This window comes from Arhodomonas aquaeolei DSM 8974 (assembly GCF_000374645.1).
Lineage (GTDB): Bacteria > Pseudomonadota > Gammaproteobacteria > Nitrococcales > Nitrococcaceae > Arhodomonas > Arhodomonas aquaeolei.
In genome coordinates, this window is record NZ_KB894801.1 from 337903 (window position 1) to 453245 (window position 115343).

The following is a 115343-nucleotide window of genomic DNA, read 5'->3' on the forward strand; positions in this document are numbered from 1 at the left end:
CCACCGCGACCGCCAGCAGCAGCACGCCGAGCACGCCGGTGGCGGCCACCAGGAGGACGTTCAGCCAGGTGGCGTCGATGATGAGCATGCTGTGGGCGAACACGAACATGTAGGGCACCACGAAGCCGGCGATGGCCAGCTTCATCGCCTGCACGCCGGTGGCGTTCGGCGAGCCGCCGGAGATCCCGGCGCCGGCGTAGGCGGCCAGCGCCACCGGCGGCGTGAGGTTGGCGAAGATGCCGAAGTAGAACACGAACATGTGCGCCACGAAGATGGCGGTATCGCTGGAACCGGCCAGCTCGCGGAACAGCGGCAGGTTGAGCAGGATCGGCGCCGCCATGGTCGAGGTGATGATGTAACAGGGAATGCTGGGCAGGCCCATGCCGAGCACGATGGACGCGGCCATGGTCAGCGCCAGCGTGATCAGCAGTCGCAGCATGTCGTAGGGAATCGACTGGCCCATGGTCACGACCGCGTCGGCGGCGTCCAGGGCGATTCCGGTGAGCGTGGCCACGCCGACGATGATGCCCACCGCACCGCAGGCAATGGCCACCGGGATCGAGTTGCGCACGCCGTCGGTCATGGCGTCGCGGCAATCGCCGATGTCCATGACCTCGGACTCCAGCGAAAGCGACCGGCGCGCGAAGTTCACCGCCATCGGCACGGCGATGATGGCAAACAGCCACCAGCGCGCGAGCGTCATCTGTGGCAGGGTCCGAGCGTCGATCCAGGCCATGATCTGCGGCTCGAAGATCAGCGCCGCGAGCACCACCGACAGGCCGGCGACCAGCCGCGGCGTACCGCAGATGAGCACGGTGGAGGCGATCGACCAGAACGCGGCGAAGAACGGCGCGCGCCCATCGAAGATCAGCCACAGCAGCACGACCATGGGAATGAGCAGATGCCCGCGCTTGAGCATCACTTCCCGCACCGGCGTCAGCTCGGCGCGGTCGATGCCGGACAGGCCGTTGCGCAGCGCGCGCAGATGCACCTGGAACAGGATGCCCAGATAGAACAGCAGCGCCGGGATGATGCCGGCCAGCATGATCCGGGTGTAGGGCACGCCGAGCACCTCGGCCATGATGAAGGCCGCCGCGCCCATGATCGGCGGCAGGATCTGGCCGCCCACGCTCGCCGCGGCCTCGACCGCGCCGGCGAACTCGGAGCGATAGCCGGTGCGCTTCATCAGCGGAATGGTGAACGCGCCGGTGGTCACCACGTTGGCGATCGCCGAGCCGTTGATCGAGCCGAGAAAGCCGCTGGCGATGACCGCAACCTTGGCCGGGCCGCCCTTCGACGGGCCGGCGATCGCGAGCGCCAGGTCGTTGAACAGCTGCCCCAGGCCGGATTTGATCAGGAAGGCGCCGAACAGGATGAACAGGATGATATAGCTCGCCGACACCGCCACCGCCGTGCCCAGCAGTCCCTCGGTGATATAGACCAGGTGCGACACGATCTGGCGTGTGGTCGCCAGCACGATGGAGTCGTTGAGGGCCGGATACAGCGACAGCTTGGAGTAGAAGGCATAGGCCAGGAATACCGTCGCCAGCGCGGGCAGGCCCCAGCCGGTAACGCGCCGCGCGGCATCGATGACCAGTCCCAGCGCGGCCAGGCCCACGACCATGTCGACATTGTTGATGCGCCCGGCCGCGGCGATCACGCGGTCGGCGGAGAACAGCATGTAGCAGCCGATGGCCACCGCCAGCAGCGCGAGGACCGCCTCGATCAGCGGCAGCCGGTCGCGCGCGCCCTTCCTGGCGAAGGGATAGAGCACGAAGGTCAGCCCGAGCAGCACGTACAGGTGGATGCTGCGCTGCTTGATGTCGACCAGCGGCCCGGCGAACGAGGTGTACAGGTGAAACAGCGCGAGCAGCACACTCACGACGATCACGACCTGCATGATCGCCCGCGGCAGACGGTCGCGCAGCACGCTCTCGCGGTCGTATTTTTCCAGCGTCTCGCGCGACGCGATCTCCGGTTGCGGACTCTCGCCGCTCGGCTGGGAAGCGCTCATAGGATCAGCCCGTGCCTCGTGAATCCCTGCGGTTTGCAATCAGCGTCGGCAGCACGCGATACAGCGGCGCGCGCGCATAGGCGAACGTGAGAATGGGCGCCTCGGCCGGCCGGCCGAGCGTATGCCAGACGCCATCGTAGCGCAGACTGTAGTTCTCCGCCGCCGCGGCCTGCACGGCGAGCGGGTCGACGACGCGATCGATATCGCTCATCACCACCCAGCCATTCTCCAGCGTGGTGCGCTTGCCGGCGTGGGCCGGCACGCCCGCGCCGAAGGTCTTGAAACGGGTGCTGACCAGGACGATGTGGCCGTTGTCCAGACGAAAGCGTTCGATCCAGTTCTCCCGCTCCACCGAATGGGTCCAGCGCAACGCGAAGCTCGTCCCGTCATGCGCGGGGTAGACGTAACGCAGCTCGCCGTCTTCGCGGATCAGCAGCCAGGATTGCGGCCAAACGAAGACGGCGGCGATCACCCCGATCGCCGCCGTCACCAGGATCAGGCCCCTGCGCTTGCGGGCCGTCACCGCAGTGCGAAGCGGAACGCGTCAGTCCGCGTCATCGCTCGACCCGGAACCGCCGTCGGTGTGCTCGTCGTAGAACGACTGCGCGCCGTCGGCCACCGGGACCACCAGGTTCTCGTCCATGCTGTCACGGTCGAACTGCTTGAGCGCGCTGATCGAGACCCTGTCGGTGCCGAGATAGTCGTAGAAACGACTGGCCAGCTCGTGGGCGACGTCGTCGTCCATGGCGCCGGAGACGATCAGCAGGTTGCGGATCGACACGGTGTTCACGGCCTGATCGAGGTCGTAGCGCTCCGGCGCGTTCGCCGGGATCTCGTAGGTCTCGTAGTAGGGATACTTCTCGAGTAGCCTGTCGGCGGTGTCGCCGTCGACGTTGACGAAGTTGACGTCGGTGTTCTGCATCAGCCCGGTGATGCTCGAATTGGGCACACCCGAGGTGAAGAAGGCGGCATCCAGGTTGCCGTTGCTCATTTCGGTGACGCTGTCGGCGTAGCCGGTATGGCTGACGCGGCCGAGATCGTCATAGCTCAGACCCGCGGATTCCAGCACCTTCTGGGCGCTCTGCTCGACGCCGGAGCCGACCTTGCCCACGCCGATGCGCTTGCCCTTCATGTCGGCGATGGAGTGGATGTCGCTGCTCGCGGTCGCGACCACCTGGACAACATTGGGATAGAGCCCGGCGATGGAGCGGATGTCGGCCTTGCGCCCGTCGAACTGGTTCTGGCCGTTGATCGCGTCGTAGGCCACATCGCTCATGACGATGGCGATCTGGTTGGTGCCGTCCTCGATGTTGTTGATGTTCTGCACCGAGGCACCGGTGGAGACGACCTGCACGTCGCCGATCCGGTCGCTGGCCTCGAACACGCCCTTGAGCGCGCCACCGATCGGATAGTAGGTACCCGAGGTACCGCCGGTGCCGAAGATCAGGTTGACCGGCTCGCTACTGGCCGAGGCCTCCGTCTGATCGGCGCCGGCGCCGCTTTCCTCATCGCCGTTGCCGCACCCCACAAGCAGCGCAGACAGCGCAAAGGCGGCACCGAATGCAAAAAACCGACTCCTCATGATGGACCCCTTCGTTGGATATGTACGTGCCCGACCACGGCCGAGTGCGGCGCCCATGAATAGCAAACCAGGCCGCCACGGGCAATGCGGCGATGCCGGGACGCCGTCTGTGCCAGGGCGTCCATCCCGCCGGTCGGGACTGACCTGGCCGTGTACCCCCCTAGCCATACAGGATCGGCTGCGCCCGACAGCCGACATCGTCACGCACGGGATCCCGGGCGGGTAGGCTGTGCTCGGCCGCAGACCGTGTGCGACGCCCCCGGGACCGGCCCGGAATGTCGCACGCCTGTGGCGCACGAGCCACTCGACATTCCGTTCCCTACCCCGGAACAGGATCAACACACGTGGTTGTTCACCCGGGCCTCCTGGCGGAGTGGCCGGACTCGCACCGCCAATCCTCCGGGTAGATCCCGAGTGAACAACCAACTGGAAGGTCACGCTAGCGCCCCGGCCCCGGCGGGGTCAGCTCGATGGCGTCGCTCGCCGGGAAGGTCTCCTCCAGCGCCTCCTCCAGCAGGTCGTTGAGATGCGTCTGGCGGGAGCTCGCGATCTCGCCGACCCACTCGATCATGGTCGCGTTCGCCCGGGGGATGGGCGCCTCGAGGAAGTTGATCACGTACCGGTCGGCGAGCTCCGTTACCGCAATGGCACGGGGGCGCACCGCCATCACCTCCGGGGTCGTGAGCGTGAACCCGAAGCAGAAGATCAGGTGGGACGCCGCCAGCACCTCGCCGCGGTCCGCCTCCGGCGCCAGCGCGGCCGTGTGGGCGGCGTGATCGAAGGTCGCGATGAACGTCGCCTCCGGGCACGCATCGACCCGCTGCTTCAGGTGGGCAACGATCTCGTGGACGCTGTCGAAGCGCGACTCGCTCTTCGCCAGCTCGAACTCGTAGATCGGGTACTTGCCCTGAAAGACACGTTTTCTCATCCGGTTCACTCCTATGTCATTCCGGATCCGCCGGCGCGGACGCCCCGTCCGCGCGTTCCCCGTCCTCGTAGCCGGTGATCATGGGCCTGAGCAGGCTGAACATCGTCCGGCCCATGGTGGCCATGTAGACGTGGGCGATCACGAAGGCGAGCATCAGGAACGCCGCCGCCGTGTGAACGAGTGCGACCGTACCGAGCTCCAGGCCCGCGAAGCCGGTATGGGCCCATCGGTTGTAGAAGAGATAGAGCAGGCCGCTGGCCCATACCAGCGGTGTGATCGCGAGCTTGAGCACGAGGTAGGTCAGGCGTTGCAGCGGGTTGTGTTTCGCCCGGGTGGTGCGCCGGAACGGGTGCGGCTCACCGGTGAACGTCCCCACCAGGTAATAGCGGATGACGGCACCGAGCCGGTCCGTCGTCGGCAGGAACTGACGCCATTCCCCGGTAACCGCGAACCAGAAGATCACGAACACCCAGAGCGCCACCAGGAGCCAGGCCGCAAGCGTGTGCAGCCGCGCCGCCGTACCGAAGCCCAGGGCGCCGTAGCTGCCGTGGACCTCGAAACCGGTGAACAGCAGCCCCAGGATCAGCACGGCCTGGCTCCAGTGCCAGAACCGCTCGAACCGCGTGTAGATCATCGCCCGTGTCATGCCTGCCTCCCGCGCCGGCCCCGGGTCCATACCCGCACGCCCGCGTGGGCCCCGCTGGCGGCGAGCACCAGGAGCACCAGCCCCCAGCCGAGACGCTCCACCCATGCACCGCGGTCGCGCCCCGGCAGGTAGAAACCGCCGAGGGCGGCGAGGCGGCCGTCCCGGGCGTGGCAGGCACCGCAGTCCAGGGCCGCGGAGGCCGGCGCGACCATGTGCGTGATGGGCCAGTACATGACCGTCTCGACGAAACCGTACTCGCCGCTGTAGGGCTGATCCGCGAACGCCGTGCCCGCGGCCAGGGCCCGGGCCCAGTCGAAGTTCGTCCACAGCGCGGTGTCGTCGTCGCCGTAGACGTGGTTGACGAGCAGGGTCCGGTTGACGGTGTCGTAGGGCTGGCGGCCGCGCATGACCTTGAACGGCCAGATCCGTGCGTCCGCGTCGTCCGGCCCGCCGCTGAAGCGGTTGATCGCCACCGGCGGGTGGTCCGCGTCGATGGGCTCGTCACGCAGGGTGTAACGCATGGTGCCGTCGAACCAGAAGTACGCGGGGACCACGTCCTCGGCGTAGCGGAAGCTGCCCTTGGTCGAGAGGTAGCTCAGATGCCCGGCCGCGTCCCGGATCGTGAGCGGCTGGTCGTCGTCCCCGAGGCGGCCGGCGGTGGACCAGTCCCACCACATCTTGGTCGCCACCCCGCCGCGGGCGAACTCGGGGATATGGCAGCTCTGGCAGGCGACGCGGTCGACGTGATCATTCAGCTTGGCCGTGCCGTGGGGCTGCAGGCCGTGGCAGGATTCGCAGGACGCGCGGCTGTCATCGGTCCGCCCGGGGATGTCTATCCCCCGGGTATCGCGGGCGTTGGTGGCGTAACGGCTGCCCGCCACCCGGTGGCCCCAGCTCGTGTGACACTCGGCGCAGCGGAAATCCGCACCCTGCGCCGACATGTGCACGTCCAGCGACCGCGGCGGCTCGACCAGCGACGAGTCGAGGTCGCCGTGCTTCACGCCGTCGCCACCGCCGCCGTAGAAGTGGCAGCTCCCGCAGTTGGCGCGGCCGCTCAGGCCAACGTTGCGGGCGACATGGGCGAGGTCCACCGGCGCGCCGGGGGCGCCGCTGCTCTTCGACGAGCGGGTCTCGGCGTATGGGGGATGACCGGCGCCGGCGGGCAGCTTCCAGTACGTGCCGGTGGTGTCGTGGCAGACGAGGCAGTCCACCTGATCGTCGGCCTGCGGCGGCGGCTCGTGCATGTCCGTCCAGCCGTAGCCGACATGGCAGCTCGTGCAGCGCGGCTCGTTGGACCACACCGACCCGCAGAAGCTGTTGATGACGTGACGCTTGCCGAGGCGCTGGCCCGTTTCCGGGTGCCGGAACTCCCAGCGCCAGTGGATGGTGCGCTGGACCTGATCGGCGGCCTTCGAGTGACAGCCCAGGCACGCCCGCGTGACATCGATCGCGGAATCGAAGGGACCGTCGAGCACCTCGAATTCACCGTGATCCGCCGTCGAGGGGGATTCGCCTTCGACCACCGCCGCGGACACGGAAACGGCCCGGGCCACCAGCCCCAGCAGGAGCAGGCCCAGCACGATCCCCAAATGCCGTTCCGTAGGCACCCTCACGGCTTCGCATCCCTGACCGATTCCGACCGACCGCCCACGGCGGCTTCCGGTTATAAATATAGCGCATAAGGTTATTTATACGGAAGGTGCCGGACCGGGGATGCAACGCCGGGACGGCATGCACCACCGCGCGGGCGCATCACCCGCGCGGCGCAACCGCGGCCCGGGGGCGGACCGCGGCGCTGGGGCTTCACTCACGCCATGGTGCCGATGGCCGCCCGGAAACGGGACAGCGAGTAGACGAACACGATGGTGCCGATCACGACGAGGGCGAGGAACTCCGGCCAGACCGAGGCCAGGCCTGCCCCGCGGTAGAGGATGGCCTGGGCCAGACTCACGAAGTGGGTCGTGGGCGCGGCCAGCATGAGCGTCTGCACCGCCTCCGGCATGCTTTCGCGGGGCGTGCTCCCGCCGGAGAGCATCTGCATCGGCATCATCACCAGCATCAGCAACAACCCGAACTGGGGCATGGACCGGGCGACCGTGGCCAGGAATATCCCGATGGAGGTCGTCGCGAACAGGTGCAGCGTCGCCCCCACCAGGAACAGGAGTATGGAGCCCTGTATCGGCACGGCCAGGAGTCCCTGGACCACGGTCACGAGCGCGAAGCCGCAGGCGAGGAGGACCACCAGCGCCATCGCCCAGACCTTGCTCGTCATGATCTCCAGCGGCGTGACCGGCATCACCAGCAGGTGCTCGATGGTCCCGTGCTCGCGCTCGCGGATCAGCGCCGCCCCGGTGAGCACGATGGAGAGCATCGTGACATTGTTGATCACCTCCATGACCGCGCCGAACCACGACTCGTTGAGCTCCGGGTTGAACCGGGCACGCAGTGCCAGCTCGACCTGACCGGGCGTATCCGAGCGGCGCCGCTGCATGAAGGCGTCGACCTCGTCGGTCAGGATCTCCTGGACATAGCCGGTACCCGTCAACGCCTGGCTGACCCGTGTGGCGTCGACGTTGAGCTGAACCGAGGGCGAGCGCCCGGCGAGGACGTCGCGCTGGAAGTCCGGGGGGATGTCCAGCGCGAAGGTGTCGAGCCCTGCGTCCATCCGCTCGTCCATCTCAGCCTGGGTGATGAGTTCCGGCGGCATGAAGTACGGTGGATAGAGGGCATCCACGAGCCGGGCGGACAGCGGCGATCGGTCCTCGTCCACCACGGAGATGGTCGCCTTGTTGAGCGTCTCCGGCATGGCCGTCGCCGCCGTGTAGATCGCCAGCGTGAACGCGTAAGCGATCAGTGCCAGCATGATCGGATCGCGCACCAGGCTGCGCAGTTCCTTGACCCCCAGACGGAAGACGTTCTCGGCACGCATGATCAGCGCTCCTGCTTGCGCAGCAGTACCGTCGCCAGCCCGATGAGCACCGGTACCACGACGAGCAGGGGAACGAACGATCCCCCCAGATTCTCAAACCCCAGCGCCTTCGAGAACGTCCCGCGGGCGATGGTGAGGTAGTGCGTCATCGGATAGACCTGCCCGATCACCGCGCCCATCCCCTGAAGCGAGGACACCGGATCCGTCAGTCCGGAGAACTGGACGGCGGGGAGCATCGTCAGAATCGCGGTACCGAACAGCGCCGCGATCTGGCTGCGCATGAACGTCGAGATCAGCAGCCCCATCGCCGTGGTGGCGCTCACGTAGATGAGCGTCGCCACGGCCAGGGTGACGAAGCTGCCCGTCATCTCCACACCGAAGACGGTCTGTGCCAGCAGCGTCAGCAACAGGAAGTTGAGCATCGCCAGGACGATGTAGGGAAACTGCTTGCCGAGCAGGAACTCCAGCCGGGTCACCGGCGTCACGTACAGGTTGACGATCGAGCCGAGCTCCTTCTCCCGGACCACGCTCAGCGCGGTGAGCATCGCCGGGATCAGGATCAGCAGCATCGGGATCACCGCCGGTACCATCGCCACCAGGCTCTTCACACCGGGGTTGTATCGGTACCGTGTCTCGATGTCGAACGCCCCGGCCGCCGCCGTAGGACTGCTGGACTGTCTGGCGTGCCGGGCGAGCCAGTCCGCATGCATGCCCTGCACGTAGCCGCGCACCGTCTCCGCCCGGGACGGCATGGCACCGTCGATCCAGGCACCGATCTGCACGTCCCTGCCCCGGGCGATATCCCGCGCGAATCCCGGGGGTATCTCGATCGCGAGGCTCAGGTCGCCGTTACGCATGCGCCGGTCCATCTCGTCGTAGTTGGCGATCGGCGCCTTCTCGACGAAATAGCGCGACCCCGCGATGTTCAGGGTGTAGTCGCGGCTCATCGTGGTCTGGTCGCGATCGAGCACGGCGAAACTGAGGTCCTCGACATCCATGGTGATGCCATAGCCCATCACGAACAGCAGGATCACACTGCCGAGCCCGGCGAGCATCAGCCGTATGGGGTCGCGCAGCAGCTCCAGGGCCTCCCGGCGCGCGTAGCTGAACAGGCGCCGCAGATCGAACACCCGCTGCCCGGACGCCGTCGTGGTAGCGACCGGCGGTGGCGATTCCGCCGGCGCGGTGTCCTCCCCCGCCTCCGCGTCGCTCGCCTCCTCCAGGTACTCGATGAACGCCTGCTCGAGCGAGTCCGTGCCCCGTTCGCGAAGCAGGTTCTCCGGCGCATCGCTGACCAGGACACGGCCGGCGCGCATCAACGAGATACGGTCGCAGCGCGCCGCCTCGTTCATGAAGTGGGTGGAGATGAAGATCGTCACCCCGTCCCGGCGGGAGAGCTCGATGAGGGCCTGCCAGAACTCGTCCCGGGCCACCGGGTCCACGCCGGACGTGGGCTCGTCGAGGATCAGCATCTCCGGGTGATGGATCATCGCGACCGCGAGCGAGAGGCGCTGGCGCTGACCGAGCGGCAGCTGGTCCGGGAGGGTGTCGGCAACGGTCTCCAGCCCGAAGCGTTCGCGCATCTCCGCGACCCGTTCGGGTATCGCCTCCGGCGGGAGCCGGAACAGCCGGGCGTGCAGCTCCAGGTTCTGCTGGACCGTGAGCTCCGTGTACAGCGAAAAGCTCTGGGACATGTAGCCCACGCGGCGCCGGGTCTCCATGTCGTTCGGGTCCACCTCGCGGCCGAACAGCCATGCCTGCCCCTCGCTGACCGGCAGCAGCCCGGTGAGCATCTTCATGGTCGTGCTCTTGCCGCAGCCGTTGGAGCCGAGGAAGCCGAAGATCTCGCCGCGGTGGATGCGGAAGTCCACGTGATCCACGGCCACGAAATCGCCGAAGCGCCGGGTCAGTCCCTGGGCCTCAATGGCCACGGCACCGTCGTCCGACGTCCGCGGCGGGATCTCCACCGCCTTGTGGCCGCGCCGGCGCTCCTCGGGGAGCAGGGCGATGAAGGCCTCTTCCAGGGTGTCCGCCCGGGTGCGCTCGAGCATCGCCCGGGGCGTCCCGGTGGCCAGAACGCGGCCGGCATCCATGGCGGCGAGCCAGTCGAAGCGTGCCGCCTCCTCCATGTACGCCGTGGCGACGATCACGCTCATACCGGGACGCTCGTCGCGAATACCGTCGATCAGCTCCCAGAACTGGCGGCGCGACAGCGGATCGACACCGGTGGTGGGCTCGTCGAGCACGAGCAGGTCCGGGTCGTGTATCAGCGCGCAGCACAGGCTCAGCTTCTGCTTCATGCCGCCGGAGAGCTTCCCCGCCGGGCGGTCCACGAAGGGAGCCAGCCCCATGCCCGCCACCAGCTCGCCGATCCGCCGCTCCCGCTCCCGGCCCGTGTGCCCGAAGAGGCGGCCGAAGAAGTCGATGTTCTCGAACACCGACAGGGTGGAATACAGGTTCTTGCCCAGGCCCTGGGGCATATAGGCAATGCGCGGCCCCATGGAGCGGCGGTATCTGGCGCTCGCGATGTCCCCGCCCAGTACCTCGATCCGGCCCTCCTGGATCCGGCGGGCACCGGCCACGAGTGCCAGCAGGCTGGACTTGCCCACGCCGTCCGGGCCGATGACGCCGACCATGCCCCCGGCGGGCAGCGTGAGGTCGATACCGTCCAGCGCCGTTACGGTGCCATAGCGCAGGCTGACGCCGCTCAGGCGGGCCGCCGCAGCGGCCTCACCGTCCGGCGCCGTCACTCACGGCCCCCGGCCTGGAGCCCCTCGGGCCACTCCACCCCGGAGTCCAGGCGCACGTAGCCCATACCGGGCAGGCCGGTCTTGACCTGGGTGATGTGTTCACGCAGGAGCCCGGGGTCGATTCGGGCCTTGACCCGGAACATCAGCTTCTGACGCTCCTCCTCGGTCTCCACGGTCTTGGGCGTGAACTGCGCGACATCCGCCACGAACGTCACCGTGGCGGGGATCACGTACTGCGGTGCGGCGTCGAGCACCAGGCGCGCCTCGGTGCCCATCGCCACCCGGCCCGCCTGGGCGGTGGGCAGGAAGAAGGTCATGTAGACGTTGGTGAGGTCGACGAGATTGAGCACACGCCCGCCCGCCCCGAGGACCTCGCCCGGTTCGGCAACGCGGTACTGAATGCGGCCGTCGGTGGGGGACTTCAGCACGCTGTCGTCGATATCCGCCTGGATACGCTGGACCGTGGCCTGCGCCGCCGCGACTGCGGCCTCCGCGTCGATCACGCCGGACTCCGCGGCCCCGACATTCGCCTCGGCCGCGGCCACCTGCGCCTCGGCGGCGGCCACCGCCGCCCGTGACGCCTGGAACGAGGCCCGGTCGTCATCGAGGCGCTCCTGGGGCACGGCCCCCTTGGGGGCGAGGCTCTCGGAACGGTTGAGCCGCAGCCGCGCGGCGTCCAGTTCGGCGCGGCGCTGGGCGACCACCGCCTGGGCGGCGCTGCGCTCGGCACGCCGCTGTTTCACCACGTTGCCGGCGGTCTCCACACCCACGCGGGCCCGCCGCAGCTGTGCCTGCGCCTCGTCGAGCTGCGCCTCGAGGGTGGCCGTATCCATGCGCGCGAGCACCTGCCCCCGGGTCACGAAATCGCCCTCGTCGACCTCGATCTCCCGGATGCGCCCGGCGATCTTGGTGGCAACGTCGACCTCCACCGCCTCGATACGCCCGTTACCGCCCGCGAACCCCGCGGGCAAGGCATCGTGATTCGACTGCCACCACTGCCACCCGAGCATGCCCACGACGGCCACGGCCACCGCCGCCGTCACCGTCCACTTCCAGAACGCCTTCATACCCTGCACTGCCCTGTAATCGACTATCCATAAGCGTACCGCCCGCAACGCGCACGACGCGCGGGACGGCCAGAGGTGTGTAACGCCACACCGGGAACACGGAGAGGGGCGCGCCAAACGCAGAGGGATCTACGCGGCCCCGGGGACCGCCGAAGCGCCGATTCGGGTGACAGGGGAGCGTCACCGGTCGGTGATGGGGCTGCCGGCAGCCCCGGTCCCTGGCGCCGCACCGACGGGTGCATGGCATGCCGCCATGGTCAGGGCCCGCCGGCCACGCGGTCGTTGATGCACGGCCCGAAAGGATGCTTGGCAATTCCCTGACTACGCGGGCATGCTACCCGGCGTTGCGATCCGCGGTCCGATGCAACACCACTATCACCACGCCGGTCTTCCCTGATGCCACATTTGTTCACCAATCGGCCAAGAATCTCAGATTTGACCCGGGGGGGCAAACCGAACGTCCGCGCCGATTTCAGGTGGGAGACGGCAAACGCCGTGATCTACAAGGCCGGAGGGGCGCTATTCGTGGTCGGCAGCGTCCTGTTCTTCCCCTATTTCGAGGAATATCAGGATATTGGCTGCTGGCTGTTCTTCGTCGGCTCACTGCTGTATCTCATCGTAACCGGCCACGACATGGCCGAAGTACGCCTGTTCTGGGGGCGCAACCGGCTGCACTCGCCGCGGGAGCGGCTGGACTATCTGGCGGCGTGGTCGTATCTGACGGGGACGCTGCTGTTCACCTTCGGCAGCCTGTTCTTCCTGTCATGGTGGGGGTGGTTCACGATCGCCGCCTGGTGTTTCGTGATCGGCTCCGTGCTGTTCGTGCTCGGCGCGAGCCTCAACGTCCTGCAGATCGTGCACCAGTCGTCGCTGGTCTCCCTGCAGCTGACCAACCTCACCGCCATCACCTTCGTCGTGGGATCGATACTGTTCGTGGTGGCATCGATCCCCTATCTGTGGACGTTCCATTGCGCCACCGACCGCTACATCGTGTTCAACTTTCTCGCCTGGCAGTACCTCGCCGGCAGCCTGCTGTTCCTGCTCGGCGGCGTGTTCAACTACTACCGCGCGTACCTGCTCATGCGTAACCGCCTGGCGGGCATGGAGAGCGACCCCCGGGCCGATGCCCGGATGCTGGCGTTCATGCGTGGCGAGATCGACGCGGACGAGTATCGCGAGCTGGAACGCCAGGCGATGCCCGGACGCCAGCGCTGGCACCGGTAGACCGGGGCGGCGCCGCGGAACTGGGATCCGGCGGCGGCCATCTCCCCCGCCGCCGTTGACCACGGCACCGCGCCAGGCGGCGCCCCCGTGTCTGGCCCGGCGGCATCGCGCCACGCGCGCCCTGCCCTCTCACCCGCCGGCACGCACCTCGACAGAGGGGTCCAGCGAGACCTCGCAGTCGAGGGAATTGGTGATCAGGCACGCCCGCTCGGCCTTCTCCAGGCAACGCAGTGCGGCATCACGGGCACCCTCGTCGGCGATTTCGAGCCGGGGCCGGAGCGTCACCCGGGTGAAGCACAGGGCGCGGTCCGGGCGGTCGAGCTCGCCATCCACGTCACAGGCGAGATGCAGCCATTCCAGCCGCGACGCCCGGGCAACGGCACGGAAGGAGAGAACGAAGCAGTCCGCGATCGACGCCACGAACAGATGCTCCGGCGTCCAGTGCCCGCCGGGCCCGCCGAATTCCTCCGGCGGCGCCGTGCGAATGGTGTCCAGACCGTCCGAGGTGACGGCGATCGTACCCTCCGCCTCACCGGCGGAACGTACCCGGTAGTGATGTGGCAGTGACTGCATGCATGCCCCCTTGCGTGTGTTTTCCGACAGACTGTCCGGCCTCACCGCAGCGACACCAGGACGCCTGCGTCGCCACCGCGGTTCCGCCCCCGCGAGCCCCCGGCCGTGCTACGCCGAACTGCGGCCCGGCCGGTCAGCACCTCCACCGGTCCGATGGGACTCGACCTGCCCCGGGATATGCCACAACATCCATACGAGGTGACGGGTGCGGGGGCGGCACCATGCGGGAAACCATCCCCATAATGCCGTACAAGAATATGCTTACGCTCAACAATCATAAATGAAAACCAAGGGCGGGGGGTTGGGGGAGAAGCGATCCACAACGGGCGGGAGTCGCCTTCGCAGCGCGCGGGGATGGCGCTGGGACGGGCTCACTGCCCGGTCCCTCGTGCTGAGCGCCGTCATGGCGGTGGCGACCATCGGTGCAGTGGCCCTGGCACTGAACGCGTTCTCCGAATACCGAAACACCGTCTCGTCCCTCGCCCAGGAGAAGACCGAGGGGCTGATGGCGGCGAACCTCCTGCAGCAGCAGGCGGAGAGCCTGGTCGCGAGCGGCGCCATGCTGCTGCTCGCGAACAGCCAGCTCCAGCGCCGTGAGGCGATGTTTGAGATCCAGGACCGGGTCGAGTGGATCGGCCGTCTCACCACCGAGCTCTATGCGTTGCGTCCCTCCGCCCGGCAACTCGCCGATATCCGGCACAACCGCGGGCAGCTGCAGGAGAACCTGAGCACGCTGGACCGTCTCGTCGCCCAGCGTATCGAGCTCTGGAACCGCGTAAGGAATAGCGAAACCCCGTCCCCCGCGGTGCTTCGCCGGCTCGGCGAGGTGGAATCCAGACTCGCCGATGTGCTCCAGGAGAACCGGGCGCTCTCACGCCATCTCGAGGTCGCCGTGGCCTACCATGTCGCCGCCATCCGCGAAGAGATGCGCCAGACCGTCAAGGCACTGAATGCGGACGTCGTCCGCCACGAGCGCTGGCTGATGATCGCGGCGGCGGTGGTCATGGTTGTGCTCGTCCTGATCGTCACCTTCGTCCAGTATTCCGTCGTGGGACGGTTGACGCGAATGCAGCGGGTCATGCGTCTGCCAAGGCCGACCCCGCAGGACATCGTCATCCGCGGACACGACGAGATCGCCAGCATGGGGCTTGCCGTGCGGCGGTACGTCGAGCGCATCACCGCCAACGAGCGGCGCATCACGCAGATGAACGAGGAACTCCAGTTCCACGCGACACGGGACGCGCTCACCGGACTCCACAACCGCCGGCACTTCGAGCACGCGCTCTACGAGACCTTCGAGCGCGATCCCGCAGCACCGCTGTGTCTGGCGATGATCGATATCGATCACTTCAAGGAGGTGAACGACACCCACGGCCACGACACCGGCGACCGTGTCCTCATCCACGTCGCCGAGCAGATGCGGTACCTGCTCCCCGAGTCGATGTACCTCGCGCGTTATGGCGGCGAGGAGTTCGCCGTCCTCGCCTCAGGGCTGTCTCCGGAACACACCCGTTCCCTGCTCGAGCGTCTGCGCCGGCAGCTCGCCGCGCAACCCGTGCACGTCGGCGACGATACGGTCGAGCTCACTATCAGTGTCGGCATCGCCCCCCGGCTCCCCGGCGGAGACGCCGCCCGGACGCTCAAGGCGGCGGACGAATCCCTCTATGCCGCCAAGCGCGCCGGACGCAACCGGACCGTCATACGCCCGCTCCGTGCGGACGACCAGGAGACAACGCAATGAAATGGCCCCATTACGTGCTGTTCGCCGTGGTGCTGGCATTCGGCCACATCACTGCCGGCAGCGCGGGTCCGCCGGACAGTGTGACGATCGACCGCCAGCTCCGACCGCCACACCTCGATCCCACCCGAACCGCCTCGGCCAGTACCGCGGAGGTCACGCACCTCAACGTCTTCCAGGGGCTCACCCGGATCAACCGCCACGGCGAGGTGAAACCCTGCCTCGCGACCGCATGGCGCGTCAGCGACGACGGGCGGGAGCTGCTATTGCGTCTGCGCAAGGGCGTGCGCTTCCACGACGGAAGCCACTTCGACTCCGAGGTCGTACGCTACAGCCTGAACCGGCTGCTCGATCCCGAGGCCGGCAACCCGCAGCGCCAGCTCTACCAGGCCATCGAGCGTGTGGAGACCGCCGGGCCGTACCGCGTCCGCCTGCATCTGCGCTATCCGGACTCACTGCTGCCCTTCCGCCTGGGACTGGCCGCCGCGGTCATCGTCCATCCGGACAGCGTCCACTCCAACCTGACCGCACCCGTCGGTACCGGCCCCTACCGCGTCATGCCCTGGGACGGGGGTGCGGTGGAGCTACAGCGCTTCGACGGCTACTGGGGCGATCAGCCACCGATGAGGCGGGCGACCTTCACCTTCACCGCCAACCGTCTGGAGCTGGAGAACAGCCTCAGCGAGGGACGCGTCGACCTGCACTCCGACGTCAGCCCGCTGCCCATCCATGTGCAGCTCGCGCTAAGGGGCGACTACGAAGTCCTGAAGGGCGAGAGCGAGGGCGAGGTCATTCTCGCGATGAACCACGCCAACCCCGCACTGGCCGACCGGCGGGTGCGGCGGGCGATCTCCCACGCCATCGACAAGGACGAGCTCCTGTCCATCTACCGCGGGGTCTCGCCGACGCCCATCGGCAGCCACTTCTCGCCGCGCCACCCGGCATACATCGATCTGACCGGCCGCTACCCCTACGACCCGCAACGCGCCCGCGAACTGCTTGCCGATGCCGGCTACGCCGACGGCCTGTCACTCACGCTGCGGCTCCCCCCGCCGATCTATGCCGAACGCGGCGGGCTGCACATCGCGAGCAACCTGGAGGCCGTGGGAATCAACATCACCGTTGAGCGGCTGAGCTGGGGGGAGTGGCTGGAGCAGGTCTTCCAGGACGCCAACTACGACCTCACGCTGGTCTCCCACGTCGAGCCCATGGACATCGGCATCTACGCCCGCCGTGACTACTATTTCAATTATGACAACCCTGAATTCCGCGCCCTGTGGCGCCAGGTCCAGCGCACCCAGGAAACGGCCGCACGCGACGCATTACTCGCACGCGCCCAGCGAATGCTCGCCGACGACGCCGTGAACGTCTTCCTGTACATGAAGCCGCAGCACTCGATACACCGGCGCGGCCTCAGGGGGGTATGGCGGGACGCTCCGATCCCGGCAATAGTCGTCGAGGATCTGTACTGGGAATGAGGAAACGGACCTACCCACGCTTGGTTGGAGGTATAATCCCGCAACTTATGTGACATCAGTCACGTGTTGTATAAAATACGTCCAATGTCGACATTGATGGATCATCACCGTGCCCCGAGTGTCCTCGACGCTTGACCTCCGACAGGCCGTGCATGACCGCATCGCGGAGCAGGCCCCGCTTGAACAGATCTTTACCGCCATCGTGGTCATGGCCGAGGAGGCGTTGCCCGGGGCCCGGGTGTCCATCATGCGTTACGACCCGGACTCGAACACGCTCAGCCTGACCGGGCAGTCGCCGTTTCCGCAGTGGTGCGAGGCCGCCCTGAACCATCTCCCGGTTGCCCCGGATACCGGAACCTGCGGCCGTGCCGCCTACCTGCGTGAAACCGTCATCACCCGGGACATCGACACGGACCCCGCCTGGACTGGCTACCGCCACGTCGCCCGCCAGGCCGGCCTGCAGGCCTGCTGGTCGGTGCCGATTCTGGGCGACGACGGCACACTGATCGGCACCTTCGCCGTCTACTACGACCGTCCCCGATCCCCCTCCCGGACCGCGCGCCGGGAGATCGAGCGCGCGGCGAGGCTGGTGGCACTGGCAATGGCGCGCCACGACGACCGGCGGCGACACCAGGCCACGGAGCAGCGTCACCAGTCGCTGTTCTTCCACCATCCCGACGGCGTATGCGAATTCGACCTCGACGGTAATTTCCTCCACTGCAACGCCGCCATGGAGCACATCACCGGCTTTCGCCGGGCGGGTCTGGTCGGCCGTCATTTCAACGAATTCGTGACCCCGGAATACCGTGCGCTCACCGAACGGCACTTCGACCTGGCCGCCCGTGGCGTCAGCCAGCACTACGAAACCAGCGGCATGCACCCCGACGGCCGCCAGTACCCGGTCGAAATGACCAACCTGCCCATCGTCGTCGACGGCAATGTGGTTGGGGTCTACGGAATCTGCCGCGACATTGCCGAACGCCGGGCCCGGGACGAGGAGCTCCGACTGCTTCAGCGCGGCATCGAGGCCAGCTCGAACGGTGTCGTCATGGTCGACGCGCAAAGCCCCGGGCTGCCGATGGTCTACGTAAACCCGGCCTTCACCCACATCACCGGGTACACCCGCGACGAGGCCATCGGCCACAACTGCCGGTTTCTGCAGGGTGCGGACACCGACCCGGCGGACATCGAACGGATACGCGACGCCCTGTCCACGCACCGGGACGTCCAGATCACCTTGCGCAACTACCGCAAGGGGGGACAGGCCTTCTGGAACCGCCTGTCGCTGACGGCCGTCTTCGATGAACAGCAGCGCTGCACCCATTTCATCGGCATCCAGCAGGACGTCACACGAGAGCGGGAAAGCCGGGCTCAGCTCGCCTACCAGGCCACGCACGACCGCCTGACCGGACTACTCACCCGTGAGGCCCTGATCCAGGAGCTGTCCCGTCTGGACCATGCCCTGCTGCTGCACATCGACCTGGACGGGTTCAGCCAGGTAAACGCCGGCGCCGGCTACGAGGCCGGCAACCGGCTGCTCCTCTCCGTCTCGCAGCGGTTGGGTGAAATAGCGGACGTGAACGCCATGATCGCCCGCCTGTCCGGCGACGGCTTCGCGATCGCGGTCCCGGGCAGGAACAGCACCCGTGTGGGCATACGCCTGATCGAAAGGCTGCTCGACGCACTCGCCACCCCCTTCGAGAACATCACCGGCCATCCGCTGCAGATCAGCGCGAGCATCGGCGCCGCATCCACGGACTACAGCGGCGAGGACAAGGAAGCGCTGCTCGGCAACGCCGAAGCCGCGATGCGCGAGGCCAAACAGATCGGCCGCAATACATGGCAATGGTACTCGGCGGAAGTGGCCTCGCCGGTTCGCGACTATGTCGTTCTCCGCCGCGAGCTCCAGCAGGCCATCGCGGAGGACCAGCTGGAACTCCACTACCAGCCCATCGTCGCCGCGGATACCGGCGAAGTCCGCAGTCTCGAAGCACTGGTGCGCTGGCGTCATCCCGAACGGGGCCTGCTCGGTCCCGGCGAGTTCATTCCGCTGGCAGAGACCACCGGCCAGATCGTGGACATCGGCACCTGGGTGCTGCGCCAGGCATGCCGCGACCTGGCCGGGCAGCGGCGGAACGGCGGGCTCGACGTCCCGGTCGCGGTGAACCTCTCACCGATCCAGTTCCGGCGCACGGGATTCCTGGACATGGTGCGCACGGCGCTGGCCGATAACGGCATCGAGGGCGAAGCACTGGAGGTCGAGGTCACCGAGAGCGTGCTGCTCTCCGGTGCCGATCAGGCCATAGCGCTGCTGGACGAGCTGCGCGCGATGGGCGTGCGCGTGGCCATAGACGACTTCGGCACCGGCTACTCCAGCCTGAGCTACCTGCGTGACCTGCCCATCACCAAGGTCAAGCTCGACCGCGGCTTCATCCGTGACATCAACGAAAGCCGGGGCAATGCCGCCATCGTCGAGGCCGTCGCCCACATGGCCCGGCACCTCGGCATAGAGGTGGTCGCTGAAGGCGTCGAAACCACGGCCCAGCATGAAGCACTGCAACGCTTCGGCTGCGGTCTGCTGCAGGGTTTTCTGTTCTCGCCACCCCGGCCGCTGGAGGCGATCGCGCGCGGCCCGCGCGTGCTGCTCCCCGTCGCCCCCTCCTGACGTGACGTTACCGTCCGGGCAACGCCCTCCGATCAGGCCGGACGCCTCCCTGTCTGGTCACGTGGCGTAGGGCACGTTCACGCGACATACCGCCAACGCCACGATACGTAGAGCAGTTCGTGTATATTCGGCTACCGGGGGCGGGATGAATACACCACGACAGGGGACGTACGGGTGGGAGAGGCAGATCGCACGCGACCCGGGTGGCGGCTCCGGCGGGTCCCCCGGGTAAAGGCACCGGCGCGGCGGCGCGCCGCCCCCGGCATGGCGGCGGTCATGCTGGCGACAGTGCTGCCAGTGCTGCCAGTGCTGTCTGCGGCACCCGCTGACGGACAGCGGAACCTGTCCATGGGCGACCAGCCGGTCAGCCGGACATATCCGCATTCGCCCCGGATCGAGCAGGTCATCGACCTCGACCACTTCGGCCGGTACGCCTTCGAGGCCACCGGTGAACAGCCCGTCGGGATACGCCTGGTCGACCGAATGGCCGGCCCCGGTCCCGCCCGGACCGGACGGGCCGACCGCTTCCTCGACCGTGGCACCGTCAAGGCCGTCCTGAACGGGGCGGAAAACGGCACCGGCGAGATCGGGCTCACGGTCCACCCCTTCCACGAGCAGAACGGCGCGGACCTCCCGCGGCTGCCGGAACGCCGCCTGGTGGAGACGCGGCTGCGGGACTATCAGCGCCGCTCCTACTGGATCGAGGTGTCGGAGCCGCGCACCATCGACGTCGAGGCGGGCGGCCGCTATCTGGCGGACCTCCGGCTGTGGCGCGAAGGCCGCTGGCTGATGGCGGCCGAACCGACGGCGGCGGTGCGCGAGCCCGTTACCGGGCAGCCGCTGGAGGTGCGCCGCCTCCATACCCGCCTGAGCCCGGGGCTCTACCGGCTCACGGCATACGGCGGGCCCGGCAAGCCGTGGTCCACGAATGCCGACGCCGACCCGCTCTACCTGCGCATGGGCATCCCCGAGCTGCCCGCCGGCGCCTGGTCGACACGGCAAGCCAGCCCCTTCGGCATCGATCGCTACCGCCTGCACACCGACGCCAACGTCTTCCAGCTCGAGCTCCCGGAGGCCCGGCCCGCCAGCCTGCGGGTTGCGGCCTACGACGACGCCCGCTCACCCTATGAGCCGGGAGGCGGCGCCGGCGGACGCATCGACAGGGACAGCCGGAACCCCGAGACCACGGTGCGCACCGGCGATGCTGGCCCGGGCCGTTCACGGGATGTGCTGGTGATGGTGGAGCGCGCCCCCGGCACCGAGTACCACCTCGCCTACCTGCGCAACGCGCCGCGCTATGCCATCCCCCGGGACACCGACAGCGCCTGGGTAGGCACGCTGGCGCTCGGCGACCCGCGGGACGCCGTAGACGCCACCGCGGTCATCGTCCACGACCCGCCGGGCGGCCGGCCGGAGGTCAAGGCGGCACGGGCGGTCGAGCTGTCCTCCAGGAAGGCGTGGCGCCGCCGGTTCAACCTGCTGGACACCGTAGACCTCCTCGTGGAGATCGAGGAGGACGGCACCTACGTCGCGACGATCGACGAGGATTCCAAGGCCAGCGTGGAGCTGCGGGTCGAGCCCCTCGACCGCACCGCCGCCCGCAACTTCCGCAGCCGCTGGGACGTCGCCTCCGAGGCGCGCTGGGACCTGGTCAAGGGCTTCTACCGCATCTCCATGCGCCCGCGCCACGGCGACGCCGGCATCGCCGAGGTCTCGCTCCACCACGCCGCCGCTCCGCCGGACAGCCTCGGCGCCCCCGAGCTGGTGCCGCGACAGGCGAGCGCCGTGTTCGAGGGCATCGCCCTGAGCCGCCACGACCACGTCCTGGCCAACCGCTACAATTACGGCCGCTCCGGCCTCACGGTGCGGCCCTGGCCGCTCACGCTGGAGAGTCCCCTGCCGGTGACCCAGTCCGCCGGCCGCACGCGGCGCTTCCGGGTGGCCGACGGCCGCGGCCGGACGCTCATCGCCGAGACACCCGCCGGCGAGCGCCTGCCCCTGTCCACCACGGAGAACGGCCCCGGGAAGCCGTCCCTGACGGTGAACGGCCGGACAACGGCCTACATCACCAACGATGGCGCGGAGCCGGTGCGTTACCTACTGCGCTGGGCCCCGGGACCCGAGCTCCCACCGCCGCCGCTGGAACCGGTCAGCGGCGCCGCGGTGGCGCGCCAGTTGCCGGACTTCCCGGCCCTGGCACCCGGCCGGCCGGCACGGCTCACGCTCGAACGCCAACAGAAGGCCACCTACCGGCTGGCCGTGGATACCCCGGCCCTGTACCGGCTGGAGACCACCGGACTCCTCGCCACCGCCGGCGAGCTCCGGACCCGCACCGTCACGCGGCTCGCCGCCGGCCGTGAGAACGGCATCGGCCGCAACTTCCTCATCCAGCGCTATCTCGGCAGCGGCGACTATCAGCTCACCGTGAACGCCACCGGCCGCAGCGCCGGGGCCCTGGGCGTGTCCCTGGAACGCGCCCCGCTGCGCGACGCCGGCGCGATCCCGCTGACCGGGGCCGTGCGCACCACCGTGGCGCCGGGCGAAGCGGTGCGCTACCGCCTCGACGTCCCGGAAACCGGCCAGTACCGCATTCGCGCCCGCGGGCTGAAACGCCCCTTCGCCGTCCAGCTCGCCGGCCCGGACGGCTGGCCCGTGATCCGGCCCGGCCGGCAGACCCCACTGTCGCTCACCCTTCACCCGGGCCAGCACACCCTCACCGTGCTGCCCCAGAGCGTACCCTCCCGCGCCGTGGTCACCGTCGAGCGCACGGACCGGCCGGCACCGCCGCTGACCGGACACGGCCCGCACCCGCTACCCCTGAACCGGCCCCGGGAACACACGTGGATGGAGCCGGCGGACGAGGCCGCGCCGCGGACGCCGGACCGGTGGCGGTTCGACCTCGCGGCAGCCATGCACGTCCGCCTGGATCTACCCGCAGAGATGGACGCCGCCCTCCTCCGCCGCGGCGATGACGGCGACTGGTGGCCGGCGCAGGCCGACATCAACGGGTCCCGGGAGGGCTGGCTGGCGCTCGACGCCGGTGCCTACCGGCTGGAGGCACGCAGCCGCCGCCCGGACAACCGTCTCGACTACCGCGTGCGCCTCGCCACGCAGGAGCTGCCCCTGGGCCAGCAGCGCGACATCGGCGTGCCCGGCACAGTCCCGTTCGTCCTCGGCGGCGACCGCCTCGTGAAGATCGGCTCCCTCGGCGAGGGCGACGTGGCCGCCACCCTGCTGGACGCAGACGGCAACAGAATCGCCTTCGGCGACGACCGCCCCGACGACTGGAACTTCCTGATAAGCCGCCAGCTCCCCGCCGGCCGCTACGCGCTGGCCGTCACCGCCCCCGGCGACGCCAACCGGACGACGGTGACCCTGGATGCCCCCCGCGAGGTCACGGAAGACGCCCGCACCCCCGACACGGACCTCACCGTCGCCGACGGCGACGTTCACGTCTACCCGCTCGACCTGCCCGGGCCGGACGCGGCGCCACGCCACGGCCTGCCGCTGGTGTTCGCAAGCCGGTCCGGCGCCACCCACGGCGTCGCGCTGGAACGCCGGGAAGACGATACGTGGCGGACCGTCGCCACGCGCACCGGCAGGACGGTCCGTGGCGGCGCCGTGCTCACCGCGGGCGACCTCGACCACGATTACCGCCTCCGGGTATGGACCCTGGAGACAGCGGCGGCGGGTGTCGACGTGGCCCTGCGCCTGGACGCACGGGACAGCGACGCCCCGGATGGCAGCGACCCGCGCGACTGGCGGCTCACGCCGCTGGACGGCACCAACGCGGCGCTGGGGCTAGCGCTCGCGGCACATCCGGGGCCGTTACACACCGCGGAGCGCCGGGACGGTCTCCTGTGGGCCGGCCCTGGTGGTACCTTCCGGGAGGTCCGGGAGGGCTGGATCCCGGCCCGGGATCGTCCGGTATGGCTGCTGGCGCCGCCGGGCGCCGGAACCCTCGACGCCGAACCGGTATCGCTGGTGCCGGCGACAGTGCGGACCATCCCCGCCTCCTCGAACACCACCCTGCCGCTGCCCGTCGGCACGGCCGGGGCGGAACGGCTCAGGATCTGGACCGCCGCGAGCGCGGCGCACACGCCGGAGCTGCGGGCGTATTCACCCGGTCGCACCGTCGCCGCCACCGCGAGTGACCGCAGCGCCCTGACCGTGGCGCTCCCCGGCGCGACACCCGTAGACGGCGGGCTGGCCCTGCGCCTGGCGGACGGCAGAGGCGACGCCCCCGTGACCGTCAGCGCGCACGCCCTCGCCACCGGCGATCCGGCCACTGTGACGCCGGGCAGCACCCAGCTCACGCTGCCGGCCGGCACGGCGGTGAAGGTGACCGGCCCCGCCGGTGCCGCCGACATCGCGCTCACCGCGCCCGCCGGTATCGCCGGCATCCTTGCCCGCGACGGGGCCATCGAGCGGCTCCTGTGGACCGGTGACAACGCCGGCACGCGCCACACCCGGAGCAACGTCGGCACAATCTGGCTGGCCAATCCCGGCGACGAGGCCGAAACGGTCGCACTCCGCTGGGCGTCCGCGGCCGGCGACCGGCAGCTGGCCCCGGGCGACTACCTGCGCCTGGGCCCCACCTTCAGCGGCACCCTGTCTCTGCCGGTCACGCTACCGGCGGGCGCCGAAGGCCGGGTTCAGGTGCACGGCGCGGTGCGCGGCGCCCGCTTCGTCCGCGACGACGGCCGCACCGGCCCCGCCGTCGACGGCCCGGGCAGCGTCACGGTCGCCGGCCCGGGCACGCTACAGGTGACCCACGCGGATGCGCCGTTCGGGGTCTGGCTGACCGCGCCCGACGGCAGCCTGACGGGCTGGCGGCACACCGAACGGCTGGCGCCGCGGGCGCCGTCGCTGCTGAGCCTGCGCGCCAGCCGCCCGACACTGCTCGCCCTGGAACGGCCGGATGGCCGTACCCGCCTGCACTGGCTCGACACGACGGCCGGCATCGACGCGCTGCTGCCGGCGGGCCGGACACGGCTGCGCGCCATGGACGCCGCGCCGTTCGTGCGGCTGACCACTCCCACGCCGATGCCCGCCGGGCTGGGAGCGCCCGTGCGGCTGGGCCCCGGGGAGAGCCGGGCCTTCACCTTCGAGCTCCGGCAGCCACGCACCGTGGGGCTCGGTCTCAAGACCGACCGTGAGTCGATCCGCGGCACTCTGGTCGACGCCCGGGGCCGACAGCTCGGCGACGGCATCGCGCAGATGCACCGGCTCGGGCCCGGGCGCTACTACCTGATCGCCCATCTGCCCCGGGACGAATCCCCGGCACTGGTGCGCTCGGCGCTGGTGGGCACGCAGCTGCCCGACGACGGCCCACCGGAACGGGTCAGGGAACGCTACAGACAACTGGCAGGCAAGGAATGAGCACTACGGCGAACCGACGTTGGCGCGACCGGCTGTTTCTGGCACTGGCCGCGCTGCTGATCTGCCAGGCGCTGGCCCCGGCCGCGGCCGCACCACCCGCCAGACCCGACGGCGCCGTGATCGTGCCCGGGGACTTCCTGCGCCGCTGGGACCCGGTCACCCTGTTCTTCAACGCCGCCCGCGGGCCGGAGGACGGCGGCCCGGAGGCCCACCCGGGCGAGTACGTCACCGTCTCCCCGGCGCACCCGGGAGCCTACACCTGGCTGGACGCACACACCCTCCAGTTCCGCCCCGCGGAGCCCTGGCCCGCCCTCTCGGCGTTCACCTGGCGCTTCGAGGGCGACAGCCACCGCCTGGCGACGCTCATGGCCCCGGCCATCGAGACCCGGCCCACGGATGGCAGCGACGACCTTGCGCCGGTGGATACCCTGTCGCTGCGCTTCCGCGACCCGGTGGACATCGACGCCCTGGAGCAGATGGTCTCCATCGAGGTGCGAGCCCTGCCGGGTATCGAGCCGGAGCCGCTGCGCACGCTGGGCGCGGACGACTTCACCATCAAACGCACCGAACGGGCCGGGCGCGACGCGCCGGTGGACTACGTGCTGCGCCTCCGCGAACCCATCCCCGCCGGGCGCAAGGCGCTGGTGCGGCTGCGCCTGTCCCTGGACGACCGCCCCGACCAGGCGATGCAGACCGTCACCTTCTCCACCCGCCAGTCGTTCCGCCCGGCGAGCCTCGGCTGCGCCGGCCAGCAGCGGGCGGCCACCGCCGGCGGGGTGACCTACGCCGCCTCCGATCCGCTGGTCTGCGCCCCCGGCAACCGGACCATCGAGATCGGCTTCACCGCGGAACCCCGGGACGTGGGCCCCGTGCTGGGACGCAACCTCGTGCGCTTCGAACCCGCGGTGGACAACCTGGAGTACCACCTCGCCGGCCGGCAGCTGCGCATCACCGGCGACTTCGCCGCCGACACGCGCTACCGCCTGAGCCTGCTCCCCGGCGATCTCCGGGACACCCACGGACGGCCGCTGCAGGCCACCGGCGTGAACAGCCTGTACCTAGCGTTCCCGGCCCGCGAGGACTTTCTGCGCGTCAACCGTGGCGAGGGACGCGCGGTCATGGAGCGCCAGGGGCCGCGGATGCTGCCCCTGCGCGGCCGCGGCGACACCCGCGTCGACCTGCGCATCCACGCCATCGACCCGCTGGACCTGCAGTTCTGGCCCTACAGCGACCGCCCGGTCAGCGTCGACGACGACGCCATGCCCCCCGGCCCGGGCGAGGCGCCGGCCCGGGGCCCGCGCCTGCGGGGCAACGACGTCGCCGCGCAGATCGCGACCCTGGGCTCGCCCAGCATCTCCGAGATCGTCGACCTGCCTCTCGAGCACGGCGGCCCGGCCGCCCGCTTCGGCCTCGACCTCCAGCCCCGGCTGCGCCGTCTCGCCGGCGAGACGGGTCCGGGCACCTACCTGGTGGGCGTCCGGCGGCTGGGTGCGGGCAGCGAGCGCCAGTGGGTGCGCGTCCAGGTCACCGACCTCTCGCTCACGGTGGTGGAGGCCGAGGACCGCGTGCACTTCGTGGTCACCTCGCTGGACTCCGGCAAGCCAGTGCCCGGCGCCCGGGTGCGCGTGCAGACCCGAGCCCGCGGCGACGACCGGCTGCTGGACACGGTGGTGGACGGCCGCACCGACGGGGACGGCGCCCTCGACTGGTCTCCCCGCCCGGGCCGGCTGTACGGCCCGCCACAGCGGCTGATCGTCTCGAACGGCGACGATACCCTGGTCATCGACCCCCGTGCCGATCCGCCGAAGCGCTATTTCGACAACCACTTCGGCACCGACCGGAACTGGCTGTCCTGGACCGGCCACGCCAGTCGTCGCCGGCCCGAGCCCCAGTGGCGCTGCCACCTGTTCACCGAACGCCCCGTTTACCGCCCGGACGAACCCGTTCACATCAAGGGCTTCATGCGCCGGGTGCACCGCGGCCGGATCGAGAACCGGGATGCGGCGGTAACGCTGGTGGTCACCGGGCCCGACGGCAGCGAATGGCGCTACCACCCCGGGCGCACGCCGGCCGGCGGCTTCTATCACCGCTTCAACGAGAAGACCGAGGCCACCGGGGCATACCGCATCGCCGCCGAGCTCCAGCCCCCCGGCGAGCGGGCGCGGCGCTGCGCCGAGGTCACGGTGCGCAAGGAGGCCTACCGGATTCCGCGCTTCGAGGTGCGTGCCAGCGCCCCCGGCAAAGCCCCGCTGGACCGGCCGTTCAAAGTCGACCTCGTTGCCGAGTACTACGCCGGCGGTGTCGCCCGCCAGCGCCCGGTGCACTGGCGGGTCACGCAATTCCCCTACCGCTGGACGCCCGCGGAGCGGGAGGGCTTCGTCTACTCCACCGACGCGCGCTTCTCGGGCATCGGCGAGTTCCGGTCCCGGCCCACGCTGACGCGGGAAGGCACCACCGACGACAAGGGCTTCGCCAGCATCCAGGTGGACCCGGCGCTGGAGCCGAGTGCCCAGCCGCGGCGCTACGTCATCGAGGCCACCGTGGCGGGCGCCGACGACCAGACCGTGACCGACACCGCCGACGTCCTGGCCCTGCCCCCCTTCGCCCTGGGCCTGAAGGCACCGCGCTATCTGGAGGACGCCGAGCGCCTGAAGGGCGCCTTCCTGGTCGCGGGAGCGGACAGCGATCTGCTCGCCGGCAGGGACGTCACGCTGCGGCTGATCAAGCGCCGCTGGGCGGCGCGCCTGCAGGCCAGCGACTTCACCAGCGGCGAGCCCGAATACGAGACCGAGGTCATCGACGAGACCCTGCTGGAACGCACGTTCACCAGCGGCGAGGCACCGACGGACTTCGACCTGCCGCTCGACGACACCGGCGTCTACATCGTGGAGCTCTCCGCCCGGGACACCCTCGGGCGGCTGCAGACGGTCCGTCTCGATCTCTTCAACGACGGCAGCGAGCGCGCTACCTGGCCACAGGCCCCGTCGGAGACGTTCACGGTACGCACGGCCAGCGACAGCTACGCCCCCGGCGAGACCGCCACCCTGGTGCTGGAGAGCCCGTTCGCCGAGGCACACGCACTCGCCGTCGTCGAGCTGCCCGACGGCCGCAACCGCTACGACTGGGTGCCCGTCCACAACGGCAAGGGCACCTACGAGCTGCCCATTCAGCGGACCTTCATGCCCGGCATCCCGGTCCACTTCGTGCTCATGCGCGGCCGTCTCGACGGCGTGCCGCGGTTCGACCGGGCGGGCCTGGATCTCGGCAAACCGGTCATGATGGCGGCGACCACCCGGGTGGACGTCTCCACCGCCGACCACCGCATCGACGTGGCCCTGGATCACCCCGACAACGCCCGGCCGGGGGACACCGTAGAGATGACCGTCAGGCTCACGGACCGCGACGGCGAGCCGGTCTCCGGCGAGGTGACCCTGTGGCTCGTGGACCAGGCCGTGCTGGCCCTGGGCGAGGAGCAGCCCCTGGACCCCCTCCCCGCGTTCATCCGCGAACGACCGGTGCGCACCGCCATCCGCGACACCCGCAACCGGGTGGTCGGCTACCTGCCCTTCCGCGAGACGCCCGGTGGCGGCGAGGCGGGCCGGGAGGCCGCGAGCGCGCGCAAGCTGCTGGACCGGGTCAGCCTCCGCAAGGACTTCCGCAGCGTGCCCTACTTCGAGCCCACGCTGCGGGTGGGCAAGGGCGGCACGGCGACGGTGCGCATCGAGCTGCCGGACAACCTCACCAACTTCATGGTGCGCGCCGAGGCCGTCGGCGACGGCGACCGTTTCGGCCACGGCACTGGCCGGATCTCCGTGCGTCTGCCCGTTATCGTCCAGCCGGCACTTCCGCGTTTCGTGCGCTACGGTGACCGCTTCGCCCTGTCCGCCGTTGCCCGCATCGTCGAGGGCGAGGCCGGTGAGGGACGTGCCGCGCTCGACGTGGACGGCCTGCGCCTGGACGGCCCCGCGTCGCAGACCTTTACCTGGCCGGACACCGGCACCCGGCGACTGAGCTACGACGTCGCCGTACCCCTGCCTGAGCGCTGGCCGGACGACCCCGGCGACGTGCCCGGCGCGCACGTCACCCTCGGCGTGGAACGGGCGGCCGACGGCGTCGGCGACGGCTTCCAGGTGGACCTGCCCGTCCGCCCGGACCGGCGCCCCCTGACCGTTCGCCAGACCGGCGAGCTCGGCGGCGGGGCCGCCTTCGACGTCCCGGCACTCGGGACCCCGGTCCGCCCGGGCAGCCTGCGCCGCACGCTGGTACTCGCCGACCGGCCCGGGCTGGTGCGCATGGCCGCGGGGCTCGATTACCTGCTTGCCTACCCCCATGCCTGCACCGAGCAGCGGATCAGCCGCGCCCGCGGCCTGCTGGCGGCGAACGAGCTGCTAGGCCTGCTGCGCCCGGACACCGCGACCACACTGATCGACCGGCACGTGCGCAATACCCTGGCCTACCTGGACGAGGTGGTCCGCGAGGACGGCTACGTCACCTTCTGGCCCGGCAGCGGTGACGGCCAGGTGGGCCTCACCGCGTGGACCTACCTGTTCCTGCTGGAGGCGGACGATGCCGGCTACCGCGTGGAACCGGCCCTGCGCGAGCGCGTGCGCAGCGCCCTGCGACGCGCCCTGCGCGGGGACTACAGCCACTTCCTCGACAGCTACACCGAGCGCTCGATGGCGCTGACCGCCCTCGCCCGGGGCGGCGACCTGGACGCCGGCTACGCCGCCGAGCTGGCGCGGCGCACCCAGTTCCTGCCCCAGGAGGCGCTCGCCCACGTCACCCGGGCGCTGGCCGGCGAACAGGACCCGAGCCCGGCGGTGCTGAAGCGCCTGGAGGAGACCCTGTGGGACGGGCTGATCTTCAAGCTGCGTCACGGCAACACCGTCTACGCCGGGCTCAAGGACCGCCAGACCCAGGACTCGCCGCTGATCCTGCCCTCGGAGACGCGCACCGTCGCGCAGACCCTGCGTGCCGCCAGCGCCGTGCCCGGCAGCGGCGAGCGCGAGCGGATCCTGGCCGATGCCCTGGTCACCCTGGGACGGGACGACGGCTGGGGCACTACCAACGCCAATGCCGAGGCCATCCTCGCCCTGAACGACTTCCTCCTCGCCGGGGAATCGGCGACCCGGCCGGTCACGGTCTCCGCGCAGTGGGATAACACCAGCAGGACGATCCGCGTGGGCGGCAACCGCCCCGTCACTGCGACGCCGCTGCCCTCGCCCGGACAAGTGAGCCTGAGCGCCCCCGCGCTGGGTGACGGGCGCAGCCTGGCCGTGATGGCGCAGAGCCGGTACGTGCCCCTCCAACGCGGCGACCGGGTGGCCGCGCAGAGCCACGGCTTCGTGGTGGAGCGCAGCCTCGTACGGGTGGGCGGCGGCGACACCGCCGACCGACGGGTCGCACTGGACACCGCCGGGACGGCCGTCGACTTCACCGTGGGCGACGTCGTGGAAGACCGACTCACGCTGGTCAACCCGGAGGAGCGTCACCACGTGGCGGTGGTCGTCCCCCTCGCCGCGGGCATGGAACCGCTGAACCCCGAGCTGGACACCGCCCCGCCGGAGGCCACGCCCGGCCGGCCACTGACACTGGCGCCGGCCCACGTGGCGCGCCTGGACGACCGCGTGGCGTTCTACTACGAGACCCTGCCCAAGGGCACCTACGAGTTCGCCTTCCGGCTCCGGCCCCAGGTCCCGGGACAGTTCGTCCAGCCCGCCGCCTACGCGGAGATGATGTACCAGGAGGAGGTGCGGGGACACGGTAACGGCGCGCTGATCCGTATCCGGCGGCCCGACGGCGGATAGCACGCCGTGAGAACGACGGCACGGGCATTGGCGGGACGCTCCGGCCGGGCATTCGCGCACCGGCGGGTCCTGTACACGGTGCTACTGCTCGCCGTCGTGGTGCTGCTTGGCGGCGTCCTGCACACGGCCTGGAAGCGCTCCGCGCTGAAGGCCCCCGCCGCCAGCCACCTGGTAACCGACCGGTACGGACACTACCTCGCGGAGGTCGGCGGCCCGGAGCCCGGCCGCTACGGCTACTGGCCGCTCGCGGACGTCCCGCCGCGCATCGCCGCGGCCACCGTCGCCCTGGAGGATCGGCGTTTCCGCTACCACCCCGGAGTGGACCCGGTCGCTGTCGCCCGTGCCCTGTGGCAGAACCTGCGCAGCGGGCGCGTCGTCTCCGGCGCCTCCACCATCGCCATGCAGGTCGCGCGGATGCAGAATCCCGCCCCGCGGACACTCCCGAACAAGGCAATGGAGGCCGTCACCGCGGTGTTCATGACCCTGCGCCACGGCCGGGACGCGGTGCTCCGGCAGTATCTCCGGCTGGTGCCCTTCGGCAATGGCAGTCACGGCATCGCCCACGCCGCGCGCGTCTACCTGGACAAGCCGGCCGCGGACCTCAGCTGGGCGGAGATCGCCTTCCTCTCGGGTATCCCCCACGCACCGGAACGCCTCGACCCGCTCACCCAGGACGGCCGCCGCCGCGCAGCGGCCCGGGGCCGGCGCATCCTCGACGCCCTGGCGGAGATGGGCGTGATCGATGCCGGCCAGCTCGACCTCGCCCGGCGCCAGATCGGCGCCCTCCACGTACACCGACGGCCGCCACGACCAGCCATGGCGATGCACGCCATCATGGCGCTGGCGGACCGGATCGCGCCGCTGCCGGAGACATCCTCGCGCACGATCGCCGCGACGCTCGACCTGAACGCCCAGCGGATGGCGAACCGTCACCTCCACCGCTGGCTGTCCCGCCTGGCACCCCGGGGCGTGCAGCACGCCGCCATCCTCGTCGTCGACCGCGACGACATGGCGGTGCGGGCGCTGGTGGGCTCCGCCGGCTTCTTCGACGAGGACGCCGGGGCCCTCGACTACACCGCGGTCCGGCGCTCGCCGGGCTCGGTACTCAAGCCCTTCGTCTACGCCCTGGCCCTGGACCGGGGCGTCATCCGCCCGGACACGGTGCTCTGGGACCGGCGCGGCCTGTCCGCCGGCATCGACAATTCGGACCGGACCTACCTCGGCCCCATGCTGCCCCGCCGCGCCCTGGCCAACTCCCGCAACGTCCCGGCCACCAACCTGGTGCGCACCGTCGGGCTGGAGACCACCTACGCCCACCTGGAGCGCCTGGGCCTGCACGCCGACCGCCGGCCGTCGCGGCACTACGGCATCGGCCTCGCCATCGGCACGCTGCCGGTGCGCCTGCGCGACGTCGTCGCCGCCTACGGCGCACTGGCCAACGACGGCCTCTACCGCCCGCTGCGCTGGCACGCGGCGCAGCCCACCGCGCCCGGCAAGCGTGTGCTCGGCGCGGACGCGACACGGCTGGTCACCGCCTTCCTCTCGGACCCGATGGCCCGACTGCCGGTGTTCTCGCGCATGGGCTACCAGGAGTACGACTTCCCCGTCGCCACCAAGACCGGCACCAGCCAGAGCTACGCCGACGCCTGGAACGTCGTCTATACCCGGGACTACATCGTCGGCGTGTGGATGGGGCGCGCCGACGGCGGCCCCATGAAGGGAGTCAGCGGCGCGTCCGGCCCGGCCGGCCTCGCCCACGACGTGCTGACCGGCCTCTACCGGCTGCCGGGCACAGCCGACCGCCCTGAGCCGTTCCCGGCACCCGTGCACTACCGACGCGAGTCGCTGTGCAGTGCCCGCCCGTCGAGGTCCGCCAGCCAGTGTCCCCGTAAGCTGACGGAGTGGGTGCCCACGGCCGCTGGAAACACCACGTCCGCCGACACGGTAACGGCACTGGCCCGAACGACCGCACGGCAGGCGTCGGCGACGTTGCGGATCAGCTCGCCGCCGCCCGGTACCACGGTCATCCGCAACCCGGAGACACCGGACGATCTGAACCGCCTGCGCCTGACGGTGGACGCCGAGCCCCGGGGGATGCAGGTCGTGTGGTACGTGGACGGCCGCCCGCAGGTGGTGCAGCGCGCCGACGAGCCGTTTCTGTGGCCCCTGGACGACGGCCGCCACGTCTTCCAGGTCCGCCTCCCCTACCGACCGGAGCGCTCGCCGCCGCTGGTGCTCACGGTACGGTGAGCCGCGAGCCGCCGGCGTGGCCCCACGGGCTCGGCGCGCGCCGGCCGGATCTGATCAAATACGCGCAAGACTTGATACGAGCGCCGTCGGAGGGAGCATGAAAGGGGACAGGGACGACGACGCCGAACGCTTCGGGGTGATGGACGCGGTCCTGCCGAAGGACATGGCCAAGCGCGCGGAACGCGCGGGCGCGGAGAAGGCCGAACAGGACGGACTGAGCCTGCTGGCGCTGGCGGCGATGGCGGGTGCCTATATCGCGTTCGGCGCGACGTTTGCGGCCTCGGTGTCCGCCGGTTTCGACGGCGAATTCCCGATCGGGCTCGGTAACATGCTGGGCGGACTGGCCTTTTCCCTCGCCTACGTGCTCGCGATCGTTGGCGGTGCCGAGCTGTTCACCACCAACAACCTCATGGTCATGGCGTGGGCACACGGGCGGCTGCCGACCGGGTGGCTGCTGCGTGCGTGGGGTATCGTGTTCGTCGGCAACTTCATCGGGGCCGCCGCCACCGGTGGCATGCTTATCGTCGCCGGACAGCATGCCGAGTCCGCCGGCGCCGTGGGCACCTCGCTCCTCGAATCCGCGGCCCGGCTGAATGCCCTCGGCTTCGTCGAGGCCCTGTTCCTCGGGATCCTGGGCAACACGCTCCTGTGTCTCGGGGTCTGGCTGACCTACAGCGCACGCTCGACCACGGACCGGATCCTGGCCCTGATCCCGCCGGTCGCGGCCTTCTATGCGCTCGGCCTGGAACACGCCGTGGCGGTGATGTTCTACCTGCCCTGCGCCGCCTTCATCGGTGTCCTCGCCGAGCCCGGCTTCTGGACCATGGTGCCGCAGGCGCCGCCCGCGATCACGCCCGGCGGGTTCCTCCGGGTGCTGCTCCCGGTGACACTGGGCAACGTCATGGGAGGCGGCGTGCTCGTCGCGCTGGCCTACTGGTTCGTCTACCTGCGGCCCGGCCGGGTCTGAGCGCCACCACCTTCCCGCAGCACCGGGGATCCACCGCCGCGAGGCGGATGACAAGCGGCAGCGGGGCACCGTGGGGCCGGTATGGCGCCCGAAGCACCGGCCCCCGGCCTCCCCGTGCCATCGATCATGCCGCACCGGCGCGACGATGGCTGCCGGACCGGGGGTCAGCCAGGCGGAAGCCTTCCGGCACCATCGTCGCCGGCGCCCGCACCAGACTCAGTGAACGCGGAGCACAATCGCTCGGCAGTACGTCGGATCCTCGGCGGACTCCCCGGGCGTCGGGACATACGGACCGACAGTCTCGATCTCCGTGCAGGTACCGGCTTCAACAAGCTTTTCGATCCGGTCGCGGAACCCGTCGCGCTCGAACATCGCCTCGTTCACCGTGAACACGATCACGCCGTTGGGCCGGACCACCCGAACGAGGTCGTCGAGGCCCTCGGGACCCACGTGGCCCCGGGTGAACACGCCCATGCAGACAGCCGCCCCGAAACCGTCATCCGCGAACGGGATGTCCTCGCCGAGAAACGCCTTGCGCAGCACCGCATAGGCCTCCTTCCTGCCGGCAACCTCCAGCATGTCGTCCGAGGCGTCGAGGCCCTCCACATGGGAGTAGCCGAGTTGCCGCAGCCACGGGCCGATCATGCCGGTCCCGCAGCCGGCATCAAGGAGCGGGGTGTCGCCCGACGCGACATAGCGCGTGATCAACGGGAGGCAGACCACCGGGTGCGAATAGCCCGCGCCCGTCAGATCGTCCTCGTAGGTCTCGGCCCAATCGCGATAAATGGCCGCAAGCTCTTCCCGGGAACCACTCCCGTACACCCTGGAAAGTCGTTGGTCTATTGCATCGTTCGCCATGCATTACTCCTTGATTGGCCAGGCCCGGTACATCGTCCACCGCCGGACTACCGATGTCCGGAAGGTCATCCCCTCAATCCCGCGGTCGTCAGGGGCCCCAGCCGACACGGCCGGCCCACGGACTGGCGGCAGAGGCCTGCGTGCCTGCCCGTGTCATACCGGGATCGCGTGTCAGCGTGCCCCATGACGGTGGCCGTTGGCGGTCACCTGGTCCTTCACGTTGCATCAACCGGCGCAAGAGTGGCCGACTCCGTGTGTTAGCGTATTGCGAGACTCGCCTTCTTCTTGAGGAAATCCGCCATGGATACGGCGCCCGCAGCACGAGCGACCGGAAGCGGCATTAATGACCTACGAAATAGCAATCGTGGTAACGAACGATTTCAACGCGATGGGGACCACCGCGTTCATCGATCCACTGCGGGCGGCCAACTATCTCGACAATGAAACGCTCTATCACTGGGAGCTTTTCTCCAGTGACGGCGGGCTACTGCGTGCCAGCAATGGAATGATGATCGACACCCGTCCCATTCCGGACATTGATGAGAAGTGCCTCGATCTCGCCGTCATATCATCGAGCTGGACACCGGAGCAGCATTACGACGACGCCACGCTGATAAAAAGCATAAAACGCTGGGGTCGACGCGGCATTCCGCTGTGCGCAATCGACACCGGCGCATTCATCCTTGCTCACGCGGGACAGCTGAAAAACCATTCGGCAACGACGCATTATGAGCACCTCGATTCCCTCATGGAGGTGAACCCACAGGTTACGGCGAGTGACAATCTATTCGTCATGGACGGGAACATCCTGTCCACGTCCGGCGGAACAGCCTCGATCGACCTGGCTCTTCATATTATCGGCGCGCAGCACGGGTACGCACTCACCAATGCGGCCGCGCGTTATATTTTTCATCAGCGAATTCGCACAACGGACGAGCGCCAGAACCACCCGGCGCACGAGCCCCTCGGGAACACCCCGTCCCAGGGCATCCGCGATGCCATCCTGTTAATGGAGGAAAACCTGGAGACCCCGTTGTCCGTGCCGGATATCGCGGCACGTGTCGGTATATCCCAGCGCCACCTGACCCGGCTGTTCCAGCGCTACACCAGACAGTCCGCGGTGCAGTACTACCGGGACATGCGGCTCGACCGCGGGCGGGCATTCGTGACACAGACCGAAATGAGCGTTATCGAGATCGCAATGGCATGTGGGTTCTCGAGCGTCGAGCACTTCTCGCGCGCCTACCGGAGACGCTTCCGTATCAGCCCCAGGGAGGACCGCGTGGCGGGCCGGGTCCCGTTCCAGTTCCGTGCCCTGCCGCTACAGTCGAGTCGTTGACGGGCTGCGCGTCCCCCTCCCCGCCCCTGTTGCGGGAGGTCCCGGCGCGACCGGGACGGCCCCGGTGAACACACGGACGCAACGCCCGGCGCAGTGCACACACCCGCGTCAGGCGGAGCCGGATAACGCGATTCCACGGGCGAACACGGGAAGGAGTATGGAGAAATGGGGCCCGGAAATCCGGACACCGGAGCCGCGGTAGTAGTCCGCGCAGCGCGCGATCAACGCCCGGCATTCCGGCGTCATGTGCCGGAATACCGGGCACGGCCCAGGTTCGCGCGTCAGTCGGCGTAGCGCTCGCGCACGGCCGCCATGGCCGAGCCGCCATCGACCGTTTTCACGCCCTCGAGCCACTCCCCGACGGTGTCGAGGTTGGATGCGATCCACGCCGAGGCGACCTCGGAGGGCTCCCGGTCCTTCTTCGCGTATTCAAGCACCCACTTCGACTGATCGTCCTTGTCAACGACGTACTGGTTGAGGAACTTGACCACCTCGGGGCTCCGGTCGGCCAGTTTCGGATTCACGACGGTAAGGACATCGCTGGTCGCCGGCGCGATCTTCGATTCGCCCACGGCCGCGGGATAGCGGATATCGTAGGTGATGTTCATCCAGTGGGGTTCCCAACCGAGGAAAACGACCCATTCCTTGTTCTCGATCGCGCGCCCAACCTGACTCAGCATGGCGCTGGTACTGGAGGCGACCAGCTCCCAATCGCCCAGACCGTGGCGATCGTTGTCGATGGCGTCCTGGACATTCGAATTAAAGCCACTTCCGGGCTCAATACCGTAAATTTTATGATCGAATTTCTCGGCATACTTGTCGAGATCCGCCTCGGTTCGCACGCCGGCGTCCCAGACGTATTTCGGGACAGCGATCGCGTTGTGCGCACCCGCAATATTCGTGGTCAGAACCTCGACCGTTCCCTCTTTCTCCGCAGGGCGTATCAGGTTCGTTTCGGCGGGAATCCAGCCGCCCAGATAGATGTCGAGATCATCATTCTTGAGTGCGTTAATGCAGAAAGCGGGACTGGCATTTGTCTGCATCGTGGAATAGCCGATCGCCTCGATGAGCTGGGAAGCGACCTCGCTTTTCACGGTAACCCCGGGCCAGGTGGGAACGCCGAAACGGATTTCGGATGAATTCTTGGCTACTGCCACTGAAGAGACCAGGCAAACAGCCAGACACAAATACTGGATACAACAGCGGACGCGATGCATACTTTTCCTCTTTCCGTCTGTGGCGCCCTTCTCTATGAGGGCCCCTATTATCGGTCAGTCAGGACCGGCGTATTGCGACGCCAGATCCATTGTCAGGGGGCCTTGCGTCACCAACCTGATCATTTTCGTCGGGTACTTGATCAGATGCGCCCCCTTGCCCCCTATTGGTGGCCACCTCCGGATGTCAGCGCTCCCGGTTCAGACCGGCGTCAGACACTCTGCAGACGTTGCCCCACGGGGCCCGTCCGCCCCACTGCCGGCGCAGCCGGGATGACGCACGGATAACGGACTGGCTGTCGCACCACCCCATCAGGCCAGTATGACGGCTGCACGCTGTCGGCGAACGACATCGCGCACGCCGACAGGCGGCGCCGACGGGGAACATGCCCGGGGCAGACCAAGGGAAAGGGGGTTACCGGGACGGCGCACGACGGCGGAAGGCCGGCCATCGCCCGACACCGGCAATACAAAAAGAAAGGGCCCCATCTCTGGAGCCCTTGCTATATGGCGCGCCCGGGAGGATTCGAACCCCCAACCTCCTGATCCGTAGTCAGGTGCTCTATCCAGTTGAGCTACAGGCGCTATATCTTGTGGAAGCGCGTATTCTCGCGGTTTCGCCGGAACGCGTCAACCTCTGGTTGATGCCGGCGCCACCGGCCCTCGCGTTGCGCCCCCGTTGCCGGCTTGCCGACAACGGAGGCGAATAGTACGCGAGTGACCGGCGGATCGCAACCGCCGTCACCCCAGTGTGCCGGCGACATGGATCCCGGGGCGACTCTTCGTCCATCCGGTCGCCGCTTCCAGCTGAGCGGCAAGCGCCAGCAGAGTCGCTTCCTCCCCGTGTCCGGCAATAGCCTGCGTTCCCAGCGGCAATCCGTCGGTGGTTCTGTGCACCGGCATGGATATGGCCGGGTGCCCGGTCATGTTGAACGGAGCGGAGTACTGGGCATACGAGAATGTGTGTTCGAAGTATCCGCGGCAATCCAGATCCGTACGGCTGCTGGCGAACGTACCCAACGGCTGCGGCGGTGCCGGCACGGTGGGAGTAAGCAGCACATCGACGTCAGCGAGTTGCCCGTCCATGTGCCGACTCATGCCAGCGACGACGGTGTCCACGCCCATCAGATCCACCGCAGACAGGCGCTGCGCATATTCGTAGGTCGCGAGGATGCAGGGCTCCACGGCATCGTCATTGATGCGACGGCCCGTGACGCCAGCCAGCTGCTCAAGCCCCGCGGCCACAAACGCGGCCCAAACCGTCAGCGTCGCCTCACTGAACGAGTTCCAGTCGAAGCCCAGATCGCGTTCCTCGACCCGATGGCCGAGGCTCTCCATCAATCCGGCAGTCTCCTCGACCGCTGCACGCGCCTCGGCATCCACCCCTACCCCGGACCACGAATTCGACGTCCAGGCGACACGCAAAGGCCTCGGCGATTCCACGACAGCTTCCCGGAACGGAACCCGTGGACGGGGAATACGCGCGAAGGCCCCGGACTCCGGCCCCTCCACCGCATCCAGCAGCGCCGCAGCGTCGCGAACGCTCCGCGTCAGCGCGAACTCTATGCCGAAACCGAAGAGCGGACTGGAAAAGTCCGGGCCGACGGGGACACGGCCTCGTGTCGGCTTTAGCCCAACGAGACCGTTACATGCCGCAGGAATCCGGATTGAGCCGCCGCCGTCGTTGCCGTGAGCCATCGGCAGCGCCCCCGTCGCGACCGCGACCGCGGCACCGCCACTCGATCCACCGGGGCTCAGCTCCGGATTGTATGGATTCCGTGTCGGCCCATGGAGCAGGCCTTCCGTCGTTACACAGTACCCCATTTCCGGCGTGGCTGAACGGCCGATCACTCCAAGACCGGCGTTCCTGAAGCGCCGCGCCAGAGTCGTGTCGTGGGGGATTTGAACGCCGGCCGCGAGACGGCTGCCGAGCTCGTAGGTCTGACCGGCCTCGTGGCAGACCAGATCCTTGAGCAGAAACGGCACACCTCCGAACGGGCCGTCGGCCTTGCCCGGCCGGGTACAGCTGACGTCATAGGTTTCAACAACCGGGTTCAGCGCGGGATTGATGCGCTCGACGGCCACCCGCGCGAGTGCCGCCAAGTCCTCCGCCCGGACTTCACCGCGCCGGACCAATCCGGCAAGAGCGACCGCATCGTAACGGGCATATTCTTCCAGGGACATGACGAGAGACATGGTCCACTCCTTGTATTGAAATACCGAAAGGACGGGACTCCCCGTCAGTAGAAATGGGCATAGCGCAACAGAACCTGCTTCGTTTCGAAGCCGGCCTGCACCTCGACGTCCCGCGCGACCATCAGCATCAATTGGTCCCGGGGCGTGACCCAGTGGGCCAACTCCGCGCCGATTTGGTGGTTGCGCCGACGGGTGCCGCGGACATCCCTCCCGTCGATACTCACCGCGCCGCCGTGGCTGAAGTAATGCCGCGCGGCAACGTAGGTGCTGGGCGTGATATCAAAGGACAGGTGGGTCTGGAGCCGGTAGAGGGGATCCTGGGAAAGGGTTCGCCCGTAGTAGTCGTCGTTATCTCCGTAAAACTGTGCCTCTATCGTGCTCTCAAGATAAATGCCCTGACCCAGGCCGACGGTGTAGTTGGCCAATGCAGAGAAGGCCCAGCGGTTGCCGCCCGGCGAGGCGTCGGCCCGGTCACTGTCGTAGTGCCCCACCGGGACCGTGACGTAGCCGGTGACCCCGGCGTATTGCGCTGTCTCGGGGTCGTTCACCAGAGCGAAAGACGAGCCGAGCCGGGGATCGCCCACCCCGGAAACACGCTGCTCCGGTGCCACCGTGCCAGCCCCGATCTCGAGCTCGGTACGCTGGTAAGGCAACACGAACTGCGGCGTGCAGAGCACCCCGCAGGCATCCGTAAACACGGCGTGTCGCAATGCCACGGCGCTCGCGTCGAGCGATGACCCCGGCACCCCGTCGTCGTCAGCCCGGTAGCTCCCGGCCTTCATATAGGGGTTCAGATAGACAAGACTCACCTGCGTCCCCGGCGGAGCCCAGATATAGTCGCGGGCATTGGTGTCGATAGCGGACGCAGGCCGTGCGGCTAATGCAAACAACGCGGCCGCGGCCAAAACGGTGGCCCGAGCGTACCCAGCGTAACGACGTACGCGCATGGCATCCCCCTCCCCTGCTGCTTATCTTGGTCGGGGACACGCTAACCGGGGTCGGATAACGCCATAAGCCCGCAGACGGACCCGTTCATTTGAACGGCCGCCGCGTCCACCGCCTTTTCCTAAGCTTGGGTTGAAAGACGCGGCACGCTGCAGTGCCCGTGCGGGGGGAGGAAGAGACTTGCCGGAGATCGAGACGTTCAGCGCCTTCCTGCTGGACCTCTACCGCCTGGAGAAGGAACGCCCGATGGCGGCGTTCCAGGACGAGGCCTTGAGCCAGCTACGCCAGGTGGTCCCCTTCGACAGCGCGTGGTGGGGCATGGCGGCGATGGACACCGTCGACATACGGCTGCACTGCTCCCATGTGTATCGTCTACCGGCGGACTTCCCGGCCCAGTGGTATACCATACGGGCCAACGACACGCTTGCGCTTCGTGCCTACGAGCAACCCGGCCGCACGCTCCGCTTCTGCCGCCGAGCCCTGCGCGAACAGCCCCATCTTTCCGAACTGACGGCCCGCCACGACATCGACACCGCCCTCACGACGGTCGTTACGCGGCCGAAGCTGGGGCTGCTGACATTTCTGTCCGTCTACCGAGGATACGGGAGCGCGGCGTTCACAGAAGCGGAACGTACATTTATTGAGATCGCCATGCCGCATCTGGCGGCCGCATGGAACGGCAACTGGGTCGTGAACATCGACCGGCTGAGCGCCGAGTGCGCAGACACGCACTCGGCGGCGGCGGTCGCAGACACACAGGGCGTACTTCACGTCGCAGAGGATCGTTTCCAGGATCTGCTCACCCGTGAATGGCCGCGCTGGTTCGGCCCCCATTTGCCCGAGCCCCTTATCGCCTTGCTCGCCGGCGAACGTGGCCGGTGGCGAGGCAATACCCTGATAGCCGGCGTATACCGGCACGGGGGCCTCCACCTGCTCTGGCTGCGTCCGCGGGGACCGGCGGACCGGCTTACGCCCAGGGAACTGGCGGTAGTCCGCGTCTACGCGGGCGGGAGATCGCACAAGGAAGTCGCGGCCTCCCTTGGGCTCTCCCCCGCCACGGTCCGTCATTACCTGCGCAACGCCTATACCAAACTCGACGTCTCGGATAAGGCGCAGCTATCGACGTTGCTCCATAACACAGCGTCCACGAACGACAGTCAGGCTCCCCGCCAGGCTTCAGCGAGGCAGTCGAAGGAGCGTAGACGGTCATCGAGCTCGTAAGTGTCGGTGTTGACGATGAGCTCATCGGCGCCCGTTTCCTCCACGAATGCCTCCAGCCAGTCCCGCACGCCGTCGACATCGCCGATGGCCGTGGCCGCGAGCTGGTTGCGGACCATCGCCGCCTCCCGGGCGTCGCAGACGGACTCCAGCGACTCCACCGGCGGCTCCAGTGGCCCGCGGCGGTTGCGGATCATGCCGAGGAAACGCTGCTGCAGCGACGTCGCCAGGTACTCGGCCCGCTCCGCCGTCTCTGCGGCGATCACGTTCACGCCCACCATCGCGTGGGGCCGTTCCAGCCACTGGGAGGGGCGGAAGTGGCGGCGGTACAGCGCCAGCGCGTCGTACAGGTTCTGCGGGGCGAAGTGGCTGGCGAAGGCGAACGGCAGCCCCAGGTTGGCGGCAAGCTGGGCGCTGTAGTGCCCGGAGCCGAGCAGCCAGATCGGGACGTCGCTGCCCGCGCCGGGCACCGCACGCACCCGCTGGCCCGGCTCTGCTGGCGCGAGGTAGTGGCGCAGCTCCTCCAGCAATACGTCGAACTCCGGCTCCCCCGGGCCGAAACGCGCCCGCAGGGCGCGGGCGGTCTCGCCGTCCGTGCCCGGTGCCCGGCCGAGGCCGAGGTCGATGCGCCCCGGGTGCAGGGCCTCCAGGGTGCCGAACTGCTCGGCCACGGCGAGCGGCGCGTGGTTCGGCAGCATGATGCCACCGGCGCCGACGCGGATGCGCTCGGTGCGGTCCGCCACGTGGCCGATGAGCACCGTAGTGGCGGCACTGGCAATGCCGTCCAGGTTGTGGTGCTCGGCGATCCAGAAGCGGTTGAAGCCCAGGGACTCCACCCGCTGCGCGGCCGCGACGCTGCGCCGGAATGCGTCCGCCGGTGCGCTGCCGCGCGGGACCGTGGCCAGGTCGAGCACGGACAGCGGGATGTCGGCGAGCCGGCTCATGACGCTTCCTCCTCCGGCGTCGGCCGCACCAGTACCTCGTTGACGTCGACACGCCGCGGCTGGCTCACCGCGTACATCACGGCCTCCGCCACGTCACCGGCCTCGAGCGCATGCTCCGGACGCTCGTCGAAGAACGGTGTATCCACCATGCCGGGCTCGATCAGCGTGACCCGCACGCCGCTGCCGCGAAGCTCCTCGCGCACGCCATAGCCGATGGCGCTCACGGCCCACTTGGAGGCGCTGTACATGGAACCGGGGATCGTGGTCCGGCCCGCCGCCGAGCCGGTGATCAGCAGGTGCCCGCGGCTCTCGCGCAGCGCCGGCAGCGTATGCTGCAGCGTCAGCCCGACGCCGTAGACATTGGTGAGGATCATGTCGCGCCACACCGAGGTGTCCGCGCCGCTGAAGCCACCGGGGCTGCCGCGCATGCCCGCGTTGGCGAACACCACGTCGATGCGCCCGAAGGCGTTCAGCGCCGCATCCACCATGGCCTTCTGCTGCGCCTCGTCGGTGACGTCGCAGGCCACGGCCAGGGCGCGTTCGCTACCGCCCAGCGACTCCACGAGCCCGTCCAGACGCTCACGCCGCCGTGCGGCGAGGACCACGCGATAGCCCGCGGCGACGGCGCGGCGGGCGGTCTCCTCACCGATGCCGCTGGATGCCCCGGTGATCAGGAATACCGGATCGGCCATTGTTACCTCCCGAATCGTTCGTTTTCGGACTTTCAGGGCATGGGGGCGTGCCGTCGCCGGCACAACCCCCGCCCGGTCAGCCGCGCCCGAGGACCGCCGTCACCGACTCGTGGACGATCTCCACGATCCGGTCGATGTCCTCGTCGCGGGTGACGATCGGCGGCGCGAGACAGAGCACGTCACCCCGCACCCGCGTGAACAGCCCGCGATCCATGACCTCACCGAGCACCCGCGGGCCGACCTTGTCCGCCGGGTCGAAGGTCTGGCGGCTGTCGCGATCGCGGACCAGCTCCACCGCCGCCATAAGACCGAGGCCGCGCACCTCGCCGACGTTGGGGTGATCGCCGATCGCCTCACGCAGGCCGCCGATCAGGCGCTCGCCCTTGCGCGCCGCCTGGGCGGGGAAATCCTCGCCCTCGACGATGTCGAGCATCGCCAGCGCGACCGCACAGCCGACCGGGTGGGCACTGTAAGTGTAGGCATGCATCCAGGGGGTGTCCGCCTGGGCGAGGGTCGCGGCTATCTCGTCGCTGATGCCGATACCGCCGAGCGGGAAGTAGCCCGAGGTCACCGCCTTGGCGAACTGGATAAGGTCCGGTTTCACGCCCCAGTGCTCCATGCCGAACATCCGGCCGGTGCGCCCGAAGCCGGTAATCACCTCGTCGGCGACCAGCAGCACGTCGTAGGCGTCGCAGATCTCGCGGATCCGCGGGAAGTAGTCGTCCGGCGGCACGATCACGCCGCCGGCGCCCTGCACCGGCTCGGCGATGAACATCGCCACGGTCTCCGGGCCCTCGCGCAGGATCGCCTGCTCCAGCTCGTTGGCCGCGGCCACCCCCGGAGAGACACCCGCGGGGGCGTCGTAGAAGTAGGGGTACGGCGAGGGGATGTGCACGAAGCCCGGCACCCGGGGCTCGAACAGGCCCCAGTACGGCGCCATGCCGGTGGCGGACATGGCCGCCAGGGTCACACCATGATAGCCCCACTGGCGGGCGATCACCTTGGTCTTCTCCGGTCGACCCTTCATCTTCCAGTACGAGCGCGCCATCTTGAAGTTGCTGTCGCTCGCCTCGCCCCCGCCGGAGGTGAAGAAGAAGCGGTTGATACCCTCGGCGGTGATGCCGGCGAGGCGCTCGCCCAGCTCGATTGCCCGCTCGTTGGTGCTCCCGGAGTAGCCGGACGCATAGGGCAGGCGCATCATCTGTGCGCTCGCGGCATCCACCAGCTCCCGGCGGCCATGCCCCGCAGAGACGTTCCACAGCCCGGAGAGGCCGTCGATGAAGCGCCGGCCGTCCGCGTCCGTGAGCCAGGCGCCCTCGCCGCTCACCCACACGCGCCCGCCCTGATGGGCGGCGTTGTGCTGCAGCGGATGAACCAGGTGGGCGAGATCGCGCTCGATGAGCGCAGCGTTGCCGTCGGTAGCCATGCAATACCCTCACTGTTGTCTGTCTGGGATCGGATTACTCCCGCATGTTAGACCTCATCGGCGATCGGGGCACCCTCGGGGGAGCGAACGAAGGGAAGGGCGGGGAACAAGAGCCCCGGTTCGCCGGTCCACGTACATGTTGCGCCCGCCCGTGCACGGCACGGACGGACCGACGTCGACCCAGGTCTCTCGGCAACAAACGCAACAGAGGCGTACCCATGAAGCGACTCAAAACACTCACTGCCGCACTACTTATGGGCGTGGCCACCGTGGTCATGCAGCCCGCCTTCGCCGCCCTGCCCGATGCGGGTGGCAGCGAATCCGGCATGCCCACCCTCGCCCCGCTCGTGCAGAAGGTCTCGCCCGCCGTGGTGAACGTCTCCACCCGGGGCACGATCGAGACCGAACAGAACCCCCTGATGCAGGACCCCTTCTTCCGCCGTTTCTTCGGCGACCAGATGCCCCAGCAGCAGCGCGAGGTCCGCGCCCTGGGCTCGGGCGTGATCGTCAACGCGGATAAGGGCTACATCCTCACCAATAACCACGTGATCGCCAATGCGGACGAGATCACCGTGGGCACCACCGACGACCGCCAGTTCAAGGCCAAGGTCATCGGCGCGGACCCGGAGACGGATATCGCCGTCATCCAGATCGACGCCGACAACCTCACCCAGGTGAAGATGGGCGACTCCAGCACACTGCGCACCGGCGACTACGTCGTCGCGCTGGGTAACCCGTTCGGCCTGGAACACACGGTGACCAGCGGCATCGTCAGCGGCCTCGGCCGCAGCCTGTCCGGGCAGATCCGCGACACCCGCATCCAGGACTTCATCCAGACGGACGCCTCGATCAACCCCGGCAACTCCGGCGGCGCACTGGTCAACCTCAAGGGCGAGCTGGTCGGCATCAACACCGCCATCCTCTCGCGTAGCGGCGGCAACATCGGCATCGGCTTCGCCGTGCCGATCAACCTGGCCAGCCAGGTCATGGACCAGCTCATCAAGTACGGCGAGGTCCACCGCGGTGTGCTCGGCGTGCGCGTGCAGGACGTCACGCCGGACATCGCCGAGGCGATGGGGCTCGATGACCGTCACGGTGCGCTGATCTCCCAGGTCAGCCCGGACTCCGCCGCCGAGAAGGCCGGTCTGAAGGCCGGTGACGTGGTCACCGAGGTGGACGGCAAGCCCATTGGTGACGCCGCGGAGCTCGCCAAGGTCATCGGCCTGCGCGAGGTCGGCGAGCAGGTGAAGCTGACCGTCGTGCGCGACGGCGAGACCCAGACCATCAAGGCCAAGGTGGGCAAGCGCCCCGATGAGGCGACGCAGGCCACCGTCGAGGGTGGTCCGCTGGAGGGCATCCAGGTCGGCGAGCTGGACGAGCGCTCCAAGCTCTACGGTAAGGTCGAGGGCGTTCTCGTCACCGGCGTCAGCCGCGACGCCCCCGCCGCCGGCACGCTGCAGCCCGGCGACGTCATCACCTCCGTGAATCGTCAGCCGGTGACCTCCGTGGCGGAGTTCAACCGCGCCGCGTCGGGCAAGGACAAACTCCTGCTGCACGTGCGCCGTGGCAACGCCGCACTGTTCGTCGTGCTGCGCTGACGACGCCACCGGGGCCGCCGCCGGCGGCCCCGGTTATCCGCGGTAGCGCGCCACGGCCACGCGCAGCGCCGCGATCACGCCCAGCGCCAGGGCGATCCCGCCCAGCGTCCACGCCACCCCACTGAAGCTCTCTGCACGCACCAGCGAGGCGAGCTGGCTGCCCAGCACCGTCATCGCCAGCACCCCGGGCAGGATGCCGACCAGCGTGCCTAGCATGTAGTCGCGGAAGCGCAGGTGAAAGGCACCGGCGACCATGTTGGTCACCGTGAACGGCGCCAGCGGCAACAGCGAAATGACGATCATCGTACGCACGCCCCGGGCCGACAGCGCCGAGGCCAGCGCATTGAGCCGCCGGCCGCCGTGGCGCACCACCGCCTCGCGGCCCATGTAGCGCCCGATCCAGTAGGTCGCCGCCGCGGCGAGCAGCGTGCCCGCAACGGCGTAGAAGGACCCCGTGAACGCCCCGAAGATAAGCCCGGTAGCCGTCACCATAACGCTCAGCGGAAACACCACGAGCGAGGCCAGCACGTAGGCAAGCAGCACCAGCGGCGGCATCCAGCGGCTGTCACCGAGGGCGGTGACCCAGCGCAGCCAGTCCTCCAGGACCGCTACGGTGATGACCTCCTTCAGCGCGAGCCACTGCCAGAGTCCGGCAAGCAACCCCAGCGTCAGCAAAAACGCCAGGACCAGCCACAGTCGTCTCGGCAAGACACATCTCCCTTGTCCACGGGCACGGTGCAGCCGTCACCCGGCGCGCCGGCGCCCGACGTTCACGGCCGCGGACGCGACCCTGGCAGCGGCGTCCGCTGACCACACGGCGGATTCTCTCACGTCGCACGGCGGCACGCCGGACGCGGCCGGCCGGCCAGGCGAAGCCCGTCGCGCATGTTGAGCCCCATGAGCGTGAGATTCACCGCCCCGGCGAGGAGTTCCAGCGCCTGTACGGCAAAGAAGGTCCCGTCCAGCATTCCCACCGAAGCCCGCATCTGCAGGAACACGGCACAGGGCACGAGCACCAGCACCCCGTTGGCCGCGATGACCGGCATCCGCCGACGTTTCCTCCCGAGTAGCGCGCCGCCACGTCCGCGGGCCATACGCGAGCCGCTGGCGGCGGTCGCCATCAGCGCCGGGATCAGCACTGTCATGGCCCAGAGGATGTCCGTCTTGACGCGTACCACCGCGGCCTCCCCGAGCCAGAGCTCGGAGATCACCGTGGACATCCAGAAGATCGCGATGAGGGCCAGGGCGAGCACACCCGCCCCGGCATGAACGCGCGCGCTCACGACCCACCCGCCCCGACGGCGGTCACCGCCGGCTCGTGGGCCGTCTCAAGAAGACTGAGCACGCGCAACGCCGCGCGGAGGTCCGACTCGTCCAGGTGACCGGCGAGGCGCGCGGCATGCTCGCGCCACTGCGCCTCCGCCGCGGCATACGCGGACTCGCCGCGGGGCGTGAGCGCATACAGCGGCGAGCGCCGGTGGCCGGGGTTGGGCCGCTCGACCACCAGTCCCTCCGCCGCCAGCCGCTGGAGCTGCTTGCGCGCCCCCTGCCGGCTGACGCCCATGGCATCCGCGATGCGGGGTGTGGTCAACGCCTCGCCCGCGAGGGCGAGCGCCCCCAGCATCTGCCAGCGCGCGCTGGTGAGACCCAGCGGGGCGACGAAGCTGTCGCCCCACTCGATCAGGCGCCCGTGGGCGCGGAAGACGGCGAGCACCGTCTCAGTGATTCGCTCGACACTCGACCCGGGCATGGCGTTACTCCGGTAGGGACCATGGGGTCGATCGTCAGTTATTGACAACCGGTTGTCAAATGCCGCCGGTCGGCAACGGCGGGCTCGGTCAGCGGTTCACGTCGACGACCCGCCGGCCGCGGACCTCGCCGGCCATAAGTGCCGACGCCCCGGGAATCACGGCCTCCAGACCGATCTCCCCGGCGATGGTCTCCAGAACACCCTCGTCGAGGCTGTCCGCGAGCCGGCCCCACGCCTCCAGGCGGTCCTCACGAGGCCGCATCACGCTGTCCACCCCCGCGAGAGTCACACCCCGCAGGATGAACGGCGCCACCGTCGCAGGCAGGTCCATGCCCTGGGCGAGGCCGCAGGCGGCCACCGTACCGCCGTAGCGCGTGCCGGCGCAGACGTTCGCGAGCGTGTGGCTACCGGCGGTGTCCACCGCGCCGGCCCAGCGCTCCTTGCCGAGCGGCTTCCCCGCCCCGGAGAGCTCGGCGCGGTCGATAATCTCCGCCGCGCCCAGGCCATGGAGATAGTCCGCCTCCTGGGTGCGCCCGGTGGCCGCGATCACCCGATAACCCAGGTGCGAGAGCAGCGCGATCGCGAAGCCACCGACACCGCCGCCCGCACCGGTGACGAGCACGTCCCCGCGATCCGGCGTTACCCCGTTGCGCTCCAGGGCCATCACGCAGAGCATCGCCGTGTAGCCCGCGGTGCCGATAGCCATGGCGTCCCGCGTGGAGAAGCGCTCCGGCAGCGGGATCAGCCACTCGCCTTTCAGGCGCGCCCGCTGGGCGAGGCCGCCCCAGTGGGTCTCGCCCACGCCCCAGCCGTTGAGCACGACCCGGTCACCCGGCGAGAGGCCCGGCGCCGTCGTCTCCTCGACCGTGCCGGCAAGGTCGATGCCCGGGACCATCGGAAACCGGCGGACCACCGGCCCCTTGCCGGTGATCGCAAGCGCGTCCTTGTAGTTGATAGTGCTGTAGTCAACCCGGACGGTCGTGTCCCCTTCCGGCAGCTGGCCCTCATCCAGCTCTGCCACCCGGGCGCTGTAGTCGTCGCCGTCCTTCTCGATGAGGATGCCCTTGAACATGCGTGCTCCTCCTGGGATCTGCATTGCCGATGGATCGCCGCCACTCAGCGGGGCAGGCCCGCCACGAAGCCGGCGAAGAAGACGTCGAGGGGGTGCTCGGTGCGCGTCAGGCGCGCGCGCATCACCGCCCCCTCCCAACCAATCCAGAAACACTCCGCGAGCGCGTCGCAGTCCGCGTCCGGCGCGAGCTCGCCGGCCTCCTGTGCCGCAGCCAGACAGCGCGCCACCCGCGCCTGCCAGTCCGCCAGCGTGTCGAGGAGCTGCTCGCGAAAGCCCTCGGGCAGCGCGCCCACCTCCTGGCCAAGATTCCCCACCAGGCACCCGCGGCGGAAGCCGTGCCGGGCCATACCCGCCTTGGCGTCGTCCACGAACGCGGCGAGCCGGTCCAGCGGCGGGGTCGACGCATCCAGCAGCCAACGGTCCAGCTTGCCGGCGAAGTACGCCGCGTAATCCGCCAGCACCGCGCGGCCGAAGGCCTCCTTGCTGTCGAAGTAGTGATAGAACGAGCCCTTGGGTACGCCCACGCGGCGGAGGATCCCGTCGATCCCCGTGGCGGTGAAGCCCTGCTCCGTGAGCACCGCCGTACCGCTGCGGATCAGCGCCTCGCGCGTATCCGCATACGCCCTGGGTATCTTCGGCGGCCGCCCGCGGCGACGTTTCGGCGTGGCTGTCGTGTTCATGCCGTTAATTATAGACCGATCGTCTATAAATACCCAAACGCCCCCATGAAAGGCACGATATGCGCCAGAGATAAGGCGCCGGGAACCCGGCCGGAGGTCGCGATGGGACGATGGCGGACGTTCGCGGCGAGCATCGGGCAGGAGGTCGCCACCTACCGGGCGATCGCGCGGCACCCGAATACGCCTGTTGCCTCCCGCGCCCTGATCGCCGTCGCCGTGGGCTACCTGCTCTCACCCATCGACCTGATCCCGGATTTCGTGCCGGTACTCGGCCATCTCGACGACGTGCTCATCGTGCCGGGCCTTATCGCGCTGGCCCTCTGGCTCGTGCCGGACGACGTTGTCAGGGATGCCCGGGAGGCGACGCAGCGGAAAACTACGTCGCCGAAAGGGCATGAACGCGGGCAGACGCCCTCACCGTGCAGGCGCTGACTCCCGGACAGCGCAGGCGCAACCGGGGCGGAGGGTCTCCGGGCAACGCAACGGGCCCTCGCCCGTCGGACGAAAAGACGACCGCCCGCGGGATCGTGGCGCGGTCGCACCGTAAGTCGGGCATACCGGGCACGCCGGGCGGACCGGCATGCCCGGGATTCAGGCCGCGTCAGCCACCGCGGACGCCCTTCTCGATGCGCTTGCCGATCGCCAGGTCGACGTTGCGCCAGTACTCGAACGCCCGCTCGAGCACCGGCTCCGAGACGCCGCCCTTGAGGTGGCCGACAACGTTGCTGACCAGCCGCTCGCGGGCGGCCTCGTCCATCACCTCGCGGACCAGGGTGCCGGCCTGGCCGAAGTCGTCGTCGTCCCTGCGCAGGGTATAGGCCTGGCGGACGAAATCACCGCTGGCCTCCCAGGTCGCCGCCTCCGGGTATCGCTCCGGATCCGCGGCGGGCCCGCCCTTGGAGTTGGGCGCGTAGACCGGGTCCGAGACCTTCTGCACCCGCATCGCCCCGTCCTTGGAGTAGCTGTGCACCGGGCACTGCGGCGCGTTCACCGGGATCTGCTTGTAGTTCACCCCGAGCCGGGCCCGGTGGGCGTCGGCGTAGGAGAACACCCGCGCGAGCAGCATCTTGTCCGGACTGACGCCGGTGCCGGGCACCATGTTGTTGGGCTCGAACGCCGCCTGCTCGATCTCGGTGTGGTAGTCGGTCGGATTGCGGTCCAGGGTCAGCCGGCCGACCTCGATCAGTGGGTAGTCCTCGTGCGGCCAGACCTTGGTGAGGTCGAAGGGGTTGAAGCGGTAGGTCTCCGCATCCTCGAACGGCATGATCTGCATGTACAGCGTCCAGCTCGGGTAGTTGCCGCGCCGGATCGCCTCGTAGAGGTCGCGGGTGTGGTAGTCGCCGTCCGAACCGGCGAGCTGGTCCGCCTCCTCCTGGGTGAGGCACTCGATGCCCTGGTCGGTCTTGAAGTGATACTTCACCCAGAACTTCTCGCCCTGGGCGTTCACCCACATGTACGTGTGGCTGGAGTAGCCGTTCATGTGGCGCCAGGTCTTCGGGATCCCCCGGTCGCCCATCAGCCAGGCCACCTGGTGGGCGGACTCCGGCGAGAGCGTCCAGAAGTCCCACTGCATGTCATGGTCGCGGAGGTTGGTGTCGGCACGGCGCTTCTGCGAGCGGATGAAGTGCTGGAACTTCATCGGATCGCGGAGGAAGAACACCGGTGTGTTGTTCCCCACCATGTCGAAGTTGCCCTCGGGGGTGTAGAACTTCACCGCGAAGCCCCGCGGATCGCGCCAGGTGTCCGGGCTGCCCCGCTCGCCGGCAACGGTGGAGAAGCGGATCAGCACGTCCGTCTTCGCCCCCGGCTGGAACAGCGCCGCCTTGGTATAGCGACTGACATCGCTGGTCACCTCGAAGCGCCCGAACGCCCCTCCCCCCTTGGCATGCGGCTGGCGCTCCGGGATCCGCTCCCGGTTGAAGTTCGCCATCTGCTCGATCAGGTAGTGATCGTGCAGCACGATCGGCCCGTTCGGTCCGACCGTAAGGGAGTGTTCATCGCTGGAGACAGGGATGCCAGCATCCGTTGTCGTGGGCTTTCCTTTATCAGCCATGGCGAATCCTCCTGATGCCGCTGTCCGCGGCTACACCATCCTGGGGATATCCTCTACACCACTTGCAGCATGGTTCAGACGCAGGACGTCGACAAGGCGAAAAGCCATTGACGAACCGGGAAAAAGCGGGACGATACGCGGCTCACGCGGCGGTAGCGATGAACGTCGATGCAGACAGATGACAGGTTCCGGAAAGCTGGCCCTCGAGGATGAACAGCCGCGGCGCTGCCGCGAAATCGAACAACCGGTAGAGGTGATATTGCCCCTGCGCCTCCGCAGAGACATCCACCTCGTTGCGGGAGAGGAAGAACGGCGTGTCCTGGCCGTACTTGGTAGTCTTCACCTCGATCAGCCGGGGGGCACCGGAGGACTCGAAGGACAGGACATCGTAACCCGCTCCGTCGCCACGGGTCCTGGCGACATGCTCTATGCGTGCCGCCAGCGGTTCCCTGCCCGCCTGAATGAGCCGGGCGCACTCGTAGTTGATGACGAACCGCTCGCCGGCCTCGCCCAGGGATCGATTCCGCGCCTCGCGCTCCAGGTAATTCACGCTGAACGGCGGCCGGCGCACCGGTGCCTCCGCGACCCGAGGCTGTCGTGTCCGGCCTTTCGGCCGTTCTGTCAGGACGGCGAGGATGTCGTCGACCTCCGGCACGGTGACCCGCCGATCCGCGCTATCCGCCGCGATCTCCAGCAGTCGCTCCCGCGTCGCAAGCTGCTCCGAGACCTCCTCGAGAAGCGCGCCCTGGTAGTTGCTGCGACGCTTGTAGCCCGCGATGAACGGGAAGCCGAGATCGATGAGCGCGGCACTTATATTCGCGTGCTTGTACTCCACCGCCTGTGCCGAACGGCCGTTCAGGCGGGGGAGAAGCCGCTGCCGATGCGCCGTCTTGTTGTAGCGCACCCCCGAGAGCTCGGCCTCGAGCATATCCAGGTAGTCGGCTACCGTCGCGGCCACCTCCGCACGGGACCAGCTGTCCGTCATTGCCCCAAGTCCCCTTGCCGGATCACGGTCACGAACAGGGCATACACCCGATTGCTCAGTACGTACGACCAGGTTAGAGGGTACAGCGCGCCGCCGTCACCTCCGCCGGCAACGGGCGCCAGTTACTCTGGCACTCCGCGTGGTACCGGCCGGCCTGCCGAGGGCTATGCAACGAGCTTTTCGGGAAGGATAAGCCCGCCGAACGGCGGGCTTGAGGAATCTGGCGGAGAGGGAGGGATTCGAACCCCCGGACCCCGTAAAGGGTCACCGCATTTCGAGTGCGGCGCTTTCGACCACTCAGCCACCTCTCCGTGCCGTCACGCCGGGACGTCTGCGCCCGACGAGTGGCGTAGTCTACAATAAAGCCTTCGCTGGCGAACACCCCTGGACCACATGTCGAGACTCGCGCCACATCTCGCGATCGCCACGACGCTGCTCGCCCTGCTCGCGCTCACCGGAGCGGGCGGGTTCGACGGCCCCGACCGCCTGGACCAGATACGCGACGGCGGCGTGCTCTCGGTCGCCATGCGCGTGGGCCCGGCCTCCTATGCCCCGGCGGCGGGAGACGAGCCCAGCGGCTTCGAGTACGAGCTGCTCAAGGACATCGCCAGCGGGCTCGACGTCAAGCTCGAGATCCAGCCCGTCACCACCCCCGCGGAGGCGACGGCGCTGCTGGAGAACGGTGGCGTGGACCTGGTCGCCGCGACGATGAGCCCGACGCAGGAGCGCCGGCGGCGGTTCATTTTCAGTGACAGCTACCTCCAGACCCAGCCCCGTGTGATCTATCGCCAGGGCGCGAAGGCGCCGGAGTCCATCGACGACCTGTCCGGCCGGCACATCGAGGCCATCGCCCACTCCGTGCATGCCGAGCGCCTCGCCGAGCTGGCCGCCGAGCATCCAGGCATCGAATGGAAGCCCCTCGCCAACCACACGGCGGAGGACCTGCTCTACCGCGTCTGGCGCGAACGCTCGGACTACGCGGTGACGGACAAGCTGCGCCTGGCGCTGAACCGCCCGTTCTACCCGGAGCTGCGCGCAGGGATGAAGCTGGGACCGCCCCGGGGGCTGGCTTTCATGATGCGCGCGAGTGACGGCGCCCTGCGCGATGCGATCAATGAGCACCTCGCCGCGGTGCGCGATGCCGGCATGCTCGCCGTACTGCGCGACGAGTATTTCGGCCACCTGAGCGAGTTCGACTACGTCGGCACCCGGACCTTCCTCCGCCACATCACGAAGCGGCTGCCCCCGCTACGCCGGGCCTTCCAACAGGCAGCGAAAAAGGAGGACCTGGACTGGCGGCTGCTCGCGGCCATCGGCTACCAGGAGTCCCACTGGAACCCGGACGCGGTATCCCCCACCGGGGTGCGCGGGGTGATGATGCTCACACAGGACACCGCGCAGTTCGTCGGCATCGACAACCGCCGCGACCCGGCCCAGAGCATCAGCGGCGGCGCGACCTACTTGAATTCCCTGCGCGGGCGCCTGCCTGACGACATCGAGGAGCCAAACCGCACCTGGTTCACCCTGGCGGCGTACAACGTCGGCCTCGGTCACCTGGAGGACGCCCGGCGGATCACGGAGATGCGCGGCGGCGACCCGGATAAATGGCTGGACGTGCGTGACAACCTGCCCCTGCTGGCGAAGAAGCGCTGGTACAGCCGTGTCCAGCACGGCTACGCCCGTGGCTGGGAGCCGGTACGCTACGTCGCCAATATCCGCCGCTACTATGAGCTGCTACGCCGGGTGACGAGGCTCGGCCAGCCCACGCCGCCGGATGTCACTCGGGAGTCGATGATGCCGGCGCCGCTTCACATCCCGGCACCGCTGGAGTCCATTCTCTGAGAACCCGGTGGAGGCCACCACGAGCGGAGACGGACATGACGGATACGCCCAGCCCCATCCACGCCGGCGATCGCCTCGCACGCATGCGCGAGACGGCACCGCTGGTGCACAACATCACCAACGACGTGTCGATGAACTTCCTCGCCAACGTCCTGCTCGCCGTCGGGGCCTCGCCGGCGATGGTCCAGGCGAACGAGGAGGTCGGCGAGTTCGCGGCGCTGGCGGATGCCCTCGCGATCAATATCGGCACGATCACCGCGCCTCAGGCGACGGCAATGGAGACGGCGGTGGACGCGGCCCGCAGCGCGGATACGCCCTGGGTGCTCGACCCGGTGGCCTTGGGCGCCACGGCCTACCGCCGCGAGCTGGGCTCCCGGCTCGTCGAGCTGGGCCCCGCGGTTATCCGCGGCAACGCCTCCGAGATCCTGACCCTGGCCGGCGCGCACGCCGCCGGCCGCGGCGTCGACACCGGCGACACCGTCACCGCCGCGGAGACCGGGGCCGACGCCCTTGCCCGCCACACCGGCGCGGTGGTCGCCGTCACCGGCCCGGAGGACTACGTCACCAACGGTGTCCGTGCCCTGCGCATCGCCAACGGTCACGCGATGATGCCGCGGGTCACCGCCATGGGCTGTGCACTCACCGGCGTGGTGGCGGCATTCGTGGCTGCCGGCGGCATGCCCCTGGAGGATACCGCCGCCGCCCTCGCCGGCTTCGCCGTCGCCGGGGAACACGCCGGGGAGCGCGCCGCCGGCCCGGGCAGCTTTGCGGTGCACTTCATCGACGCGCTGTACACCCTCGACCCGGCCACGCTGGACGCCGGGGCGCACATCCGGGCGGACCGGCCCCGGGGCTGAGCGGCCTCAGCCGTCGCCGATCAGGCGGGCGTGCTCGATCTTCAGGCAGCGGTCCATCACCACGGTGAGGCCGGCGTCGCGGGCGCGCTGCGCCGCGGCCTCGTCGATCACGCCGAGCTGGAGCCAGAGCGACGGCGCGCCGATGGCGACGGCGTCTTCCACCACCGCCGCCACCTGGTCCGGACGGCGGAAGACGTCGACCATGTCCACCGGCTCCGGGATCGAGCGCAGGTCCGGATAGCTGGTCTCGCCGAGGATGGTCTCGTGCCCCGGGTTCACCGGGATGACGCGGTAGCCGTGGGCCTGCAGGTACTGCGCGACACCGTGGCTCGGCCGCTGCGGCTTCGGCGAGAGCCCCACCACGGCGATGGTGTGTGTGTGCTGCAGCAACGCCCGCAGCGACGTGTCGGTATCGGTCATTCGGCCTCCTTGCGGTTCCGCGGGGGCGGACACTCTCGGCGGAATACGATAGATTAGCGGACCCTTTCGGCACCAGCCCGCGCGATCATGCAGACAGCCCCGGACACGGATGCGGCGCTCGCCATCCTGCGCGAGACCTTCGGCTACGAGGACTTCCGCGGCCGCCAGCGCGAGATCATCGACGCCGTTGCCGGCGGCCGCTCGGCGCTCGCGCTCATGCCCACCGGCGGCGGCAAGTCCCTGTGCTACCAGATCCCCGCGCTGCTGCGCGAGGGCACGGGCGTGGTGGTCTCGCCGCTGATCGCCCTGATGCAGGACCAGGTCGAGGCCCTGCGCCACTACGGCGTGCGCGCCGCCTGCCTGCACTCCGGGCTGGCCCCGGACGAGCGCGAGCGCTGCGAGCGCGACCTCGCCGCCGGCGAGCTGGACCTGCTCTACGTCGCCCCCGAGCGCCTGCTCGGCGGCGGCCTGCTGCCACGGCTGGAGCGCCAGCGCATCGCGCTGTTCGCCATCGACGAGGCCCACTGCGTCTCCCAGTGGGGCCACGACTTCCGCCCGGAGTACCTCCAGCTCGGCCGCATCGCCGAGCGCTTCCCGGATGTGCCGCTGGTCGCCCTCACCGCGACCGCGGACGCCCGCACCCGCGGCGAGATCGAGCGCAACCTCCTGCCCGCCGGGGCGGAGACCTTCGTCGCGAGCTTCGACCGGCCCAACATCCGCTACCGCATCCGCGCCAAGGAGCGGGCACGCCAGCAGATCCTGGAGTTCATCCGCGACGCTCACCCGGGCGAGTCCGGCATCATCTACTGCATGAGCCGTCGTGCCACGGAGGACGTCGCCGAGTGGCTGATGGCCCGGGACGTCAACGCCCTGCCCTACCACGCCGGCCTGCCCGCCAGCCTGCGCGAGACCCACCAGCGCCGATTCCTGCGCGAGGACGGCATCGTGATGGTGGCGACCATCGCCTTCGGCATGGGTATCGACAAGCCGGACGTGCGCTTCGTGGTGCACATGGACCTGCCCAAGAGCCTGGAGGCGTACTACCAGGAGACCGGCCGCGCCGGGCGCGATGGCCTGCCCGCCGAGGCACTGCTGCTCTACGGCACCCGCGACGTCTACCGCCTGCGCGCCATGCTCGAGGACTCCGAGGCGGACGAGCGCCACAAGCGCCTGGAGGGCCAGCGCCTGGAGGCACTGCTCGGCTTCTGCGAGCACACCGGCTGCCGGCGCCAGGCCCTGCTCGGCTGGTTCGACGAAAGCCATCCGGGTGCGTGTGGCAACTGCGACAACTGCCTCGATCCGCCGGAGACCTGGGACGCCACCGAGGCCGCGCAGAAGCTGCTCTCGTGCATCTACCGCACGGGCCAGCGCTTCGGTGCCAATCACATCATCGAGGTCCTCACCGGCGGCACCGCCGCGCGCATCGGCGAGCTCGGTCACGACCGCCTCTCCACCTACGGCATCGGCCGCGACATCGCCCGCGGCACGTGGCAGTCCCTGATCCGGCAGATGCTCGCCCAGGGGCTGGTACAGCCGGACCCGGAGGGCCACGGCGGCCTGCGCCTGGCCGAGGCCTGCCGGCCGCTGCTGCGCGGCGAGCAGGGCTTCGTCGCGCGGCGGGATCCGGCGCGGCCCCAGCGCCGCAGTGCCGAACGCGGCAGCAGCGCCCAGATCCAGCCCGCCGACCGGGAGCGCTGGGACGCGCTGCGCCAGTGCCGGCGCGAGATCGCCGAGGCCGAGGGCGTGCCGCCCTACGTCGTCTTCCACGACGCCACGCTCATGGAGATGCTCTGGCAGCGCCCCGGCACCCTGGAGGAGCTCGCCGGCGTCAGCGGCGTGGGCCGGCACAAGCTGGAGAAGTACGGCGAGGCGTTCCTGCAGGCTCTCGCAAGGGCGTCCTGACGCCCCGGACGCTCACACCGCCGGGCGCACGTCTATCGCCGGCGCGCGGTCGAGCACGCCGGGCGCCCAGTCCCGAAGGGCCCGCAGGCAGGCGTCCAGCGCCGAACCGAGGGTCGCCCCGCTGGCCTCGCAACGCAGCAGCCCGCCGCCACGGCGCTCCAGCATCAGCCGGCAGGATACCCGCGCCCCGGCCTGGACCGGGTGCACCCACAGCCGGCCGGGCCAGTCCGGGTCCGCCAGACAGGCCTTGATACGCCGCCGGATCAGCCGGTAACTGCTGCGCGTCAGTGGATAGCCGGCGGCGTGAATGGTGATTCGCATCGGGTCCCGCTCCCTGTACCCCGTGAACCGGGCGGGCAGTGTGGCGGAGCGGCGTTACACCGGCGTGACGGCCGCGCCGGGCGGGCGCGGCCGTGGGTGCACTACTTCAGGGCCTCGATCAGCGCCTCGGCGGTACCCTTGGAGGACGGCGGATTCTGCCCGGTGACGAGCCGGCCGTCGCGCACGACGTGGGCGGTGAAGGGCTTCTCCGCCTTGGTGTGGCGGGCACCACGCTCGGTGAGCCGCTGGTCGAGCAGGAACGGCACGACCCCGTCGAGCTTGACCGCCTGCTCCTCTTCAGTGGTGAACCCGGCGACCTCGCGCCCGGCCACCAGGTACGAGCCGTCGGAGAGGCGCACGTTCACCAGCGCGGACGGGCCGTGGCAGACGGCGCCGACCGCGCCGCCGCCCTCGTAGATGCCGGCGGTGAGGCGCTGCAGGGCCTCGCTGTCCGGGAAATCCCACATCGTGCCGTGACCGCCGACGAAGAACACCGCCGCGTAATCCTCGGCACGCAATGTCCGGGCGTCGAGGGTGTCCTGCAGGCGGCCCTGGATGGCCTCGTCGCTGTAGAACGCATCGGAGACCGGATCACGGTCGCCGGTGCTGCGCGGGTCGAAGTGCACCGGACCGCCGGTGGGGCTGGCGAAGTCCACCTCGTAGCCGGCCTTCGTGACGACGTCATACGGGTGTGCAGCCTCGGCGAGGAATACCCCCGTGGGCTCGCCGGTATCGCCGAGACGGTCGTTGCCCGTGAGCACGAAAAGGATACGGCGACTTGCATCACTCATAAGATATCTCCATTGTTCGTATAAGGACAATTCGTTAGCTGGCGTGTCTCACCGCCACTTTCAAGCCGGTGGGGCTTTGCCGAGGTGCCAATGCCCGATATGATTCCGTCCCCATGAGCCGCTATCACACCAGCAGCGCACCGTTCGCTCGCGTTATCCGAGCCCTTGCCGAGGCCTGGCAGTCCTTCGAGCAGTACTCCGGGGCCCATATCCGCACCACCGGCCTCAGCGCCCCGCAGTTCGACGTCATCTGCACGCTCGGCAACACCGAGGGCATGACCTTCTCCGAGCTCGGCCACCGGACGCTGATCTACAAGACCACCCTCACCGGCGTGGTCGACCGGCTGGAGCAGAAGGGGCTGGTGGAGCGCGTGCCCTGCGAGCAGGACCGCCGCTGCGTCTACGTCCGGCTCACCGGCGAGGGCGAGGCACTGTTCGACGAGGTCTTCCCGGCCCACATGGCGCACCTCGGCGACCGGCTCGACGCCCTCTCCCTCGAGGAGCTGGAGACCGTGGAGCACAGCCTGCGCCGCCTGGCCTCGGCGCTGTCGGGGCATGCCGGGGATGCCGAATCGGGTGAGCGCGTCATCGGCAACCAGGGCCGGGGCTAGCCCGAAGGCGACAGCAGCATCTCAGCCCGGAAGTCGGCGCTCCGGTCGACGGTCCCGCCGGAGACCATGAACACCCCGTCGCCGGTGTAGTGCACCGTCCGCGGCCACGCCGGCGCCGGTTTCACCCAGGCGCGCACGATCTCCCAGACGAAGAAGTTGTAGTCCGGGACCAGGCGGTCCCCGGCCAGCCGGCACTCGAACGCCGCGTGGCACTCGCGGATCAGCGGCGCCGCCACGACCTCACCCGACGCCGGCGTGAGGCCGAAGCGCTCGAACTTGTCCACCGAGGCGCCGGTGGTATTGCCCACGCCCACCACCGCGTCGAGCAGCTCGAGGGTCGGCAGATTGATGACGCACTCGCCGGCCTCGCGGATCAGCCCGAAGCTGTGGTTGCCCGCGGAGATCATGCAGCCGACGAGCGCAGGCGAGAACTCCATGACCGTGTGCCAGCCGAGCGTCATCACGTTGCGCCCGCCCGCCCATGCCGAGGACACCAGCACCACGGGCCCCGGCTCCAGGTAACGCCGCGCGCGTTCGACGGGATACGGCTGCCAGTGATTCCCTGCCATGGTCATTCCTCCCCCGCCGCCTCCTCGCGGGAGGGCAGCGTGCGCTGCATCTCGCGCACGGGGTGCTGGCGCCATTCCGGGTGTTCCCGCCGGAGCTGCCGCGCGACCCGCAGTGAGCGGCGGATTGCCCCGATGCCGGGCAGGAACGGCGTGTGCGCGAGCTCCCAGCGTATCCCGGTCGGGTCGGAGAAGAACACCGCGTAATAGCCCGGCGCGTAGACCGGGTACTCCGCCGGCTCGTCGGTGACGGTGACCGGCGCGTTGGCGAGGAACTCGCGGCGGAAGTCGTCAACCTCCCGCCGGCGGCGCGCCCACAGCGCGATGTGATGGATACCGGTGGCGTGCTCGTCGTGGTGCAGCCGCTCACCGGTCCGCGCCGGCTGAATACCGATGTAGCTGTGCGCGAAGGGGTAACGCGCCATGTAGTAGGTGGAGCGATATCCGACGTCCAGCGTCCAGAAGCTGTGATAACCGAGCCAGCCGAACATCCGGTCGTAGAAGGCGATGGAACGCTCGTAATCGAGCACCGAGAACTCCACATGATGCACACCGCGCCAGCGCATGGCTCCCTCCGTTGGTCGGTCCCCCGCGGCGTCGCCCGGCACTGTCCGCCAGCCGGCGGTTGCGGGCGTCCCCGGCAGTGCCCGGCCGCGCCGGCCGGGGTGAACCGGTATTGCAGCACGACACCACCCCCGCCGCCCACCGCGGAAGGCGTCGGCTCACCGTGCCCTCCCGGAAACGGATCGCGGATGACGGGTCGGGAGCAGGCGATGCCCGGCGTCCGCCTGGGGCGTTGCACGCCTGCGGCGCCCAACCGGCGCGGGGGCGTTGCGATAGATGCCGTCTCGCGTATCAGGCGATTCGCGGGGACCGCTGCTCCTGGCAGCCGGCAGTCGCGGGGAGCGGTGGTCGCGCACGGCCGTGTGCGACCTCCGTGCCCGGCGTCTCCTGGACAGGCAAGGTGCGGGCGGAAACGCCGATTCGCTTCCGCCCGGTGCGACCAACCGAAAAAAACGGGCCGCCTCGACGGCGGCCCGTGCGGTTCATTGACCGCGTTGCGGGAGCGGGATCTCCAGCCAGTCCCGGTAGAACGTCTCGATGTCGGGCTCGAAGTCGTGGATGACCGGGTACCACGGCGTCGGCGCCTCGACGTCGTGCTGGACGCCGCACTTCGGACAGTAGTACTCGCGGTAGACCTGCCACTCGGGGTCCGGCGACATCAGCTCCGGGTAGAGCTCGTTGAGCTCGTCCTTGCTGTCACGGACGTGGACGAGGGCCTCGAGCTTCCAGTTCTGGCGATAGTCGCAGAACTCGTGCCCGCAGGAGCACTGGGTCACCCAGTCGCCGTCGGCGTTGACCACGACGTAGAGGTGGGGCCCCAGCGGCAGGAGTATCGGGTCGTCCCAGTCGACCTTCTCCTGCAGCACCTCCCGGTAGAGGACGAAACGTTGCGCGTCCTTGGGCATGGAGAGCATGCGGTGGGTCGTCTCCCAGCCCAGGGTGCCGTCGACCAGCTCCTGGACGTCCTTCTTCGTATAGCTGCTCATGATGTGGTCTCTCCCCTATTCCTCGACCAGAATCACCTTGCGCACGTCCGGCAGCTCGCCGAGATCCATGCGGTGTTCGGGACGCGCCCCGTAGGTGGGCACCCCGAGATCCTCCTCCACGAGCTTCCAGTCCTCGGGCAGCTCCCAGAAGGCCCGGAACTCCTCGAGGAAACGCTCGCTGAGCCCGAAGCTGCAGGCGAACATCTGCCGGACCTGGGTGGAGGCGTCGTGGGCGATGATCCGCTCACGCTCCTCGCGCATCCACTCGCGGGTGGGACGGGCCCGGGCGATGCGCTCCTGGCGGATCTCCTCGCGGCGCCGCTGCGTCGCCTCGGCATCCACCCGCCACTGCCCGTCACCGTCCTGATGGATCACGGCGCCGTAGACCTTCTCGGCGTAACGCGGCAGCAGGTAGCCGCCGTTGAGGTCCGCCTCGATCCCGGCGGGGGCTCGCTCCAGGGGGTCGCCGAAGCCGGGTCCGCCGCGGAGGTAGTTGAGGTAGAGGTCGGTGTTCTCGAAGCAGTCCTCCGTGGTCATGCCCTGCTGGTCCCGCTTGACGCGGGCGTTGGGGCCCAGGTGGTTCTCGTAGTCGGGGTGGTCCGGGTCGGTGTCGCCGCCGAGGGGCAGCGACAGGCCCTTGTCGATGCGCTCGCGCAGCCCCGTGTCGTGGGCCTCGAAGCGGTAGCCGGTCGCGGCGGGATAGCCGCCCATGAGCCCCCAGTCGCTCACCATGTAGCCGTTGCCCATGAAGTACATGGTCCAGTCGCCGGCGTTGTGCACCATGCGCAGGGTCTCGAAACCGCAGCCGCCGCGGTACTTGCCGTAGCCGCCGGAGTTGGTCTTGATCGAACGGCCCAGGTAGACGAGGGGCTCGGCGAGCTCCCAGATCTCCATGTCGCCCATGTCGCCCTCCGGGTTCCAGATCGCGGCGGCATGGTCGAGGCCGTCCTTGACCGCACAGGCACCGGTGCCCTCGGCGGCGGACTCGAAGCTGTTCACCGCGTGGAGCTCGCCGTCCTGGTTGAAGCCGCCGCCCTGCAGCCAGTTGCTGGTGTTGGCGTTACCGGCGTTGACCTCTTCCAGGTAGCCGCGGCCGAAGTAGTTCCGGGACAGGCCCCGCCACAGGGCGCTCCATCCCGAGACCAGGAAGTGCCAGGCGTAGGAGTGGCCGGTACGGCGGTCGTCGGGGTTCATCCAGGTGCCCTTCGGCAGCCGGAAGGTCGTGCCGTAGTAGGCGCCGTCGTTGACCCGCTCCGTGGGCACGAGGGTCTGGGTCATCATCACCCAGATACCGCTGGTGAACGCCACCTGGTTCGCGTTGAAGGTATGCCAGCCCCAGCGGCTCGCGCCGTCGAAGTCCAGGGTCCAGGTCCCGTCCTTGTGGATCTCCACGGTGGAGGGCGCGTGCATGATGCTGTTGGTCTTGGCGAACATGGACGGCAGGTGCACGTCCTCGTGCTCGTAGGGCACGTCCACGAACGCGACCTGACGCGTCCTGCCGGGGATCGTCAGCGACTTGATGCGGTTCTGCAGGCCGCGGCGCCCGTCCTCGACCACCTCGTAGGCGAACTCCTCCCAGGCGTCGATGCCCTCCTCGCGGATGAGCTCCTCGACCATGTCACGGATCATGTGGCAGCCGGCCACCCGGGTGCGCTCGTCGAGGACCCAGAAGCTGGTGGCCCGCACCGAGCGCTGGCTCTCGTGCAGCCAGTCCTTGTGCAGCCGGTCGTTGGTGCCGGTCTTGCGGCAGGTCACCTGGTAGCCGTCGCCGAAACGCTGGACCTGGCCGGTGGACATCGACCCGGGCGCCACCGAGCCGGTGTCGATGACGTGGGTGACGCCGCCGACCCAGCCCACCAGCACGCCCTCGTGGAAGATGGGCACGATGCTGGCGATATCGCAGGGATGCACGTTGCCGATGGAGCAGTCGTTGTTGGTGAAGATGTCACCGGGCTCGATACCGGGATTGCCCTCCCAGTCGTTCTCGATCATGTACTTGATCGCCGCGCCCATGGTGCCGACATGGATGATGATGCCGGTGGAGGTCACCACGCAGTCGCCGGCGGCGTTGTAGAGGGTGAAGCACAGCTCCCCCTCCTGCTCGACGATCGGCGAGGCCGCGATCCGCTTGGCCGTCTCGCGGGCGTCGACGACCCCGCCGCGCAGCCGCGAGAAGATCTTCTCGTAGCGGATCGGCTCGCGTTCCTTCAGGGCCAGGCTCGTGAAGCCGTTGTAATGCCCGGTCTCACGGGTGCGTGCCAGCACCTCGTCCCGGTGGGACTTGAGCGAGGCACCGCCCCATGTGAGGCCGTCGCGGCCACCCATGTCCATTACTGCACTCATTATGGTCTCTCCTCTCTCTCCTGTCGGAATCGTTTACAGCTGCCTGAGATGGAACAGCCGGTGCTTGTCGAGGTGGGTCTCGAAGCCGTCGGGGACAACGAAGGTGGTGGCCGGCGACTCGATCACCACCGGCCCCCGCAGCCGGTTACCCGCCTGCAGCGTCTCCATCTGGTAGAGGTCCGCGTCGTACCAGCGGCCACGCCGGAAGAACCGCCGGGTACCGAGATGGGCCTCCGCGGGGGGCGCCTCGCCGGCCTCCGGCTCCACCGGGATCTTCGGCTTGGTGGTATCCACCACCCCGCGCATGATCGCGCCGGTGACGCTGTAACCGAGCTCCGGTGAGCGGGCCGAGTTGGCGTAGACGCGGCCGTACTGCTCGTTGAAGGCATCGACGAGCTGGTCCCAGTCGTCGGCGGAACCGGCCTTCGGGATGGGCGAGTCGATCTCCAGGTCGTTGAGCTGGCCGCGGTATTGCATGCGGTAACCGGGCTTGAGCTGCACGTCCGAGGGCGAGAAGCCGTTGATACGGAACTCCTCGATGACCTTCTCGGTGAGCTCCGACCAGCCCTTCTGCAGGGTCTCCGCCGCGCTGCGGCGTTCCGCCTCGCCCGCGTCCGGGGCCAGGGAGATGTCCTGGCTCATGTCGTAACGGTATTCGAACTCCGCGGCCGCGCAGCCGAACGCCGAGAACCCCGCGGCGAAGGCCGGGACGATGATGTCCTCGAAGCCCAGGTCCTCGGTGTAGCCGTAGGTGTGCACCGGCCCGGCGCCGCCGTAGGAGAAACACACGAAGTCCTGGGGGTTGTAGCCCTTGGCGCTGACCATGGAGCGCAGGTACTGCCGCAGCTCGAAGTCGAGCAGCTCGATGACCCCGGAGGCCGCCTCCTCGACGGGGAGGTTGAGGGGGTCGGCGAGCTGCTCCCTCACGGCCTGGTAGGCACGCTCGCGGTCGAGCTTGACCACGCCGCCGAGGAAGTTGTCCGGGTTGAGATAGCCCAGCACGAGGTGGCAGTCGGAGACGGTCACGGTCTCCAGCCCGCTGTCGGGCCAGCACACCCCGACGCGGTAGCCGGCGCTGTCGGGCCCGAGCTTGAGCCCGCCGGTGTACGGGTCGAGCCGCACGAAGCTGCCCGCACCCGCGCCGACGGTGTCCATCGCCACCAGCGGCAGGGACAGCACCAGGCGGGCCATGTCCGGGTCCTGCTTGATGGTGAAGTCGCCACCGGTGATCAGCGCCATGTCGAAGCTGGTGCCGCCGATGTCCGAGCACGCGATGTTCTTGTAGCCGAGCTGGTCGCCGAGGTACTTGGCGCCGATAACCCCGCCGATGGGACCGGAAACCAGGGTCCGTGCCAGCTCCTTGGCCTTCCAGCCGATCGTACCGCCGTGGCTCGCCATCACCCGCAGGTCGAAGTGAGTGCCGTGGTCGCGCAGCCGGTCCGAGATCCGATGGAGGGTCTTGCGGGAGGGCTCGGCGGCGTACGCCTCCAGCACCGTGGTGTTGATCCGGTGGGATTCCTTGCGCACCGGGTAGTAGTCCGCCGAGGCGACGATGGTCACGTCCCGCCCCATCTCGCGGGCGACCTCGGTGCACAGGTCGCGGACGCGACGCTCGTGGACCGGATTCTTGTACGAGTGCATCAGGCAGATGACGAGCCCGTGGACACCGTCCCCGAGCAGCTCGCGGGCGGCCTCCCGCACCTCCTCGTCACGCAGGGGGATGACCACGTCGCCCTTGGAGTCGATGCGTTCGGTCACGCCCCGGGTGTGGCGACGCGGGACCAGCGGCTCGTCGTAGCGGTGGGTGTTGAGGTGCAGACGGTCCTCGTAGGCATAGCCGAGATACGACTGAATGGCCCGGCCCATCCGGGGGACGTCCTCCATGCCCCGGTTGACGATCAGCCCCACCTCCAGGCCCTTGCGCGAGACGACCCGGTTGAGCATGGCGGTCCCGGAATACACGGCGGTGACCATGTCCGGGAACGCCTGTTCCACGGTGGTCCCCCACAGCGCCAGGGCGTCCTCCGCCGAGTTCAGCAGGGCCACGGACTCGTCATCCGGACTGGACTGCGCCTTGCCGACGACGAAGTCGCCGGCGGCATCGACGAAGAAGGTATCGGTCATCGTGCCCCCGGCATCGATACCCAACACCTCCACGGCCTCGGTATGTGCTTCCACGGTCTCTCCTCCTCGTTGTGCGTTAGCGGACGGCGGATGCCGTCGCCAGGCGCTATTGCACGGCGTGTGCCAGAACGGGCGAGGAGGTGATTGATCGCTGTTTCAAATGGGATTTTATGGATTAACAGGAGCTACCGGGACGCCTGGGGAACGTCCGGAAATCGAACGTCCAAACGTTCGACGCACGCCGCTATCGGACGCCGGCAGCAGTGCCGGGATCGAACGCCCGCGCCGGCCCGGGATTCAGTCGAGGGCGGAATCCCGGTCGATGCCCAGCCGCTTCATCTTGAGGTAGAGCGTGCTCTTGGCGATGCCCAGCTCGCGCGCGGCACGGGTCAGGTTGCCGGCACTGTCGTGAATCGCGCGCACGATGGCCTCGTGTTCCGCCGCTTCCAGACTTGCGCCCCCCAGCGGCGGGCCCCCGCCGGGGGCGCCGGCGTGGTACTCCTCCGGCAGGTCGGCGGGCACGACGGTCTCGCCCTCGGCCATGAGCACGGCGGCCTCGATGGCGTTGTGGAGTTCGCGGACGTTACCGGGCCAGTCGTAACGGCGAAGCAGCGCGTCCACCTCGGGGGCGAAGGCGGGCGCCGCCAGCCCCTGGGCCGCCGCCACGTCCGCGGCGAGCCGGTGCGCCAGGGGGACGATGTCGTCACGGTGCTCGCGAAGCGGCGGAATGGTCAGCGACATCACCGAGAGGCGGTAGAACAGATCCATGCGGAAACGCTCGGCGGCGATCTCCTCGCGCAAGTCGCGATTGGTCGCCGCCAGCAGGCGGAACCGCACCTTCCGCGGCCGGGTATCGCCGAGGCGGTAGAACTCCCCCTCCTGGAGCACGCGCAGGAAATGGGGCTGGATATCCAGCGGCATCTCGCCGATCTCGTCGAGGAACAGCGTCCCGCCGTCCGCCGCCTCGATCTTGCCCGCCATGCCACCACGGCGCGCCCCGGTGAAGGCACCCTCGACATAGCCGAACAGCTCGCTGGTCAGCAACTCCCGGGAGAGACCGCCGCAGTTCAGGGCCACGAAGTTCCCGTCCGCCGTGGGGCCGGCGCGGTGTATCGCCCGTGCGAAGACCTCCTTGCCGACACCGGTCTCGCCCTGGAGGAGCACGGGGATATGCAGCTTCGCGAGGCGTTCGGTGCGCTCCACCTGCGGCGCCAGGGAGGGCCGGCTCGCCACGATGTCGTCGAACGCCGCGGACCGCTCTCCGGCGACAGGCCGTGCGGGGGCCGTGGGCGACTTCGCGCCACGGTGCACCAGGGGAATGACCACGACCGACCCCACCCGATCGCCGTTTGTCTCCACGGGCTGCACCCAGTCGGCAGGCAGGGTCCGGATCTGCCGTCCGGTGGCGTCCACCAGCGTGTGATCGGCCCGCATCAGCACACCGAACTCGCCGGACGCCTCCAGACGCACACCGTGCGCCAGCAGCGCCGCGGCGGCGTGCTCGTTCGCCTTGACCAACCGGCCCCGGTCGTCGAAGGCGATCAGGCCGTCCCGCGGTCCGCCCCACCGGCGGCCGAAAGTAACGTCCAGCAGCTTCGCCCGCCGTTCCAGTTCCGCCTGCATGATCCGCTCCTGGACGCGGGCGGCGGTGGTGACGGCCAGTGCGAGGCAATGGGGGTCATAGGTGGTGCGCAGCCCGGAGATGTCCACGGCCCCGAGGACGCTGCCGTCGAACGGATCCTCGATGACGGTGGCGGAGCACGTCCAGGCCTTGACGCCCTCGCAGAAGTGCTCCGCGGCATGGATCTGCACCGGCCTGCGCAACGCCAGCGCGGTGCCGATGGCATTGGTGCCAGCAACCGCCTCGCTCCAGTTGCCGCCGGGCACCAGGCGGATGTCGTGGGCGGCGTCCATCGTGGACGTGTCGCCCTCGTAGTGAAGGATAATGCCGCCGGGATCGGTGATCACCATCACCGTGCCGGACTCCGCGACGAACTCCCGCGCCTGCCGGCAGACCGCCTGGGCCGCGTGAACGAGGACCTCGTTACGCTGGCGCAGCGATACCAGCCGTTCCTCGTTGGCGTCGAGCGGCGCGTGCAGCCGGGCGGGATCGACACCGACATCCCGGCATCGCGCCCAGGACGACTCGATCAACCCGCGAATGGTGTCCGTGGGAACGTCGCCCCCCATGAGGTAGCGTTCCCAGGCCTCCATGACACGGTCCTCGCCATCCGGGTCCGGCGCACCGGCCCGGACATCACCAGCCACCATGGCATCCTCCTCGCCCAAACCCGCCGCAGCGGAACGATGGCTTGTGCCATTCTCGTATTGTCAGGGAACTACATTAGCACCACTGGCCGTCCGTGCCGCACCGCCCCGCTCACCGCCGCTTGCGGTTGAGGAAGGCGTCGATGCCCGCCTGGGCGTCCTCGGCCATCATGTTGCGTGCCATGGTGCGGCTCGCATCGGCATAGGCGTCCGGCAGACTCATGCCGAGCTGGCGGTAGAACAGCTGCTTGCCGAGCCGCCGCGCGGTGGGCGCCTTGGCGGCGATGGTCTCCGCCAGCCGGTCCACCTCGCCCTCCAGCTCATCGGCGGGCACGGCGCGGTTGATCAGGCCGATGCGCGCCGCGGTGGCGGCGTCGATGAACTCGCCGGTGAGCAGCATCTCCATGGCGTGTTTCGGCGCGATGGCCCGGCTGACCGCCACCGAGGGCGTGCCGCAGAACAGGCCCAGGTTGATGCCGGAGGTGGCGAGACGGGCGTCATCGCTGGCGACGGCGAGGTCGCAGGCGGCGACGAGCTGGCAACCGGCGCCGGTGGCAATGCCCTGGACCTGGGCGATTACCGGCTGGGGCATACGATTGATCTGCAGCATGAGGTCGCCGCAGGCGTCGAACAGGGACTGGTGCTCGGCCTCGGTGGTGCCGCTGCGCACCTCGGCGAGGTCATGGCCGGCCGAGAAGGCCTTGCCCTCGGCGGCGATGACCACGACGCGCACGGCATCATCGTCCGCCGCCTCCGCCAGCCGCTCGCGCAGATCGTCCAGCAGCTCACGGGTCAGCGGGTTGTAACGCCCGGCGTTGGTGAGCGTCAGGGTGAGCACGCCGGTATCGCTCATCCGCTCCGTGAATCCACGTTCCATTGTCGCGGCCATGGTTCTCCTCCCTCTATTCCCCTGTCCACACGGAACACGCCTTGTGCGGATAGGTTATTCTCCCGCATACTATATATAGGGTGAGTCTTTATCGACAGGCTCGTGGATTCCTTTTCCAGAGAGGTCCCTTATCTCACCCGCTCCGCGCCCGTGACGAACACGTCGATCCGCGATGGCTCGGCGACGACGTGCCCCTTTTTGCATCTTCATTGCAATGGGGCCGCCCTCAATGTCTCGTCTAAAACTGGCTCGCTCGCACGCTGATCTTCTGTCGGGCGGCGCCGGCCTCGCGTCCACGGGCGTGGACGGGAGGACTGTGCACGAATGAACGAACTACTGCTCGGACTGCGACGCTCGAAACGCAACCTGCTCTCACCGCTCCTCTGGCGTGTCCGAATCGTCTTCTGGCTGGCCTCCATTGTCGTTGGCCTCGCGGGCGTCGCTTTCGCGATGGGCGCCGATTACGCCCAGGGCATTCACAACCGTCTCATGGACCTCTCGCCCTGGGCGACCCTGATCATCACCCCGCTGGGCATCGGCGCCCTCGTCTGGTTCACCGAGCGCTTCATCCCCGCCGCCTCGGGCAGCGGCATCCCCCAGGTCATCGTGGCCCTGCAGGGCCGCACCGGCGACCCGGTGCGCCAGCGGGTGCTCTCGCCGGTCGTCGGCGTCGCCAAGATCGTGGTGACGATGTTCGGCCTCATGCTCGGCGCCTCCATCGGCCGCGAGGGACCGACCATCCACGTCGGTGCGGCGGTGATGCACCTCGCGGGGCGTATCGGCCGTTTCCCGTCACATTACCTCGAGAAGGGCCTTATCCTCGCCGGCGGTGCGGCGGGCCTGTCGGCGGCGTTCAACACACCACTCGCCGGTGTGGTCTTCGCCATCGAGGAGCTGCACCGGGACTACGAGGAGGGCACCAGCGGCCTCGTGCTGCTCTCGGTCATCCTCGCGGGTCTGACCTCGCTGGTCGTGATCGGCGACTACGCCTACTTCGGCCACATCTCCACGACCATGCCCCAGGACTGGAGCTGGGTGGCGGTGCCGGTCTGCGGGCTGGTCGGCGGCCTGGCCGGCGGGCTTTTCTCCTGGACGCTGCAGGTCGGCGTGCGCGGCCTCGGCCCGATCCGCCGCGGCTGGCCGCTGCTCTTCGGTCTCGGCTGCGGACTGGTGATCGCGCTGATCGGCATTGCCGCAGGCGGGCGTACCTTCGGCACGGGCTACGAGCAGGCCAAGCACCTGCTGGATGCCGGCTCCATGGCCGAACCGGGGGCGATGCTGAGCACGCCGCTGCTGGCCATCGGCAAGTGGCTCGCCACCGTCGTGTCGTACCTCAGCGGCATCCCCGGTGGCCTGTTCTCGCCGAGCCTCTCCGCCGGCGCCGAGCTCGGTGCCGCGCTGACCGGCGTTCTACCCTACGCCCCGGCGGGCGTGGTGATCCTTCTGGGCATGACCGCCTACTTCTCCGGCGTGGTACAGACGCCCATTACCACTTTCGTGATCGTGCTGGAGATGACGGACAACAACGCCATGCTGGTACCGCTGATGGCCACCAGCGTGATCGCCTTCGGCGTCTCCCGGGCCATCTGCCCCTATCCGGTCTATCACGCCCTGGCCAAGACCTTCATAGGCCGGCGCGACGACGCCTGACCCGGCCCCTGGCGGTGGCCGTCTACGGTCACCGCCAGGCGGGGCAACGCCGGTCACGGGCCACGGGCGCGGCATCACACGGACACCGACGACGGCACGGGCGCCGGCGTGCCCTTCGCCCGCCTCCTCATGAAACGGGCCGGCGAGGCCGTCACAGCTCGCCCAGGACCGCGGCCGTCGGCACGCCGGCCACCACCCCGCCCCGACTTCGTGCCGCCGCGCCGTGAGCCTCCGCCCGGGGCAGCACGTGCGCGGCGTAGAACCGCGCCACGTCGACACGGGCCCGGTTGAAGGCGTCGTCCTCCGAGCCGGCCGCGACCCTGGCGGCGCGCGCTAGCAGCCAGCCGCCGGCGACGAAACCGGTCTGCATCAGCAGCGGGAACGCGGCCGCCCCGGCGGCGGCCGGGTCATCCGCAGCGTTCTCCAGTACCCGGGCGGTGCTTCGGCGCAACGCGGCGATCGCCGAGACCATGCCGCTGCCGATCTCCGAGAGCCCCGGCGAGGCGCAGTCGCCCAGGCCGTCGACGTCCGCCGCCATGTCGTCGAGTAGAGCGGTCATCGCCGCACCGCTGTCCCGCAACAGCTTGCGACCCATGAAGTCGTTGGCCTGGATGCCGTTGGTGCCCTCGTAGATCGCGGCGATACGGGCGTCGCGCAGGTACTGGGCGGCCCCGGTCTCCTCGATGTAGCCCATGCCCCCATGCACCTGGATGCCGAGCGAGGCGACCTCGATACCGAGCTCCGTGCACCAGGCCTTGATCACCGGGATGAGCAGGTCTGCCCTCGCCTGCTGGCGACCGCGCTCGTGGCCGTCCGTGGCACGCCGTGCGCGGTCCATGGCGGCGGCCCCGGCGTAGCAGAGCGCGCGCATGGCCTCGGTGCACGACTTCATGGTCAGCAGCATGCGGCGCACGTCCGGGTGACCGACGATGCTCGCCTCGCCGCTGACGGTACGCCCCTGGGTGCGCTCGGCAGCATACGCCGCGGCCTGCTGGTAGGCCCGTTCGGCAATGGACAGCCCCTGCATGCCGACCTTGTGGCGGGCCTCGTTCATCATCGTGAACATGTACTCCAGCCCGCGCCCCTCCTCGCCGACGAGGTAGCCCACGGCGCCGTCGGTCTCGCCGTAGATCATGGTGCAGGTGGGGCTGGCATGGATGCCGAGCTTGTGCTCGATGCCGCCGCAGTACATGTCGTTGCGCTCGCCAGGCTGCCCGGCGGCGTCCGGCAGGTACTTGGGCACGATGAACATGGAGATACCGCGCACGCCCGCGGGGGCGTCCGGGGTGCGGGCGAGCACGAGGTGGACGATGTTGTCCGTCATGCCGTGTTCGCCCCAGGTGATGTAGATCTTCTGGCCGAAGATCCGGTAGTGATCGTCACGACGCTCGGCGCGGGTGCGGATGGCCCCCAGGTCCGAGCCGGCCTGGGGCTCGGTCAGGTCCATGGTCCCCGTCCACTCGCCGCTCACCAGCCGCGGGAGATAGCGCGCCTGCTGGGCCTCGCTGCCGTGACGCTCCAGGGCCTCGATGGCACCGGCGGTGAGCATCGGGCACAGCGAGAACGACAGGTTCGCCGCCTGCCACATCTCCTGGGTGGCGGTAGCCACCAGCGCCGGCAGCCCCATGCCGCCATGCGCCGGATCGCAGGCAACGGCGTTCCAGCCCGCCTCCGCGTAGGCACGGTAAGCCGCGGCGAAGCCCTCCGGCACGACCACGTCACGCCCCTCCAGCCTGGCGCCGGCCCGGTCGCCCGGCGCATTGAGCGGCGCGAGCTCGCCGCCGGCGAAGCGCGCCGCCTCCTCCAGGATCGCGGCCACCGTCTCCGGCGTCGCCTCCTCGAAACCGGGCAGTGAGGCGATGTCCGCCAGATTGAAAACCTCCTCCATGAGGAAGCGCATGTGCCGCACGGGCGCATCGTAGCTCATTTCACTCTCCTCCTTTGTCGCGCAGCGCCGCCGCCTGCGCCCGGATGGCCGGCAGCTCCTCCGAGCGCCGCTGCAGGTTCTTCAGCTGCAGCCGCATGCGGTGGTTGCCCGTCAGGCGTTCACGGTGGCGGTCGAGAAAATCCCAGTAGAGGGTGGTCAGCGGACAGGCATCCGGCCCGCTGGCCTTTGCCGGGTCGAACCGGCAGCCCCGGCAGTAATTGCTCATGCGCCGCACGTAGGCGCCACTCGCGCAGTACGGCTTGGTGGCCATCACCCCGCCATCGCCGAACTGGCTCATGCCCAGCGTATTGGGCAGGCTCACCCAGTCGACGGCGTCGAGGTACATGGCCATGTGCCATTCGTGGAAACGGTAGGGGTGCACGCCGTAGAGCTGGGCGTAGAGCCCAAGCACCATCAGCCGCTGGATGTGGTGGGCGTAACCGTTGGTGAGGACGTTGTCCATGGCGTCCGCCATGCAGCGCATGGACGTCTCCCCGCTCCAGTAGGCCGCCGGCAGCGCCCCCTCGTGGCCGAGGTGATTGAGCCCGGCATAGCCCGGCATGCGGCTCCAGTAGATGCCGCGGACGTACTCGCGCCAGCCGAGGATCTGGCGTACGAACCCTTCGACGTGGTTGAGCGCCGCCCGCCCCTCCCGCCAGGCGGCCACGGCCGCCTCCACACAGGCCTGTGGTGTGATCAGGTGCATGTTCAGCGCCGCCGACAGGCGCGAGTGGTAGAGCTGGTGGCCACCGGTCCACATCGCGTCCTGCCAGGTGCCGAAGGCCGGGAGGCGCACGTCGATGAAGTGCACCAGCACCTGCTGGGCCTGTGCCGGCGTCACCGCAAGGTCGAAGCCCGCCATGTCGCCGGGATGGTCGCCGAAACGCGCCGTGACGGTCTCCATCACCGCACGGGTGGTGGCATCCGGGCGGAAGGACGGCGGCGGCTCGATCCACCCCGGCCCCTGGCGGCCAAAGGCACGGCGGTTGTCGTGATCGAGGTTCCAGACCCCGCCGGCGGGACTGCCGCCGTCCATGAGCACGCCGTGGCGCCGGCGCAGGCGGCGGTAGAAGTCCTCGAGCAACAGGGATCGGCGGCCCCGCGCCCAGTGTTCGAAGTCCGCGACGGTGGTGTAGAAGTGCCGGTCCGTGCGGATGTCCAGCGCCAGGCCCAGTGTCTCGGCGACGGCCTCGAGCGAGCGCCGCACGTGGTAGTCACCGGGCTCGAGGACCACCAGCCGTTCGGGTGCGAGGCGCGGCACGTCCTCCGCGAGGATGTCGGCGAGCCCGTGTCCCCGCTCCGCCCCCGGTGCCAGTGCCAGCGCGTGGTAGCACACATGCACGCCGCGGGCGCGAAGGCCGTCGCGGAAGTGGCGCATGGCGGAGAAGAACAGCACCAGCCGGCGCTGGTGGGCCGGGAAGGTGCCGGTACGGGTCTCGGCCTGCGCCTCGGCCATCCATACGCTGTCGCGTGTGGGGTCGAAATCGTCGAACGCCGCCGATGCCGGATCCAGCTGGTCGCCGAGGACGATCACCAGATCGCGCACGGGACGTACCTCAGCCGCCGGGCATGGGCGGAACCAGCAGGGTCGGGTCGACCCGGCGGTCGAACCAGTTCATGCGCCAGTCCAGGTGCGGACCGGTAGCCCGGCCGCTGGCGCCGACCTCGGCGATGGGATCGCCGCGGCGGACGCGCTCGCCCTCCTTCACGGTGATCCGGGAGAGATGGAGGAAGGCGGAGGAGACGCCCTGGCCGTGGTCGATGAGCAGGGTACCGCCGGAGTAGTACATGTCGTCGTGGACGAGGCTGACCACGCCGTCCGCCGGCGCGACCACGGTGGCCCCCCTCGGAGCGGCGATGTCCACGCCGTAGTGGGGCCGCCGCGGCTCGCCGTTGAGCACGCGCTGGCTGCCGTACACACCGGTGATGCGCCCGGTCACCGGCCACCGCCAGCCGCTGGTGTAGTCGGCGCGGGGATCGTTGCGCCGGCGCGCCTCGCGCACCATCGCCACCTCCCGGCGGATGCGCTTCAGGGCGTCCTCATCCGGGCTGACGGTACGGGGCGGCAGGCCGTCGATGTGCTGGATGCGGTAGTGCCGCCGCGCCACGCTCATCTCGCGTCGTACCCGGCTGCCGTCGGCCCACTCGGCCACGAGCGTCTCGCGACGTTCGGCGTCGCGGCCGAAGCCGATCACGAACGTACCGTCATCGGCCACGCGTACCTCCCGCCCCGCGAAGCGTACCGTGGCGGACGCCGGGGCGACGTGCCCGGTGAGCAACGCCCCCTGAACCGGCTCGCCGTCGAGCCGCAGCTGCCCCGCCACAGCGGGCAGGGCCGCCATCCATCCGATCAGCATCAGGGCCAGCGCCCACCAGCGTCCGCGCATCGTCTCCCTCCGGTTGCCCCACCGGCCGGTGGCAGCCGGCGGTGGACGGCCCCAGCCTACCACCCCGCCGGGCACCGCCGCGCCCCCGGCAGCGGCGTGTTCAGTGGCAGTGCTTGAGGTTGCGTCCGATGAGCCAGTAGTTGACCGGCAGCGCGGCGAGGAAGCCCACCGGCAGCGCCGCCACGAAGCCGGCCCAGAACATCGGGCTGGCGAGGCTACCGACCTGGACACCGCCGACCAGATAGTCGGTGACGTTCATCGCTACCTCCATGGCCGCGATGGAGACCGTCTCGCCGAGCCAGATCGTGCGGATGCCGTCCAGGTAGCTCATCCCCTGCTCGCGCATCAGCGGCTGCACCGCCAGGTTGAGCCCGGCGATGAAGGACAGGACGACCGCCAGAGTGAGGGTCAGGGTCGTGCCCAGCCCCAGCGCGACGCCGATGGAGAGCCCGGCGAACTCACCGATGGAGCAGCCGACGAGGCAGTGCACCGTCGCGTGCACCGAGGTGCGCAGCCGCCCGCCGTGGTCCCCGTGGGCGCCGTGGTGATGCGCGTGCCCGGCATGGCCTGCGTGCGTCGCCATGATTCGTCCTGCATTGCAAGTGACCTGTCCCGGAGGGTTGGGATGCCACCCCCTCCCCTCAAGGGGGGGATAGCGGAATCCCCGGTGTCAGGCCGCTCGCTCTGACCCCCTGTGGCGACGCTCGCGCCACAGACGCGCCGCCAGGGACAGGACGTAGACCCCGCACAGGGTGAGCACGATGGTCGCGCCGGCGGGCCAGTCGGGCTGCCACGCCAGGGCGAGACCGAGATAGCCGGTGCCTGCCGCGATCCCCGCCGCGAGCAGCATCATCGAGCCCAGCGAACGCACCCAGTCGCCCGCCGTGGCCGCCGGCAGGCTGAGCAGCGCGATCAGCAGGATCAGCCCGGAGACCTGTACCAGGATCACCACGGTCACCGCCACGAGGCACAGGAGCAGGATATGGAAGAAGGGCACGGGGACACCGCGCAGGCGAGCGAACTCGGCGTCGAAGCACACCGCGGTGAACTGGCGGTAGAAAAGCATCAGCACCGTGAGCATGAGCACGTCCAGCCCCGCCATGAGCCACAGCGTGGGCGCGTCCACGAGCAGGATATTGCCGAACAGGTAGCCGAAGAGGTCGGCGCGGTAGCCCTCGGTCTGGGAGATGAACACGATCCCCACCGCCATGCCGCCGGACCACAGGGCGCTGATGAGCATGTCCTCGTGGGCGCGGAAACGCAGGTTCACCCAGCCGACAATCAACGCCGCAAGCAACGCGGCCACCAGTGCGCCGGCCAGCGGGCTGGCGCCGAAATACCACGCCACGCCCATGCCGCCGAGCACGGAGTGGGCGATGCCGCCGGCGAGATAGCCGATGCGGCGCACCACCACGAACGGCCCGATCAGCCCGGAGGCGACCGACGCCAGGGCGATACCGATCGCCGCATGCTGAAGGAAGCCCTGGCGCAGCAGCGCCTCAATGAACGCCATGACCACCCCCATGGACGTGATCGACATGGGCATGGTCGACGAACCGCACCGGGTGCCCGTAGAGGCGCTCCAGCACCCCGGGCCCCAGGGGCTCGGCGGTATGGCAGACGAGCTCGCGGTTGATGCAGGCCACATGGGAGACGTACTCGCTGACGAAGGCGATGTCGTGGCTGACCACCACGATGGTCATGCGCTCGTTGAGCCGCCGCAGCAGCTCGAAGAACGCCCGCTCGGCCCGGGGGTCGACGCTCGCCGTGGGTTCGTCGAGGAGCAGCAGGGCCGGGCGCACCGCCAGCGCGCGGGCAATGAGCACCCGCTGGAGCTGGCCGCCGGAGAGCTGGTCCACCGTGCGCCCGGCAAGGGCGTCCACCTCCACCTCCGCCATGGCGGCATCGGCGGCGGCCCGCTGCTCCGCGCGGTAACGCGGCCACGGCTGCCAGGGCCGCAGGGTGGCGGAGCGGACCACGTCCGCCACGGTGATCGGGAAACTGCGGGTGAACGCGGCGTACTGCGGGACGTAGCCCACGTGCCGGCGCGCCCGCGCCGGCGACGTACCGAGCACCCGAACCCTGCCGGCCGAGGGGCGGATTAGCCCCAGCACCACCTTGAGCAGCGTGCTCTTGCCGCTGCCGTTGGGTCCGACCAGACCGAGAAACTCGCCGTCGGAGACGCTCAGGGTGACGTCCCGGATGGCGACGTAGCCGTCGTAGCCGGCGGTGACGCCTTCGAGCTCGACGGCTGGCGTCACTGCAGCGCCTCGGCGATACGCTGGCTGACGCGGTCGAGGTTGTCGATGTAGTCCGCGGCCAGCGGATCGATACTCACCACCTTGATCCCCAGCGCGTCGGCAATGGTCCGGGCACTGCGCTGGCTGAACTGGTCCTGGACGAACACCGCGGAGACGTCCAGCCCGCGGATCTCCTCGATGAGCTTGTCCAGCTCCGATCCCCCCGGGCTCTTGCCGTCCGCCTCTATGGCGAGCTGCACCAGCCCGTAGCGGTCCGCAAAATATCCCCACGCCGGATGGAAGACCACAAAGCGGCGCCCCTTCAGCGGTGCGAGGCGCTCGGCGATGCGCTTGTCCAGGGCATTGAGACGCTCGATATAGTCGGCGGCACGCTGCTCGTATTCCGCCCGGTGGGCGGGGTCCTCGCGGGTCAGCGCATCGCGTATCCGCTTGACCATCGGTACCGCGTTGGCCGGGCTGGTCCAGAGGTGGGGGTCCGCCACCTCGCGCGGCACACGGCCCTCCCCCATGGCGTCCACGACCTTCGCCACGTCCGGCGACAGGCCGGCGAGATCGTCCGCAGCATTCGCCTCGTCACTATGCTCGTGGGCATGGGCGCCGATCGCCCGGAGCTTGACGTCATCGCGCAGGTCCACGACCGACATGCGCGGGGCGGCGGCACGCAGACGCGCCATCCAGGAGCGCTCGAAGGGCACGCCGACGCGGAAATAGACCTCGGTGCCCTCCAGGGACGCCAGCGTCCGCGGACCGGGATCGAAGGTCGCCGGGCTCTGCCCCGGCTGCACCAGGGCGGTAACGGCCACGCGGTCCCCGCCGACGGCCTCGACCAGCGTCTTCACCGGGATCACGCTGGTGTACACCTGCATTGGCGCCTCCGCCGCGGGGGCCGCCGCCGGCCAGGCGAGCACGGCGGCCAGGACGAGGACGCAACGGGCGAGCTGTCGTCGCAACATGGTCGACTCCAAGGATTACGCTGGTTGGGACTGCCGACAGGCGGCACACACGCCCGCCAGCTCGATGGTCTCGTGCTCCAGGGCGAAGCCCTGCTCGGCGGCACGCTCGCCCAGCAGCTCGTCCACATCCGGGGCATCCAGCTCCGCGACGCGCTCGCAGCGCGTGCAGATCAGGAAATGCCCCGCGTGGGGATGCTCCGGCGCGGCACAGCCGACAAACGCGTTGAGCGAGGCGAGCCGGTGCACCAGCCCCGCCTCCATGAGGAAATCCAGCGCCCGGTAGACCGTGGGCGGCGCCACCGGCCGCTCGCCCTCCGCGAGCGCCTGCATGAGCTCGTAGGCCTTGGCGGGGCGGTGACCGCGCCAGACCAGCTCCAGCACCCGCCGGCGCTGTGGCGTCAGCCGCGCCCCCTGCTCCCGGCACAGCCGCTCCGCCGCGGCGAGGGCCGTCGCCACGCAGTCGCGGTGATCGTGTCCTTCGGCGGGAAACGCCATCAGTACGGACTCACTCATTGCGGACTCCCCGCGTTCCGATACCGTTATATCATTACATATCGATTCCACGCCCACCATACCCGTCTCCATTCAGGCACCGTTCAGCTCACCCCGTTCAAACTCGCGGCCACGATCACCATTCAGGAGGCGTCCGTCATGCACTACCGCATCCCCGCCATCGCCCTCGCCCTCTCCGTGGCCAGCGCCCCGGCGCTCGCCCGGGGCGGGCACGACGATTACGCCCGGGTCACCCACGTCGAGCCGCTGACCCGGACGGTGGAAGTGAGCACACCCCGGGAGGAGTGCTGGTACGAGACCGTGCGCTACCGCGAGCCTCGTCGGGGCAACGACACCGCCGGGCTGGTCATCGGCGGTATCGTCGGTGGCGTCCTCGGCAACCAGGTCGGCGGCGGCGACGGCCGGCGCGTGGCCACCGTGGCCGGCACCATCCTCGGCGCCGGGATCGGCCGCGGGATCGCCGGCCGGGACGAGCACCGCTATGGCGGCAGCCGGCGCGAACGCCGCTGCGAGACCGTCGAGGAGACCCACTACGAGACCCGCACCATCGGCTACCGTGTGCATTACCGCTATCATGGCGAGGAGTATGTCACCCGCATGGACCACGATCCGGGCCGACGCGTTCGCGTGCGGCTGGATGTGACGCCCTTGGAGTAGCCATGGCATCCCGTCTCGCCCTGTTCGCCCTGCTCGCCGCGGCGGTCTGCACGACCGCCGCGCCGGTTCACGCCGCCCGCGCCGCTGACGGCCGCGACCAGGCGGTCCGCCAGGTGGAGCGGCGCACCGGCGGGCAGGTGATCTCCGTGGAGACACGCACCCGCGCCGACGGCCAGCAGGTCTATCGCATGCGCGTGCTTCTCGGCGAGGGGCGGGTCCGGGTGATCGAGGTTCCGGCCGGACGGAGGCGCTGAACGGTGCGCGCGCTGGTCATCGAGGACGAGATCCGGCTGCGCCGCGAGGTCGCGGACGCCCTGAGCGGGGCGGGCTTCGTCGTCGATGAGGCCGGCGACGGCGACGAGGGCGTGTACATGGCCCTGGACTACCCCGTGGACGTCGCCATCGTGGACCTGGGACTACCCGGCCCCGACGGCCTGGAGCTCATCCGCCGTGTCCGTGCCGCCGGCCGGCGCTACCCGGTGCTCATCCTCACCGCCCGGAGCCGCTGGCAGGAAAAGGTCACCGGCCTCGAGGCCGGCGCCGACGACTACCTCGTCAAGCCCTTCGAGATGCCCGAACTCCTCGCCCGGGTGCAGGCACTGCTGCGCCGTGCCGGGGGGTGGGCCAGTCCGGTGCTCAACCACGGCCCGATCACGCTGGACACGCGCACCTCGGAGGTTCACTTGGACGGCGAACCGATCACCCTCACGGCGTTCGAGTACCGCCTTCTCGCCTACCTCATGCACCACCCCGGCGAGGTGCTGTCGAAGACACAGCTCATGGAGCACCTCTACGCCGACGACGACCAGCGCGACTCCAACGTCCTCGAGGTCTTCGTCCGCCGCCTGCGCCGCAAGCTCGATCCGCACCGGCGCTGGCAGCCCATAGAGACCCTGCGCGGCCAGGGCTACCGGCTCGCGCCGTGGCGGTAACGGCCTCACTCCACAGACGGCTGCTGGTCACCGCCGGCATCGTTACCGTGGCATTCACCCTGCTCGCAGCGACCGGCCTGGAGCAGGCGTTCCGCCGCAGCGCGATCGCCGCCGAGCGCGACCGCCTGCGTGGCCAGGTCCATACCCTGCTCGCGGCCATGCGCGTGGGCGAGAAAGGCATACGCCCCGGAGCCAGCCTGCCGGAGCCCCGGTTCGCCCGCCCGGGCTCCGGGCTGTATGCGTGGGTGCTCACGCCGGAGGGAGGCCAGGTCTGGCACTCGCGCTCCGCGATCGGCCAGTCCCTGCCGGCCCCGGAGTGGGTCACCCCCGGCACGGTCCGGTTCCGGCACAGTGACGGGCGCTTCCGCATGGACTACGGCGTGTCCTGGGAGCCGCTATCCGGCCCCACCCGGCGCTTCAGCATCACCCTGATCGCCGGGGACGAGGCCTATCGCGCCAGCATCGCCGGTTTCCGCCGCACCCTCTGGGCCTGGATGAGTGTGGGCTGTGCCGGGCTGCTGCTCGCCCTGTGGCTGACCCTGCGCTGGGGCCTCGCGCCGCTGCGGCGGGTCACCGCCGAAGTCGACGCCATGCACCGCGGCTGGCGTGACCGCCTCGGCGGCCATCACCCGCGGGAGATCGCCGTGCTCACGGACAACATCAACCGCCTCGCCGACGGCGAGCGCGAGCGCACGCGGCGCTACCGCGAGACCCTGGACAATCTCGCCCACAGCCTGAAGACCCCGCTCGCGGTGATACGCGGCGCCCTGGCCAGCCGCACACCGGCGGACCTGGACGCCGCTGCCGAGCAGATCACCCGCATCGACCGACAGATCGAGTACCACGTGCGCCGCAGCGGCGCAGGGCGGCTGGAAGGTGGCGGCCGCACGGCGGTGGCGCCCGTGATCCACCGCCTCGCCCGGGCGCTGCACCATGCCCGGCTGGAGCGCGACGTCGAGCTGCAGGTGCACTGCCCCGACGGCCTCTGGTATGCCGGCACCGAAGACGACCTCATGGAGATGCTCGGCAACATCCTGGACAACGCCTGGCGCTACGGCGCCGGCCACGTTGCCGTCACCGCCGCGGACGACGGCGGCGGGCGGCGCATCCGTATCGACGTGGATGACAACGGCCCGGGCATCGCCGCTGACGTGCGCGAGGCCGCGCTCACCCGCGGCCGGCGTCTGGACACCGGCGGCGACGGCCAGGGCATTGGTCTTGCGGTGGTCCGCGAGCTCGCTGGACAGGCCGGCGGCACGCTGGCACTGGACGGGGCCCCGGAACTGGGAGGCACCCGCGTGACCCTCATCCTGCCCGGCGGTGAGGACGGCTGACCCCGGCCGCCAGGGGATGTGGCCGCCGTTCCGGGCGACGACGCGCCACTGTCGGCCGGCGTGAGCCCCCGGACCGCGGGTCCCGGGCCTGGAACGATGCCGGACAGCGCGGTATCCCTGGCCTCCGGATGCAGCGCCGGCACTGCCTCCTGTGCGTGGCGGGCGACGGTGGACGACAGAGGGCCGGGTTAACGCATAGAATACGTGCCCCTGTCGAACCCCGACCCGGACCGCAATGAACTGCAACCGCATACTCGTGCACTACGCCGAGGTGGCCCTGAAGGGGCGGAACCGCCGCGACTTCGAGAGCCGGCTCAAGCGCAACATCAAGATCCGCCTCCAGAGCGAGGGCCTGGACTGGGAGGTGCACCGCGGCCGCGACCGCATCACCGTCCATCCCCGCGACCCGAACGCCGCCGCGCTGGAACGCGCGCTGGAGGCGGTCGGCGAGACCGCCGGCGTCGCAACCTTCGCGCCGGCGGTGTTCTTCCCCCGCGACGCCCTCTATGCCGGCGGCGACGGCCCGGACGTGGACGCCATCGAATCCGCAGCCCTCGCCCAGGCGGCGGAGCCGGCGAAGGGCAGGAGCTTCGCCGTGCGCGTCAACCGCGCGGACAAGGGCTTCCCACTGACTTCCGAGGCGTTCGCCCGACGCCTCGGCGCACGCATCATCGAGACCACGAGCTGGCAGCACGTGGACCTGCGCCGGCCGGACCGCGCCATCCACGTGGATATCTACCCCGAGGGCGTCTACGTCTACCATGACCGCCGGCGTGGGCCGGGCGGCCTGCCGGTATTCTCCGGCGGACACGTGCTCTCGCTGCTCTCCGGCGGCATGGACTCCCCGGTGGCCGCCTGGATGATGGCCAAGCGCGGCTGCCGTGTGGACTTCCTGCACATGACGGCCACGCACCTGCGCCCGGAAGACGCCGGGAACAACCTCGTCGCCCGCATCGCCGCGCACCTGAGCCGCTTCACCCTGCGCTCGCGGCTGCTGCTCGTGCCCTATACCCACTTCGACCTGGCTCTCACCGGGCAGGACAGCCAGGGCTACGACATGATCCTCTTCCGGCGCTTCATGACCCGGCTCGCCGAGCACGTCGCCGCGAACCTGCACGCCAGCGCGCTGGTCAGCGGCGACAGCCTCGGCCAGGTCGCCTCGCAGACGCTCGCGAACATGGTCTCCACCTCCCAGGCGGGCACGGTCCCGATCCTCCGCCCGCTGGTGGGGCTGGACAAGCACGAGATCATCGAGCGTGCCCGCGACATCGGTACCTTCGACATGGGCACGGAGCAGTACAAGGACTGCTGCGCGCTGCTCAGCCGCAACCCGCAGACGAAATCCCGCCACACCCGGCTGGAGGCGCTCGAGACGCGATTGTTCCCCGACTACGACGGGCTTATCGAGTCCAGTCTGGCGGACGCACTGATGCTCACCTTCGAGACCGGGCGGCTCACCGGCGTCGAGCCCGCTCTGTCCTCGTTGAGCGATGCGGGGTAATCTCGGGGAGAGCACCACGGCAACCCCCGGGCAGGCATGAGCGCAAACCTAGCCGGGCGCATCCGGAACTACTTCCTCGCCGGCGTTCTCACGGTGATCCCCATCTGGATCACCTGGGTGACCTTCCGTTTCGTCGCCCAGCGGCTGTCCGATTTCGGTCAGCCGTGGGTGGTGACGCTGGCGAGCCTGGTGAGCCCGTACTCGCCGGACGTGGCGGCGATCATGGTCACGCCGGCATTCGAGAACGCCGTCGGTCTGCTGCTCACCCTGCTCGGGCTGCTGCTGCTCGGCTGGGCCACCAGTCGTGTCGTGGGCCGGCGGATCATCGAGGGATTCGACGGCCTGATCAATCACATCCCGCTGGTGAAGAAGCTCTACGGCGCCACCAAGGCGCTGCTCGGCGCGCTCCAGCAGCAGCCCGACGAGGTCCAGCGGGTGGTGCTCATCGCCTTCCCCCACCGGGACATGAAGACCGTCGGCTTCGTCACCCGGGTGCTCACCGACCGCCGCACCGGCGACCGGATCGCGGCGGTCTACGTCCCCACCACGCCCAACCCCACCTCCGGCTACCTGGAGCTGGTGCCGCTGGAGTTCATTACCTCCACGGACTGGACCATGGACCAGGCCATGAGCTTCGTGATCTCCGGCGGCACCGTCTCCCCGGAGTACATCGACTATCACGATCACGGTGAACTCCCGGAGGAGTTCGCCAGGTCGGCGGACCGGGCGGAAGACACGGACAGGGAGGACCGTCCCGCGCAGGAGCGCTGACCGCCGGCCGGCGCCGGTCCCGGCATCGGCACGATCCGCCGGCAAGGCGGGACAGCAGCCCCGGCGATGGCACGGGGACCGCCGCGCTTACGGCCCGACGGTCAGGTCCCCGTACGCAGGTCCATGACCAGCGTCTGGAGCTCGCCGACTTCGCGGCGGATCTCCTCCATTGCCTGCACGTTCTCCCGCGCCGCACGCGCGGTCTGGTCGGAGACCTCCGCTATGCGGGAGATGTTCTGGTCGATCTCCTCGGCGACGTGGCTCTGCTCCTCGGCGCCGGTGGCGATCTGGCTGTTCATGTCGGTGATCGTACCCACCGCGTGGACGATGCCATCCAGCGCGGTGCCGGCCTCGTTAGTCTGGGCGAGTCCGGTGCGTGCGTTCTCCCGGCTGCGGGCGATCACCTCGGAGGCCTCCTGCGCCTGGCTCTGGAGACGCTCGATGATCTGCCGGACCTCCTCGGTGGAATCCTGCGTGCGCCGTGCGAGCGTGCGCACCTCCTCCGCCACCACCGCGAAGCCGCGGCCCTGCTCGCCGGCACGGGCCGCCTCGATGGCGGCGTTGAGCGCAAGCAGGTTGGTCTGCTCGGAGATGCCGCGGATCACCTCCAGGACCTGTCCCACCTCCTGGCTGTCCGTGGCGAGCTTGTCCATGGCCGTTCCGGCCTGCTCGACCTGGCCCGCGAGTGCCTCGATACTCTCCACCGTGCGCCGGCCGATCTGCTGGCCATTGCGCGCCTCACCGTCCGCCTCACCGGCAGCCTCGGCGGCCTGATTGGTGCTCCGCGCGACCTCCTGAACCGTCGAGGCCATCTCGTTGACCGCCGTCGCCACCTGGTCGATATCGCTGTGCTGCCGGCCGACGTCGCCCTCGGTGCGCTGCAGCGCCGCGGCGATGGTCTCGGCGTTCTCGCTCACCCGGCGCACAGTGCCGTGGACCCCCTGCACGATCTCGCCGACCTGTTCGAGCATGCGGTTGTAGGCGGTGTACATGTGACCGAGCTCGTTGTCCTCGTACTCGACCTCCAGCGGCCGCGAGAAATCGCCGTCACCCACCGACCACAACCGGCCGCGCAGGCGCTCGATACGCTGCATCAGCGGATTGACCCCGCCGAACCAGCTCAGCAAAGCCACAAGCAGGATCGCCAGAGCCGTGCCCACGGCGATGAACTGCTGCTCGCGCACCGCCTGGTTGGATGCCTCCGCCATCATGCCCACTCCGGCATTCATCTCGCGGAGCACCACCGGCGCACGCTCGTGGATGGCCTGGAGCCCGTCGTTCGTGGGCTCGTCCAGATAGGCCTGGATGTCACCGCGGTAGCGCTGCCACAGCGACTGGACCTCGCGGAGCTGATCGCGGATCGCCGGATCCTGCACCGGCTCGATCCCCATCCCCGGATCCCCCTGCAGGAGCTTGCGGTGAGAGGACTCGAACAGCGCGATGGTCTTCTCGACATCCTCACGGCTGCCCACGCCCTGCACGGCCATCACGGCCTCCTTCGCGACCCGCTGGCTGAGCATGCGCTGTCGCCCGGCGATATCCACTGCGGTGGCGCTCGATCCGAGGCTGAAATAGAGCGAGGCGACGGTGGCCAGGGCGAATACCGCGATCAGGGCATACGAGGCCAGGAACTGGCGCCCCAGCGTTCGCAACCCGACACCCCGCAATACCCGCTGGATCGCATGCCCGAAGTGTCCCTGCATCATCGCCCCCATTTCCTTGATTCATGACCGAGCAGTCACCTTCCGCCCGGGTTATCGGCGTCGGGAAACCATGCTTTACCCCCGCCGGGACACGGCGTCGGCGATCAGCAGCGCCCAACCCACCAGCCAGACCATACCGCCGAACGGCGTCACCACCCCGAAGGCCCCGACCCCGGTGAGGCAGAGCAGGTAGAGGCTGCCGGGGAAGAGCACCAACCCGGTCACGAAGCATCCCACCGCCCCCCGGCGGCAGCGACCGACGGCCCCGGGCAGCGCCGCGACCGCCACCAGTGCGAGGGCGTGAACGAACTGATAGTGCACCGCGGTCTCCCACACGGCCATGCGCTCGGCACTGAGTACGTCGCGCAGCGCGTGCGAGCCGAAGGCACCGAGCGCCACGCCGAGCAGCCCCGCCACGGCGCCGGCGGCCAGGGGCAGTCGACCGCTCATCGCGTTATCCGCCATAAAATGCATCCTCTATTTGCACATTAAAAAACACTACGCAAAAATAAGTAGCACACACGTAGCGAATGGCCACCATTCCAGGAGTCCAGCCGTGTCCGACGCCGACGCGCACCGCCCCGGGGAGACCCGCTCCCCCCACGTCCATCTGAACCTCAATGTCCGCGGCCTCTCCCCCTCGGCGACCCTCGCGATCAACGAACGTTCCGCCGAACTGCAGCGCCAGGGCCGCGAGGTTTACCGCCTCGGCCTCGGACAGTCGCCGTTCCCGGTGCCGCAGTTCGTGGTGGACGCCCTGCGCGAGCACGCCCACGAGAAAGACTATCTGCCGGTCAAGGGTCTGGCGGCGCTGCGCCAGGCCATCGCCGGCTATCTCCGGCGCACGGAGGGACTGGATTACGCCCCGGAGAATATCCTCGTGGGGCCGGGTACCAAAGAGCTGATGTTCATCGTCCAGCTCGTCTACTACGGCGATCTGGTCATCCCCACGCCGAGCTGGGTGTCCTACGCGCCGCAGGCGCACATCCTCGGCCGCCAGATCCGCTGGCTGCCCACCGACCCCGGCGCCGGCATGGGCGTGAGCGCGGAGGCACTGGAATCGCTGTGTGCCGCCGACCCGGAGCGGCCCCGCCTGCTCATCCTCAACTACCCGGGCAACCCCACCGGTGTGGCCTATTCGCCGGAGCAGCTCCAGGGGATCGCCGAGGTCGCACGCCGTTATCGCGTGCTGGTGCTCTCCGACGAGATCTACAGCGGCACCCACTTCGACGGCGGGCACGTCTCCATCGCCCGCTACTACCCGGAAGGGACGGTGATCAGCAACGGCCTGTCCAAGTGGTGCGGCGCCGGCGGCTGGCGGCTCGGCACCTTCGCCTTTCCCTCGGAGCTGCGCTGGCTGCTCGACGGCATGGCGGCGGTGGCGAGCGAGACCTTCACCTCCACCAGCGCACCGATCCAGTACGCCGCCACCACCGCGTTCGACGGCGGCCCGGCGCTCGAGCGCTACCTGGCCGACAGTCGCCGGATACTGAGTGCGCTGGCCCGGCGCTTCCACGCCACGCTCACCGGGGCGGGCGCGGCCTGCCGGCCGGCCCAGGGCGGGTTCTACCTGTTCCCGAGCTTCGAGGCACTGCGCCCGCAGCTCGAGGCACGGGGTATCACCGACAGCGCCACCCTGTGCGAGTCGCTGCTGGAGGATACCGGCGTCGCCGTGCTGCCCGGCTCGAATTTCGGCCGGCCCGCCCGGGAGCTGTCCATGCGTCTCGCCTACGTGGACTTCGACGGGGGGCCGGCACTGGCAGCCGCGGCGGAGCACACCGAGATCGACGAGCACTTCCTGCAGCGCTATTGCCCGAGGGTGGTAACCGCCGCGGACCGCATGGCGGCCTGGCTGAAGGGCTGACCGGGGGCCTTGCAAAACCGCGCTGGCGCCGTCACGTCCGGCGGCGGTACAACCGGAAAGGAGGCGACAATGGAGCTTCAGGTCAACGCCGCCGAAGGCATGCAGACATCCACGGCGCTGGAGGATCATATCCGGGCCAAGCTCGCCGGCGTGGAACGCCGCTTCGGTGAGCGTGTCACCCGCGTGGAGACCTACCTCAAGGACGTGAATGCCGGCAAGGGCGGCGTCGATACGACATGCACGCTGGAGGCTCATCCCTCCGGGCTGAATCCGGTAGTCGTCGAGTCGCAGGCGACGGACGCCTACTCCGCGACTCACGACGCCGCCAGGAAGCTGGAGAAGGCACTGGAGCACCGCTTCGCCCGGGCTGAGGGACCACATCGTTAGGTCCGGGAAAAACCCATCGCACCGGCCGCCGGCGGCCCTCCCGCCGGCGGCCCCATACCCGCCTCCAGCCGCTGTCACGCGGCTGTCACCGGTTGTTCACAAAAGCTGTGGATAACGCTGTGCAAAACCCGTAGAGACCGTCCCCAAACCCCTGACGCGGGCGGCCTCGCGTCAGATTGACGGGTTTTTCACCAGCTTATTAAATTTCCTAAAAAACAATGGGTTGCTAGTTTCTCACGTTGTTTTCCCCGGACCCCTGGTCGCCGGGCAGTCGTGCGCCGACGACGGCTCCCCGCTGTGCACAACAGGTAGCCACCAACGGCATCCCGCCCCTCAGTCAGCGACGCCCCGGGGCCCCACCCGTCCGGCAGCATCATGTTCACGAGGACAGCGCTCACGGCCCCGGGATCAGCCCCCGGCTCAGGGACACGAGCACCGGCAGGCCCGTCTTTGCCATCACTGCCACGTTCCTGCGGCACGGCTTTCACCGTCGCAGTCTTGCTGTGCTCGCGGCGACGGTGCTGACCGCATTCCCGCAGGCGTACACCGGGACTCAATACGTGAGCGATGTGCTGGGTGGCGCGGCCACCGGCATCATCGCTGCCATAATGGTGCGCATCCTTTACCGCGAAGGCTCGCGGCTTGACCGCCTGCTCACGAGCACTTGGTGATTGGGGGCACGGATCCTTTGATGGAGCGATTGTTCCACGCCATCCTGCCATCCATCGAGCACTTCCACATGCTCGGTTACTGGGTGGCCTTCTTCGCAGCGCTGCTGGAGACGGCGCTCGTGGCCGGATGGTTTTTGCCCGGCTCTACCCTCCTGCTGTTGCTGGGAGGCATGGCGGCTGGCAGCTACCTGGATTTCGGGGACCTGCTGCTGTTCGCCATCGCCGGCGCAGTGCTGGGGGATAACGTCAACTACTGGCTGGGCGAGCGCTACGGCAGCCAATGGGCACGTGACGGCGTCTGGTTCCTGACACCCGGCCATTTTGAACGGGCCCACCGCTTTTTTGACCGGCATGGTGCCAGGAGCGTTTTCCTCGGCCGCTTTATACCTAGCGTGAAGGAAATCGCGCCGTTCGTGGCAGGCACCGTGAGAATGCGCTATCGCACGTTCCTGTTCTGGAACCTGCTGGGCGCCGTCGGATGGGGACTGCAGTGGGTCGGCGGCGGCTATCTGTTCGGGCAGTCGTTCAGGGTTGCGCAGACCTGGATGTCGCGGGCCGGTATGGCGTTACTGGCCGTCCTGCTCTTGTGGGCGCTGCTTTGGCTTCTGCAGCGCTTCATCAAGCGCAAGGGCCGCGACCTCTGGTGGGTGGCGGTTTCGCTCACGCGTTCGGTAATGACGGCCCTGGCTCGCAATGCCTACGTGCGGCGCTGGGTACGCCGCCACCCACGAAGCGTCCGCCTCGTGATGAATCGTTTCGATCGCCGGCATTTTTCGGGCCTGCCGCTGACGGTTCCAGCCCTGGCGTTTACCTATGTGCTGGCCCTGTTCGCGGGCATCGTCGAGGACGTCGTCACCTCCGATCCAATCGTCGCAATCGATCATGCGACAGCCCAACTGGTCGCCGCCTTTCGCACACCGTCGGCTATTCCTCCGTTCGTGTGGATAACGGATCTCGGTCAGCCGCCCGTGGTCTTCGCGCTGCTGGCCTCGACCGGCCTGGTGCTCTGGCTCGTCAATCGGAAATACGCGGTTGCGGGGTTGCTGATGTCGAGCCTGGGAGCAACGGCTTTCACCACCCTGGGCAAATTGGCCTTTGAGCGGCCACGGCCGGCCGGGGCCGTACTGCTCGAGACCTCCTATTCCTTCCCTAGTGGGCACGCCACCATCGCCGTCGCCTGCTACGGTTTCCTGGGCTACCTGCTGATCCGCTCGGCGGCCCGCTGGAAGGCCCGTGTCAATCTGTTCTTCGCGACTGCCGGAGTTATCCTCCTGATCGGTCTCAGCCGCATCGTGCTCGGCGTGCACTATTTGAGTGATGTCTGGGCCGGTTACCTGGTCGGTGCACTGTGGCTGATCGCTGGCGTCACCCTGACCGAATGGCTCACTGCGGGCGGCAGGATCGACTGGCGGGCACCCACCGAACGATTCCGAAAGGCCTCGGCCTTCGGCGTGATCGCCATCGCGTCCGCTGGGTTCGTGACCTATGCAGCCACCCGCACGCCGCCAGCCCCGGTTCCCGCAGCGGAAACAGTCATCCAGGTCAATCGTCCTCTGGACGAAATGTTACGTGCGCGGAAACTTACCAACACCTCATCCGTGCTCGGCGCACCGGGACAACCGCTATCCTTTGCCATCGTCACGCCTGGCGCGGACAAACTGTCCGCGCTTCTGGACCGAGCAGGCTGGCTCTCCGCCGACAGTCCAGATCCAACGAACCTGCTGCGCCTCGCCCGACAGGGGCTCGACTACACCACGGCTCCCCTCGCGCCGGCCCTCTGGAACGACCGTGTCAACGATCTGGCTTTCGAACGACCGATCCAGAACTCGCAGGGCAAGGCGGTCGTAACCGTCAGGCTATGGCAAACCGCCTTCCGTGTCGGTGCGGAACCGATCTTCGTGGGGGTGGCGCGGACATATACCGGGGTCCGCTGGGGCGTTCTGCACACGGTCTCGCCTGATGTGGATGCCGCAACCGAACGATTCGTCGAATCGCTCAAACACACCGCGCAGCCGCTCACGTTATGCCAGCGCTCGTTGATGGCCCCGATGACAGGCTCCTATGTGATGGGCGATCGCTTCTTTACGCAGGGGCAGCTATGGCTGCTCGATCCGGGCGGCCGCACCAATACGGCAGCCCTTTGTGGCGCTCACAGGTCGAGGCAATGAAAAACCAGTCATTCCCGAAAAAACTACGCCATGCCATCTCCGGCATCGGTTTCGCATGGAATAGGGAACAGAACTTTCGCACGCAGGTCGTTCTCGGCGCCGTCACCTTCGTGGTGTTCTCCATCGTTCGGCCGGCCACATTCTGGTGGGCACTTATCGTGCTGTGTGTCGCGTTGGTACTCGTTGCAGAGTTGCTGAATTCGGCCATCGAGGCGCTGACCGATCACCTCCACCCGGATCTGCACCCGGTCGTGGGCAGGGTAAAGGATATGCTCGCCGGAATGGTGCTGGTAATGAGCATCGGCGCAGCGATCGTGGCGATGATCACCCTGTACGCCACGCTCGCCGCCTAGGGCCACCGCGGTTCGACAGGGAATGCGCCGGACTGCGTTGTCGACGAAGCGCTACTCCGCAGCCCCTCCCGGTGCGGCCGGCCCCTGCCCTTTCGCGTTCCGAAAAGGACACCGGCGGCGGCCCCCGCTGTGCACAACGGGTGGTCACCGACGGCATCCTGCTCCTCAACCGGCGCCGTCCCCCGGTCGCCATCCGCCGGGCAGGATCAGGTTCAGGAGGATGGCGGTCACGGCCCCCGGGATCAGGCCCGAGTCCATCATCGAGCGCGCGCTCTCCGGCAGGCCGGCATAGATTTCCGGGTGTTCGGGCAGGCCGAAGGCCATCGCCAGCGACATGCCGATAATGACCATGTTGCGCCGGCTGAACGGCACGTGGCTGAGCATCTTGATACCCGCGCTGGCGATCATGCCGAACATGATCAGCACCGCACCGCCGAGCACCGCGTTGGGGATGGCACCGATGATCGCGCCGAATTTGGGGAACAGCCCTGCGACCAGCAGGAACACGCCGCCGATGGCCACGACATAACGGCTGATCACGCCAGTGAGGGCCACCATGCCCACGTTCTGTGAAAAGCTGATCTGCGGGAAGGCACTCCAGAACGCGGCGAGCACGGTGGACAGCCCGTCCGCGGTAACCCCGCCGCTGAGCTCTCGCTCGCTGGGCTCCCGGTCCGCCCCGCCGACGGTGATCCCCACGAGGTCGCCGACGGACTCGGAGACGGTGACCAGCGAGAGCAGCACCATGGGCACAATCGCGCTCAGGTGGAACTCCATGCCGATCTCCCAGGGCAGCGGCACGGACACCCATGAGGCAGCCGCGACGTCGGAGAAATCCACCAGTCCGAACAGCGCGGCGATCACGAAGCCCGCCACCAGCCCCACCAGCGGCCCGATCTCGGCGATGAAGCCACGGGCAAACTGATGTAGACCCACGGTGATCACGAACACCAGCGCCGCCAGCGCGATATGGTAGGGTGCGCCGAAGTCCGGCGCCCCGAAACCGCCCGCCGTGTATGCGAATCCGACCGGCAGCAGCAGCACGCCGATCATGATCACGAACGTCCCCATCACCACCGGCGGGAACAGGAAGCGCACCCAGCGCATGCACAGGCCGACGACGGCCATGGCGACACCCCCGGCCAACGCCGCACCGAACACAGACGGCAGTCCCTGGGTACTGGCGATAGGGATCATCACCGGCACGAAGCCGAAGCTGGTGCCCATCACCACCGGCAACCGTGCACCGATGCGTCCGACACCGAGTGACTGAACCAGTGTCGCGACACCGGCGATGAACATCGCGGCCTGGATCAGCGCCGTGGTCTGCGCCGCCGGCAGATCCACCGCCCCGGCGATCACCACCGGTACGGTGACGTTGCCGACGAACATCGCCAGCACGTGCTGAATGCTCAGCGGAATGGCACGCCGCAGCGGCGGCATGTAATCGACATCCCCCCTCTGCTCCGGGCGCACTTCTTCTGTCTGCTCGCTCATGACAGCTCCTCTCCCCCTCCGGCAATGGCGGTCACTGTGATTGCCGCACGGCGCCCTCCGGCCCGGCGGCCCCACAGGCCTTCGGGGAATCCTTGATCATGGGTACAACCCTGTCAACAATTATGTATCCATTTTTGATACCGATCATGGACACCCGGGCGATCCGACCGACCCCCTGCGGTGGTATCCTGCCGCGACACCGCAACCCGGGAGCGACATGACCCCCGAAGAACTCCACCGCACCGGCCTGGGCCGGGGACTGTTCCAGATGACCTGGCCGATGCTGTTCGGCGTGCTCTCCCTGCTGGGCTTCCAGCTCGTGGACAGCGCCTTCATCGGCCAGCTCGGCGGCCGCCCGCTGGCCGCCCTGGGCTTCACCATACCCTTCATGCAGCTGGTGATCGGCACCCAGGTGGGCATCGGCATCGCCACCACCGCGCTGGTTTCGCGCGCGCTCGGCGGCGGCGAGCCCGAGCGCGCCCAGCGTCTGTGTGGACTGGTGGTGATGACCGGCAGCGCGATCGTGCTGGCGCTGGTGGTGATCCTGTGGTTCCTGCGCTCGTGGGCGGTGAGCCTGCTCGGCGCCGAACCCTCGCTGCTGCCGCTGATCGCCCGGTACTGGGCGCCGTGGCTCGCCAGTGCGTGGATGGGGGCGTTCCTGTACTTCGGTTACAGCGTGCTGCGCGCCCACGGCAACACCCGCCTGCCCGGACTGTGGATGGTCCTCACCAGCCTGATCAACCTGGTGCTGGACCCGCTGTTCATCTTCGTCTTCGACTGGGGTCTGCCCGGTGCCGCCTGGGCGACGCTCACCGCCTTCGGCGTCGGCGCGCTGGCGGTCTACCCCGCCCTGGCCCGTCGCCAGTGCCTGCGCCTGGACGTGCGCGTTCTGGGGGTGCTGCGGGCACTGGGCGGCATTGCCGCCATCAGCGGGCCGGCGATGCTCAGCCAGCTCATGCCACCGCTCTCGGCAATGCTCGCCACGCGGGTAATCGCCGGTTTCGGCGTGGACGCGGTCGGTGCCTGGGGCCTGGGTACTCGCATGGAGTTCTTTTCCATCGTGGTCGTGCTCGCGCTGACCATGTCCCTGCCGCCGCTGGTCGGGCGGCTGCGTGGTGCGGGCGATATCGTCACGATCCGCCGGCTGGTGCGCCTCGCCGTGGGCTTCGTGCTCGCCTGGCAGCTGCTGCTCGCGCTGATCTGGTTCCTGGCGAGCACGCCGCTGGCGGGGGTGCTGAGCGCGGATCCGGCCGTGGCTGACCGCCTCGCCGCCTATCTCCGGCTGGTGCCGTGGAGCTTTGGGGCACTCGGGGTGACCATGATCATGGTCTCTGTGAACAACGCACTGGGGCTGCCGCTGCGCGCCATGATCACCTCGGCGCTACGACTCTTCGCGTGCTACCTGCCGGCACTCTGGGGCGGTGCCCAGCTCGTCGGGCTGACCGGTGCATTCGCCGGAGCCCTGGCGGGCAATCTCGCCGCCGGCGCCACCGCCGTTACCCTCTATCGTGCGGGTATGGCCCGGCTGCGCGGGCCGGAACCCGCGAGCGCCTGAGGATGCCGGGCGCACGCACCGGGGACGGCCGGGATGGCGCCTCACTCCGCGGCGCGGCGCTGGTCGCCACCGCCGCGGGTCTGTGGAGCACCACCAGCATCGTTGCGAGACTGGCATTCACCGCGGGGGCACTGCCACCGCTGGTACTCGGGAGCGTGCGGCTCCTGCTGGTCACGCCGCTGTTCCTGGTCGCCATCGCCGTGCTGCGCGGCCGGCGCGGCATCGTGCCGGCACGCGCGGCATGGCCGTTCATCACCGGCCTGGGTCTGGCACAGGCCGCCTACCAGGGCCTGTATCTCACCGCCGTGAGCTGGGTCGGCGCCGGCCTCGCGACCCTGGTGACGCTGTGCTCCGCGCCGGTCATTACCGCCGTGCTCGCCGGCGTCGTGCTGGGCGAGCCGCTGACCCGGCGCACTGCGGAGGGTATGGTCGGGGCGATCACCGGCACCGTCCTCGTGGTCGCCTTTGGCGAGACCATCACCGCCGGTCCGATGCTCTGGTGGGGCGTGGCCGCGTCGCTCGCGGCGGGACTGGTCTACGCACTTTTCACACTGCTCTCACGCCGGGCCGGCCACTACTGCCACCCCCTGCAGAGCGCATGCTTCGGTTTCGCCGTCGGCGGCATCGCCCTCGCTCCGGCGGCGGCATGGAGCGCCTCCGCCGCGGCACCACTGACCGTCACCGGTCTCGCTGCGGTGGTCTACATCACCCTGGTCCCGACGTTCGTCGGCTACATCGCCTTCTTTCAGGGGATGCGCGTCACGCCGGCCACCGCCTCGACCATCATCGTCACCCTGGAGCCACTTGTCGTGGCCGTGCTTGCCTGGGCCCTGCTCGGCGAGGCCCTCGGCCCGTGGGGCATGGCAGGCGCCGTGCTACTCACCGCCTCCGTGCTGCGCGTCACCGGTGTCGGACGGCGGCGCTGAGATCTCCAGCGACAGCACCACCAGGGTCCCGCCCTGAACCGTCCAGAGCACGTTGTGACCGGCCAGGGTCACGCCATGGACGCGGTTCTGCTCGCCACGCCGATAGGCCGGCCGGGGATCGAGCGCCAGGGTCTCGGCAATAAGCCGCCGCAGGCCCGCCGGGGCCGCCGCAAGCGCCGCTTCCGCCTCGGCGGCGAAGTGCACCGGCATCGGCGCCGGTGCCTCGTCGAAGCGCACCGGCGGACACGCCTCCGGGATGGCGTCGCTGTAAGGGATATAGGGTTTGATATCGTAGACCGGCGTGCCGTCGACGAGGTCATGCCCCGCGATGGCAAGCCCGCGCCGTCCGGGCATATCCACCACGCGATCCAGAGTGACCACCGACAGCCCCAGCCCGTTGGGCCGAAACGGCGAGCGGGTGGCAAAGACCCCGAGCCGGCGGTTACCGCCGAGCCGAGGCGGGCGCACCGTCGGCGACCATTCCCGCAGCGGGTTGAGATGGAAGCCGAAGATCACCCAGACGTGGCTGCAGGCCTCCAGACCGCGCAGGGCCTGGGGATCGTCGTAGGGCGGCTCGAGCTCGATGAACGCCCTCGCCGAGGGCACCAGGCCGGGCTGGCGAGGCGTGCCGAATTTCTCCGCGAAGTCGCCGCGGATATGGCCTACCGGGGTCAGGGTCACGGCGTTCACGGCCTCCCCAGCCGCTCGGCGAGGAAGCCCTGGAGGGCATCCCATGACGCCATGTCCGCCTCCGGCCGGTAACGCTCGCCGGACCAGACCGTAAAGGCGTGCGGGGCGCCGCCATAGATCTCCATCCGGTGCGGGACCCCCGCGGCGTCCAGGGCGCCGGCCAGCGCAGCGACGTCGCTCATCGGCGAGGCCCGGTCGGCGGAGCCGTGCAGGATCAGCACCGGGGCGCGAACATCGGCGTAATCCTGGCCCTCCGGCGTGCCTAGACCACCGTGGAAAGTCACGAATCCCTGCATGTCTGCCCCGCTGCGTGCGAGTTCCAGCACCGCCGAGCCGCCAAAGCAGTAACCGATGGCGACGGCCCGTTCCGGATCCACGCCCTCCAGACCGCGCAGGGCATTCACGGCCGCATTCACGCGCGTGCGCATCAGGGCGCGGTCACCGTAGAGCTCGCCGCTCCGGGCGCGCGCGTCCTCCACCGTTTGCGGGCGTACACCGGCACCGTAGAGATCCGCGGCGAACGCCGCGTAGCCTGCCCGGGCAAGCATCCGCGCCCGGGTGCGCTCGTAGTCGTCGAGCCCGTCCCAGTCGTGAATGATCAGCACGACGGGCTGGGGCCCCGGCAACGCCGTATTGCGGGCATAGTAGCCCTCGAAGCGCGTATCGCCGGAACGGTAGGAAACGTCCTCGCCGACGATGTCGGCCACCGCGACGGCCGGCAGGCACGCGGCGGCGAGCGCAAGGGTGGTGATGACACTGCGGATCGTCGTCATACGGCCTCCCGTGGCACGTCGTCTGTGCCGGCAGAGATTGCAGTCCTGCGGGACTCGGCCAGACTGTCCCTGCTGGAGTATAGTGGGCGCTCCGGGCCGCTGCGCCGCGACCATGCACGGGCGGCAGACTGCGCCGCCGGGATGACAGGGAGGCCGCCATGACCCACCGTCAACGCCTGGCAAGCTGGCTGTTCGCCGGCTGGCACCTCGCACGCATGCCGGTACCCGACGACCCCGCTACGCTCGCCGCACGACGGCGCTGGTGCCGCGACCACTGCGGCGATTTCGCCGGCCGCTGGTTCGGCATCGGCGCCGCCCTGTGGCTGTTCTACGTCTTCCCGCTGCGCCCCGCGCTGCCGATGGAGACCGACTACGGCTGGCCGGGGATCGCCGCGCTCGTCGCCTTCGTCATCGGCGTGTGGTACATCGTCCGGCAGATCTACGCACAGTCCAAGGTCGGGCCGCCGCCGATCGACCCGCCCATGGACATGCGCGGGCCAGACGACCGTTAACCCCCGCGCTAGCCAGTCTGGCGCTGGAGCAGCTGCAGGTAGCCCTCGAGGACGTCGAGCAGCCGCAGGGCCTCGTCGAGGTCCGCCCTGCCGTCGTCCGCCACCGGCAGGGCATTCAGCCGCTCGCGGATATGGTGAGCATAGTCGGCGGCCGCATCCAGCGTGGTCGGGCCTTCCTCCCACGCGCCTTCGTCCTGGGTGGAATCCGTCATAATCCGTTCCCCCTCCAATGCGTCGCATGGCCCGTAGTGCGGCAGTGTACCCGCCCGCGGCGGCGGAGTTCGAATAACGACCTTGATTTGCGGTGGCGTCGATCCCACCCGGGCAGAGAGACGGTAGTCCCATTCACCCCATCAAGGAGCCAGCGATGAGCGAATTACTGGCCGGCAAGCGCGTTTGCCTGCTCGCCGAGGACGAGTTCGAGGACATCGAGCTGCTCTATCCGCTGCACCGCTTCGCCGAGGAAGGCGCTGAGGTCATCGTCGTGGGGCCGCGCAAGGCGACCTATACCGGCAAGCACGGCTGCACCGTGGAGGCCCACATCGCGTCGGCGGAAGCGGCGAGCCAGGATTTCGACATCGTCGTCGTGCCCGGGGGCTATGCACCGGACCGCATGCGCCGCCACCGCGAGATGCTGGAGATCGTGCGCCGGGCGGATACGGAGGGCCACGTGGTCGCCGCCATCTGTCACGCGCCCTGGGTGCTGATTTCCGCACGGGTCGTGGCGGACCGACAGCTGACGGGTTTCTGGTCCATCCGGGACGATCTCGTCAACGCCGGCGCCCGTTATGTCGATGAGCCGGTGGTCACCGACGGCAATCTGGTCACCTCCCGCCACCCCCCGGACCTCGGTGCCTTCTGCCGTGCCATCATCGCGCGGAGCACCGGCGCAGCCGGGGGTGCCCCCCGATGAGCGGCGGCGCGCACCCGGGCGCCCCGGAACGCCTGTTCGTCGACCACCGCGGCGGCATCCGGCGGTGTCCGCCCGGACAATCGCCACGGACACGGGCGGGGATCCACGGGGTGCTGATCTGCAACGCCCGGGTACTGCTCGTGCGCCCGCCGGGCGGCAACTGGCTGGAGCTGCCCGGCGGCGGTATCGACCCCGGCGAAGACCCCACCAGGGCCCTACAGCGGGAGCTGCGGGAAGAGGCGGGCGTGCGCGTTGCGGGGGTGGAACTGGCCGCCACCGCCGAGATCGCCATGCAGACGCGCTACTACGCGGCCAACCACGACGAATACTGGCACTACGACCAGACCTTCCGGCTGATCCCGCTGAGCGGTGAGCCAACGCTCCACCCGCCCGAAGAGCACGGCCATGAAGTGCTGTGGCTGCCCCTCGCCGAGCTGCACGGCGAGGCGCTGCACCATCTTCACCGTGCGGCGCTGGACCGCCTGCTCGGCCTGTGCACCTGAACACCGGGCGCACCGGCCACCCGCCGCCGCCCGGCCCCCGGACGGCAGGTTCATTGACACACCGTCACACGGGCGCCCCGGCCGCAGAGGGACGGCCTACAGCCGCTCGCGCGCCGCCGCGACCCAACCGTTCACCCGCTCCTGGGAAACGACCATCTGCCGTGCCTTGAGCTGCTCGGTCAGCCGTGCGGCATCGGTGTCCGCCAGATCGCGGAACGAGTGAATGCCAAGCTCGGCAAGGCGCTTCTGCACCGCCGCACCGATGCCCTTGATGGCGGTCAGGTCGTCCGCGCTACCGCCAGGGTTAGCCGGGGATTGCCCGGTCGCCGCGTTGGCACCCGCGCCACCGGTGTCGGGGGCACCCGCCGAGGTGGGAGCACTTGCCGGTGCGGACGCGGGCTTCGGCGAACCCTCGGCGCTGGCGGCCTCGCCGTCCCCCTGCCCGCCTGCCGGCGTGGCGGAAGCCCGGGGCGCCTGCGGGGTTGCCGGTGCCTCGGCACCCTGCCGTTTCGCCGTGGTCTCGCTCCCGCCCCGGGAACTCGTGGGCGTCGCCTGCGCCGAGCGTTCGCGGCCCTTCGACTCCGGGGCCTCGTCGATCCGCGGCAGCCACCAGAACACCATCTCCATCCAGCGTTTGAGCCATTCCGTCCACATGGCAACCTCCTGCCTATGTCACCCGATCCCCGCTCAATCTAACCGGGACGATGCAGTGCAGCAAACGAAAACCGTCGACCCGATCCGCATGGCTGGGTACCAGGGCGCAGACGTGCCCGTGCCCATCGCGTATCCTGCCCGCGGTCGGACACCTGCAGGATAGCCGCCGAACATGTCCCGTCTACTGATCAACCTACGCGACGTCCCCGACGACGAGATCCTGGAGCTGCGCGGCATGCTCGAGGCCAACGGCATCCCCTACTTCGAGACCGAGCCCAACCGCTGGGGCATCTCCATGGGGGCGATCTGGCTGGAGGACGACGACGATCTGGAACGGGCCCGGGCGCTGCTCGCCGACTACCAGGCCGAGCGCCAGCGCCGGGAGCGCAACGACTACCGCGAGCGGCTCGCACGCGGCGAGGCCGACACCCTCTGGCAGCGCGCGCGGCGCCGGCCGCTGGCAGTCCTCTTCTACTGTGCTGCCGCGGCGCTCATCCTCTACCTCTCGACCCAGCCCTTCCTGGATCTGGCACTGCCCTGAGCGGCGGTGCTCAGACCGCATCCAGCAAGCGCTGATGCATCTCCCGGGCCCGTTCGTCCGGGAGCACGAAACGCACGCGCCGTACCGAGACGAGTCCACGGGCGGCCTCACGGACCGCGCGCATCGCCACCGGCGCGGCCTCCGCCATGGGATAACCGAAGGCACCGGTGGACAGCGCCGGGAAGGCGACCGACGCCAGTCCGGCGTCGTCGGCCAGCTCCAGCGCCCGGCGGTAACAGCGCGCCAGCAGCTCGTCCGAGGGCGTGTCGCGGCCGTACACCGGACCCAGACAGTGGATGACGTGCGGGTTCGGGAGTCCGTGACCGCCGGTCATCACCGCCTCGCCCGGGGCGATAGGCGCCAGCGGCGCGCACTCCTGCGCGAGGCCGGAGCCAGCCGCGCGGTGGATGGCCCCGGCGACACCACCGCCCGGCATGAGGCGGGCGTTGGCGGCGTTGACGACAGCGTCCATATCCGGCTGGCGGGTGATGTCGCCGACGACGCACTCGATCTGGACCTTACCCTCTCCTGTGGCCATGACCCATCCTCCGTGCCTGTCTGTGCGATCGGCCCGGTCACCGGGACCCGGCGCTGGCCGGCGGCGGCGACAGCGCCGGCCCCGCGGGGACGACCGTGCCAATGACCCGGTCCGTACGGCACACTGTGGCGGCAGCCCGCGCACCGTCAACCCGCGCGTGCCGGGATCACACCGGCAGGGAGACGCCCGATGCCCATCAACACCAACCGCTGGAACCGCTGGCGTTATACCGTCTACACCCCGATATACGATGCCGTTGCCGGCGGCTTCGCGCGCCAGCGCCGTCGCGCCGTAGCGCTCGCCGGCCTGGTCCCCGGCGAACGGGTTCTCCTCTCCGGCGCGGGCAGCGGCCTCGACCTGACGGCAATCCCCACGGACAACCCGGTGACCGCCGTGGACATCACCCCGGCGATGATTGCCCGCCTGCGCCGGCGCGCCCGCCGCGCCGGGCGCCAGGTGGACGCCCGGGTCATGGATGCCGCGGCGCTGACGTTCCCGCCCGCGAGCTTCGACGTGGTGTTTCTGCACCTGATACTGGCGGTGATCCCGGACCCGGTGGGCTGTATCCGGGAGGCGGCGCGGGTGCTCCGCCCCGGCGGGCGGGTGGTGATCTTCGACAAGTTTCTCGCCGACGACGCCCGGCCGGGGCTCGTGCGCCGTGCCCTCGACCCACTGGCGACCGTCCTCGCCACGGGCCTCAACCGCCGCGTCGGCCCGCTGCTGAACGCCGCCGGACTCGAGCGCGTCCATGACGAGCCCGCCGGCCTCGGCGGGCTTTTCCGGATCGTCGTCGCGCGTCCTGCTCAGGCGGTCTCCGGCCCGGCATAGAGCCGTGCCAGCGCCTGCGGGTCAGCGATACGCAGCCAGCCGCGGTGGCGCTCGATCCAGCCGGCGTGCTCAAAATCCCCGAGCAGTCGGGTGATCACCTCCCTCGCGGTGCCGAGCTCGGTGGCGAGCTGCTGGTGGGTGGCCCGTACCGTGTCCGCCTCCGCACGGTCCACAAGCAGCTCGGCGAGACGCGCATCCACCCTACGGAAGGCAAGCTCCTCGACCAGCAGCATCAGCGACTGCAATCGCGCGCCATAGCTGCGCAGCACCATGTCACGGAAGGCCGGCGAGCCCGACATCAGGTCGTCGAACACCGCCGGGGGCACCAGCAGTGCCTCGCTCGGACGCTCGGCGACGGCGGTGGCGTGATAGAGCCCCTCGTCGAGGAGACAGCCGATGGACAGCGTACACATCTGCGCCGGCAGGATGCGGTAGAGCACGATCTCGCTGCCGGCCGCGGACAGCATATGAACGCGGATGCTGCCGCTGTGCAGTATGGGCAGGCCGCTGCAGCGCTCCCCGAGCCCGAACACCCGCTGACCGGCCGCGAAGGCGACCTCCATGCCGTCGGTAATCAGGCGCTGCCGGGCGCGCTTGTCGAGTTCCGGCAGCCAGTCCATACCCCAGGTCGATGACACGGCACGCCCTCCCTGTCGTGGCGACGAATGGTGACAAAGTCACTGACCGATGCCGTTATTTTCCAGCATTATGACGATGGGAAAAAGGGAGGTTATAAGGATATGAAGGCAAACGTCGGCACTATCGACCGTGCGGTACGGGCCATTGTCGGGATCATTCTGATCGCGCTGGTGTTCGTGGGGCCGCAGACGCCCTGGGGCTGGATCGGCCTCATCCCCCTCGCCACCGCGGCATTCAGCTTCTGCCCGGCCTACCGGCTGCTCGGTCTCAACACCTGCCGCATCCGCGGCAGCCACTGAAACCCTTTCGGAGGGGCGGTCCGCCGCCCCCCTCCGAAGGCCGACCGATCGGCTCCTCACAGAGGTCCTGTCGTGCGTCGGTCAGTCGAGCTGACACCTGACAATCCCTCCGGGAAGGTTAGTACAATGGAGGCCGTCGCAGACGAGCGGGTGACGAAGTGACCATTCCCGCGGACCTCTTTCCCGCCTCCTGGCTGTGGCTCGCCAACGCCCTGCTGGCCGCCTTGCTGGTGGCCGCCGTGCGGCGTGCGCCGTGGCGTCTGCTGAAGCGCTCCGAGCTGCAGCACGTGTTCTATGCCAGTGCCCTGCTGGTCGCGCTGCTCTGGCAGATGCGCGCCGGCATCGCCCCGGAGCTGCAGCTCCACCTGCTGGGCATGACCAGCCTCACGCTGATGTTCGGCTGGCGGCTCGCGATCGTGGCCGGCACGCTGGCGGCGGCGCTGTCCATCGTCGCCACCGGCGGTGCATGGCCGACGCTGGGTATCAGCGCGCTGCTCGGCGCCGCCCTGCCGGTGGCCATCACCCACGCGCTCTCCAGGGTGGTCGAGCGGGTCCTGCCGGCCCACTTCTTCATCTACGTATGGGTGAACGCCTTCCTGGGTGCGATGATCTCGGCGGGCACGGCCTACCTGTGTCTGATCGGCCTCGCCTCCGCGGCGGCCGCCTCGGCGGCCGCCCTCGCCCCGGACTACCTGCCGGTGCTGCCGCTGCTGATGTTCCCGGAGGGGTTCATCAACGGCGCAGTCATGACCATGCTCGTCGCTTACCGCCCGGAGTGGGTGAGCAGCTTCGACGACGAGCGCTACCTCAACCGCTGAGTACGCCCGCGTCGCGCCCGGTCAGCCGGTGACGTCGTCGCGGTGCTCGTCGATCCACAGCACCCGGTCGGAACGGGCCTGCAGGTCCGTGGACACGCCGGCCGAGAAGACCGCCAGCTCGACACGCTTGCCGCTCTCCGAGAGATGCTCGACGGCGTCGATGAGATCGCCGTCGCCGGACGACAGCAGCAGTGTGTCGTAGCGGTCCCTGTGGATCAGCGCGAGGGTGGCGAGGCCGACGTCCACGCCCATCTGGCGCTGGTTGACGAGGTTGTGGGCGTCACCGCCGTGGGGACAGGCAAGGTCCACCTTGGTGCCGCAGTCCTGGCAGTAGGCGTTACGCACCCGTTCGTTCTTCAGCCCGTAGAGCTTGACGATCAGGTTCGGCCCGGCCGGGGCGGCGGTCTGCAGCCAGCCGTGGAACCGGTCACGGGCCTCGTGGGCCTCGTTCTGCACGCTGTTGAGATAGTAGCCGCGCCAGACCGGGCCGAGCTCGCGTTCGACGAGATCCCGCAGCTTGAGGTAGTCGACCCGCTGATTGGGGCCGAAGGCCTGCATGTTGACGGCGTGGATGTAGCTGGCATCGATCAGCCAGAGGCGGCGGCCGGGGGCGGTGTGGGTCGGTTCGTGCTCGCTCATGGTCCGCCAGCATACAGGAGTCGGGGAGGCGTCGCCGCCATCGCGATCCTCACCTGCCGTGACGGCGGGCGGCGCGGTTGATCTGTATGGACCAGCTCGCATGGGCGAGCACAGCCCCGAGCCCGAACACCAGCAGCGGCGCGAGTGCGCCCTCGGCGTGCTCCGGGCGGGCCCCGCGCAGCAGCCACAGCGCCACCCCACCCACCGCCAGGGTCGGCACCGTAACCACCGCGCGGCTCAACGCCGGGCTGTCCGGCAGGGCCAGTGGCCCGGCGAGCATGATGAACGCCGCCAGCGTCCCCACCCAGACCCCGGCCAGGAAGTCGCCGGGCAGCGTACCGGCAGTGAATCCCATCACCGGTGCCACCAGCACCGCCGCCAGCAGCGTACCCGCGGCAAGACGCCGCCTCAGCGCCAAGAGATCCGTCCCGTTCACGCGTTCCTCCTCACTCCGTGCCGGCCGCACCGGCGCTCTATGACGCCGCGATCCTACTAAGGCGGTAACGCCGACGCCACCTCCGGCGGTCAACGCAGGCCGCACACGCGTCATCGGGGTGACGGCACGACGACCGCGCCGGTACCCTCCTGCAGGGAGGATGCACGAGGGGGCGGCTTGATGCTGGGACGGCTCGCCAAGTCTCTAATGGCGCTGGCGGTCGCGGTGGCGTTCGTGGTGATGGGCTATCGCTGGCAGCAAAGCGTGAAGGACACGATGGCGGACGCACAGGCGGTCGACGCCACGGTGATCGCCACCGGCATCGAGCGTCAGGAGGACGACACCGGTGGCCAGACGACGGTCTCCTTCACGCCGACGGTCCGCTACCGCTTCGACTACCGCGGCGAGGGCCACACCACCGACGGGATCTGGCCCGCGGCCACAGTCAGCGGCGAGCGGGACTGGGCAACGGCGTTCATCGAGGACTACCCGGTGGACGCGACGGTCACGGCGCACGTCCCCGACGGTGAGCCGGACCGCGCCTTTCTCGTGAACGAACGCACCTACGGGCCGTGGATCCCCATGGGCATCGGCGGCGTGCTGCTGGTGCTCTCGCTCTACGACCTGCTCCGGGCGCTACGCCCCTACCAAACCTAGCCGTATAACCCCTCACCCCCGAGACATACAGGGTCGGCTGCGCCTGACAGCCAACATCGTCGCGGACAGGATCCCGGGCGGGTAGGTCGTGCACGGCCGCAGGCCGTGTGCAACGCTGCCGGAACCGGCCCGGAGTGCCGCAGGCCTGTGGCGCACGACCTACCCGGAATTCCATTCGCTACCCTGCAGCAGGGTCAAAACACTGCGCCCCTATCCGGTCGCCTAGCGTTCGCGGCGCGCGGCGAGCCGGCGCCACAGCCAGCCGTCCGGGCGCTGCTCCCCGCTCGCCACGTAGCGGAAGACGTCCCGATTGGTCACGGTACGCTGCATCCGCACCCGTTCCCCGTGACGCGCGCACAGCAGCACATGGTCGCCGCGGGCAAGGGCGTGATCCGGCCCGGGCAGCAGCGTCTGGCCACCATCGCGCTCGATCATCAGCACCTCCGCGGCTAGGGCGAGGTCCCGCTCCCGCGGATCGCGCAGCAGCTCCGCCACCGTGACGGTCGTGCCCTCGTCCAGGGCCGCGTACAGCGCCGGCGCCTCGCCGGGCTCGACGGTCAGGGTCCAGACCTCCGGCGAAGCCTCACCGACGCGGGCGTGCCAGCGCTCGAGCAGCGTCCCGATCCACTCGTCGTCTCGCTCGCGGACCGCCTGGAGGAAGCGCGGCAGCATCGGGGTGGCGAGCAGCCGGAGCATGCGCACCGCCATGATGCTGCTCGACTCCATGATCCGGTCCACCGCTGCCGCCTCGAACACGGCATGGCTCGCGCGGTCGTTCTGCCGCGCGACCAGGTAGAGCTCGCCACGAAGCTCGCGGGCGGTCATGACGATGGAGAGATTGTCGGTGTCGTCGTCCGTTGCCGCGATCACCCCGGCCACGTCCGCCGCCTCGATACCCGCCTCGCGCAGGGTCACCGCCTCGGTGCCCTTGCCGCCGATAACCGTGGTCTCCTTCATCACGGAGGCGGGCACGGTATCCGGCGTCACCAGCACCAGGTCCATGCCGTGCTCGCGCAGGCGCCGGTAGAGGGCGCGGCCCAGGGCGGTGTAGCCGCAGACGATCCAGCGCCCGGCGGGCGGCAGCCGCTCCTCGTCGGCGGTATCCGCGTGGACGCTCATCCAGCTGTAGAGGCGGTGCGCCTGCGGTGCCTCCATGGCCATGACGAAGCCGCCGGCGAAGGTGAGGTACGGGTCGATGATGTAGTCGGTGCCGAACGAGGCCATGTTGGCACGGGTCTCGTCGCGCTCGGCACGCGCGATCACCGGCAGCCGGGGGTTGAGCAGCTTGGTGGTTATGGCGATGTGCAGGTTGGTGTGATCGTCGTCGGTCACCGCCAGCACCGCCCGGCAGCGCGGATCACCGAGCCCCGCGGCCAGCAGGTTGTCCGTGAAGTTGGCATCGCCGCAGAGATGCGGCACGAACGAGCGCAGGCCCTCCACGCTGACCCCGTCGAGCTGGCGCTCGTCCCAGTCGATCACCACCGCGCGCCCGCCCCCGCCGGTGATTTCGCGCACGAGTTGCGAGCCCGTGTCGCCGTAGCCGCAGACCAGTGTGAACGGCTCCACCAGCCGGGAGACGCTGCGGCGGAAGCGGTTCCAGGTGACCACGCGCTGGAACACCGGATCGCGGATGATGCCCACAATGGTGCCGATCGCGTAGAACCAGCTGATCACCAGCAGGTGCAGACTGACCACCACCCACAGGCGCTGGGCCTGGTTGAAGCCGGTGGGCAGCTCGCCGAACCCGATGGTCGTGGCAGTGTAGCTCACGAAGTAGAAGGCGTGGAGGAAGTCCACGCGATAGGGCTCGCCGGCGGCCGTGGTGCCCTCGATGAGCACCAGCCCGAGCACGGAGACGGCATAGGCGACGATCAGCGTGAGCAGCGGCGCGCGCATGCGCCGCAGTACCAGCGGGACGATACGGTGACGCGGGACGTCGATCAGCTCCGACATGGCCGCCGCCGCGTCAGCGCTGCATGTTGACGGTCTCGATCACGAGGATGGTCACCGAGGCCAGGTTCGCCATCAGTGCCCCGCCGGAGAGCGAGACGATGCTGCCCATCACCGCCGGCGTCAGGCCCACGCCGGTGACGTGCATGGACATGCCCCAGACCACCGCCGCGGTGATGAGCTGCAGGTCCGCGACCAGGCTCGCCGCCAGCAGGATGGCACCGATCTGCGTGCGCTCGCCGAACTTGAGCACGGTGGCGATGAGCGAGACCACGAGCGCCGCATACAGCTCGAAGACGTTGTGGTGAGCCGGGTTGTCGAACTCGCCGATGAAGAACCCGAAGTTCAGCGTCAGCGCGAGCAGGATGAAGAAGCCGAAGACGACCTTTTCCAGATTCATGGCGCGGCACGCTCCCGTCTGCGTTGTGCCCGGCCCGCCCGGTTCAGCCGGGCGGGTCCTCGCGGAGTTCCATGCGATCGGCGTCGCTCAGTGACACGAACCGCCCGTCCACGGTGTGGAACGAACGGCCGCCGATGTCCTTGCGGTAGACCCGGTACTCCGTGATCCCGCCGGTGCGGGTATCCACCACCCGCACGTGCACCACCTCGTGGGCCTGCTGCCACTCCATCCAGGCCATCCCCGAGACGCCGGCGAGCAGCACCGCCACCAGCGCATAGCCGGCCAGCGTCCGCGGCGACGGCCGCCGCCACGAACGGCCCGCCCGGCGGGGCGAGGAATCGCGGCGGGGCGCGGGGTCCTCGCGCCGCTGCGTGCCGGCGGAACCGCCGGCACGCAGGCGCAGCACCACCGCGACCACCACGATCACCGTCACTGTGAGAAGAAACTGGTACACACCGCCTCCCCCATGCGGGTTACGCCACGGATTCTAACCGTCTTCGCCGCCCGCACCCAGACGCGGACGTGACACGGCCCTTCTGACGTCATTGAACCGGTCTATCATTGTCATTGGACCGGTGGAATTCACACGGCGGGGTACGGCGGTTAAGGTGAATTGAATGTCAGACTAACTAAAAAGGGGGTAGGTACGGCCATGCGCGACACCCTGGCCCGAAAGAACAACCAGTCGGAATCGCGCCGCGCACGTCATAATGACAGTGCGCGGCGCATGGTGGAGTCGTTACTCGAGCACGCGGACGTCCGCATCGACGGCGAGCGTCCGTGGGACATCCAGGTCCACGACCCCCGCGTGTTCGAGCGCGCCCTCACCTACGGCAATCTGGGGCTCGGCGAGGCCTACATGGACGGCTGGTGGGATGTGGAGTGGCTCGACGAGTTCTTTCACCGCATCCTCGCCAGTGGCATCGAGGACCAGATCCGCCCCATGCGGCTCGCCCTCCACGCGCTGCGGGCACGGCTGCTCAACCTGCAGACCAGCCGCAAGGCCTGGGAGGTGGGCGAATCCCACTACGACCTCGGCAACGACTTCTACGAGGCCATGCTCGATCGCCGCATGACCTACACCTGCGGCTACTGGCGCGATGCCGAGGACCTCGACAGCGCCCAGGAGGCCAAGCTCGAGCTGCTCTGCCGCAAGCTCCAGCTCGAACCCGGCATGCGGGTACTCGACATCGGCTGCGGCTGGGGCAGCTTCATGAAGTATGCCGTCGAGCACTACGGTGTCGAGTGCGTCGGCCTGACCATCTCCGAGGAACAGGTCACCCGGGGCCGCGAGGCCTGCCAGGGCCTGCCGGTGGAGTTCCGCCAGCAGGACTACCGCGAGCTCGACGAGACGTTCGAGCGCATCGTCAGCGTGGGCATGTTCGAGCACGTCGGACGCAAAAACCACGAGACCTTCATGGAAGTGGCCGAACGGTGCCTGTCCGTGGACGGGATATTCGTGCTGCACACCATCGGCAAGAACGAGACCCACACGACGCCGGATCCGTGGATCGACAAGTACATCTTCCCCAACGGGGACCTGCCGTCGCTGGTGCAGATCGGCAACGCCGCGGAGGGCCGGTTCGTCACCGAGGACCTGCACAATTTCGGCGCCGACTACGACCGCACCCTGATGGCCTGGCACCAGAACTTCGAGGCGGCGTGGCCGCGTTTCCGCGAGACCTACGGCGAACGCTTCTACCGGATGTGGCGCTATTACCTACTCTCCTGCGCCGGGGCCTTCCGCGCCCGCGACATCCAGCTCTGGCAGTTCGTGTTCACCCGCAAGGGGCTGCCCGGGGGCTACCGCCGCCCGGACATGTAACCGCGCTCAGGCCCGGACCAGCGCCGCCTCGGCGCGGTCCAGGGCCGCGGCCGTACCGGCGAGTGTCACGATGTCGCCTTCGCTGAGCACCCAGTCACCGCCCGGGGCATCCTCGCGGGTGTCGTCGCGGGTCACCGCCGAGACGCTCACCCCCATCGCCTCCAGCCCCAGCGCGTCGATGCGCTGGCCGGTGGCACGGGCGTCCGCCGCGATATTGAAGGCACGCAGCTGCAGGGCATCCGGGTCGCTATCGTCGCGGCCGGGGAAGAGCGCGCGCAGCAGCTCGTAGCGCCCCTGGCGGAGGTCGCGGATACGCCGGGTCACGGACGCCGGCGGCTCGCCGAGCAGCAGCAGCACATGCGAGCTCACCGTCAGCCCGGCCTCCAGCGTTTCCGGCACCACCTCCGTCGCCCCGGCCTCCTGGAGCTCGCGGAGGTAGCTGTCATCGCGGGCGCGCACCAGGATGGGCAGATGCGGATGCGAGGCGCACAGCGCCTCCACCGTGTGCACCAGTGCCTGGGGCGCCTCCAGGGTGAACACCACCGCGCGCACCCGATCGGCACCGGCCGCGCGCAGCACGTCGACCCGCGTGCCGTCGCCATGGGCCACCGGGGCACCGGCGCCGCGGGCGTTCTCCACACGTACCGGGTCGGCGTCCAGGGCGCTCCAGGGGTAGCCCGCCTCGTCGAGCACGCGGGCGATGTGCTGCCCCACCCGCCCGAAGCCCACCAGCAGGACCCGTCCCTCGCCACTCGGCAGGGTGTGGACGTCATCCTGGATCTCCCGGGTGGCGGCGCGGCGACCGAGCAGGCGGTCGGCGAGCGGGCCGTTGAACCGCAGCGCCAGCGGCGCCACCGCCATGGACAGCAGCAGCGCGGCCAGCACCACCTGCCCGTAGGCCGGCGGCAGCAGCTCGTGGGTCAGCCCCAGGGTGAGCAGCGCAAAGCCGAACTCGCCGCCGTGCGCCAGCGTCAGGCCGGTGCGCACTGCGGTCACCGTGGGCATCCGTGCCGCCCGCCCGAGGCCGAACACCAGCGCGAACTTGAACACCACCAGGGCGGCGAACAGCAGCAGGATCCACGGCCAGCCCCGGGGCAGTACGCTGAAGTCGAGCAGCATGCCGATGCTCACGAAGAACAGCGCCAGCAGCACGTCCCGGAACGGGCGTATCTCCGCCTCCATGGTGTGGCGGAAGGCGCTCTCGCCGAGCATCATCCCCGCCACGAAGGCGCCGAGCGCCGGCGACAGGCCCAGGAACGCCGTCCACCACGCGGCCCCCAGCGCCACGGTCAGCGCCGCCAGGGTGAACAGCTCCCCGGAGTACAGCGCGGCCACGTGGTTCAGCGCCCGGTTGAGCACGAACCGGCCCACCAGCAGGATCACCGCCACCGCGAGCACGCCCTTGCCCAGCGCCACCGCCAGCGCCCAGCCAAGGGAGTCGTCGGAGGGCACGGCGAGCCCGGAGATCACCACCAGGAACGGCACCACCGCCAGGTCCTGAAACAGCAGGATGCCGAGGGCCGCGCGCCCGTGGGGCTGGCCCAGCTCGACCTGGTCGGTGAGCTGCTTGGTGACCATCGCGGTGGAGGACATCGCCACCACCCCCGCGATCACCAGCCCACCGGCGATACCGATGGGCGGCGCCCCGGGTACGAGCACGTCCAGCAGCAGCGAGACACCGAAGGCGGCGGCGCCGGCGATCAGCACCTCGCCACCCCCGAGGCCGAGCAGCGCACCGCGCATGCGCGCCAGGTCCGGCAGCGAGAACTCCAGACCGATGGAGAACAGCAGCAGGACCACGCCGAGCTCGGCGAGGGAGCGGATCGTCTCGAGATCGTGGACCACCCCCAGCGCGGTGGGGCCCGCCACCAGACCGACGGCGAGGTAGCCGAGTACCGCGGGCAGCCGCAGACGCAGGAACACCGCCGCGGCACCCACGGCGATGAGCAGGATGAGCAGGAGTTCGGCGAAACCCTCAGGTGTGTGCATGCGCGCATTCCCGTCACGTTGACGGGCGCCATGCTATCCGAATTCCGCGGACGAACGGAAAACGCCGGGCGTTACGCCATCCCGCGCAGGTGCCCGTCCTCCACCGCGAGCACCCGGTCCACCGGCGGCAGCGCCTCGACGTCGTGGGCGAGCAGCACGGCGGTACGGCCGACGAGCCAGCGGTCCAGCCGCGTCGCTACGGTGGCTGCCGTCTCCCGGTCCAGGCCGGTGAAGGGCTCGTCCAGCACCACCACCGGCGCGTCCCGGAGCACCACCCGCGCCAGCGCGAGCCGCCGGGCCTGGCCACCGGAGAGACGCTGGCCGTGCTCCCCCACCCAGGTCGCGAGACCGTCCGGCAACGCCTCGACGAAGGCGGCCAGGTCAGCCACCTCCAGCGCGTGCCAGAGTGCCCCTTCGCCGGCCCCGGGGGCGGCGATGCGCAGGTTGGCGGCGACGGTGTCGTCGAACAGCTCGGTGCGCTGGGTGAGATAGGCCAGACGCCGGCGCAGGGCCGGGCGGTCGAGGGACAGCAGCGCCACCCCGCCCAGGCGCACCTCCCCGGCGGTGGGATCGATCAGCCGCGCGCACAGGTCCGCCACCGAACTCTTGCCACTGCCGGACGCGCCGGTGACGGCGACCCGCTCTCCCGACGCGACCGTCATCGCGGCACCGTCCAGCACCGGCGGCATCCACGACGCGTAACGCAGGCTCACGCCGGCGAGCTCGAGACCCGTATCCGCCGGCGGCGCCGTGGACCTCTCCGGTGTCGGCAGCGCGGACTCGCAGGCGACCTGCGCGGTGAGCCGGCGGGCCGAGGCCCGGACCCGGCCGAGCTGAACAAAGGCGGAGGGCAGTGCGACGAACAGCTCGCCCAGCCCGAGTACCGCCAGGGCCATGAGCACCACCACCGCGGCGGAGACCGTCCCCGCGCCGTAAGCGATCGCGCCGAGCCCCAACGCGGTGACACCCGCAAGCTGGATCCCGGCGAGCATCACGGCCTCCCCCGCCGCGGCGCGGCGCGCGAGGCGCCGCTGGTCCGCGGTGAGGCCCGCCTCCCGGGCAAGCATGGCCTCGCGATGATGCCGGCCACTGCCGAACGCGAGCAGCTCCGCCAGGCCCTCGACGTGGGCGACCACCGTCACCCGCAACGCCTCGGTCTCCGCTGCCACGCGCTCGGTCAGCGCCAGCCCGCCCCGCGCGGCGGCCGCGTTCACCGCGGCCCAGAGGATCAGCAACGCCACGGGGACGACGAGCGCGATCATCGGCGCGAACGCAGCGAGCAGTGCGGCCAGCAGCACGACCGCCACGAGCGCCACCAGCGGCGGCGCGAGCACCCGGAGATAGAGGGTATCCAGCGCATCGATGTCCGCGGTCAGGCGGTTGAGCAGCGTCGCCGCGCGGAAGCGCGCGAGGGTCGCCGGGTCGAGCCGTGTCAGCCGGGCGAACACGGCAGTGCGCAGCTCGGCGAGCAGACGCAGGACCGTGTCGTGGTTGTACAGCCGCTCCGCGTAGCGGGCCGCGGTCCGGGTCAGCGCGAACGCACGGATCCCCCCGCCGGGGACGTAGATGTTCAGCGCTGCCGCCGCCCCCGCCGCCCAGAGCGCCGCGGTCACCGCCGTGGCGGTAATGAACCAGCCGGATAACGCAAGCAGGCCGGTGGCCGCCACTGTGGTGAGCAACAGCAGCGCGGCTCCGGCAACGAGCCTCAACCGGTAGCCGCGGAGGACGCGGAGATACGGCCTCAGGTCACGCCACATCGCGCCGCGCCCCCGCCAGGTGGACCACCCGGTCCGCCAGCGCCGTGAGCACCGGGTCGTGACTGGCGATGACCAGCGTGCGGCCGGCCTCGCGCAGCGCCGCAAGCCCCGCGACGACCTGCTGACGGGTCGCGGCATCCAGCGCGCTGGTGGGCTCGTCCAGCAGCACCAGCGGCGCGGACGACACGAACACCCGCGCGAGGGCCAGGCGCTGCGCCTGGCCGCCGGAAATGCCGTAACCCCGCTCGCCCACCCGGCTATCCAACCCGTCCGGCATCGCCTCGGCGAACGCCAGCACGCCTGCCCGCCGGGCGGCCTCATGCACCGCGTCGTCATCGACGGGCTGCGCCGAGCCGAGACGGATGTTGCCCGCCAGGGTGTCCGGCACCACCAGCGGCCGCTGACCGAGCCAGGCGACGGCACCGTCGCCCCCCGCCCGTACCCGGCCCTCGTCGGGCGCCTGGAAACCCGCGATCAGTCTCAGCAGCGTAGTCTTGCCCGCCCCGGTCGCCCCGGTGATCACCACGCAGCTGCCCGCCGACACGCTGAGCGACAGGGGCCCGAACACCCGGGCATGATCCCCCCGGCCCACGGCCACGGCCGCCAGCTCCAGCGCACCCGGCGGCAACGCCGCGTCGGCGGTGTCGCTCACCGCCGACGGACGCTCCAGTACCTCCATCAGCTCCGCCGCGGCACCGACGGCCGCGGCGCGGTCATGGTAGTGCTGCGAGAGGGTGCGCAACGGCTGGAAGAATTCCGGCGCGAGCAGCAGGATGAACAGCCCGCTGAACAGCGTCAGCGCCGGCGCCGGCCCGAACGCGATGTAGCCGAGCAGGCCGAAGCCGATATAGATAGCGACCACCGCAATCGCCACCGACGAGAAGAACTCCAGCACCGCAGAGGAGAGGAAGGCAACGCGCAGGGTCCGCAGGCTCCGCCGGCGATAGCCGTCGGCTGCGGCGGCCACGGCCTCGATGCTGCGCTCGCCGTGGTCGAACAGCGCCAGCGTCGACAGGCCGCGAATGCGGTCGAGGAAATGGCCCGACAGCCGGCTCAGATCCCGGAACTGGGCGCGGTTCAGCCGCTCCGCACCCATACCCACCAGCGCCATGAACAGCGGGATCAACGGCGCCGAGGCCACCAGGAAGAGTGCGGCGAGCCAGTCCATCCAGGCCACCACGACCAGTATCGCCAGCGGCGAGACCACCGCCAGCACCATCTGCGGGAGGAAACGCGCGTAATAGCCCTCCAGCGCCTCCGCCTGCTCGACCACCCGGCTGGCAAGCCCGGCGGAGGGCTCCGCCGCCACCCCGACCGGGCCGAGGGCGTCCAGGCGGGCGAGCAGCTCGCGGCGTACGTCGCCGCGCACCCGAAGACCCGCCTCGAAACCGGCGTGCTGACGGGCGTACTCGGCGCCGGCACGCACCAGCACCGCGGCGACGAGGACCACGAACGCGAGGGTGGGAACCCCGACGCCGCGGTCGAGCATCGCCGCGACGATCCACGCGAAGGTCCCGGCCTGGATGATGACCGCGGCGGTCTGCACCAGCCCCGCAGCCACCGCCGCGACCAGCGGCCCGCGCACGCTGCGTGCGCGGGCATCGAGCCACCGCCGGGGCATGGTCTCCCCCGCCACCGGCGGTCAGTGGTAGCCGGCGTCGGCGCTGACTTTGCCGCGGAAGACCCAGTAGGTCCAGGCGGTATAGGTCAGCACGATGGGGATGACGAAGAGCACGCCGATGAGCAGGAACAACTGCGACTCCGGCGCGGACGCCGCCTCGCGGAAGGTGAATGCCGGCGGCACCACGTACGGCCACTTGCTCACCAGCAGGCTCAGGTACGTGAACACGAACACCGCCATGGTCGCCACGAAGGGCACGCCCTCCTGGCGCCGGCGCACGGCCCGGTAGAGGACACCGGCGGCGGCCAGGGTGAGCGCAGGCAGGATCCAGATCGTGCTGAGATTGCCGAACCAGCGCTCCCGCACCATGTCATCCACCAGCGGCGTCCACACGCCGATGATCGCGAACACCACCAGCACCGCGGCGAGCAGCCTCGGGCTCAGCCGGTATGCCCACTCCTGGAGCTCGCCCTCGGTCTTGAGAATCAGCCAGTTGGTACCGAGCAGCGCGTAACCGAGCAGCAGCCCGACGCCCGTGAGCACGGTGAACGGCGTCAGCCAGTCGAGGGCACCGCCGGCGTAGACGCCGTCAACAGTGTTGAAGCCCTGGATGTAGGCGCCGACCACGGCCCCCTGGGCGAACGCGGCCACCGTCGAGCCACCGGCGAACGCCCAGTTCCACAGGTAGCGCGAACGCTGCGCCTTGAAGCGGAACTCGAAGGCCACCCCGCGGAATATCAACCCGGCGAGCAGCAGGAACACGCCGATGTAGAGCGCCGGCAGCAGCACCGAGTAGACCCGCGGGAACGCCCCCAGCAGCCCGGCGCCGCCGAGCACCAGCCAGGTCTCGTTGCCGTCCCACACGGGGGCCACCGAGTTCATCATGGTGTCCCGCGA

The 115343-nt window shown here is 69.4% G+C and carries 98 protein-coding genes and 2 tRNA genes (2 of these 100 only partly in view); 38 read left to right on the forward strand and 62 right to left on the reverse strand.

Going from position 1 to position 115343, the window contains the following annotated elements:
* From C516_RS0103855 to C516_RS0103895, 9 genes are all read right to left on the reverse strand, one after another.
* Positions 1–2014 carry the 5' portion of a TRAP transporter permease gene (locus C516_RS0103855; protein WP_018717051.1) on the reverse strand. It extends 176 nt beyond the left edge of the window, so 2014 of the gene's 2190 nt are visible here — the first part of the coding sequence; its start codon is at positions 2012–2014; its stop codon lies off the left edge, out of view.
* 4 nt (positions 2015–2018) lie between these two features.
* Positions 2019–2504, reverse strand: coding sequence for a DUF1850 domain-containing protein (locus C516_RS0103860; RefSeq protein ID WP_211210569.1), 486 nt, complete (start codon positions 2502–2504; stop codon positions 2019–2021).
* A gap of 54 nt (positions 2505–2558) precedes the next feature.
* Entirely contained in the window at positions 2559–3596 is a 1038-nt protein-coding gene (locus C516_RS0103865) for a TAXI family TRAP transporter solute-binding subunit (protein WP_018717053.1), read from the reverse strand.
* Between the two features lie 439 nt (positions 3597–4035).
* A complete protein-coding gene (locus tag C516_RS18470) occupies positions 4036–4524 on the reverse strand; it encodes a DUF6858 family protein (RefSeq protein WP_018717054.1) in 489 nt (162 codons plus the stop codon).
* Between the two features lie 16 nt (positions 4525–4540).
* A complete protein-coding gene (locus C516_RS0103875) occupies positions 4541–5170 on the reverse strand; it encodes a cytochrome b/b6 domain-containing protein (protein ID WP_026320917.1) in 630 nt (209 codons plus the stop codon).
* Positions 5167–6750, reverse strand: coding sequence for a tetrathionate reductase family octaheme c-type cytochrome (locus C516_RS0103880; RefSeq protein WP_245558737.1), 1584 nt, complete (start codon positions 6748–6750; stop codon positions 5167–5169). The genes C516_RS0103875 and C516_RS0103880 overlap by 4 nt, the downstream gene beginning before the upstream one ends.
* A gap of 227 nt (positions 6751–6977) precedes the next feature.
* On the reverse strand, positions 6978–8099 hold the full coding sequence (locus C516_RS0103885) for an ABC transporter permease (RefSeq protein WP_018717057.1): 1122 nt from the start codon (positions 8097–8099) through the stop codon (positions 6978–6980).
* 2 nt (positions 8100–8101) lie between these two features.
* Positions 8102–10849: a ribosome-associated ATPase/putative transporter RbbA gene (rbbA, locus tag C516_RS0103890; RefSeq protein ID WP_018717058.1), complete on the reverse strand. Its 2748-nt coding sequence runs from the start codon at positions 10847–10849 to the stop codon at positions 8102–8104.
* On the reverse strand, positions 10846–11916 hold the full coding sequence (locus C516_RS0103895; RefSeq protein WP_018717059.1) for an HlyD family secretion protein: 1071 nt from the start codon (positions 11914–11916) through the stop codon (positions 10846–10848). The genes rbbA and C516_RS0103895 overlap by 4 nt, the downstream gene beginning before the upstream one ends.
* Before the next feature lie 396 nt (positions 11917–12312).
* Between C516_RS0103895 and C516_RS18475 the strand changes: the two genes are divergently transcribed.
* Entirely contained in the window at positions 12313–13140 is an 828-nt protein-coding gene (locus tag C516_RS18475; RefSeq protein ID WP_084594066.1) for a YrhK family protein, read from the forward strand.
* Positions 13141–13269: 129 nt separating this feature from the next.
* On the opposite strand, the gene C516_RS0103905 is transcribed toward C516_RS18475, so the two are convergent.
* Positions 13270–13713 carry an OsmC family protein gene (locus tag C516_RS0103905; RefSeq protein WP_018717061.1) on the reverse strand — a complete coding sequence of 148 codons (444 nt, stop codon included), beginning with the start codon at positions 13711–13713 and terminating at the stop codon, positions 13270–13272.
* A 403-nt stretch (positions 13714–14116) separates the two neighbouring features.
* Here C516_RS0103905 and C516_RS20335 point away from each other — a divergent pair, with 403 nt between their 5' ends.
* The 7 genes from C516_RS20335 (at position 14117) to C516_RS0103940 (ending at position 34000) form a co-directional block, all read left to right on the forward strand.
* Positions 14117–15454, forward strand: a complete 1338-nt coding sequence (locus C516_RS20335; protein ID WP_018717062.1) for a GGDEF domain-containing protein — start codon at positions 14117–14119, stop codon at positions 15452–15454.
* Positions 15451–16929 (forward strand): ABC transporter substrate-binding protein, encoded by a 1479-nt coding sequence (locus C516_RS0103915; protein WP_018717063.1) that lies wholly within the window; start codon positions 15451–15453, stop codon positions 16927–16929. Before C516_RS20335 ends, C516_RS0103915 begins: the two co-directional genes overlap by 4 nt.
* A gap of 148 nt (positions 16930–17077) precedes the next feature.
* Entirely contained in the window at positions 17078–19594 is a 2517-nt protein-coding gene (locus C516_RS0103920) for a sensor domain-containing phosphodiesterase (RefSeq protein ID WP_211210574.1), read from the forward strand.
* A gap of 348 nt (positions 19595–19942) precedes the next feature.
* Positions 19943–24976, forward strand: coding sequence for a hypothetical protein (locus C516_RS0103925; protein ID WP_018717065.1), 5034 nt, complete (start codon positions 19943–19945; stop codon positions 24974–24976).
* The gene (locus C516_RS18485; protein ID WP_018717066.1) at positions 24973–30783 is read left to right on the forward strand and encodes an alpha-2-macroglobulin; all 5811 of its coding nucleotides are present in this window, start codon (positions 24973–24975) and stop codon (positions 30781–30783) included. The genes C516_RS0103925 and C516_RS18485 overlap by 4 nt, the downstream gene beginning before the upstream one ends.
* 6 nt (positions 30784–30789) lie before the next feature.
* On the forward strand, positions 30790–33033 hold the full coding sequence (locus C516_RS0103935; protein ID WP_084594068.1) for a transglycosylase domain-containing protein: 2244 nt from the start codon (positions 30790–30792) through the stop codon (positions 33031–33033).
* Between the two features lie 97 nt (positions 33034–33130).
* Positions 33131–34000 (forward strand): formate/nitrite transporter family protein, encoded by an 870-nt coding sequence (locus C516_RS0103940; RefSeq protein ID WP_018717068.1) that lies wholly within the window; start codon positions 33131–33133, stop codon positions 33998–34000.
* 216 nt (positions 34001–34216) lie between these two features.
* Here the strand turns inward: C516_RS0103940 and C516_RS0103945 are convergent, their stop codons facing one another.
* On the reverse strand, positions 34217–34858 hold the full coding sequence (locus tag C516_RS0103945) for a class I SAM-dependent DNA methyltransferase (protein WP_018717069.1): 642 nt from the start codon (positions 34856–34858) through the stop codon (positions 34217–34219).
* Positions 34859–35201: 343 nt separating this feature from the next.
* Here C516_RS0103945 and C516_RS0103950 point away from each other — a divergent pair, with 343 nt between their 5' ends.
* The gene (locus C516_RS0103950) at positions 35202–36197 is read left to right on the forward strand and encodes a GlxA family transcriptional regulator (protein ID WP_018717070.1); all 996 of its coding nucleotides are present in this window, start codon (positions 35202–35204) and stop codon (positions 36195–36197) included.
* Positions 36198–36478: 281 nt separating this feature from the next.
* On the opposite strand, the gene C516_RS0103955 is transcribed toward C516_RS0103950, so the two are convergent.
* From C516_RS0103955 to C516_RS0103970, 4 genes are all read right to left on the reverse strand, one after another.
* Positions 36479–37354: an ABC transporter substrate-binding protein gene (locus C516_RS0103955; protein WP_169509123.1), complete on the reverse strand. Its 876-nt coding sequence runs from the start codon at positions 37352–37354 to the stop codon at positions 36479–36481.
* Between the two features lie 565 nt (positions 37355–37919).
* Positions 37920–37996: transfer RNA gene (locus tag C516_RS0103960), tRNA-Arg, on the reverse strand.
* 156 nt (positions 37997–38152) lie between these two features.
* Entirely contained in the window at positions 38153–39607 is a 1455-nt protein-coding gene (locus C516_RS0103965; protein ID WP_018717072.1) for an amidase, read from the reverse strand.
* A 44-nt stretch (positions 39608–39651) separates the two neighbouring features.
* Positions 39652–40554: a transporter gene (locus C516_RS0103970; RefSeq protein WP_018717073.1), complete on the reverse strand. Its 903-nt coding sequence runs from the start codon at positions 40552–40554 to the stop codon at positions 39652–39654.
* Positions 40555–40732: 178 nt separating this feature from the next.
* Here C516_RS0103970 and C516_RS20340 point away from each other — a divergent pair, with 178 nt between their 5' ends.
* Complete coding sequence (locus C516_RS20340; RefSeq protein WP_018717074.1) at positions 40733–41773, forward strand: helix-turn-helix transcriptional regulator; 1041 nt, start codon at positions 40733–40735, stop codon at positions 41771–41773.
* Here C516_RS20340 and C516_RS0103980 read toward each other — a convergent pair.
* From C516_RS0103980 to C516_RS0103990, 3 genes are all read right to left on the reverse strand, one after another.
* Positions 41710–42714: an LLM class flavin-dependent oxidoreductase gene (locus tag C516_RS0103980; protein ID WP_018717075.1), complete on the reverse strand. Its 1005-nt coding sequence runs from the start codon at positions 42712–42714 to the stop codon at positions 41710–41712. The two genes, C516_RS20340 and C516_RS0103980, sit on opposite strands and share 64 nt — an antisense overlap.
* Positions 42711–43406 carry an SDR family oxidoreductase gene (locus C516_RS0103985; protein WP_018717076.1) on the reverse strand — a complete coding sequence of 232 codons (696 nt, stop codon included), beginning with the start codon at positions 43404–43406 and terminating at the stop codon, positions 42711–42713. Before C516_RS0103985 ends, C516_RS0103980 begins: the two co-directional genes overlap by 4 nt.
* Before the next feature lie 76 nt (positions 43407–43482).
* Positions 43483–44832 (reverse strand): aminotransferase family protein, encoded by a 1350-nt coding sequence (locus tag C516_RS0103990; RefSeq protein WP_018717077.1) that lies wholly within the window; start codon positions 44830–44832, stop codon positions 43483–43485.
* A gap of 254 nt (positions 44833–45086) precedes the next feature.
* On the opposite strand from C516_RS0103990, the gene C516_RS0103995 reads away from it, so the two are divergent.
* On the forward strand, positions 45087–46430 hold the full coding sequence (locus tag C516_RS0103995) for a DegQ family serine endoprotease (protein ID WP_018717078.1): 1344 nt from the start codon (positions 45087–45089) through the stop codon (positions 46428–46430).
* A gap of 33 nt (positions 46431–46463) precedes the next feature.
* Here C516_RS0103995 and C516_RS0104000 read toward each other — a convergent pair whose 3' ends face one another.
* The 5 genes from C516_RS0104000 to acuR all read right to left on the reverse strand — a co-directional run bounded on the left by C516_RS0104000 (position 46464) and on the right by acuR (position 49932).
* Positions 46464–47138 (reverse strand): TVP38/TMEM64 family protein, encoded by a 675-nt coding sequence (locus tag C516_RS0104000; RefSeq protein WP_018717079.1) that lies wholly within the window; start codon positions 47136–47138, stop codon positions 46464–46466.
* A 119-nt stretch (positions 47139–47257) separates the two neighbouring features.
* The gene (locus C516_RS0104005) at positions 47258–47713 is read right to left on the reverse strand and encodes a hypothetical protein (protein WP_018717080.1); all 456 of its coding nucleotides are present in this window, start codon (positions 47711–47713) and stop codon (positions 47258–47260) included.
* Positions 47710–48180 carry a MarR family winged helix-turn-helix transcriptional regulator gene (locus C516_RS0104010; protein WP_018717081.1) on the reverse strand — a complete coding sequence of 157 codons (471 nt, stop codon included), beginning with the start codon at positions 48178–48180 and terminating at the stop codon, positions 47710–47712. The genes C516_RS0104005 and C516_RS0104010 overlap by 4 nt, the downstream gene beginning before the upstream one ends.
* An 88-nt stretch (positions 48181–48268) precedes the next feature.
* Positions 48269–49252 (reverse strand): acrylyl-CoA reductase (NADPH), encoded by a 984-nt coding sequence (gene acuI / locus C516_RS0104015; RefSeq protein WP_018717082.1) that lies wholly within the window; start codon positions 49250–49252, stop codon positions 48269–48271.
* 44 nt (positions 49253–49296) lie between these two features.
* Positions 49297–49932 carry an acrylate utilization transcriptional regulator AcuR gene (gene acuR / locus C516_RS0104020; RefSeq protein ID WP_084594070.1) on the reverse strand — a complete coding sequence of 212 codons (636 nt, stop codon included), beginning with the start codon at positions 49930–49932 and terminating at the stop codon, positions 49297–49299.
* A 102-nt stretch (positions 49933–50034) separates the two neighbouring features.
* Here acuR and C516_RS0104025 point away from each other — a divergent pair, with 102 nt between their 5' ends.
* On the forward strand, positions 50035–50364 hold the full coding sequence (locus tag C516_RS0104025; RefSeq protein ID WP_018717084.1) for a YkvA family protein: 330 nt from the start codon (positions 50035–50037) through the stop codon (positions 50362–50364).
* A gap of 169 nt (positions 50365–50533) precedes the next feature.
* On the opposite strand, the gene C516_RS0104030 is transcribed toward C516_RS0104025, so the two are convergent.
* From C516_RS0104030 to C516_RS0104040, 3 genes are all read right to left on the reverse strand, one after another.
* Complete coding sequence (locus tag C516_RS0104030; protein WP_026320924.1) at positions 50534–51985, reverse strand: catalase; 1452 nt, start codon at positions 51983–51985, stop codon at positions 50534–50536.
* A gap of 142 nt (positions 51986–52127) precedes the next feature.
* A complete protein-coding gene (locus C516_RS0104035; RefSeq protein WP_018717086.1) occupies positions 52128–52970 on the reverse strand; it encodes a protein NO VEIN domain-containing protein in 843 nt (280 codons plus the stop codon).
* Positions 52971–53191: 221 nt separating this feature from the next.
* Positions 53192–53281 (reverse strand) — tRNA-Ser (locus tag C516_RS0104040).
* 82 nt (positions 53282–53363) lie between these two features.
* Here C516_RS0104040 and mltF point away from each other — a divergent pair.
* Together mltF and thiM are read left to right on the forward strand one after the other, a co-directional pair.
* Complete coding sequence (mltF, locus tag C516_RS18495) at positions 53364–54812, forward strand: membrane-bound lytic murein transglycosylase MltF (RefSeq protein WP_018717087.1); 1449 nt, start codon at positions 53364–53366, stop codon at positions 54810–54812.
* Between the two features lie 35 nt (positions 54813–54847).
* Positions 54848–55669, forward strand: a complete 822-nt coding sequence (gene thiM / locus C516_RS0104050; RefSeq protein ID WP_018717088.1) for a hydroxyethylthiazole kinase — start codon at positions 54848–54850, stop codon at positions 55667–55669.
* Positions 55670–55675: 6 nt separating this feature from the next.
* Here the strand turns inward: thiM and C516_RS0104055 are convergent, their stop codons facing one another.
* Entirely contained in the window at positions 55676–56089 is a 414-nt protein-coding gene (locus tag C516_RS0104055) for a CoA-binding protein (RefSeq protein ID WP_018717089.1), read from the reverse strand.
* Positions 56090–56176: 87 nt separating this feature from the next.
* On the opposite strand from C516_RS0104055, the gene recQ reads away from it, so the two are divergent.
* On the forward strand, positions 56177–57991 hold the full coding sequence (gene recQ / locus C516_RS0104060) for a DNA helicase RecQ (protein ID WP_018717090.1): 1815 nt from the start codon (positions 56177–56179) through the stop codon (positions 57989–57991).
* Positions 57992–58003: 12 nt separating this feature from the next.
* Here the strand turns inward: recQ and C516_RS0104065 are convergent, their stop codons facing one another.
* Together C516_RS0104065 and C516_RS0104070 are read right to left on the reverse strand one after the other, a co-directional pair.
* On the reverse strand, positions 58004–58312 hold the full coding sequence (locus C516_RS0104065) for a hypothetical protein (protein WP_018717091.1): 309 nt from the start codon (positions 58310–58312) through the stop codon (positions 58004–58006).
* A gap of 101 nt (positions 58313–58413) precedes the next feature.
* Positions 58414–59103, reverse strand: a complete 690-nt coding sequence (locus C516_RS0104070) for a type 1 glutamine amidotransferase domain-containing protein (protein ID WP_018717092.1) — start codon at positions 59101–59103, stop codon at positions 58414–58416.
* A gap of 113 nt (positions 59104–59216) precedes the next feature.
* Here C516_RS0104070 and C516_RS0104075 point away from each other — a divergent pair, with 113 nt between their 5' ends.
* Entirely contained in the window at positions 59217–59714 is a 498-nt protein-coding gene (locus tag C516_RS0104075) for a MarR family winged helix-turn-helix transcriptional regulator (RefSeq protein WP_018717093.1), read from the forward strand.
* Here the strand turns inward: C516_RS0104075 and C516_RS0104080 are convergent.
* The 7 genes from C516_RS0104080 to C516_RS0104110 all read right to left on the reverse strand — a co-directional run bounded on the left by C516_RS0104080 (position 59711) and on the right by C516_RS0104110 (position 69454).
* Complete coding sequence (locus C516_RS0104080; protein WP_040409170.1) at positions 59711–60283, reverse strand: flavin reductase family protein; 573 nt, start codon at positions 60281–60283, stop codon at positions 59711–59713. The two genes, C516_RS0104075 and C516_RS0104080, sit on opposite strands and share 4 nt — an antisense overlap.
* Before the next feature lie 2 nt (positions 60284–60285).
* Entirely contained in the window at positions 60286–60846 is a 561-nt protein-coding gene (locus C516_RS0104085) for a VOC family protein (RefSeq protein ID WP_018717095.1), read from the reverse strand.
* A gap of 480 nt (positions 60847–61326) precedes the next feature.
* Positions 61327–61830 carry an acetone carboxylase subunit gamma gene (locus C516_RS0104090; RefSeq protein ID WP_018717096.1) on the reverse strand — a complete coding sequence of 168 codons (504 nt, stop codon included), beginning with the start codon at positions 61828–61830 and terminating at the stop codon, positions 61327–61329.
* Between the two features lie 15 nt (positions 61831–61845).
* Complete coding sequence (locus C516_RS0104095; protein ID WP_051088183.1) at positions 61846–64173, reverse strand: hydantoinase B/oxoprolinase family protein; 2328 nt, start codon at positions 64171–64173, stop codon at positions 61846–61848.
* Positions 64174–64206: 33 nt separating this feature from the next.
* On the reverse strand, positions 64207–66351 hold the full coding sequence (locus C516_RS0104100; RefSeq protein ID WP_018717098.1) for a hydantoinase/oxoprolinase family protein: 2145 nt from the start codon (positions 66349–66351) through the stop codon (positions 64207–64209).
* Between the two features lie 243 nt (positions 66352–66594).
* A complete protein-coding gene (locus tag C516_RS0104105; RefSeq protein WP_018717099.1) occupies positions 66595–68568 on the reverse strand; it encodes a sigma-54-dependent Fis family transcriptional regulator in 1974 nt (657 codons plus the stop codon).
* A gap of 109 nt (positions 68569–68677) precedes the next feature.
* Entirely contained in the window at positions 68678–69454 is a 777-nt protein-coding gene (locus tag C516_RS0104110; protein WP_018717100.1) for an enoyl-CoA hydratase, read from the reverse strand.
* Positions 69455–69778: 324 nt separating this feature from the next.
* Between C516_RS0104110 and C516_RS0104115 the strand changes: the two genes are divergently transcribed.
* Positions 69779–71104 (forward strand): chloride channel protein, encoded by a 1326-nt coding sequence (locus tag C516_RS0104115; RefSeq protein WP_018717101.1) that lies wholly within the window; start codon positions 69779–69781, stop codon positions 71102–71104.
* Between the two features lie 151 nt (positions 71105–71255).
* Here C516_RS0104115 and C516_RS0104120 read toward each other — a convergent pair whose 3' ends face one another.
* The 8 genes from C516_RS0104120 to C516_RS0104155 all read right to left on the reverse strand — a co-directional run bounded on the left by C516_RS0104120 (position 71256) and on the right by C516_RS0104155 (position 79145).
* Positions 71256–73031, reverse strand: a complete 1776-nt coding sequence (locus tag C516_RS0104120; protein ID WP_018717102.1) for an acyl-CoA dehydrogenase — start codon at positions 73029–73031, stop codon at positions 71256–71258.
* Position 73032: 1 nt separating this feature from the next.
* Positions 73033–74577 (reverse strand): cryptochrome/photolyase family protein, encoded by a 1545-nt coding sequence (locus C516_RS0104125; protein ID WP_018717103.1) that lies wholly within the window; start codon positions 74575–74577, stop codon positions 73033–73035.
* 10 nt (positions 74578–74587) lie between these two features.
* A complete protein-coding gene (locus C516_RS0104130; protein WP_018717104.1) occupies positions 74588–75418 on the reverse strand; it encodes a M23 family metallopeptidase in 831 nt (276 codons plus the stop codon).
* Between the two features lie 100 nt (positions 75419–75518).
* Complete coding sequence (locus C516_RS18500) at positions 75519–76001, reverse strand: DUF4396 domain-containing protein (protein WP_018717105.1); 483 nt, start codon at positions 75999–76001, stop codon at positions 75519–75521.
* Between the two features lie 87 nt (positions 76002–76088).
* On the reverse strand, positions 76089–76931 hold the full coding sequence (locus C516_RS0104140) for a metal ABC transporter permease (protein ID WP_040409223.1): 843 nt from the start codon (positions 76929–76931) through the stop codon (positions 76089–76091).
* Positions 76918–77679, reverse strand: coding sequence for a metal ABC transporter ATP-binding protein (locus C516_RS0104145; protein WP_018717107.1), 762 nt, complete (start codon positions 77677–77679; stop codon positions 76918–76920). Before C516_RS0104145 ends, C516_RS0104140 begins: the two co-directional genes overlap by 14 nt.
* Positions 77676–78632 carry a metal ABC transporter solute-binding protein, Zn/Mn family gene (locus C516_RS0104150; protein WP_026320928.1) on the reverse strand — a complete coding sequence of 319 codons (957 nt, stop codon included), beginning with the start codon at positions 78630–78632 and terminating at the stop codon, positions 77676–77678. The genes C516_RS0104145 and C516_RS0104150 overlap by 4 nt, the downstream gene beginning before the upstream one ends.
* 15 nt (positions 78633–78647) lie before the next feature.
* On the reverse strand, positions 78648–79145 hold the full coding sequence (locus C516_RS0104155; RefSeq protein ID WP_018717109.1) for a Fur family transcriptional regulator: 498 nt from the start codon (positions 79143–79145) through the stop codon (positions 78648–78650).
* Positions 79146–79283: 138 nt separating this feature from the next.
* Between C516_RS0104155 and C516_RS0104160 the strand changes: the two genes are divergently transcribed.
* The 6 genes from C516_RS0104160 (at position 79284) to C516_RS0104185 (ending at position 84340) form a co-directional block, all read left to right on the forward strand.
* Complete coding sequence (locus C516_RS0104160) at positions 79284–79802, forward strand: glycine zipper 2TM domain-containing protein (RefSeq protein WP_018717110.1); 519 nt, start codon at positions 79284–79286, stop codon at positions 79800–79802.
* Between the two features lie 2 nt (positions 79803–79804).
* Positions 79805–80056 (forward strand): PepSY domain-containing protein, encoded by a 252-nt coding sequence (locus C516_RS18505; protein WP_018717111.1) that lies wholly within the window; start codon positions 79805–79807, stop codon positions 80054–80056.
* Between the two features lie 3 nt (positions 80057–80059).
* Entirely contained in the window at positions 80060–80734 is a 675-nt protein-coding gene (locus C516_RS0104170; RefSeq protein ID WP_018717112.1) for a response regulator transcription factor, read from the forward strand.
* On the forward strand, positions 80725–82068 hold the full coding sequence (locus tag C516_RS0104175) for an ATP-binding protein (RefSeq protein ID WP_018717113.1): 1344 nt from the start codon (positions 80725–80727) through the stop codon (positions 82066–82068). The genes C516_RS0104170 and C516_RS0104175 overlap by 10 nt, the downstream gene beginning before the upstream one ends.
* A gap of 235 nt (positions 82069–82303) precedes the next feature.
* Positions 82304–83569, forward strand: a complete 1266-nt coding sequence (gene thiI / locus C516_RS0104180; RefSeq protein WP_018717114.1) for a tRNA uracil 4-sulfurtransferase ThiI — start codon at positions 82304–82306, stop codon at positions 83567–83569.
* 36 nt (positions 83570–83605) lie between these two features.
* Entirely contained in the window at positions 83606–84340 is a 735-nt protein-coding gene (locus C516_RS0104185) for a DUF502 domain-containing protein (protein ID WP_018717115.1), read from the forward strand.
* Between the two features lie 101 nt (positions 84341–84441).
* Here C516_RS0104185 and C516_RS0104190 read toward each other — a convergent pair whose 3' ends face one another.
* Both C516_RS0104190 and C516_RS0104195 read right to left on the reverse strand, forming a co-directional pair.
* Complete coding sequence (locus C516_RS0104190) at positions 84442–86046, reverse strand: methyl-accepting chemotaxis protein (RefSeq protein ID WP_018717116.1); 1605 nt, start codon at positions 86044–86046, stop codon at positions 84442–84444.
* Positions 86047–86118: 72 nt separating this feature from the next.
* Positions 86119–86493 (reverse strand): DUF423 domain-containing protein, encoded by a 375-nt coding sequence (locus tag C516_RS0104195; RefSeq protein WP_040409225.1) that lies wholly within the window; start codon positions 86491–86493, stop codon positions 86119–86121.
* 106 nt (positions 86494–86599) lie between these two features.
* Between C516_RS0104195 and C516_RS0104200 the strand changes: the two genes are divergently transcribed.
* The 4 genes from C516_RS0104200 to C516_RS0104220 all read left to right on the forward strand — a co-directional run bounded on the left by C516_RS0104200 (position 86600) and on the right by C516_RS0104220 (position 91486).
* Positions 86600–87907, forward strand: a complete 1308-nt coding sequence (locus C516_RS0104200; protein WP_018717118.1) for a pyridoxal phosphate-dependent aminotransferase — start codon at positions 86600–86602, stop codon at positions 87905–87907.
* A gap of 69 nt (positions 87908–87976) precedes the next feature.
* On the forward strand, positions 87977–88294 hold the full coding sequence (locus tag C516_RS18510) for an HPF/RaiA family ribosome-associated protein (RefSeq protein ID WP_018717119.1): 318 nt from the start codon (positions 87977–87979) through the stop codon (positions 88292–88294).
* Positions 88295–88985: 691 nt separating this feature from the next.
* Entirely contained in the window at positions 88986–91133 is a 2148-nt protein-coding gene (locus C516_RS20345; RefSeq protein WP_018717121.1) for a bifunctional DedA family/phosphatase PAP2 family protein, read from the forward strand.
* Positions 91130–91486, forward strand: coding sequence for a diacylglycerol kinase (locus C516_RS0104220; RefSeq protein ID WP_018717122.1), 357 nt, complete (start codon positions 91130–91132; stop codon positions 91484–91486). Before C516_RS20345 ends, C516_RS0104220 begins: the two co-directional genes overlap by 4 nt.
* 165 nt (positions 91487–91651) lie before the next feature.
* On the opposite strand, the gene C516_RS0104225 is transcribed toward C516_RS0104220, so the two are convergent.
* Positions 91652–92983: a uracil-xanthine permease family protein gene (locus C516_RS0104225; protein ID WP_018717123.1), complete on the reverse strand. Its 1332-nt coding sequence runs from the start codon at positions 92981–92983 to the stop codon at positions 91652–91654.
* 217 nt (positions 92984–93200) lie between these two features.
* On the opposite strand from C516_RS0104225, the gene C516_RS0104230 reads away from it, so the two are divergent.
* Positions 93201–94538: an MATE family efflux transporter gene (locus C516_RS0104230; RefSeq protein WP_018717124.1), complete on the forward strand. Its 1338-nt coding sequence runs from the start codon at positions 93201–93203 to the stop codon at positions 94536–94538.
* 2 nt (positions 94539–94540) lie between these two features.
* Positions 94541–95464, forward strand: a complete 924-nt coding sequence (locus C516_RS0104235; protein WP_018717125.1) for a DMT family transporter — start codon at positions 94541–94543, stop codon at positions 95462–95464.
* Here C516_RS0104235 and tsaA read toward each other — a convergent pair.
* Both tsaA and C516_RS0104245 read right to left on the reverse strand, forming a co-directional pair.
* The gene (tsaA, locus tag C516_RS0104240; protein WP_018717126.1) at positions 95414–96154 is read right to left on the reverse strand and encodes a tRNA (N6-threonylcarbamoyladenosine(37)-N6)-methyltransferase TrmO; all 741 of its coding nucleotides are present in this window, start codon (positions 96152–96154) and stop codon (positions 95414–95416) included. The two genes, C516_RS0104235 and tsaA, sit on opposite strands and share 51 nt — an antisense overlap.
* Positions 96151–96927, reverse strand: coding sequence for a dienelactone hydrolase family protein (locus C516_RS0104245; RefSeq protein ID WP_018717127.1), 777 nt, complete (start codon positions 96925–96927; stop codon positions 96151–96153). The genes tsaA and C516_RS0104245 overlap by 4 nt, the downstream gene beginning before the upstream one ends.
* 158 nt (positions 96928–97085) lie before the next feature.
* Between C516_RS0104245 and C516_RS0104250 the strand changes: the two genes are divergently transcribed.
* A complete protein-coding gene (locus tag C516_RS0104250) occupies positions 97086–97439 on the forward strand; it encodes a hypothetical protein (RefSeq protein ID WP_018717128.1) in 354 nt (117 codons plus the stop codon).
* Between the two features lie 8 nt (positions 97440–97447).
* On the opposite strand, the gene C516_RS0104255 is transcribed toward C516_RS0104250, so the two are convergent.
* Positions 97448–97651, reverse strand: a complete 204-nt coding sequence (locus tag C516_RS0104255; protein ID WP_018717129.1) for a hypothetical protein — start codon at positions 97649–97651, stop codon at positions 97448–97450.
* 155 nt (positions 97652–97806) lie between these two features.
* On the opposite strand from C516_RS0104255, the gene C516_RS0104260 reads away from it, so the two are divergent.
* Together C516_RS0104260 and C516_RS20350 are read left to right on the forward strand one after the other, a co-directional pair.
* Positions 97807–98352: a type 1 glutamine amidotransferase domain-containing protein gene (locus tag C516_RS0104260; RefSeq protein WP_018717130.1), complete on the forward strand. Its 546-nt coding sequence runs from the start codon at positions 97807–97809 to the stop codon at positions 98350–98352.
* A complete protein-coding gene (locus C516_RS20350) occupies positions 98349–98855 on the forward strand; it encodes an NUDIX domain-containing protein (RefSeq protein ID WP_018717131.1) in 507 nt (168 codons plus the stop codon). The genes C516_RS0104260 and C516_RS20350 overlap by 4 nt, the downstream gene beginning before the upstream one ends.
* Positions 98856–98951: 96 nt before the next feature.
* Here C516_RS20350 and C516_RS20355 read toward each other — a convergent pair whose 3' ends face one another.
* Positions 98952–99509, reverse strand: a complete 558-nt coding sequence (locus tag C516_RS20355) for a DUF4332 domain-containing protein (RefSeq protein WP_018717132.1) — start codon at positions 99507–99509, stop codon at positions 98952–98954.
* Between the two features lie 172 nt (positions 99510–99681).
* Between C516_RS20355 and C516_RS0104275 the strand changes: the two genes are divergently transcribed.
* The gene (locus C516_RS0104275; protein WP_018717133.1) at positions 99682–100050 is read left to right on the forward strand and encodes a DUF6164 family protein; all 369 of its coding nucleotides are present in this window, start codon (positions 99682–99684) and stop codon (positions 100048–100050) included.
* Positions 100051–100060: 10 nt separating this feature from the next.
* Here the strand turns inward: C516_RS0104275 and C516_RS0104280 are convergent, their stop codons facing one another.
* Positions 100061–100588 carry a macro domain-containing protein gene (locus C516_RS0104280; RefSeq protein ID WP_018717134.1) on the reverse strand — a complete coding sequence of 176 codons (528 nt, stop codon included), beginning with the start codon at positions 100586–100588 and terminating at the stop codon, positions 100061–100063.
* A gap of 189 nt (positions 100589–100777) precedes the next feature.
* Between C516_RS0104280 and C516_RS0104285 the strand changes: the two genes are divergently transcribed.
* The gene (locus C516_RS0104285; RefSeq protein WP_018717135.1) at positions 100778–101416 is read left to right on the forward strand and encodes a class I SAM-dependent methyltransferase; all 639 of its coding nucleotides are present in this window, start codon (positions 100778–100780) and stop codon (positions 101414–101416) included.
* Here C516_RS0104285 and C516_RS0104290 read toward each other — a convergent pair.
* Positions 101392–102054, reverse strand: coding sequence for a Crp/Fnr family transcriptional regulator (locus C516_RS0104290; protein ID WP_156831114.1), 663 nt, complete (start codon positions 102052–102054; stop codon positions 101392–101394). The genes C516_RS0104285 and C516_RS0104290 overlap by 25 nt on opposite strands.
* A 102-nt stretch (positions 102055–102156) precedes the next feature.
* On the opposite strand from C516_RS0104290, the gene C516_RS0104295 reads away from it, so the two are divergent.
* Together C516_RS0104295 and C516_RS0104300 are read left to right on the forward strand one after the other, a co-directional pair.
* Positions 102157–102354: a YgaP family membrane protein gene (locus C516_RS0104295; RefSeq protein ID WP_018717137.1), complete on the forward strand. Its 198-nt coding sequence runs from the start codon at positions 102157–102159 to the stop codon at positions 102352–102354.
* Between the two features lie 158 nt (positions 102355–102512).
* Positions 102513–103172, forward strand: a complete 660-nt coding sequence (locus C516_RS0104300) for an energy-coupling factor ABC transporter permease (protein WP_018717138.1) — start codon at positions 102513–102515, stop codon at positions 103170–103172.
* Between the two features lie 21 nt (positions 103173–103193).
* Here C516_RS0104300 and C516_RS0104305 read toward each other — a convergent pair whose 3' ends face one another.
* Positions 103194–103811, reverse strand: a complete 618-nt coding sequence (locus tag C516_RS0104305; RefSeq protein WP_018717139.1) for an NYN domain-containing protein — start codon at positions 103809–103811, stop codon at positions 103194–103196.
* A 49-nt stretch (positions 103812–103860) separates the two neighbouring features.
* Positions 103861–104247, reverse strand: a complete 387-nt coding sequence (locus C516_RS0104310) for a hypothetical protein (protein WP_018717140.1) — start codon at positions 104245–104247, stop codon at positions 103861–103863.
* Between the two features lie 180 nt (positions 104248–104427).
* Between C516_RS0104310 and C516_RS0104315 the strand changes: the two genes are divergently transcribed.
* Positions 104428–104904, forward strand: a complete 477-nt coding sequence (locus tag C516_RS0104315) for a DUF3592 domain-containing protein (RefSeq protein ID WP_026320935.1) — start codon at positions 104428–104430, stop codon at positions 104902–104904.
* A 222-nt stretch (positions 104905–105126) separates the two neighbouring features.
* On the opposite strand, the gene C516_RS0104320 is transcribed toward C516_RS0104315, so the two are convergent.
* Genes C516_RS0104320 through C516_RS0104330 form a run of 3 tightly spaced genes read right to left on the reverse strand, consistent with a single transcriptional unit; the run spans position 105127 to position 107708 of the window.
* Complete coding sequence (locus tag C516_RS0104320) at positions 105127–106857, reverse strand: potassium channel family protein (protein WP_018717142.1); 1731 nt, start codon at positions 106855–106857, stop codon at positions 105127–105129.
* Positions 106858–106870: 13 nt separating this feature from the next.
* Positions 106871–107254 (reverse strand): DUF6394 family protein, encoded by a 384-nt coding sequence (locus C516_RS0104325; RefSeq protein ID WP_018717143.1) that lies wholly within the window; start codon positions 107252–107254, stop codon positions 106871–106873.
* Between the two features lie 43 nt (positions 107255–107297).
* Entirely contained in the window at positions 107298–107708 is a 411-nt protein-coding gene (locus tag C516_RS0104330) for a hypothetical protein (RefSeq protein ID WP_018717144.1), read from the reverse strand.
* A 198-nt stretch (positions 107709–107906) separates the two neighbouring features.
* Between C516_RS0104330 and cfa the strand changes: the two genes are divergently transcribed.
* Positions 107907–109079 (forward strand): cyclopropane fatty acyl phospholipid synthase, encoded by a 1173-nt coding sequence (gene cfa, locus C516_RS0104335; RefSeq protein ID WP_018717145.1) that lies wholly within the window; start codon positions 107907–107909, stop codon positions 109077–109079.
* Between the two features lie 6 nt (positions 109080–109085).
* Here cfa and C516_RS0104340 read toward each other — a convergent pair whose 3' ends face one another.
* From C516_RS0104340 to cydB, 4 genes are all read right to left on the reverse strand, one after another.
* A complete protein-coding gene (locus C516_RS0104340; protein WP_018717146.1) occupies positions 109086–111068 on the reverse strand; it encodes a monovalent cation:proton antiporter family protein in 1983 nt (660 codons plus the stop codon).
* Positions 111069–111139: 71 nt separating this feature from the next.
* Positions 111140–112825, reverse strand: coding sequence for a thiol reductant ABC exporter subunit CydC (gene cydC, locus C516_RS0104345; protein ID WP_026320936.1), 1686 nt, complete (start codon positions 112823–112825; stop codon positions 111140–111142).
* Positions 112815–114446, reverse strand: coding sequence for a thiol reductant ABC exporter subunit CydD (cydD, locus tag C516_RS0104350; protein ID WP_018717148.1), 1632 nt, complete (start codon positions 114444–114446; stop codon positions 112815–112817). The genes cydC and cydD overlap by 11 nt, the downstream gene beginning before the upstream one ends.
* A gap of 21 nt (positions 114447–114467) precedes the next feature.
* Positions 114468–115343: the 3' portion of a cytochrome d ubiquinol oxidase subunit II gene (gene cydB / locus C516_RS0104355; RefSeq protein ID WP_018717149.1), read on the reverse strand. Its footprint extends 126 nt past the window's final position; 876 of the gene's 1002 nt are visible here — the last part of the coding sequence; its start codon lies beyond the right edge, outside the window — the gene reads right to left on this strand; it ends in the stop codon at positions 114468–114470.

Bases quoted from the DNA above. Each gene is read 5' to 3' on its own strand.
- C516_RS0103865 (WP_018717053.1), bottom strand. From the start codon at position 3,596: ATGAGGAGTCGGTTTTTTGCATTCGGTGCCGCCTTTGCGCTGTCTGCG.
- C516_RS18470 (WP_018717054.1), bottom strand. From the start codon at position 4,524: ATGAGAAAACGTGTCTTTCAGGGCAAGTACCCGATCTACGAGTTCGAG.
- C516_RS0103875 (WP_026320917.1), bottom strand. From the start codon at position 5,170: ATGACACGGGCGATGATCTACACGCGGTTCGAGCGGTTCTGGCACTGG.
- C516_RS0103885 (WP_018717057.1), bottom strand. From the start codon at position 8,099: ATGCGTGCCGAGAACGTCTTCCGTCTGGGGGTCAAGGAACTGCGCAGC.
- C516_RS0103895 (WP_018717059.1), bottom strand. From the start codon at position 11,916: ATGAAGGCGTTCTGGAAGTGGACGGTGACGGCGGCGGTGGCCGTGGCC.
- C516_RS18475 (WP_084594066.1), top strand. From the start codon at position 12,313: ATGCCACATTTGTTCACCAATCGGCCAAGAATCTCAGATTTGACCCGG.
- C516_RS0103905 (WP_018717061.1), bottom strand. From the start codon at position 13,713: ATGCAGTCACTGCCACATCACTACCGGGTACGTTCCGCCGGTGAGGCG.
- C516_RS20335 (WP_018717062.1), top strand. From the start codon at position 14,117: ATGGCGGTGGCGACCATCGGTGCAGTGGCCCTGGCACTGAACGCGTTC.
- C516_RS0103915 (WP_018717063.1), top strand. From the start codon at position 15,451: ATGAAATGGCCCCATTACGTGCTGTTCGCCGTGGTGCTGGCATTCGGC.
- C516_RS0103925 (WP_018717065.1), top strand. From the start codon at position 19,943: ATGGGCGACCAGCCGGTCAGCCGGACATATCCGCATTCGCCCCGGATC.
- C516_RS18485 (WP_018717066.1), top strand. From the start codon at position 24,973: ATGAGCACTACGGCGAACCGACGTTGGCGCGACCGGCTGTTTCTGGCA.
- C516_RS0103940 (WP_018717068.1), top strand. From the start codon at position 33,131: ATGAAAGGGGACAGGGACGACGACGCCGAACGCTTCGGGGTGATGGAC.
- C516_RS0103945 (WP_018717069.1), bottom strand. From the start codon at position 34,858: ATGGCGAACGATGCAATAGACCAACGACTTTCCAGGGTGTACGGGAGT.
- C516_RS0103950 (WP_018717070.1), top strand. From the start codon at position 35,202: ATGACCTACGAAATAGCAATCGTGGTAACGAACGATTTCAACGCGATG.
- C516_RS0103965 (WP_018717072.1), bottom strand. From the start codon at position 39,607: ATGTCTCTCGTCATGTCCCTGGAAGAATATGCCCGTTACGATGCGGTC.
- C516_RS0103970 (WP_018717073.1), bottom strand. From the start codon at position 40,554: ATGCGCGTACGTCGTTACGCTGGGTACGCTCGGGCCACCGTTTTGGCC.
- C516_RS0103980 (WP_018717075.1), bottom strand. From the start codon at position 42,714: ATGAGCCGGCTCGCCGACATCCCGCTGTCCGTGCTCGACCTGGCCACG.
- C516_RS0103985 (WP_018717076.1), bottom strand. From the start codon at position 43,406: ATGGCCGATCCGGTATTCCTGATCACCGGGGCATCCAGCGGCATCGGT.
- C516_RS0103990 (WP_018717077.1), bottom strand. From the start codon at position 44,832: ATGGCTACCGACGGCAACGCTGCGCTCATCGAGCGCGATCTCGCCCAC.
- C516_RS0103995 (WP_018717078.1), top strand. From the start codon at position 45,087: ATGGGCGTGGCCACCGTGGTCATGCAGCCCGCCTTCGCCGCCCTGCCC.
- C516_RS0104010 (WP_018717081.1), bottom strand. From the start codon at position 48,180: ATGCCCGGGTCGAGTGTCGAGCGAATCACTGAGACGGTGCTCGCCGTC.
- acuI (WP_018717082.1), bottom strand. From the start codon at position 49,252: ATGTTCAAGGGCATCCTCATCGAGAAGGACGGCGACGACTACAGCGCC.
- acuR (WP_084594070.1), bottom strand. From the start codon at position 49,932: ATGAACACGACAGCCACGCCGAAACGTCGCCGCGGGCGGCCGCCGAAG.
- C516_RS0104025 (WP_018717084.1), top strand. From the start codon at position 50,035: ATGGGACGATGGCGGACGTTCGCGGCGAGCATCGGGCAGGAGGTCGCC.
- C516_RS0104030 (WP_026320924.1), bottom strand. From the start codon at position 51,985: ATGGCTGATAAAGGAAAGCCCACGACAACGGATGCTGGCATCCCTGTC.
- C516_RS0104035 (WP_018717086.1), bottom strand. From the start codon at position 52,970: ATGACGGACAGCTGGTCCCGTGCGGAGGTGGCCGCGACGGTAGCCGAC.
- mltF (WP_018717087.1), top strand. From the start codon at position 53,364: ATGTCGAGACTCGCGCCACATCTCGCGATCGCCACGACGCTGCTCGCC.
- thiM (WP_018717088.1), top strand. From the start codon at position 54,848: ATGACGGATACGCCCAGCCCCATCCACGCCGGCGATCGCCTCGCACGC.
- C516_RS0104055 (WP_018717089.1), bottom strand. From the start codon at position 56,089: ATGACCGATACCGACACGTCGCTGCGGGCGTTGCTGCAGCACACACAC.
- recQ (WP_018717090.1), top strand. From the start codon at position 56,177: ATGCAGACAGCCCCGGACACGGATGCGGCGCTCGCCATCCTGCGCGAG.
- C516_RS0104065 (WP_018717091.1), bottom strand. From the start codon at position 58,312: ATGCGAATCACCATTCACGCCGCCGGCTATCCACTGACGCGCAGCAGT.
- C516_RS0104070 (WP_018717092.1), bottom strand. From the start codon at position 59,103: ATGAGTGATGCAAGTCGCCGTATCCTTTTCGTGCTCACGGGCAACGAC.
- C516_RS0104075 (WP_018717093.1), top strand. From the start codon at position 59,217: ATGAGCCGCTATCACACCAGCAGCGCACCGTTCGCTCGCGTTATCCGA.
- C516_RS0104080 (WP_040409170.1), bottom strand. From the start codon at position 60,283: ATGGCAGGGAATCACTGGCAGCCGTATCCCGTCGAACGCGCGCGGCGT.
- C516_RS0104085 (WP_018717095.1), bottom strand. From the start codon at position 60,846: ATGCGCTGGCGCGGTGTGCATCATGTGGAGTTCTCGGTGCTCGATTAC.
- C516_RS0104090 (WP_018717096.1), bottom strand. From the start codon at position 61,830: ATGAGCAGCTATACGAAGAAGGACGTCCAGGAGCTGGTCGACGGCACC.
- C516_RS0104095 (WP_051088183.1), bottom strand. From the start codon at position 64,173: ATGAGTGCAGTAATGGACATGGGTGGCCGCGACGGCCTCACATGGGGC.
- C516_RS0104105 (WP_018717099.1), bottom strand. From the start codon at position 68,568: ATGGTGGCTGGTGATGTCCGGGCCGGTGCGCCGGACCCGGATGGCGAG.
- C516_RS0104110 (WP_018717100.1), bottom strand. From the start codon at position 69,454: ATGGCCGCGACAATGGAACGTGGATTCACGGAGCGGATGAGCGATACC.
- C516_RS0104115 (WP_018717101.1), top strand. From the start codon at position 69,779: ATGAACGAACTACTGCTCGGACTGCGACGCTCGAAACGCAACCTGCTC.
- C516_RS0104120 (WP_018717102.1), bottom strand. From the start codon at position 73,031: ATGAGCTACGATGCGCCCGTGCGGCACATGCGCTTCCTCATGGAGGAG.
- C516_RS0104130 (WP_018717104.1), bottom strand. From the start codon at position 75,418: ATGCGCGGACGCTGGTGGGCGCTGGCCCTGATGCTGATCGGATGGATG.
- C516_RS18500 (WP_018717105.1), bottom strand. From the start codon at position 76,001: ATGGCGACGCACGCAGGCCATGCCGGGCACGCGCATCACCACGGCGCC.
- C516_RS0104140 (WP_040409223.1), bottom strand. From the start codon at position 76,931: ATGGCGTTCATTGAGGCGCTGCTGCGCCAGGGCTTCCTTCAGCATGCG.
- C516_RS0104150 (WP_026320928.1), bottom strand. From the start codon at position 78,632: ATGTTGCGACGACAGCTCGCCCGTTGCGTCCTCGTCCTGGCCGCCGTG.
- C516_RS0104155 (WP_018717109.1), bottom strand. From the start codon at position 79,145: ATGAGTGAGTCCGTACTGATGGCGTTTCCCGCCGAAGGACACGATCAC.
- C516_RS0104160 (WP_018717110.1), top strand. From the start codon at position 79,284: ATGCACTACCGCATCCCCGCCATCGCCCTCGCCCTCTCCGTGGCCAGC.
- C516_RS18505 (WP_018717111.1), top strand. From the start codon at position 79,805: ATGGCATCCCGTCTCGCCCTGTTCGCCCTGCTCGCCGCGGCGGTCTGC.
- thiI (WP_018717114.1), top strand. From the start codon at position 82,304: ATGAACTGCAACCGCATACTCGTGCACTACGCCGAGGTGGCCCTGAAG.
- C516_RS0104185 (WP_018717115.1), top strand. From the start codon at position 83,606: ATGAGCGCAAACCTAGCCGGGCGCATCCGGAACTACTTCCTCGCCGGC.
- C516_RS0104190 (WP_018717116.1), bottom strand. From the start codon at position 86,046: ATGATGCAGGGACACTTCGGGCATGCGATCCAGCGGGTATTGCGGGGT.
- C516_RS0104195 (WP_040409225.1), bottom strand. From the start codon at position 86,493: ATGAGCGGTCGACTGCCCCTGGCCGCCGGCGCCGTGGCGGGGCTGCTC.
- C516_RS18510 (WP_018717119.1), top strand. From the start codon at position 87,977: ATGGAGCTTCAGGTCAACGCCGCCGAAGGCATGCAGACATCCACGGCG.
- C516_RS20345 (WP_018717121.1), top strand. From the start codon at position 88,986: ATGGAGCGATTGTTCCACGCCATCCTGCCATCCATCGAGCACTTCCAC.
- C516_RS0104220 (WP_018717122.1), top strand. From the start codon at position 91,130: ATGAAAAACCAGTCATTCCCGAAAAAACTACGCCATGCCATCTCCGGC.
- C516_RS0104225 (WP_018717123.1), bottom strand. From the start codon at position 92,983: ATGAGCGAGCAGACAGAAGAAGTGCGCCCGGAGCAGAGGGGGGATGTC.
- C516_RS0104230 (WP_018717124.1), top strand. From the start codon at position 93,201: ATGACCCCCGAAGAACTCCACCGCACCGGCCTGGGCCGGGGACTGTTC.
- C516_RS0104235 (WP_018717125.1), top strand. From the start codon at position 94,541: ATGCCGGGCGCACGCACCGGGGACGGCCGGGATGGCGCCTCACTCCGC.
- C516_RS0104245 (WP_018717127.1), bottom strand. From the start codon at position 96,927: ATGACGACGATCCGCAGTGTCATCACCACCCTTGCGCTCGCCGCCGCG.
- C516_RS0104250 (WP_018717128.1), top strand. From the start codon at position 97,086: ATGACCCACCGTCAACGCCTGGCAAGCTGGCTGTTCGCCGGCTGGCAC.
- C516_RS0104255 (WP_018717129.1), bottom strand. From the start codon at position 97,651: ATGACGGATTCCACCCAGGACGAAGGCGCGTGGGAGGAAGGCCCGACC.
- C516_RS0104260 (WP_018717130.1), top strand. From the start codon at position 97,807: ATGAGCGAATTACTGGCCGGCAAGCGCGTTTGCCTGCTCGCCGAGGAC.
- C516_RS20350 (WP_018717131.1), top strand. From the start codon at position 98,349: ATGAGCGGCGGCGCGCACCCGGGCGCCCCGGAACGCCTGTTCGTCGAC.
- C516_RS20355 (WP_018717132.1), bottom strand. From the start codon at position 99,509: ATGTGGACGGAATGGCTCAAACGCTGGATGGAGATGGTGTTCTGGTGG.
- C516_RS0104275 (WP_018717133.1), top strand. From the start codon at position 99,682: ATGTCCCGTCTACTGATCAACCTACGCGACGTCCCCGACGACGAGATC.
- C516_RS0104280 (WP_018717134.1), bottom strand. From the start codon at position 100,588: ATGGCCACAGGAGAGGGTAAGGTCCAGATCGAGTGCGTCGTCGGCGAC.
- C516_RS0104285 (WP_018717135.1), top strand. From the start codon at position 100,778: ATGCCCATCAACACCAACCGCTGGAACCGCTGGCGTTATACCGTCTAC.
- C516_RS0104295 (WP_018717137.1), top strand. From the start codon at position 102,157: ATGAAGGCAAACGTCGGCACTATCGACCGTGCGGTACGGGCCATTGTC.
- C516_RS0104305 (WP_018717139.1), bottom strand. From the start codon at position 103,811: ATGAGCGAGCACGAACCGACCCACACCGCCCCCGGCCGCCGCCTCTGG.
- C516_RS0104315 (WP_026320935.1), top strand. From the start codon at position 104,428: ATGCTGGGACGGCTCGCCAAGTCTCTAATGGCGCTGGCGGTCGCGGTG.
- C516_RS0104320 (WP_018717142.1), bottom strand. From the start codon at position 106,857: ATGTCGGAGCTGATCGACGTCCCGCGTCACCGTATCGTCCCGCTGGTA.
- C516_RS0104325 (WP_018717143.1), bottom strand. From the start codon at position 107,254: ATGAATCTGGAAAAGGTCGTCTTCGGCTTCTTCATCCTGCTCGCGCTG.
- cfa (WP_018717145.1), top strand. From the start codon at position 107,907: ATGCGCGACACCCTGGCCCGAAAGAACAACCAGTCGGAATCGCGCCGC.
- C516_RS0104340 (WP_018717146.1), bottom strand. From the start codon at position 111,068: ATGCACACACCTGAGGGTTTCGCCGAACTCCTGCTCATCCTGCTCATC.
- cydC (WP_026320936.1), bottom strand. From the start codon at position 112,825: ATGTGGCGTGACCTGAGGCCGTATCTCCGCGTCCTCCGCGGCTACCGG.
- cydD (WP_018717148.1), bottom strand. From the start codon at position 114,446: ATGCCCCGGCGGTGGCTCGATGCCCGCGCACGCAGCGTGCGCGGGCCG.